Source organism: Pseudomonas sp. LJDD11, from assembly GCF_024584215.1.
Taxonomy (GTDB): Bacteria; Pseudomonadota; Gammaproteobacteria; order Pseudomonadales; family Pseudomonadaceae; genus Aquipseudomonas.
Genome location: NZ_JANJFL010000002.1, coordinates 322684 through 434428 on the forward strand (window position 1 = coordinate 322684; position 111745 = coordinate 434428).

The following is a 111745-nucleotide window of genomic DNA, read 5'->3' on the forward strand; positions in this document are numbered from 1 at the left end:
AGACGGCGATACAGACCACGTCCGCTGGTTCAATTCCTTGGCGCCTCAATGTCAGCTTGTTAAAACGCAAGGTGGTGGTGGTTCTTTGGTCTTCGGCGTACCGCCCGTTACCTGCGGATAGCTCAACATCCTTGAGCAATGGAACCTCGACTTCATCATCGTTAAGGGGGGTCTTGTTGTCCCAGACGTCAAGCCCTCCAATTACGACAGCTTCTGTCTTTGGGCTGTCCTTGAGGACTTCGTTTTGCATCATCTCTGCTCGCTCGGCAATTGTTATGCCTAAAGCATCAATGAGCTGCAAAGCGTAACGGGTCTGGCGTGTTTCCCCTTTTTCAAACGCTGCGTATGTCTGCTGGGTGAAAGTTTCCCCATCGGGAAGGCGGTCGCGCACCAGTTCGGCCACCTTGCTTTGGGTGAGCTTGCGCTCAAGACGATGCTTCTTACACAGGGCTGCTAAAGGGGAGGGGGTCTTAGAGGATTCGTTCATTTGATCAATGTACAAATCCTTTTGTAAATATTCCAACATGATTCCTTGTTGATTGAGTACAAATTTACCTGTAAATTCGGCCCGTGTTCTCATTTCTGAGGTGGTTATGGACCCCGTTCTCGAAATGCGCAGTGCATTAGCTGAAGCGGTAGCGGCGGTAGGCGGGCAAGTGCTTTTCGCGCAAGAGATGTCGACTCCTGAGAGGGTCGTCTCGCAGCAAATTGTGTCGTATTGGCTAAAACGTGCCGGGATCCCGGCAGAGCTGGTTTTGCGAGCTGAGCTCAAAACAGGAGTTTCTCGTTTTCGACTTCGCCCAGATGTTTTCTGTGTTCCTGAAGATCTGATTTCGAGTAATGCGGCATGAAGCAGCGGGGCCAGACTCTCTCTCCACAAGAAAATCCCCGGCCCCGCTTAGGTATTACTACGTAACACAACTCCGCCGATCAAATCCTCTCTCCACAAGTGTTTCTGATCGGCTCGAAACGAACGTCGTGCTCACAGCGCGCAAACACAACTTTCGGTCGTGGCTGAAGGATAGGGCGTGCCTTGCTCCTTTGCTACACCGTTAACCAGGAATTAACGGTATGAGTCGTACAGACCTGTTGCCGGACGCAGGGCCGGTTCTTCCCCTGCGGCAAGCGCTTTACCGCGCTGGGCGCGACTACAAAGGCGGGCTTACCGCTTTGGCCTTCACGCTGGGGATGGACACGGATGCCATCCAGAAGAAACTCCATCCGAGTGAGGAACGCCGCTGGCCCACGCCTGATGAACTTGAAGAGATCATTCGTGAGACGGCGGATCCTAGGCTGCTCGACGCGCTTGTTAGGCCCGCAGGTGCTGTCTGGTATCGCCCAGTTCCGGTGCCAGCGACTCAAGAGGCGCTCAAGGCTGTAGGTGAAATGCTTGCGCGGGCCGGGCACTTCGTTGGCACGATGCACGCCGGTGCTGCTGACAATGTATGGGAACCGCATGAGGTCGCTGCTCTGGAAAAGGCGGGCAACGACGTCATCCGTGAGGTGCTTGGCATCATTGCTGGGGCGAAGGCAGCGATGGAGGCCGCAGACAATGGCTGACGAAGTCGATCTCGCGAATGACCACGCTGAGCACATGCTGCGCTTGGCGATTCAGCGTATTCCTGCCCCTTCATTCTCTGCTGCTGCCGAGTTTTGCGACGATTGCGGGTCGGATATTCCTACTGCTCGGCGCATTGCGGTGCCGGGCTGCGTCACCTGCATCGATTGCCAATCGCTCCGGGAGCGACGTGGATGATCGACGCGGCCGCTCCAATCTCTTCCTTTGCCCGCTACTACATTGAAACACTCGGCATGGCCTTGGTCCCGATCCCGCCTGGGGAGAAGGGGCCAAAGGGTCAGGGCTGGAATCAACCAGGCGGATACATCACCGATCCGGTGACCGCCGAGACCTTTTGGCATGAAAACCCGGCATTCAACATGGGGGTTGTTCATGCCCCTAGTCGTGTCTGCTCGCTTGATGTCGATGATATCCAGTGGACCCGTCAGGTCCTGTTTGATCTGCTAGGTCTGGACCTTGATGCGTTGGCTCTCGTTCACCCGACAGTTGTCGGCAACCCCGAGCGGTTTCGCATCATGTTCTCGGTGCCTGATGGTCTGGAGCTTAGTCACCATGCTTTAGCGTGGCCGAATGAAAATGATCCTGACGGTTCGAAGCATAAAGACCTGCTCCGCAAGGCGCGTGAGGCTGGCGTGGCAGGTGATGCTGCTCGGGAGAAGCTATACCGTACCGAGGCTCAGCAATACGCCCGTATAACGGTGTTTGAGTTGCGCGCCGGTTTAACGCAGGACGTACTTCCTCCCTCAGTCCACCCTGGTACAGGCAAACCCTACTTCTGGCGAACTGCACCTGGTGCTGATGGTTTGCAGGTTCTGAATGTCGATCTGCAAAAGATCTGGGCAAACTGGGACATCTTCAAGCGCGATGCTGAAGCCGCGTGTCCTTGGGCGCCCAAACAGAAAGAGCCTCCTGCTAAGAAGCGCCGTCCGGTCAAGGCGAGTGAGGGTAAGCCTTCCGTCATTGATGAGTTCAACCGCAGCCATGACGTCACCGAGCTGCTGCGCGCGCACGGTTACACGCGCAAGGGCAGCAAGTGGCTGTTTCCGGGCAGCAGCACCGGGCTACCAGGAATCACGGTAGATGCTGATGAAGGGCGGGTCTACTCGCACCATGCGGCGGATCCGCTTGCTAACGGGCACAAGAATGATGCCTTCGAGGTGTACTGCATCCTTGAGCATGGTGGCGATCAGGCGCGTGCGGTGAAAGAGGCTGCGAGGATGCTGGGAATCTCGCACAGCACTTCGGTATCCAGCCCAAACCCACCGCTGCTGGGTGAGCTTCCCCCGACCCCAACCGACAACGGCGAGCCGAGCCCGGCCGGCGAAGGCTCGCCGCCTGTCGACGGGGGGCAGGGGGAGGCGTTCCCGCTGGATCAGGTTGTGCGGCGGTTCGCGTTGATCGAAGGCACCACGTCGGTGTGGGACGTCGACAAGTCGATCCGCATGAAGAAGACGGCATTCGAAGCGCTGATCAGCAAGCCCACTGCCAAGGCGTGGCTGGACGATCCGAACCGCAAACTGATCGGTGATGACCAGGTCAAGGAACTGGAGCGCGCGCGCAAAAATGCTGGCAAGAAGGCAGGTGCGCTGGGTATGTCCCCCACGGATCGCTATGTCTATATCGACGGTACCAAGGACGTCTGGGATCGGGAGAAGAAGCGGCGTATCCCTGAAGGTGCACTAAAGATGGCACTGGGTGACTTCTATCAAATGTGGCTGAACAGCCCGGATCGGCGCGTGGTGGACGTCGATCACATCGTCTTCGATCCGACTTTGACAAAGGATCCGGCGGTCTACATCAACACGTTTGAGGGATTGCCCCTTGAGCCGATCGACGACCCGGCAGCCTGTGAAAACATCCTGTGGCTGATCAAGTCCCTCTGTAACCATGAGGAAGAGCCCTGGCAGTGGTTGCTGCGTTGGCTTGCTTACCCCTTGCAGCACGTTGGATCGAAGATGGATACAGCAGTGCTGATGCACTCAACGATGGAAGGCTCGGGTAAAAGCCTTCTGTTCGCTGACATCATGGGCCGCCTGTATGGGCAATACGCTGCGACGGTTGGTCAGGCCCAGCTTGAGGGTAACTTCAACGTCTGGCAGAGCCGCAAGTTGTGGGCGGTCTTTGAAGAGGTCGTTTCACGGGACCAGCGTTACAACCAGGTGGGCAAGATCAAGCATCTGATCACCGGCAAGACCGTGCGTATGGAGTCGAAGTTCGTCAACGGCTGGGAAGAGTCGAACTTTATGAACGCGGTGTTCTTGTCGAACGAGATCCTTCCGTGGCCTATCACCGACAGTGACCGGCGGCAGCTGGTGGTGTGGCCCCTTGAAACACTTTCGGTTGAGAGACAGAAGGCTATCGGGCGTGAGCTTGATGGTAATGGCGTTGCCGCCCTGTATGGCTGGCTGTTGAAGGTCGATCTGGGCGACTTCGATCAGCGGACCCGGCCACCCAAGACCGCTGCGCGTCAACGACTGGTGGCGCTGAGTCGCTATGCCTGGCAAACGTTCCTGCACCTTTGGCGCACCGATGAGATCGGCCAGAACATGTGGGGTGCATGCTTATCCAGCGACCTATACGCATTGTTCCTGGAGTGGTGCAGCAGAGGCAAAGAGGGATCAGTAACTCAAACCCGGTTTTCCGAGTTCATCAGTGCTGACGTGCCGAAGACTGATAGAGGTGTCCCGTGGACGGATGGCAACACTCGGCGACACGGTGTCTTCTTTTTTCCCGATGACGAAAAGGCTTCCCTGCCCCCATCAATGAGGGCGGCCGATCTAGGTCAATGCGTGGCCGCTTGGCGAGCTGCTGCGAAGCTGGCGGGCTGGAACGTCGACAACTGGGATCACGTCAAGGCGGTGGCCGCATGATTACGTCTGAAAGTGTGTTGGGTGTGTATGGTTGTGTAGGGTTTGTGTTGACTGGTCTACACAAAGAAACTCCGCTGTTTTCGCGGCCTGCCGGGGTCTGTGTTGGGTGTGTAGGGTTGTCGCGCACGCGCGCGCATGCGCACGAAACTGATTCGGCAAATCAATCTGAAAAAAAATCTTCATGCGAACCCCAAAAAGCCTGCACACCCTACACACCCTGCACAGCATTGATTAATTCATTGAATTTATTAGGTTTTAGGTGTGTAGGGAGTGTGTTGGGTTGGGCTGTCTGTGTGTTGGGTTTGGATTTGCTGGGGAGTTCGGGTCATGAATGTTGAGATCGAGGGGCTGATGCAGCATTGGGGAGAGCAGCGCGCCCGGCTCGGCCTGGCTTCTGGCGTCGGCAGCCAAATGGGATCAATCATGGAGTGGAAAGGGCTGGCACCCAGCGGAACACCGGGTTCGCGGATCTTGGCGGGAGGCATGGGGCTGGACCACATTGCGAGCGAAGTTGAAGCGGCGGTCGCAGAACTTGAGCGTCGACCTGAAACGACCAGAGGACCACAACTGGCCAAGCTTGCGCGGTTTCGATACCTGCACCAGGTGCCGGTCCGGGAACAGATGCGTGAGGTTGGGATCGCGGAAGGTGCTGACCGAACCTACCGCAACTGGATCACTGCATTGCATCAGCAGGTGCTACTGATCCTGACCCTTCGAAGCGGTTCGACTCGCGGGATCGGGCAGGCGCATGGCGTCGATAACCGCGCTGGCTTCCGATCAATCCCCCGGAGCCGCTGACCGTTCGTCGGGGCTAAATGCACAACTCGGGCACAACTGATGCACAACTGATGCACAACTCGATCCAACCGTTAAATGATGCTTTTCGGTTTTTCCGAACGGGGGTACAAAGTCGCCACTATCTGCGAAATCCGATTGGGATCGCTGGTTGACTCACGGTACTCCTCCCGCCTTGGTCTGGTCACCTCGGCATTCAAACCCTGCCATTCGGTGGGGTTTTCTTTTTCCAGCATTCCATGAGGTCCGTATGACTGACGAACAGGCGTTGGCTGAGATGCCAATTTGGATGGTGATCGTTCTCGCCCTGGTCGGCGGCGTATCGGGTGAGATGTGGCGGGCAGACAAGGACGGTGCGCGGGGCTGGGCGCTGGTGCGCCGGTTGGCTTTGCGCTCCGGTGCGTGCGTGGTCTGCGGTGTCGGCACCATGATGCTGCTGTACGCGGCGGGTGTGTCGATGATGACCGCTGGCGGTATCGGTTGCCTGACTTCGTTGGCGGGTGCGGATGTCGCGCTTGCGTTGTACGAACGCTGGGCGGCTAAACGCCTGGGTGTTCCGCCAGTCCCGCCAGTGGGCGGCGACCATGTCCAGTAACCAGCGCTCGACCAGCGCGCAACGCGGCTACGGCCACCGCTGGCAGAAGTCGCGTGATGCATTCCTGCGGGCCAACCCGCTGTGCGCTATGTGCTCGACGGATCGCCGTCCAGTTGCAGCATCGCTCGTTGACCACATCAAGGCGCCTCGGGTGCTGGCCGCGAAGCAAAGCGGCGATCCCGAGCGCATCAAGGCTGCATGGAAACTGTTCTGGGACACGAACAACTGGCAGCCGCTGTGCAAGTTGTGCCACGACTCGACAAAGCAGCGCCTGGAGAAGTCCGGGCGGATGGTCGGGTGTGATGATTCGGGTCGTCCCGCTGACCCTCGCCACCATTGGAACCGGTAGCCCGACCGGTCGGCGAGAGCTGTCAGCGGGGCAGGGGGGGTGAAAAACTTTTTTCTCATCCCGTACTAGACCGCCTCCCGATCTCTTTCCGCAAAATGCGGGAAAAATGAGGGTGGGGGGGTATGAGGAACAGGGGGTTCAAATGGCAGGAAATTCTAATTCCGGTCGTTCCGGCAAGCCCGCCGCGCTGCACATCTTACAGGGCAATCGTAGCAAGAAGAACTTCGACGAGCTGATTGCTGAAGTCAAGCAGCCAACGGTGCCCGTCGACGCGCCGCCGATGCCTGACATTCTGAGCGACGATGCTGCTGCCGAATGGGAGCGGGTGATTCCCGATTTGATCGCGCTGGGGCTTGTGTCGCGGCTCGACTTACTGGCGCTGGCCACGTACTGCCAGGCCTACGGCGACTGGCTCAAGTACCAACGGCTGATCGCCAAGCGCAATCGCGAATCAGATGATGAGCTTGCGGGCGATGTTCAGACATTCAAAACCGGCGCGCAGCAGATGCACGTCCTCCGGCAACTGGCTAACGACGCTGAGAAGCGGGCGAATTCTGCGGGCGCGGCCTTCGGGTTCTCGCCGATGGCCCGTCGCAACATGAAGACGGCTATGCAGCCGCAAGGCGAGCTATTCCCCAATGAGCAACGAGACGCAGCCGACCGATACTTCAATTAACGACCGGGTGACCGGTTTTGCCAATGCAGTGATGGGCGGCGCTCTGGTCGCTGGTCCAGATGTTCGCAACGCTTGTCGGCGACACCTCAATGACCGGGGAGACGGCCACAAGCGTGGACTGGTCTGGGATCAAGAGGCATGTGACCGGGCGCTCGGTTTCTTTGAGGAAGTGCTGTGTCTCAACGGTGGCGACTACGAAGGCATGCCGTTTCTGCTTGCGCCCTGGCAAGCGTTTGTCGTTGGTAGCCTGTTTGGCTGGAAGACGATCGATGGTCGTCGCCGGTTTCGCCTTGCGTACATTGAGACCGGCAAAGGATCGGGCAAGTCACCGCTGGTGGCCGGCATCGGTCTTTATGGGCTGGTGTCCGATGGCGAGCAGCGCGCCGAAGTCTACGCTGCCGCGACAAAGCGTGATCAGGCCATGATCCTGTTCCGCGATGCTGTGTCCATGGTCAACATGTCTCCGGCACTGGTGGCCAGGGTCGTTCAGTCGGGCCGTGATGAGAAGGTCTGGAACCTATTCTACCCGAACACCAACAGTTTCTTCCGCCCGATCAGCGCGGATGAAGGCCAGTCAGGCCCCCGGCCCCACGTCGGGCTGCTCGATGAGATCCATGAGCACAAGACCCCGACCGTAGTGAACATGATGCGGGCTGGTACGAAGAACCGCCGCAAGGCCCTGGTGGTGATGATCACTAACAGCGGCTCGGACAAGAAGACGGTCTGCGGCCAATACCACGACCTTGGCGTACGCATCTGCGCTGGCCAGGAAGAGGACGACAGCTTCTTCGCGTTCATCTGCTCGCTTGACGAAGGTGACGACCCCTTCAAGGATGAGGCGTGCTGGCCCAAGGTTAACCCGTCGCTGGACCATATCCCGGAAGGGCTGAGCGACGGCATTCCGGGGCGCAACTACTTGCGCGAACAAGTGCGTGCAGCCCGAGGCCTCCCGGCGCAAGAGTCGGTGGTGCGCCGGCTCAACTTCTGCGAGTGGACCCAGGCGGAATCGCCGTGGATCAGTTGGGAGGTCTGGAGCCAGGCTGCCGAACGGGTGCCGATGCGCATGCTGCGTGACCGACCTTGTGTGGCTGGCCTCGACCTGGCCAGTACCACCGACCTGACGGCATTCGTTCTGCTGTTCTATCCGACAGTGCACGACCCGCACTGGCGATTGCTTTCCTACTTCTGGATCCCGGATCACGACTTGGGGGAGCGCGAAAAGCGGGACAAGGTCCCGTACGCCCTGTGGGTCAAGAACAAAGACCTCGAAACGACACCAGGCCGGGCCATCAGCAAGCTGCATGTGTTGAGGCGCTTGCAGACGATCTGCGCGTTCTTCGACGTGATCAAGATCGCATACGACCGTTGGCGGATTGAAGACCTGTTGCAACTGATGGTCGAGCACGACATATCGCTGCCGGAAATGGTGCCCTTTGGGCAGGGCTTCAAGGAGATGGGGCCGGCAGTGGACGAGTTCGAGCGCCGATTGCTGGGCCTTCCTTCTCCTGCTGAGCGTAACGGGGTTACAGACCTGGGGCCAGATGATTTCGAGATCGTGAGCGAGGTCGTCGAGCAGCTCGACGTCGAGACGCTGCGTCACGACGACAACCCGGTGCTCACATGGTGCGCAAGCAACGCTGTGATCGTCAGCGACCCGGCTGGCAACCGCAAGGCCGACAAGGCCAAAGCTACAGGCCGCATCGACGGCATTGTCGCGTCCCTGATGGCAACCGGCCTGAGTGGTACCGGGTTGGTCACTGGGGGTAAATCTATCTACGACGATGGGGTGGGTATATGAGAAAGCTGGAGGTGCTGGCCTGGCTGGTCGGCCTGCTGGGCTTCGGCCTGTTGGTGTCCGGTGTGATGCTTGTAAGCGTGCCTGCGGGGCTGATCGTCGCGGGCCTGTTGCTGATGTTCTGGTCGTGGCTCGCTGATCGGGCGGCTGCACAGCCGCAAGCCCGGCACGGCCCCATAAACGCGCAGGCAGGGGGTGACCATGTTCCTTAGCAAACAGCGTGGTTCGGGTGTCGTCTCCAGCCCGGTGGGCAGTTTTTGGCGTGGTCTGATCGGATCGGGCCGCAACAGTTCGGGTGTGCAGGTCACGCCGGAGTCGGCCCTGGCGGTGCCGATCGTGCAGAACTGTGTGACCCTGCTGGCCGAAAGCGTGGCCCAGCTACCGCTGGAACTGTATCGCCGTTCGGGCAATGGCCAGCGTGATGCGGCGATCAACCACCCCCTGTACGACGTGCTGCGCTGGCAGCCCAACCCTCGGCAGACGCCTTATGAATTTCGGGAGGGTGGCCAGCTGGCGTTGGGGCTGCGCGGCAACTGCTACAGCCTGATCGAGCGACGGTCAGACGGTAACGTGCAGGCGCTCTGGCCGCTGGATAACGACAAGGTCATCGTGCTGAAGGGCAGCGACCTGATGCCGTACTACCAGGTTGGAAGCCTGCAGGACCGCTTCGCGATGCGGAACATCCACCATGTCCGCTGGCATTCGCTCAACGGCTACGAAGGCATGTCGCCGATCATGCTGCACGCTGAAGCGGTGGGCCTGGCCCAGGCGGTGCGGCAGTACTCGGGCAAGTCGTTTGCCAACGGCGCGACCGTATCCGGCGTGATCGAGCGGCCACGCGAGGTTGGCGCGATCCGGGACCAAGGCGCGATTGATCGGGTGCTGGATCAGTGGGGCAACAAGTTCGCTGGCCTGGACAATGCGAAGAAGGTCGCCATGTTGCAGGAGGGCATGACCTTCCGGCCCGTGTCGATGACCAACGTCGACGCCGAAATCATCAGCATGCTGAAGCTCTCCGGTGTTGACTGTGCGCGGATTTACAAGATCCCGCTCCCCATGGTCAACGACTTGGACAAGGCCAACTACAACACGATCGAGCAGCTGCTGATTCAGTTCGTGGTGTTCGGTCTGCTGCCGTGGGTCAAGCGGCATGAGCAGGCCATGATGCGCGACTTCCTGCTCCCGGCAGATCGGCGCGAGTACTTCATCGAGTTCAACGTCGGCGGGCTGATGCGTGGCGACCAGAAGTCGCGGTACGACGCTTATGCGATCGGACGGCAATGGGGCTGGCTGTCGGTCAACGACATCCGGCGCCTGGAGAACATGCCGCCTGTCGAAGGCGGTGACGTGTACTTGCAGCCCCTGAACATGGTGGGCGCTGGCAACAAGGCGCCTGATCCGAACAACCCAGCCGTGCGTGCGCAGCTTGAGCTGCAGCAGCGCGAGATCGAAAGGATGCTCGCACAATGAAGAATTACTTGCGGGCCTCGGGCCTGTTGTTCAACCAGCCATTGCTGGTTTCCCCGGACATGCTCGACTTGGGCGTTCGCTGGGCCAATCAGGCCATGAACCTCAACATCATCAACCTGGCCCCAGGCAGTGGCGCTAGCCTCTGGTATGACGATGATGATGACCGGCAGTCCATTGCGGAGCAGCAGGAAGAGCAGCGCCGTGCCCAACTGGCCGCCACGGGCGTTCAGGTGATCGGCGTTCACGGGCTGCTGGTCAGTCGTGGCAGCCACATCAACGCCTGCGAAACGATGACCAGCTATGAGGGGCTGCGGCAGCAGCTCCAGCAGGCGATTGCTGAGCCCCTTGTCGAACGCATCGTGCTGGACATCGATTCGCCCGGGGGGGCGGCTGTCGGTGCGTTTGAGCTGGCGGCTGATATCCGGGCCATGGCGCAAATCAAGCCCATCACCGGCATCGTCAACTTCATGGCCTACAGCGGCGGCTACCTGATCGGTTCTGCGTGTAGCGAGCTGGTGGTCAGTCAGACCAGCGGTGTCGGCTCTGTCGGTGTCATTGCCAGCCACATGGACCGTTCGAAGCAGGCTGAGGCCCAGGGCGTGAAGGTGACCACGGTCTACGCCGGAGCGCACAAAAACGACCTCAGCCCCAATGAGCCGCTGACGGATCAGTCGTTGAAGGTCTTGAACGACATCGTTCAGGAAAGCTACGAGCTGTTCGTCGGCGCTGTGGCCGATTATCGCGGGCTTAGCGTGCAGGCGGTGCGAGCCACTGAGGCCGGCCTCTACCGCGGCCAGGCGGGTATTGATGTCGGCTTGGCTGATCGGCTGCTCAGCCCCCAGGCCGCAATCGATGACGTGGCACGCTCGGTTATGCAGGCCCGAGCACAGCGGCAGTCCGGCCGGATCGGCGTGCGCGCCTCGGCCATCAACATTCAAGCAGCACTCTGACCGCGTTCGCGGCAGTTCAAACCACCCGCTTCGGCGGGTTTTTTTATGCCCAGGAGGCACTATGTCCCTTGTAACCCAGTTGCGCAGCGAACGCGCCGCTATCAATGAAAAGATCCAGGCGCTGGCCAAGCTGGAGGCTGGCGGTACTGAGCTGAGTGCCGAGCAGTTGAGCCAGTTCGCCCAGTTGGAGGTTGAGTTCAAGACGGTCACTGAAAAGCTGGCCCGTGCCGAGTCTGCCGAGCGTCTGGCGGCACAGAGTGCTGTGCCGGTCAACGAAGGCGCGCAGGGTATTGCCAGCCCACCTGGTTCGATCAGTGGGCCCTTCAACCAAGCGACCCAGCCCGGCGTTGCCATGGCGCAAATGGTGCGCTTGCTGGTGCAGGCGGGTGGTAACCAGACCCAAGCTGCTGAGCTGGCAAAGACCGGTGGCTACGGTGCTGACGTGCATATGGCGCTGTCGACCGTCACACCGGGTGCGGGCGGTGTGCTGGTGCCGGAGAACTTCAGTACCAGCGTGATCGAGTCGTTGCGGCCCAAGTCCGTGGTGCGTTCGATGGGCGCGGTCAGTCTGCCGCTAAACAATGGCAACCTCACCATGCCGCGTGTGATCGGCAACACCCAAGTCGCTTACGTCGGTACCGAAGAAGATATCCCGCTCACTGAAATGGAGTTCGGTGACCTGAAGCTGTCGTCCAAGAAGGCGGCGGCGATCGTACCGATCTCCAATGATCTGCTGGCCTGGGCGGGGGTCAACCCGCGTATCGATGCGCAGGTGAGCAGTGATCTGGCCACCAGCATGGGTCTGTCTGAAGACCTGCACTTCATTCGCAGTGCGGGCAGCGCGGTGCTGCCGAAGGGCCTGCGTTACTGGGCGCCAGCGGGCAACGTGCTGCCTGCACCGGGTGGCGTGACGCTGGAGATCGTCGATCTGTACCTGGGCGGCATGATGCTGCGCCTGGAAGCCGCGAACGTCGACCTGGCCGCGTGTGGCTGGTTGATGGCGCCGCGCACCATTCGCTGGCTGCAATCGCTGCGTGACGGCAATGGCAACAAAGCGTACCCCGAGATCGATATGGGCCTGCTCAAAGGCTACAAGTTCGCGCTGACCACGCAGATCCCGGTCAACCTGGGCGCGGGCGGCAATGAGTCCGAGATCTACTTCGTCAACTTTGCAGACTGCTACATCGGCGAGGACCAGAACCTGGCCGTCGCGATCAGCACCGAGGCGTCCTACAAGGACGGCAACGGTAACACCGTCAGCGCTTTCCAGCGCGATCAGACGCTGATTCGCGTTATCAGCAAGCACGACTTCGGCCCACGCCACGTCGAGTCCGTTTCTGTCGGTACCGGTATCACCTGGGGTGCTGGCATGTAATGCGGCTGGCCCTTCCGCCTGGCGGGGCTGAACAATCAATCTGATGTGGAGTAGAGGACATGATCGAGAAAGTGATCGTGACGTTCACCAAGGCGTGGCGCGGCTATTCGGCAGGCGAAGTCGCTGGCTTTGTTGCTGATACGGCCAGCTCGCTGATCGGTGGGGGTGTAGCCACTGCATATGCCGGTGAGACTGCCGTCGTGTCGGTACCTTTGGCAAACAGTCGTAAACCGGGTGGTAAAGGGGCGGCCAAGAAAGCCGAGCCTACCAAGCCCGCTGCGGCGCCGGAAACCACCGGTCAGGATGAATCGGGCGGTACCGGCACCACCAGCACCACCAGTGAGCCTGGCGGTGAAGGTGGCGACAATGAGGGCGGTGGCGGCGGTACTGGCGATGAAGGCCCGCCGGCAGACCCTGACGACGAGAAGCCCTGACCATGGGCCGCCGTATCGCGTACATTGGTGAGCCTGTGCTCACCGTTGCCGAGGTGGCCTATCAGTGCCGCCTGGAGCCAGAAGATGTGCAGGAAGAGCTGATCAGCGGGATCATCATTCCGGGCGTCACCGCCCAGGCCGAGGCCAAAACCGGTGCCGGTATTCGTGTCGCTGAATATGAGGATCATTGGCCCGAGTCTTATCGCTCTGGCCATGCGCTGGATATCGGCCAGGCCCGCGAAGTGTTGTCGATCAGCCGGCTGGCCAAGGATGGATCGGTTGAGCTGCTGGACGTGGCGTACTTTCTGCGTGTCGATCGCCAGGAAAGCTTCCTGATTTTCACGGAGGAACGGCCACCCGGTGAGTTGCTGATTCGCTACACCGCTGGCACTGACCTGGAGCGCTGCCCGGCAGTGCGCACCTGGTTGCTCATGCAGTCCGCAACGGCGCATGAGTTCAGGGAAACCCTGGTCAGTGGCGTATCGCTGGCTGAGTTGCCGGGCTCAATGCTCGATACCCTTCTCGCCGAGATCACTGTACCGCCGAGGTTCTGATATGCGCGCTGGTCCTGCACGACACCGCTTCGAGCTGAAGAAGGAAGAGCGGACGCCGGACGGCGCAGGCGGCTCAGACGTTACCTGGGTCAAGGTCCGCGATGTCTGGGCGCATATGACCCTGCCTTCCGGCAGGCTGGCGGCTGTTGCCGAGCGGATTGAGGCGCAGGTCACCGCCGAGCTGCTGATTCGGCCCACGCCGGAAGCGTGCGCGGGCCGGCGCCTTGTCCGTTCTGGTGTCACGTACGAAATTCAGGCGGCTCTGCCTGATAACACCAACTCCCTGCTGCGGTTGCTCTGTTCGACCGTGGCCAATCCCTGAGCGAGGTAGTACCTATGCAAGTTAAGGCGAAGGCGCGCATTTCAGGTGCGACGGGTGATCGTGAGCCCGGTGACGAGTTCGAGGTTGAGGACACCTTGGGCCAGAAGCTGATCGATCGCAATCTGGTGGAGAAAACCGGAAAGGCCAGCTCGGCCCAGCGTGATAAAGCGCCGGCGCTGGAAAAACCGGAGCAGTAAGCTGTGGCCAAGCGCCGCTCCCGGCTCGCCGGTGACTTCAGACTGCGAAAGTTGCTACGCAACATTCATAAGACGATGGACAACGAGATCAAACCGGAAATGGTTGCATCGGCGGAAAAGGTGCTGGCGACCATGCGCGAGCTGATTCCCAAGGATACGGGAGCAGCTGCGGCAGCACTGGCCGTGTTTGTCTCAAAAAGCGGGCTGGATGCTCAGGTTGGTTTGCGTGGCAAACGCGATAACCGGCGATTCTTCTACCTACGGTTCATCGAGTACGGAACAAAGGGGTACAGCGGTTCGATGTACCGGCGGGCTGATAGCAACGCTGTCGGTGGTGAGCATACCAACAACCGTGACAAATCGAAGATGGGGGGCAAGCGCAACACCTTGCGAGCGCGGGAGACGAAGAACAAGTCGGATGGAACCAATTTCTTCGGCAAGTACCCGGACATTCCGGCCCGGCCTGCACATCCGTGGTTGCGGCCTGCACTGGATGTGAACAGGGAGTTCGTTCGGGCTAATCTCGCTCGCGCAATCAACAAGACGCTCAAGCGGGCCAGTCAAGGAGGATAGTTGATGTCAGATCCTGGCTTTGCTTTGCAGTCGGCGCTGTTCGAGCGCCTCACGGCTGAGGTTTCGTGCCCTGTCTATGACGGTGCTCCGCTGGACACGCCCAAGCCGTACGTGTCCATCGACCGCGAGATCGTCACCAACGCTCGCCCGTTGGCGGGTCGTAAGCGCGAAATCCGCTTTATCTATCTCAGCGTCTGGTCGAGCCATGTCGGCCAAGCCGAGGTCAAGCGGATCAACGGTGAAATCTTTGCAGCCCTGGATCGGCGGCGCCTGCCGCTGTCTGCGGGCCGGGTCGTTGCCATGAGCGTCGAGCGGGCCGATGCCCAGCGGGATGCTGACGGCAAGACCTACTCGGGCTCAGTGACGGTTCGTGTCCTGACCACCCATTAACCCATTAGCCGCAGTGCGGCGTTTTATTCAATCCAATGTGCCTTTGGAGGATCCCTTATGGCCGACGATAATCTCAACACAGCCGCTGGCTGTATGTTCTACCTCGGCACCAAGACCGGTGCTGAAACCGAGGCCGAATACAAAGCCGATGTCTACGCGTCTGTTGGCGAAATTGAAGACTTGGGTGAGTTCGGCGATACCTTTAGCGCTGTGAACTTTACTGCATTGGCTGACGGCCGGGTGCGTAAGTACAAGGGTACCGCTGATGCGGGTGACATTACCTTGGCGATTGGCCTGGACAACAGCGATGCAGGCCAGGCGGCAGTGAAAGTCGCGCACAAAGATCGTTCGAAGGGCGATTACAACATCAAAATCACCCTCAATGACGGGGACCCTAATGCAACGCCGGCGGTGGCTCCGACCACCTTCTACATGCGCGGCAAGGTGATGAACAACACCGTTGCACCAGGTGGTGCAGACAACGTGGTGCGCCGCAACGTCACCATCGCGATCAACTCCGACATCCTCGAAATTCTCCCAACCTAATCGGTTGACTGGCGCTGTGTTCGCGCAGCGCCACCGCACTGAATCTTCACTTTCCCAGGAGCAATACCATGTCTCGCACAAACCACGGTACCGTCGTTATTCAGATCGGCGATGAAGAACACGTGCTTAAACCCAGTTTGAAGGCGCTCAAGGCGATCGAGGGTCGCTTCGGCGGAATCCTGCCAGCTTTGAATTCGGTAGGCAGGGCCAACCTGACTGATGTTGCTTTCATCATTGGCGTCGGCTCCGGCATTGGCCCTGGCAACAAGAAAGCCTTGGATGCGCTGGAAGAGGCTGTTTTCGATGCCGGCTTGAATAAGGTCGGCAGCCAAGTGCCGCCCTACCTTACGGCATTTCTCAATCCTGCAGGCAAAACTGATGCGGAGCTGGAAGCGGATGCCGCTGCGGCAGCTGCTGAGGGAAACGAGTAAGGCGCGAGCCGAACAGCAGCATTGTTGATGAGCTGTTCTGTCTGGCTACCGGTTCGCTGGCCTGGCCGCCGTCTGAGGCGTGGGATGCGCCTATCGTTGAGATCCTGATGGCCTGGGAGGCCCGAGTGAAATTCCTCAAGGACTCCAACCCCTTTGCGTCTAAGTCGGCGGCTGATAAGCCGAAACTGTCAGTCGCTGATCGCCTGAAGGAACGGCTGCGGGGTGTCCGCAAGAAAAGTTAGGGCATTGCCCTGGAGTTGATGCCGAGCCCGCTTATGCGGGCTCTTTGCTGTCTGGAGGGGGGATATGGCAGACGCAGACGTACAAGGGCTGTTGGTACGCATTGAGGCAACAACGGCACAATTGCGGCAGGAAGTAGCCCGAGGTGAGGCCAGTGTCGCAGATGCGGCTGACAGCATTGAGGATAGCCTAGAGCGGGTCGACCACGCGTTCGATGAAACCGGTGAGAATGCGGGGGTGCTGCAGAAAGCGGTCAGTAGTGCCTTCACAGGTATGGGTATCGCGGCTGGTGCAGCGGTTGCGGGACTGGTGGCTATCACTACTCAGGCCACGGCCTATGCCCAAGAGATCAAGAATCTTTCTGCGCTGTCGAACACGACCGTCAGCGACTTCCAGAAAATGGCGGCCGGCGCCGCGACAGTTGGTGTTGAGCAGGACAAGCTCGCTGATATTTTCAAGGACGTTAACGACCGGGTCGGCGAGTTCATGCAGCGCGGCGGTGGGGAGATGCAAGACTTCTTCAAGGAGATTGCTCCCCATGTCAGCGTCACTACTGACCAACTCGACTCCTTGTCAAAGGCTACAGGCGTCACCATCGCACACTTCGCGTCGCTGTCCGGTCCTGAAGCCTTGCAGTTGTACTACACAAGTCTGGAGAAGGCAGGGCTGAATCAGCAGCAGATGACCACCTACATGGAGGCCATGGCTGATGAAGCGACTGCGCTTATTCCGTTGTTGAAAAACAATGGTCAGGGCTTCAAAGAAATTGGTGAACACGCCGAGAAGGCCGGGAAGGTGCTGAATGCCTTCGAGGTCGATCGCTTGGTCAAAGCGAATCTTGCGATCAAGGATCTGCAGGGTTCTCTCGATGGTGCCTCTCGCCAGATGGTCATCGGCCTGTTGCCTGCGATTGAGGATGTCACAAGCCGTCTGACTGAAATGTCGAAGAACGGTGCGATGGACATCATCGGCGGGGCCGTGGGATTTCTTGTTGAAAACCTGAACATTCTCGTAGCTGTGATGGGGGGCAAGGTCGCAGCTGCCTTCGTCGGCTATATATCCGGCCTGGCAGCCAGTACTGCCGCTACCTACCAGAGTCGGGCTGCGAACATTGCGGCAGCGGCCAGTGCTGCCGAGGTGGCACTGGCTAACCAAATCGCGGCGCAGTCCGCAGTCGTGCGCGCAGAGCGCGAAGCGATCGCGGCACGTGGCACCGCGGTGCAGACCCAGATGTCGATCCAGCTCGCTCAAGCCCGAGTGGCAGAGCGCGCTGCTACGACTCAGCTTGCCGCTGCGCAGGCGGGACTGGCAGCCAGTCAGGGCGGGCTGTTGGCACTGCTCGGAGGCCCGGCCGGTTTGGCAGCTCTGGCGGTGGGCGTCGGTATCGCGTTTCTCACGATGGGCGGCAATGCCAAAACTGCTGGGGCAGATCTGGAGGCGTTGAAGCGGCCAATCTCTGAGCTGCGCAAAGAGTTTCAAGCGCTGAACAGGGACCAGAAAGAGGCTACTTTGGTCACCGCCATGCGTCAGCAGGAACAGGTGATTGGAGAGGCTGATCGGGCGTTTGGTGACTTCCTGAAAACCTCCCGTGAAGTCTTGGGCTCAGGTATTGGCACCCGCGTAGCGAGTGAGTTCGAGGCTGCTCGCGCTAAGGGTGAGGGTTTGTCAGGCGCACTTGAGGACCTTGGTCGGCGCTTCCACATCCCTGAAGAAAAAATGCGCACGCTGAAAGAATCGGCGGGTGTGTTTGCCAACCTGCAGGTTGCCAGTGGTCAAGCGGCCGCCAAGGTCGCTGCGTACCGCGAAGAGGTCGAGGCGAGCAAAAAGCCAGCGGACGGTAAGGCTGAGGCCGACAAGCTTGCTGCCAAGGCGGTCGAGAAATATACCGAAGACCTGGACAAGCAGCTAACCAAGCTCAAGGACAAGACTGCTGTAGAGCAGGCTGGCACCTGGTTGACTGAGCAGAAAATCTCTGCCGAGAGCGAGTTGGGTAAAAAGGTACTTGAGCACGCGAAGGCGATCGACAAGCAAAAAGAGGCTGATAAAGCGGCGACGGATGCCACGAACGCAGCCGCTTCGGCCAACAAAAAAGCAGCCTCCGAGACTCAGGCCCGGAGCAAGGCTCTGGCTGATCTGCAAGCGGCGTCCGATCGTGAAGTCAAAGCGGTGGACGGAATCGCGGCTGCCTATGCGGCAGGTACTGACAAATCCCGCGAGTTCACCCTGCAGCAGAAAGTCGAAGAGGCTCTGCTTAAAACTGGAACTGATGCCCGCGTTGCGGTCGAGAAAGCAGTCAATGCTCAGGCAGATGCTCAAGATCGGCTCAACGTCACTCGTGCAGCTTATGAGCTGCAGCAGGAAACTACTGACCTGGTTGCTCTGGCTAAGGCGCAACTGGCCGGCGCCGATGCTCTGGAAGCCTATAACCTGCAAAAGTCGATGACCGTCGCCTTGGCCGGTAAAAACATCGAGTACGGCAGCAGAGAGTACGAGCAGCTCCTGAAGGCCAACAAGGCTCAGCAGGAGGCTTTGAAGATCGTTCAGCAAGCTGATGATGCTGGCAGCATCATTGATCGATTGTATCCAGAAGCGAAGGCTCTGCGGGAGTACACTGCCGAGCAGGACGCTTTGAACGCTGCTATGAAGCTTTATCCTGAAAACGCTGCGCTTTATGAAGCGGCATTGGTAAAGCTCGGGGCCGAGTACGAAGTAAACAAGAGCAAGGCCACTATCTGGGGCCAGATGACCGAAGCTGCTGTGGACCGCATCGACGGCGTATTTGCCGATGCCTGGGCGAACATTGGCGACGGCGCGGAATCGCTATGGGACAACCTCAAGAAAGGCTTCAAGCAGACGCTGGGCGAAATCGTCCATATGCTTACCACCAAGCCGCTGCTGAACTCGTTCGCAAACTGGCTGACGGGCACCGACAACGGTAAAGGTCTGGGCAGTACCTGGGAGAAGATCCTCGGTAGCCCTAACAGCACGTCAGGAAGCGGCAGCGGTGTAATGGGCTTCCTGAGCACCGCAAAGACTGCTGTCGATCTCGCAAAGAGCGGGTTCGTCACTGAGCTGCGCACGGGCTTCGCTCAAGACGGCCTCACCGGCGCGTTCAGGTCCGGTGCCGATTACGTCTCCGAGGCAGTGACCAGCGCTTTCACAGTCGGGTCAGAGACGGCCGCCGCCGCTGCACAATCTGCTGCACAGTTCACTGTTGAAAGCACAACCGCCGGGCTCAACGCAGCCGCTGCCGAGTATGCCACTCAGTTCGGCGTACAAATGGAGATCAGCGCCGGTGCAGTCGATACAGCGCTAAACGCATCGAACGCTGCGCTGACCAATACTCTTCAAGGACTGAGTACTGCGCTTAGTGTGATTGGTATCGCGTATAGCATCTTTACCGCGTATGAGAACTACGGGGTGGAGGGTGCAGCTGTGACCGCTGGCTTCACGGCCGCCGGCGCATACATTGGCTCGATTGTGCCTGTAATCGGCACCGCCATTGGTGCGGCAATTGGCGCCGTAGTCGGCAGTATCGCGAGCTCGTTTGCGTTCGGCTCGGGTGAAAAATTTCCGGAGTTGTCTGGTTCGGCATCCGGCACCTGGCAGGGCGGCAAGTTCACAGATAACGGCTGGGTTGAGGGCTGGAAAGAGAAACAGCCCAAGTTCGGCGACGCGGTAAACGCTGAGCTTGGTGCGACAGTGCAGAAGTTCACCTCGACCATGGGCATGCTGTATTCGGTATTTGGCGATTCAGACGCCAGTATCTCGCTCGATAACACCATGCGGCAGCGCAAGACGTCGGGTGACTATTCAAGCGCGTTTCTGGCCACCCTGAACAACGGCCAGACAATCACCGGTATTCAGCAGCACGCCGGTGGTGATGTGGTCGAAGGCATCAAGCAGAACTATGAATACGTGATGGGTTCGCTCCTGGCTCAGGCGATCGTCAATTCTGATGGTATCCCTGCCTACTTCAAGAACCAGTTCATGGGCTTCGCGCGTGATTGGGAGTCCTCTGCTGATGATGTGATTGCTGCTATCGAAGGGGTTTTCACCCGGTTCAATGGCGTGAACTCTGCGCTGAAGCAGATCCGGGTTGGCGTACTTGAGATCGGCGACGTCGGTCTGCAGGCGTCGGATGCGATTCTGAATATGGTCGCGAAGTTTTCCGATCTTGACGTGGACACCGCTTCAGCGAAGGAAAAAGTTAATGCGCTGAACGAGCTGGTGAACGGCTACTACCAGGCGTTTTTCAGCGAGGGCGAGCGGTTCCAGGATCTCGAGAAAACTCTGCGCGGCACGTTCCTCGGCTTCAACATGGAGTTCCCTGATACACGAGAGGCGTACCGGAAAATCGTTGAGGACATTGACGTCACTACGATAGCTGGGCAATCCATGTTCGCAACGATGATGGGCCTTGCGACATCTGCGGATGCCTATTTCTCAACGCTTGAAGAGGGTGCGTCGAACTACTACGACCTGTTCACCACTGATAGCCAGAAGTCGCTGGACCAGATCGCTGCGACCCGCGCGGCATTCACGGCGCTGGGCGTCGAGCTACCGGCTACACGCGATGCGTTCGTCTCGATGGTTGAGGCAGCGAAGAAGGGGCAGGTAACAGGTAAAGCTACTGCTGATGCGTTAATGGCCTTGGCCACCAGTGCCGACACTGCTTACCAGGCGCTTCAGGGGCAGTTAGTGGGCAACGCGAATGCCGCTTTCGCAGCAGTGCAGCGCTCGATCAACGCTCAGAAAACCTCGATCAACGACATGATCACCACTGCGCGCGAAAGCGCTTCAGGCCTCACGTCGATCAGCACTGCGCTGAGCAATGCGCTCAAAGCCCTGCGCGGCGACGGCGACGACGCAGTGCGGATGTTGCGTGATCAAGCGAAAGCCACTGTCGTATCAGCCCTGGCAATTGCGAAGGCCGGCGGGTCGCTGAGCAAGTTTGAGGGTCTTGAGGATGCCCTGTCGGTCATCAGCGACAACGACACGTCGCTGTACAGCTCGCTGGAGGACTTCAATCGGGAGCAGGGGCGCAATGCCAATCTGATCGCTGAGCTCAACGGTCTGAACGGCAAGCAGCTTTCGGCCTCGGAAAAGACCATCAAGGCCTTGGAAGATCAGCTTGTAGGTCTGGACAAGCAACTGGAGTTCGCTCAAGCGCAGATGGATGCGCTCAACGGCGTCGATACCAGCGTCAAGACCGTAGCGGACGCGATCAAGGAAATGAACGCGGCCGTGGTTGCCGCCATTGGCACGATCAGCGGCAAGATCACTGCGCAGAACGCCGGCACGCTCGTTGATTCGATCTATCAGGACAAGCTCGGTCGCCCTGCTGATGCCGGGGGCAAGCAGTATTGGGTTGATCAGATGACAGGCGGCTCGCTCAACGCAGGCAACATCACAGGCGCGATCACGAACGCGGCGGCGATTGAAGCTGCTTACAAGGCTGCCGGGATCGCGATGAACGACGGTGCTTCGTACTGGGCAACCCAGCTCACCACCGGCGCGATGACTCCTGCGCAGCTCCAGGAGGCTGTCCGTAACGCAGCAATTGCGAACGGGTCGATTCGCGGCTACGCCACCGGCGGGTTGATCGCAGGGCCCGGCACAGGTACCAGCGACTCGATTCTGGCTCGCCTCTCGAACGGCGAGTACGTGATGAGCGCCGATGCCGTGCGGATGTTCGGTACCGGGCTGCTCGATCAGATGAACGACGGGCGCCTGCCGGGCTTTGCAACTGGCGGCGGGATCAACGTCGGTGAAACCGGTCCAGTGCTGCAGATCACCAGGCCTGCGCAGATCTACAGCCAGCCGCAGCGCGGGACGGAGCAGGGCGGCAACACCGCGGCTCTGGAGCGGAAGGTCGACATGCTGATCGATGTCGTGAAGCAGATCGTTGGCCCGATGAAAGTCAATTCCGACGAAAACAGCAAGCTCATGAAGAAATGGGACCGCGTGGGCTTGCCCACGAAACCGGTTAAGGAGGAGGCATGAGGTTCATCAGGCCGATTGATGTAACACCTGCGGGCCTGGTCAGCAATGTCCCCGAGAACGATAACCCTGTGTGGTCGGCAACGGCCACGTACGCGCTCGGTGCCAAAGTGATGCTCGACCACAACAACTGGGAGGCGCTGGCGGCCGTGCCGGCCGGCGTCAAGCCAGGTGCAGAGACTGTCACGAAGGAAAATCCGGCCAAGTGGCTCGATCTGGGTGCCACGAACCGCTGGAAGATGTTCGACAGGATTGTCGGCACTCAAACCACCAACCCCGGCTCTGTCTCGGTCACAATCCAGCCGGGGGCGGTCATCAACTCCCTTGCACTGCTCAATGCCCAGGGCGAGACGGTGACCGTGGTGATGACCGATCCGCTGGAGGGGGTAGTAGCCACGCGCAGCTTTTCCCTGATCGATGGCAGTGTCGATAACTGGTACGACTGGTTCTTCGAAGGCATTGAGTACCGCAGCAGTGTGGTGGTACTCGATCTGCCTTCCTACGGTACGGCCAGCATCACCATCACAGTGACCAGCAGCGGCACGGCCGCAGTGGGCGCACTGGTGATCGGCAAGGTTGCCGAGATCGGTATCGCGCTCTATGGCACCGGTGTTGGCATTGACGACTACAGCGTGAAGGAGCGAGATCGCTGGGGCGGCTGGTCCGTGACTGAGGGCGAGTTTTCCGATACCGCAAAATTCCCCGTCGTTGTCGATACCGATCGGGTGGCGAAGGTGCGGCGAATGCTGACCGAAATCCGGGCTCGGCCCGTGGTCTGGGTCGGCGAGGAAAGCTACGAAGCCACAATTCTTTATGGGTTTTACACATCGCTCAGCCTGATTTACTCCGGGCCGATTCTTTCCGACTGCCAGCTTGAAATCGAGGGCCTGACCTGATGGCTATTACACCAATTCCACTGCTTCCCGATGCACCATCCCGGTCTGAAGGTCCTGCTGCGTTCAACGCCAAATCAGATCCGTTTATCGCGGCATTGCCGCCGATGGTCGTCAACATTAATGTTCGGCTGGCGGCTATCAATGAGGCTGTGACCACAGCTGAAGGCTACAAGAACGCCGCAGCTAGCTCTGCAACAGCCGCCGCCAACTCCGCTGCAGCGGCGAACACAGCCAAGCTGGCTGCCCAGCAAGCGGTCTCGGATGCATCGGCGGCCGGTGCTGCACAGGTCAATCTGGCCGCCCAGCAAGTCACACTGGCAAAAGCTCAGGCCGACCTGTCAAAGCAGCATGCGGATAGCTCACAGGCGTACGCTACTGCCGCGCAGTCTGCGGTCGGCGCCCCGTCGCTGGCAGGCAATGCTTACAAAGTGCTGGGCGTGAACGGTACCGCTACCGGTGTCGCTTGGACTTGGGGCCTGCCCAACACTGCTCTGGCCGCCCGTGGACAAGCTGTGATGTGGGGCAACGGTCAGCCGGTATGGGGCTTCCCTGACCGAATTGGCGACGTTGTGATGAGCGCCAATGATCCAGGCTCTCTGTACCTTCCTTGCGACGGCACAATTCGCTTGAAGGCCCCATTCCCGCTGTTGGCTGCGAAGTTGGGAAGCCTTGGCGGCAAGACCGGAGATTTTGCGACTCAAGCAACCTCGATCACAACTGGATCATGTATCGGCATCGCTGTTGCGCCAAATCCTACGCCGGGCGGAAAGCCGTACATTTTGCATGCTTTCGCTAACGGCGCTTTAAGCATCAGTAAGGACGGCGGCGCTACTTGGGCAAACGTGAATTTGCTTTTAAACGAGATTGGCAGCCTGACCGCGCTATCATTGAACTTTGATCTAAAGAACAAGAAATGGATCATTACGCTTTCTGGCGCAACAGGGAATGCGCCGTCATATTACGAATTGGGACTTGAGGGTTACCCTGGCATTATTCGCGCAGCTAGCGGGACTGTTCTTGGCGGAGCATTCAGTAAGATAGTTTGCGACAAAAACGGCGTATGGCTTGCTTTGCCTACCGCTGTTAGCCGATACGTCTACAGGTCAACCAACTCTGGAAATTTTAACAATGGTGCATGGACCCAAGTTGATGCATTGCAATCAGCGCTATGGGCCGATGCAGACACCGATGACCAAGGTATATGGGTTTTGGTTGGTGGGAGTCTGTCCCAGGTCTCACGAGACAGCGCATTAACATTCAAAAACGTAGGTCCGAATGCCTCCAGTGGAGGATCATTCACATTTGTAAGTACCGACAAAAAAGGGAATTGGCTTGTCGGGGGAAATGCCGCTTCTGGAAGTTTCAAAAGATCTTCGGATAACGCAATAAACTTTTATCTTTCGCCATCACCGGTAGCTGTCAATGCAGGCTTCGCTACTTCCGCATACTCTGATGGATTTTTCTTTTTTGCCACAAACACTTCAATCTATTCAGTGCCCGCTGATCCAGCAATACTAAGCGTCACAGGAAACGGCGGTAATGCTTACACTATACAGCCGGTAACCAACATAGCCAACATGGGCCGTGTCGCCGCTCTGGACGGTTGGGTGTTTGGAGCAGTTACCGCGGTCAACAATCCCATTGTCGTTAAATCCGTTCCATCATACGCATACGACACCGCCAGTCAGTTCGCGCTGCCGTATATTCCGGCCCCGGTGGGTCTCAACTGCTACATTCGCGCCCTTGAGGCGTAAGGAGTACCCATGGACGATATCTACATCTACCAGTACGACGGCAACCGGGTATTCACGACTGCTTTCAAGGTCGAGGACATCTACGGCCCGGTTCCGGCAGGCACGACCGTAGCACCCCCAGAGTTGAAGAAAGGGGAATTTGCGCAGTGGAACGGCCAAGAGTGGAGCAAGCTATCCAGTTATCCAGTGCCGGTCTTGCCTGAGCTGCAGCCGGATCCTGCGCAAGTAACCGCGGCATTCGAGCACGCTGTTCAGTCAAAGCTCGATGCGGCTGCGCGGGAGCGCGGCTACGACAGCCTGGCCACCGCCATCTCTTACGCTGAGGAACCAGCAGTGCCGCGCTTCCAGGCAGATGGTCAAGCGTTCAGGCGTTGGCGCAGCCTTGTCTGGGACTACGCGCACTCGGTGCTCAACGCAGTGCTGGCCGGTGATCAGGTGCAGCCGGAGCTTGATGAGTTCCTTGAGTCGCTGCCGGCGCTTGAGCTGCCGGCCGGCTAGGATGTCTGTGCGCGACGGGCCTGAAAGGTCGTATTTTGGCTGGCCTTTGGCTGTAGAGGGGAGTGATGGCATAGGTTAGTATTCGCTGCCCAATACGGCGCTCGCACGGAGATAGTAATGTCAGCAGCTTACGACCAAGGCAAAAAAGATGGGGTTGAAGCAGACGTGCCTATGAATGGCTTTGCGGCCTCACAAAAGGATTCACGTTATGTGCGCGGGTATTTCGATGGATACACCTACAAGCGCTCGATCACGGTAGGGACCAACCAGGCAGCTTTTGAGGCGGGCCAGCTCTGCCTTGAGTACCGACTGCCCTACGACGATGTAGCTAAAACCTATGACCATCCTCATGACGACACGCCACGTAGAATGTTTGATGGTGGTTACGGTGTAGATGATGAAGATCAGTTTGAAGATGATGAAGATGACTTTAGGGATTGATTTCCAGTAGCACGGCATATTCGCCAGCTTAGCTGTCCACCATGACGGTATAAGAATTTTCTGAATAGCCCGCCAAGCGCGGGCTTTTTTTCGCCCAAAGGAAAGTGACCATGCTGAAACAAATCCGCGCCTCGGCCATTGCCCCGGCGCTCGCTCTGCTGCCTGCGAAAATGTCCGGCCGACGAGCTGAGCAGATGCTGCTGACCATCGGCCTGCAGGAAAGCCGCTTTGAACATCGGCGCCAGATCGGCAACGGCCCGGCCCGAGGCCTGTGGCAGTTCGAGCGTGGCGGTGGTGTCCGTGGCGTGCTGGAGTTCCCGAGCACCAAGGCCCTGGCGCGCTCGGTCTGCGAGGCCTGCGACGTTGCCCCGGTTGCTGCTGACGTGCATGCCGCAATGGAGCGTGACGACGTGCTGGCCGCTGCATTCGCTCGACTGCTGCTATGGACAGATCCTGCGCCGCTGCCTGCCGTGGGCGAGGTTCAGGCTGCATGGGCGCTATACATCCGCACTTGGCGACCCGGCAAGCCGCATCGGCACACGTGGGACGGGTTCTATGCCCAAGCAATGGAGGAACTGGCATGAAGCGCGTGGCCCTGCTGATCTGCATCGCCGGGCTGCTTCAGGGCTGCGCAGTCCAGGCCCTGAGCTACGCGGCCGGTGCCTATTGCGCGGCTCCGGAGCCGGCGCGCCTGGCAAACCGTATTCTGGTCAATGCCTCAATTGCGCCCGATCGCATTGAGGTCACTTGCGGCGGTGCGCCATGACCGGCCGCTTTCTCGATCCTCTGGTGCTCCAGGCCTACGCCAGAGGCGAGTGGGTGCTGATGCAGGACTTCCGGTACCAGTCGGCGGATGGCGAGATCTACACGGCGCCGAAGTACTTCATCACTGACCTGGCCTCAACGCCCTGGATCGTCAAACCGCTGCTGGCCGGCATCGAGGACAGGGCCTGCGGGGTCATTCACGACTTCCTGTTCTGCGAGAACAAGCTGCCACGGGTCGTCTGTGACGCGCTCTATTACGAGATGATTCTGGCGATCAACGTCGGTGACCGGAGAGCCGGGGCAATCCACACCTTCCTGCACCTGGGCAGCGGGCCAGCCTACGCACGGTGCGCAGGCGGCATGAAAGTCGAGGATCTGGCGTTTGAGCTGATGAGCGAGGCGGAGCGGGTGGGATGGCGCGCGAGGCTTCAGCTTGCTTCTGCTCTCTGATATCTGAGCTGCTAGTGCTTGTCGGCGTGCTGGGCGCGCTCGACATACATCTCCGAAAGCTTCCTGCTGCTGCTTTCGGCCTCTCGCCTGAACATATCTCGCTCATCCGATGCGTCAGAGAGCATCCGAATCAGTTTGGCTTGGTTTAACCGGTAGCGCTCCACTTCGCCGCGCAGCAGATCATTCTCAGTCTCAACGAGTGACAGTTGCTGTCGCAGTGTTTCTTCCGGGGCTGGGTTTCCGAACCAAGCTTCTGCTTCAAAATCGATGTCCATAGGCCTGTCCTGAGTACTGTCTGATAGGCAGTGGTGTGGTCATCACGATAAAAGGAGCGATCCGCGCAGGTGCGCCAACACCTGAGCGGATCACCGAACCCGCAGACCCTTCCTGCAAGTCCAGCCGTGGCCCCTGCTTCGTGCACAAAGCGCCGCGAGCCTATCACCTGTTTATCCATACAGTAAAGACTTGCAATTTATGACATCTCCTATCGTTCCATGGATGGGTGGCAAACGCCGCCTAGCCGCACGCTTGATCCCTCTCTTTCCCCCTCATGAATGCTATGTCGAAGTCTTCGCCGGCGGTGCCGCGTTGTACTTCATGCGACCCCAAGCAGCGCCTGTCGAGGTGCTGAACGACATCAACGGCGACTTGGTCACCCTTTACCGGGTGGTGCAGAACCACCTGGAGGAGTTCATCCGCCAGTTCAAATGGGCGCTGTCTTCCCGTCAGATCTTCGAGTGGCAGAAGATGACCCGTCCTGAAACCCTCACCGATATCCAGCGTGCGGCGCGTTTCTTCTACCTTCAGCAGCATGCGTTCGGTGGGAAGGTAAGTGGCCAGACGTTCGGTACCGCGACCACTGGCCCTGCAATCAACCTGCTGCGGATCGAGGAAAACCTTTCAGCCGCCTGGCAGCGTCTGGCTGGCACCTACGTCGAGAACCTGCCGTGGCTGGAGTGTGCCGAGCGGTACGATCGGGCGCACACCTTCCACTACATGGACCCGCCTTACTGGCAGACCGCAGGCTATGGCGTCGGCTTTGAGTTCGATCAGTACCTGGCGATGGCCGACTTTATGCGGCGCTGTAAGGGCCGTGTGATGGTCAGCATCAATGACCACCCGGAGATCCGCCAGGCGTTTGAAGGGTTTCACTTTGAGACTCTGGACATCCGCTATACGACAGCCAACCAGCGCACCAGCCAGGCCGGGGTGAGCGGCGAGCTGGTGATCATGAACTGGGAGCCGGTAGCGCTGGGTGGGTTGTTCTGATCGAACAGTGGGCCAAAACCTGGGCCAATGTGTCAGTGAACGGCAGGGAGGTTCAGGGATAAAGGCTTGCTCAAGGCCCGTAAAACCGGGCCTGAATCCCCGTGCAGCCCTTTGGTGCCGTTATAAAAAATGTCGCGGCGTGCTTTCAGCAGACTGAGGACAGATCTATCCATCCATGATGCTATCAATTTTTAGATAGCTGTTGATACTATTCATGATCTTGTCTGAGATGGGCTTAAGGTTTTTTCTTCGCTCATTGAAAATATTGGAAATCCATGCGCCTTCAAATTTTAGTATGCTGTCTGGGGTGGGGTAATATCTGGTCATGTCTTTGGCGCATGCGGTGATTGTCGAGCCAATCAAAGGTAGATTGCTCTGGGCAGTATTTGAAAATTCATTGATCAAGTTGCGTACTTCTTTAGGGATCAGGGGCGAGGCGGCGAGTCGCTGAATCTCACTTATCTTGTCTAAATATTTTTGAGTGAATGAGATCATTGGGTGATCATATTCATACCATTTTGCTAACAGAATGGCCGGTTGTGATATTTTTTCCTCAGTCTTTTGAATCGAGTTTTCGCCTGGTTTGACTTTTCTCAAATGTTTAACAGCATGCTCTGCCGAAATTATTCCTCCAACAAGCTGCTTTTTTTCTTCGTTTCTCCGTGTTACGTCTAATTGCAAAGTGTCTGAGAAAAAAGATTGTACATAGGCGTCGACCATTTCTTGAGCATTTAGGTTGAGAATATTTTCGAGGTCTAGTTCAGATATTAAGTCATGTTCGCCCTTGTTCTGAAAAAATAGTAGGATTTCTTCAAAGGCTTTTAGCTGAAGTTTGAAAGTTTCCGTTTTGATCGGGGCAAACAAAGTCTTTTTTGCCTGTCGGTATGTCATTATCGCGACGCAGGAGGTTGATATCCAAAAGACCACATTGGCAATATCCTTTACCGTGTTAAAGTTGGGGATCAACTTGTAGAGCCAGTCCATAAAGCAAGCTTCCATTGGTGAGATATACTATAGGTCGTTTCTGAGGCACTAGAAAAAATGCTCATAGCATTATGCTACCAATCCACAGATTGACTTGCTAGACACGAGTTTAATAGCGGCGCCAGCGTTTTTTCTTACAGAGAGCCTACGGCGGAAAGCTATCGTGTGTAGAAGGTAGGCGAGTGGAGGGGGGCTTCGGTAGACGCAATATGCCCGCTTAATGCACCCTTCACGTGCACCTGCTATTCCGCATATCCCTTGGACCGATACAGCCAATGAAACTGGGGCAAAAATGGGGCAAACCACACGCCAAACCATGCCATCTGATGCCCTCTGCGCAATACTGCTGAACTCATACAACTGGCCGGAAGTCCCTGTAAATGGGGGCTTCTGGCCTTTTCGGCTGTCTACTCCAACACAATCGGGGTGTGGGCGGACAGATCGGTAATGGCTTTATTCATCAGTGGGTCAGGCGGGTTCGTTCTATAAAGTAAGGGCGCTTCAAGGCAGACGAGTTGTCTGCCGACCAATGACATCAAGGTTACCATGCGCATCAGGTCGAATCATGACCTCACGTTTTGCTGCTGCCTTCTACCTCGATTCCCTGTGTAGACTTTGCGCCCAACTTATCCAGATCAATGGCATCAGGAGTGCTGCATGGACGACCTTACCCGGCTTGCCGGCTTGCTTGGTGAGCATCTGCAACGTCTGCAGGCTCAGGTCAGCACCGCCGAGTCCTGTACCGGTGGCGGTATTGCCGAAGCCATTACCCGCATAGCGGGCAGTTCGGCCTGGTTCGAAGCCGGCTATGTGACCTATTCCAATGCGCAGAAAACCCGCCAGCTGGATGTGCCGCAAGAACTGTTCGCCAGCGTGGGTGCAGTCAGTCAGGAGGTTGTGCAGGCCATGGCCCTCGGTGCGCAGCGTCACAGTGGTGCACGGTTTGCGGTGGCGGTCAGTGGTGTCGCCGGGCCAGGCGGCGGCTCTGCGTCCAAGCCGGTCGGTACGGTGTGGCTGTGCTGGGTGGCCGGCGAGCAGATCATTGCCCGTTGCCATGTGTTTGCCGGTGATCGGGATGCCGTGCGCCGACAGACGGTAAAGGCTGCGCTAGAGGGGCTCGTAGGGCTTTGTGCCGGAGAAAACTCCAAACAGGGGTAGGCGTTCGCTCAAGGCTGTGGAATAATACTGGCTACTTATACAGGTGTTGTGGCCGCAAGGCCCTTTTTGAATTTGATTACGTGAGGACTTCAATGGACGAGAACAAGAAGAAAGCCTTGGCTGCGGCCTTGGGTCAGATCGAGCGTCAATTCGGCAAAGGTGCCGTAATGCGCATGGGTGACCACGAGCGCCAGGCGATTCCTTCCATCTCTACCGGCTCGCTGGGTCTGGACATCGCGCTGGGCATTGGTGGCCTGCCCAAAGGCCGGATCGTTGAAATCTATGGTCCGGAGTCTTCCGGTAAGACCACCTTGACCCTGTCGGTCATTGCCCAGGCCCAGAAAATGGGCGCTACCTGCGCCTTCGTTGACGCCGAGCACGCGCTGGACCCCGAGTATGCTGGTAAATTGGGTGTCAATGTCGACGACCTGCTGGTGTCGCAGCCCGATACTGGTGAGCAGGCGCTGGAAATCACCGACATGCTGGTGCGTTCCAACGCTGTTGACGTGATTGTTGTCGACTCCGTGGCAGCACTGGTACCCAAGGCTGAAATCGAAGGCGAGATGGGTGATATGCACGTGGGCCTCCAGGCCCGCCTGATGTCCCAGGCGCTGCGCAAGATCACCGGTAACATCAAGAACGCCAACTGTCTGGTCATTTTCATCAACCAGATCCGGATGAAGATCGGTGTGATGTTCGGTAGCCCGGAAACCACCACCGGTGGTAACGCCCTCAAGTTCTACGCTTCGGTCCGGCTCGACATCCGCCGTACCGGCGCTGTGAAAGAGGGGGATGAAGTGGTCGGTAGTGAGACCCGGGTCAAGATCGTCAAGAACAAGGTTGCGCCACCGTTCCGTCAGGCTGAGTTCCAGATCCTGTACGGAAAGGGCATTTACCTTAACGGCGAAATCATCGACCTGGCTGTGGCCCATGGCTTCCTGGAAAAATCCGGCGCCTGGTACAGCTACCAGGGCAACAAGATTGGCCAGGGCAAGGCCAACTCGGCCAAGTTCCTTGCCGAGAATCAGGAAATTGCCAAGGCACTTGAAAAGCAGATTCGAGACAAACTGCTCAGTGGTGGTGCCGCTGCTGCCGACAACCGCACAGCGGACATCGATGAGTCCGCTGACGATATGGCTGAAGCTGACGCCGATATCTGATTGCGCTCATGACCACCGTACTCGATACGCCTGTCGCTGTACGGCGTTCTGCAATGGACCTGCTCGCACGACGCGAGCATGGTCGTGTCGAGCTGACGCGCAAGTTGCGTCAGCGCGGCGCCTCGCCTGAAATGATCGAAGCTGCTCTGGATCGTCTTACCGACGAAGGACTGCTTTCCGAAGCCCGTTACCTTGAGAGTTTTGTCGCCTCGCGTGCACGTTCCGGCTACGGTCCCTTACGCATTCGTGAGGAGCTGGGGCAGCGTGGTCTGGCGCGTGCCGATATCGAGCAGGCGCTAAAAGAGTGCGAGGTCGATTGGCGAGCTCGTCTGTCTGAAGTCTGGCAGCGCAAGTTCTCAGGCCGGCGACCCGCCGATGCGCGTGAGCGGGCTCAACAAACCCGCTTTCTGGCTTATCGGGGTTATCCAATGGATCTGATTGGCCGCTTGTTAAGCGGCCGAGAAGACGACTGATCCGTTCAGAGCGCGCCGAGCGCTGAGGATTGTTCTGCTGCCGACGCTATGGTTTTCTCAGCCCGGTTCTGTGGCTCGTTGATCACGTCTATCAATTCTCTGAGGCGCCCCTGCTGACGGCCGGTGGAGTTGAACGTCAGACGGCTGAGCTGGCTGAAGCGTTCTTCGTCGTGATCGGGATGGTAGCTGTGTTGCTCAAAGCTGCCGCTCAGGCACAGGTCGGCAAATTCCTCACGTATCTGCTCCAGCGCTGTTTCGCTAAGCGCATGATGCATGCGGATCACAAAGGTCTTCTTCAGCCAACGGGTTGAATGGAAATTGCTGTAAAAGCGATTGATCTCATCGACGGCCTGTTCAGGGCTGTGCACCAGACGCATGAGCTTCATGTCGCTGGGCAGTATGTAGCGGTTGTCCTGCAACTGGTTTTTCATGAAGTCCAGCGCGCTCTGCCAGAAGCTGCCGTCAGCTGTGTCGAGCAGTACCACCGGTACCAACGGGCTTTTGCCGGTCTGGATCAGGGTCAGTACTTCCAGGGCTTCGTCCAGCGTGCCGAAACCACCTGGGCAGAGCACCAGCGCGTCCGCTTCCTTGACGAAGAACAGCTTGCGGGTGAAGAAGAAGTGGAACGACAGCAAATGGTCGCTGCCATCGACGATCGGGTTGGCGTGCTGTTCGAACGGCAAGGTGATATTCAGACCCAGGCTGTGACTGAAACCTGCTCCTTCATGAGCTGCGGCCATGATGCCGCCACCGGCACCGGTGATGACCATCAGGTCGGCTCTGGCCAGTTGTTCACCCAGGTTTCTGGCCATGGCGTAAAGCGGATGCTCTACAGGTGTACGGGCAGAACCGAATACGGTGACTTTACGGCGCCCCTTGAACTGTTCCAGTACGCGAAAGGCATTGTCCAGTTCGCGCAGGGTCTGCAAGACGATCTTGGCGTTCCAGCGGTTGCGGTCATCTTCGGCCATGCGCAGCACCGTCAGGATCATGTCGCGGTACAGCGGCAGGTTGGCGGTGGCTGGTGCGATCTGCCTGATGTGCTCCTCGATCTGCGAGGTGATGTCCAGGCCGTTGCTCTGGAAGTGCCGGGCTAAAACGTCGTTGGCTACATACGGCATAAAGGTCTTCTCCTTCGACAGGCATTGGTTGCTTTTGAACAAGCGCACTTTCGAACGGTGCTGAGGTGTCCTGTCGGTGTACGTGGTTGACGGACTACGTGGGGTGTCCGCACGTAGTCCGTAAAGCGCAGAGCATCTGCAACGCATGTAAAGATTTATAGCGTCAGCGCGCCGCTGATGTCGACTTGATGATGTTTCTCTTCATGAACAATGAGGTCGCGATGCCCACTCGTCAGGCGGGCAGGTGGTCGCCCGTTGCTCTGATTTACTTAGAACAGGACTCGCTCACAAGCATTGCAGAGCGGGTTGGTGTGGGTGCGATGAGGTATGCAGGGAGGCTGCAGATGGTATTCATCGAACTGGAAGTGGATCAGGCACTTTACGATGCGTTGGTACAGGCGGCTCGGGACAACAGGTTGACGCTGCGTCAGGAGTGCCAGCGGCGCTTGTGCGGTGAAGGAAGGCGTTCACGTTACATCAATGCCCTGATTGCCGAACTGCGTGCCGATGATGAACAGCGGCGCGCAGTGCTGGCAGCCAAGCGCAGGGCGGGTGGCTGAAGGCTTGCTAGGCTGTTGAAAAACTACCTGCCTCGCCTATGTTTTTCAACGGCCTGCTACTTCTTGGCCTTGGCGGCAGGCTTTGCGGTGCAGTCGGCGTTGCTGAAGGTCTGGGCCATGATCGGCCGGTTGGTTTTGTATTCGCTGAATTGATATTTCAGCACTGCACCTTTGGTCATCAACTGGCGATAGCCATTATTGTGGCAAACGCTGGCGCCCAGTTGAGCGCGCACGGTGTCAGGATTGGCACGCATTTGTTGGGCCTGGCCCTCACGCACGCTCAGATGATTGATCAGTTCGTGGCCGTTGACGGTATAACCTTGATCCAGAAGGTCTTCATTGATGGCCCGTGGGGTACCGACGCTGCTCTCTTTGGCGACCTTTTCCAGCATCTGGCTCAGTTCATACTCCTGCTTGGAGGCCGCCTGGGCAGCCAGAGGGGCTACCAGCAGCAGGGTAAGGGTTGGGGCGATGAGGCGCAGCATGGAATTCTCCTGATTCGGTGGTGAGGGTCTGACCAGCGCCATCGATTGGCGTTCACCGTAGTGGCACAAGTATAGGGCTTGCCAGGCTGCTTCACACCTGGGCACTTGCCGGCCGGGCTCTGGTAGACTTCGCGCACTTTTCTGTTCTGTCGGGTATCTGTTGTGCCGATGCTGTCGTTGTGCAGGTTCATTCTGCAATGAGCCATGCCGTATCCCGTTTGCGCCAGGACCGCCTGGCGCGCAGTAGCAAACCTTTTCTGGCTCGCGGTTCGCGGGCGCCGCGTTGTCCTGATTGCCGGGTCATTTTCAGCTATTGCCTGTGCGCCTTGCGCCCCAAAGTGGCCGCCAGCTCCGGGATATGCCTGCTGATGTACGACACCGAGCCGTTGAAACCGACCAACACCGGTTGGCTGATTGCGGATGTGATCGCAGACACTCATGCGTTTGGCTGGTCGCGCATCGAGGTTGACGCGCAACTGCTGAGCCTGCTGGACGATCCCCAGTGGCAGCCTTATCTGGTGTTTCCAGGCGAGTTCGTGGCGCAGGAGCGGGTGGTCGATAAGGTCATTCCTGAACCGGGCAAGCGGCCGTTGTTCATTCTGCTTGATGCGACCTGGACCGAAGCGCGCAAGATGTTTCGCAAAAGTCCGTATCTGGAGCGCTTTCCGGTGCTGAGCCTGGCGCCGGAGCAGCTTTCGCGTTATCGCCTGCGGCGTTCAAAACGGGAAGACCATTTTTGTACGGCCGAAGTCGCCGCGTTATGCCTGGAGCTGGCCGGGGATGTCGAGGCGAGCCATGTGCTGGATGCCTGGCTGGATGTTTTCACTGCCCACTATCTGGGTGCCAAGTTCCAGCGGCCCATTGATCCTGACGATGCCGCGCACAGTCTGGTGAAAGGCTATCGGTAATATATAAGCGTGCATCAAGAGGCTAATTGCCATCTTCTGGCGGGTATCTCGCTTGACCCGCACCGGATGGCTGGGCATTCTTGGCGCCGCCCTGAGGCTTGATTTTCCGGGCGTGGTTCGCTGGGGCAATGGAGAGTGGCCGGCATCTCCCGGATGCCTTGTTGAGTACCCGTACTCACTATAAGAACAGGATCAGACCATGACCTACGATATCTTGATCGCCGATGATCACCCGCTGTTTCGCAGTGCCTTGCATCAGGCCCTGAGCCTGGGGCTTGGCCCTGAGGTGAGACTGGTCGAGGCCGAGAGCATCGCGCAGATCGAGGCGCATCTGCAAGGCAAGACCGACTGGGATCTGGTTCTGCTGGATCTGAACATGCCGGGCGCCTATGGCTTTTCCGGTCTGGTATTGCTGCGTGGGCAATATCCGCAGATTCCGGTGGTGATGGTCTCGGCTCAGGAAGAGGCCGCGATTGTCGTACGTTCCCGTGAGTTCGGTGCCAGTGGTTTCATTCCCAAGTCGAGTCCTCTGCAGACGATCCAGCAGGCAGTGCGTGCCGTGCTTGACGGCGATACCTGGTGGCCGCCGCAGGCCGATGAGCCGGTCAGTGTCTCGGCTGAAGCCAAGGCCGCCAGCGCCGGTCTGGCCAGCCTGACACCCCAGCAGTTTCGGGTTTTGACCATGGTTTGTGAGGGGCTGCTCAACAAGCAGATCGCCTTCGAACTCAATGTATCGGAAGCAACCATCAAGGCCCATGTGACCGCCATCTTCCGTAAGCTCGGTGTGCGTACCCGCACCCAGGCGGCGCTGTTGCTGCAACAGCTGGAATCAATTGCGGCGCATTGATCGCACCACAGGTTCACGTTTTTTTGACTGAGCCTCGCTTAGCTTCCCTCATCCTTTCTGCATGGCAGTTTTTGTATGTTGTCGCCTTTCAAGGGCCAGACCGGCCTTAAACGTGTTCTCAATGCTGCGGGCTATTCATTCGATGGTCTTAGCGCAGCCTTCAAGGGCGAAGCCGCTTTTCGTCAACTGGTCTTGCTCAATGTGCTGTTGATTCCGCTGGCATTCTTGCTTGATGTCAGTCGTGGCGAGCGGGCGCTGCTGATTGCTGTGTGCTTGCTGGCGCTGATTGTCGAATTGCTCAACTCGGCGGTGGAAGCGGCGATTGACCGTATCTCTCTGGATCTGCATCCGTTGTCCAAGAACGCCAAGGACATGGGCAGCGCCGCGCAACTGGTAGCCCTGAGCATGATCGCCGCAGTATGGATGGTGGTGTTGCTCGGCTGAAGCCTTTTAGTCTTGATAAAGGCTTGGCAACACAATCTGGTCGCTGCGCTGGACGCCGGCGGTGAACGCGCGGCACAGCTCAAGAAACTCGCGCATGGCCGAGGTCTGGTATTTCTGTTTGTGCCAGATGAAATAGAACTGCCTGGACAGATCCAGCTCTGGAGTGTCCAGCGCCACCAGGCTGCCGCGCCGAAACGCATCGCGCAGTGCCAGCCTGGAAATGCAACCAATCCCCAGCCCTGATTCAACTGCGCGTTTGATGGCCTCGGTGTGCTCCAGTTCCAGACGCACGTTAAGACCGTTACGATGATGACGCATGGCCTGGTCGAAAGTCAGGCGAGTACCTGAACCCTGTTCGCGCAGAATCCATGCTTCACGGGTCAGCTCTTCCAGGTTCGCCCGGCCTTGTCGGGCCAGTGGGTGTTGTGGGGCGCAGAACACCACCAGTTCATCCTCGACCCAGGACTGCACTTCAATGTCCGGATGGCTGCAGTCGCCTTCAATCAGGCCCAGATCAATTTCATAATGGGCCACCTGCTGTACAACATGCGCGGTGTTCTGCACATGCAGCTTGACCTGGCTTTCCGGGTGGCGCTGCATGAAGCCGCCGATCAATAGGGTCGCCAGATAATTGCCGATGGTCAGCGTGGCACCCACCGCCAGCGAACCGAAGCCGGATTTACCGTTGAGCAGGTCTTCGATTTCCTTGGCCTGGTCGAGCAGGGCCACAGCCTGCGGCAGCAACTGGCGCCCAGTCGCGTTAAGGCTCAGGCGCTTGCCGGCACGGTCAAACAACTGGCAGCTCGACTGGCGCTCCAGTTCGGTAATCGAAGTGCTGGCCGCTGACTGCGACAGCGACAGCATGACCGCAGCTTTGGACACGCTTTCCTGCTGCGCAACGGCGACGAAGACTTGAAGCTGGCGGAGAGTAAATCGCATATCTATATAACCGATAACCCATATCTTGATAATCCAGTTAACAGATATTGTGTCTGCCACTAGAATGGCGCGCAATAGTGCCTGTGCTGGCGTGGATGATTTTTTTCAGGAGTTTTCCCGTACATGAGTAACATGTATCACGAGCGTGTCCTCAGTGTTCATCATTGGAACGACACCCTCTTCAGCTTCAAGTGCACCCGGGACCCAGGTCTGCGTTTCGAGAACGGTCAATTCGTCATGATCGGTCTGCAGCAGCCCACCGGGCGTCCGCTGATGCGTGCCTACTCTGTCGCCAGCCCGAACTGGGAAGAGCATCTGGAATTTTTCAGCATCAAGGTGCCGGACGGCCCGCTGACATCGCAGCTGCAGCACCTCAAGGAAGGCGACGAGATCCTGATCAGCAAAAAGCCTACCGGTACCCTGGTCCTCGACGACCTGCTGCCGGGCAAGCATCTGTACCTGCTGAGCACCGGCACTGGCCTGGCGCCATTCATGAGCGTCATCCAGGATCCGGAAACCTACGAGCGCTTCGACAAGGTCATTCTGGTGCACGGCGTGCGTTGGGTCAGCGAAGTGGCTTACCACGAGTTCATCACCGAAATCCTGCCACAGAACGAGTTCTTCGGTGAGGCGGTGCGTGAAAAACTGATCTACTACCCGACCGTGACCCGCGAGCCTTATCACAATCAGGGCCGTCTGACCGACCTGATGCGCAGTGGCAAACTGTTCGAAGACATCGGCCTGCCGCCGATCAATCCACAGGACGACCGTGCCATGCTGTGCGGCAGCCCGAGCATGCTGGATGAAACCAGCGAAGTGCTCGACAGCTTCGGCCTGAAAGTTTCGCCGCGCATGCGCGAGCCGGGCGACTACCTGATCGAGCGTGCTTTCGTCGAGAAGTAAGCCCTGCGTAATAAAAAACCGCCGTTTCGTCAGAACCGGCGGTTTTTTTGTGCCTGTTCGTCAGGCTGAAAGCACAACCTCAAGCACCCGAATGACCCCGGCCTGCGGGTAGTGCCAACGCACATCCAGATCCCAGAACTGTGCGCCGTAGCGGCGTTCGGGGGACGGGGTCTGATAGGCCGGCTTCGGATCCTGCGCCAGGCATTGTTCGATCAATTCCACCAGCGGCTCTGCCAGCCGTTGAGCGTGCTCATGGGCCTGTTGCAAGGCATCGTCCTGCCATAGCACCGCAATCAACGAGGGCGCGGCGCTGGCCATGCCATTGTGAGCGTCGGGGATGCTGTCGGCGTAAGGCACATAGGGTTTGATATCCAGCACCGGCGTACCGTCGAGCAGGTCAATGCCCGACAGCCACAGGCGGCCGGGCTCGACCTTGTCCAGGCGCACCACCGACTGGCCGATGCCGTTGGGCCGGTGGGTCGCCCGGGTGGCGAACACCCCCATGCTCTGGTTGCCGCCCAGGCGTGGTGGCCTGACCTTCAGCCGCGGCGTTTGTTCCAGCGCCTGATGGAAGACGAACAGCAGCCAGACATGGCTGATCTGCTCCAGCCCCTGCACGGCATCGCCCTGATCGAAGGGCGGTAGCAGCTCCAGAACCCCCCGCGCCGCCGGCGCCAATTGTGGCTGACGGGGGATGGCGAACTTCTCCTTGAAACAGGAGCGGACGATACCGACCGGTGAAACCTGATAACTCATGGCTGAGCAGGGCGCAGGCGCTGGGCGAGACCTTTGAGGAAGTTGCGCAGCAACTGATCACCGCACTCGCGATAGTTGTTGTGGCCGACCTTGCGAAACAACGCGCTGAGTTCCGGCTTGGAGACCGGGAAGCCGGTGGCATCGAGAATCGCGTGCAGGTCTTCTTCCTTGAGTTCGAACGCCACGCGCAGTTTTTTCAGCACCAGATTATTGGTGACCGGCAGCTCGATGGGCGGCGCCAGACGGCTTTGGTCCTTGCCGCGTTTGTAATAGACCAGGCCATCGAGAAAGTGCGCCATGACCGTGTCCGGGCAGCGGACAAAGCCTTCTTCCTCTTCGCGCTTGATCCAGCCGGCCACTTCGGCGCGGGTTACGGTCTGGTCGGCCAGTTTCAGAATCTCGGCGATCTTGTTGTCGCCGGCCGCCAGGATGTAGCGCACGCTGCGCAGGATATCGTTGTTAAGCATGGTGAAAGGTCCAGTGAAGCGATTTCAGAATTTTTCCCGGCTACTCAGGTAGCGCCATTGTCCTTCAGGCAGCTTGCCCATTGACACGGTGCCAATGCGCAGCCGGCGTAAGCTGACAATCTGCACGCCGACTGCCGCGCACAGTTGCGCGACGAGATCCGGTTGCGGGTTTTTCATGGCCAGGCGCAGGCGGTTTTCGCTTTGCCAGCTGGCCTTGACGGCAGGCAGTTCCTTGCCTTTCCAGGTGACACCATGGTTCAGGCGATTGAGGCCATGAGCGACCATCTCGCCACTGACCTGGACAAGATATTCCTGCTCGATCTTGCTGCGATCGTCGGTCAGCTTGCGCAGGGTTTTCCAGTCCTGGCTGAACACCACCAGGCCGCTGGCGTTGTCCTGCAGGGTGGAAATGGCCTTCTGGCGCAGAAAGTGCCCTTTGAGCACGCGTTTACCGAAGCTCAGTTCATTGCACAAGGTGCCGGGTGTGATCGACTGCAGCGCAGCGTCAAGGCTCATGCCTGCCGGTTTGTGCAGGATCAGGGTCACGGGATCCGGGGCGGTGGCCTTGGCATCGGCGTTCAGTTCGACCTTCTGCTGGGCGGTGACCTTCAATTGCGGCTCTTCGATCACCTCGCCGTCGACAGTCACCCAGCCGCCTTCGATGTAAAGCTCGGCCTCCCGGCGCGAACAGCCGGTCAGCTCGATAAGGCGTTTGGAGAGGCGTATAGGGTCTGACATTGCTGGTAACCGTTGAAAGAGGTGAATGGCGCCATTGTACGCTGGCTGGCGCGCCTGAACGTACGGATATCAGCCGCGGCGTGCCAGTGTCATGCGCAACATGGGGTAGGGCTGGCCGAGGCCATCGACGGCTGTACGGCCGCTGATCTTGAAGCCTTGTTTCTGGTAGAACCCCAAGGCCTTGGGATTCTGTTCGTTGACGTCCAGTTCACGGATACCGAAGTGTTCGATAGCGTGGGCCAGCAGTTGTCGGCCCAGACCCTGGCCGCGATAGTCGGCCGCGATGAACAGCATTTGCAGCTTGCCGCCGCTGACGCCGGCAAACCCGTTGATCAACTCGCCGTCACGGGTACAAAACAGGCTTACCGAATCGAGGTACTGTTCGAACAGCAGCTTCCTGAGCCGGATGATGTAGTGTTCGGGCAGAAACAGGTGAGTGGCACGCACCGAGCCTTCCCAGACATCGAGCAGGCGCGGATAGTCGTTTTTCTCGGGGATGTAGAAATCCATCTCGCAATCCTTCAACCAGTTGCCGAAAATGAAAAGCCCTGCCAATGGCAGGGCTCGAAAGCACGCCAGGCGGCTTACAGCACTTCAGCCCACAGGTCGTATTCGTCTGCGTCAGTGACCCGGCAGATGATCTTGTCGCCAGGTTTGACCGGGCTGTCGTCTTCCAGACCAATGTAGACGTTGCCGTCGATTTCCGGGGCATCGAAGAAGCAGCGGCCGACTGCGCCGCGCTCGTCGACTTCGTCGATCAATACTTCGATTTCCTTGCCAATCTTCATCTGCAGGCGTGTTGCGCTGATTGCCTGCTGGTGAGCCATGAAGCGATCCCAGCGTTCCTGTTTGACGTCATCGGGGACTTCAGGCACGTCCAGGTCATTGGCCGGTGCGCCTTCTACCGGCGAGTACTGGAAGCAGCCGACGCGGTCGAGCTGGGCTTCGGTCAGCCAGTCGAGCAGGTACTGGAAGTCCTCCTCGGTCTCGCCCGGGAAGCCGACAATAAAGGTCGAGCGGATGATCAGCTCCGGACACTGTTCGCGCCAGTTCTTGATCCGCGCCAGGGTCTTGTCTTCAAAGGCCGGGCGCTTCATCAACTTGAGTACTTTCGGGCTGGCGTGCTGGAACGGGATATCCAGGTACGGCAGGATCTTGCCGGCGGCCATCAGCGGGATCAGCTCATCGACGTGCGGGTATGGGTAAACATAGTGCAGGCGAACCCATACGCCCAGAGTGCTCAGGGCCTGGCACAGTTCGGTCATGCGAGTCTTGACCGGCTGGCCGTTCCAGAAGCCGGTACGATACTTGACGTCCACGCCATAAGCGCTGGTGTCCTGAGAGATGACCAGCAGTTCCTTGACGCCCGCCTTGACCAAACGCTGCGCTTCGTCCAGTACATCACCCACCGGGCGGCTGACCAGCTTGCCGCGCATCGACGGGATGATGCAGAAGCTGCAGCTGTGGTTGCAGCCTTCGGAAATCTTCAGGTACGCATAGTGGCGCGGGGTGAGCTTGATGCCTTGCGGTGGCACTAGGTCGATCAGCGGGTTGTGCTCGTGATTGGGCGGCACCACCTCGTGAACGGCGGTAACCACTTGCTCGTACTGCTGGGGACCGGTGACCGACAGCACGCTCGGGTGCACATTGCGGATCACGTTCTCGTCGACGCCCATGCAGCCGGTCACGATCACCTTGCCATTCTCGGCAATCGCCTCGCCGATCACTTCCAGCGACTCAGCCTTGGCCGAGTCGATGAAGCCACAGGTGTTGACCACCACCACATCGGCATCCTGATAGGTCGGCACGACTTCGTAACCTTCCATGCGCAATTGGGTCAGGATGCGTTCGGAGTCTACAAGCGCCTTTGGGCAGCCGAGACTTACGAATCCGACTTTGGGAGCGGATGCGGGGGTATTAGTGGTGGACATGGCAAACCTCGGTGTAATGGTGGGCCTCGTCGCACAGCGCGGGCACCGACTGGGCGCTGGGTGCGCCTCTGGTCAAAAAGTGCGCAATTCTAGCGATCACGCGGCGTCATGACCAGTGGTTAGAAGAGAAATAAGACGAGTGCTGCGCTATGCTTCGCGCCGTTGCGCACGGCGAATGTCAATAAACCGTGCAAACTCAATTGTTTCCTGTTGTTAATTCTGTTTTGGATCTCAGGTTCCGGCTTCGGGAGTGTTCGATGAGTCATGCAAGTAGTCAGGCCGGAACAGGAAGTGCCGCCAAGCCCTTGAGTCTGCTGGTCGCGGCGGTCGGGGTGGTGTACGGGGATATCGGTACCAGTCCGTTGTACACGCTCAAGGAAGTGTTTCAGGGGGGGTATGGGGTGGAAGTCACCCATGATGCGATTCTCGGCGTCTTGTCGTTGATCTTCTGGTCGCTGATCTGGGTCGTGTCGTTCAAGTACATGGTGTTTGTGCTGCGTGCCGATAACCAGGGTGAGGGCGGGATCATGGCCCTGACCGCGCTGGCGCGGCGGGCTACGACGCAGTACCCGCGCTTGCAGATGGTGATGATTGCCTTTGGCCTGTTCGGTGCAGCGCTGTTCTATGGCGACAGCATGATCACCCCGGCGGTGTCGGTGCTGTCGGCCATGGAGGGGCTGGAACTGGCCTTCGAGGGGCTGGAGCGCTGGATCGTGCCCATGGCGCTGGTGGTGCTGGTGGGGCTGTTCCTGATCCAGAAACACGGTACGGCGCGAATCGGGGTGCTGTTCGGGCCGGTGATGGTGACCTGGTTTCTGGTGCTGGCGGCACTGGGCATCTATGGCATCGTGCATACGCCCGAGGTGCTCAAGGCGGTTAACCCGGTCTGGGCGGTGCGGTTCTTTATCGTCCATCCTGGCATCGGCGTGGCGATTCTGGGCGCGGTGGTGCTGGCGCTGACCGGTGCCGAGGCGTTGTATGCCGACATGGGCCACTTTGGCCGCAAGCCGATTTCCCGGGCCTGGTTCATCCTGGTGCTGCCGGCGCTGCTGCTTAACTATTTCGGTCAAGGCGCATTGGTGCTGGAACACCCTGAAGCAGTGCGCAACCCCTTCTATCTGCTGGCACCGGGCTGGGCGCTGTTGCCGCTGATCGCGCTCTCGACCCTGGCGACCATCATTGCTTCCCAAGCGGTGATTTCCGGGGCCTTCTCCATGACCCTGCAGGCCATTCAGCTCGGGTACATCCCGCGCATGTTCATTCAACACACCTCCAGTGACGCCCAAGGGCAGATCTACATCGGTGCGGTGAACTGGGCGCTGATGGTCGGCGTGATCCTGCTGGTGTTGGGGTTTGAGTCGTCCGGCGCGCTGGCCTCGGCCTACGGTGTGGCGGTGACCGGAACCATGCTGTGCACCACGTTCCTGGTGGCGGCAGTGATGCTGCTGCTGTGGAAGTGGCCGCCGCTGTTGGCGGTGCCGCTACTCGTCGGCCTGTTGCTGGTCGACGGTCTGTTTTTTGCTGCCAACGTGCCGAAGATCGTCCAGGGTGGCGCCTTCCCGGTGCTGGCCGGTGCGGTACTGTTCATCCTGATGACCACCTGGAAGCGCGGCCGGCAGTTGTTGTCCGAGCGCATTGACGAGGCGGGTCTGCCGCTGCCGATCTTTATCGGCAGTATTCGTGTGCAACCGCCACACCGGGTACAGGGTACGGCGGTATTCCTGACCGCGCGCTCTGATGCTGTGCCGCATGCGTTGCTGCATAACATGCTGCACAACCAGGTGCTGCACGAACAGGTGGTGTTACTGACAGTCGTCTATGAAGATCGTCCGCGAGTACCGGCCAGTGAGCGTTTCGAAGTTGAAGCTTATGGTGAGGGTTTCTATCGGGTGATCCTGCACTTTGGCTTCATTGACGAACCGGACGTGCCTCAGGCCCTGGCTCTGTGTCATCTTGAGGATCTGGACTTCAGCCCGATGCGCACCACCTATTTCCTGAGTCGGGAGACCGTGATCCCCTCGAAAATTGTCGGCATGGCCCGTTGGCGCGAAGCGCTGTTCGCCTTCATGCTCAAGAATGCCAACGGCAACCTGCGGTTCTTCAAGTTGCCATACAACCGGGTGATCGAACTCGGGACCCAGGTCGAAATCTAGACCGCAAAAAAGCCCCGCGACCGGAAGGTGGCGGGGCTTTTTTACCAAGCTGGCGGCTTATTGAGCGTTCGCAGGCACCTTGCCTTGCCACTGATCGATTTTGCGCATCAGTCGCTTGGCCAGTGCCGGATAGTTCTCATCAAAGTGATGCCCGCCCGGCAGTTCCAGCACCTCGCCGACGATGCTGGTATCGGTGCAGCCGCTGTCCTTCTTCTCCTCGGCACCGTAGACACACAGCACTTTGGCTGCCGGCAATTTGGCAACCTCCGGTCCGGTCCTGGCCTCGGTGCCGGCATTACCCAGCCAGCCATCGACGTGAATCTCGAAGTTGCCACTGCGCGCCAGGGCCAGCAGGATCATGCCATCGACGCGCTCCTGATCTTCCGGTGCCATGCGGTTATACGCCGCTGGCAACACGTCGGCGCCAAATGAATAGCCCGCCAGGATAAAGCGCTTGGCGCCCCATTTCTGCCGGTAGTGATTCATCAGTTCGGTCAGGTCTGTGGCGATCTGTTCCGGTGACTTGCGCTCCCAGAAGTAGCGCAGCACATCGATGCCCACCACCGGGTAACCGACCTTGGCCATATCACCAGCGATAACCTTGTCCAGATCGCGCCAGCCGCCGTCACCGGACAGGAACAGGGTCACGGTATCGCTGCTCTGGCTGGCTGGTACCTCAACGGTGGGCACGCCCAGGCCGCCGGCGTCATTTTCACCAAGCAGGGCATGACGCAGCTCGGTATTGAGCACTTGGCTCAGGGGGATGTCGTAATCGCTGATGCTGGTCTCGGCATTGGGCTGGTCGCGTACAAACGCCGCACTCGGGTCATCCGGGGCGTCGTTGAAGGCTGCCAGCCATTTGCCATGCGGGGCTTTTTGCGGCAATGGCTCGTCGCAGATCTGCGGCGGGATGTCGCCTTCTTCAAGTTCCGGTGGCGGATTGGAGACATGCTGCAGGGCAAAGCCCACCGAAATTGCCTGGGCCTTGTCGTCGGTCTGGGCAGCCAGCCAGCGCCAGGCCAGGGTGGCACCGTGGCCGATGCCCCCGACGACGGTGGCCGGGCCGTCCAGTTTCTGCAAAGCGTTACTGAACACCTGGCTTTGCAGCACACAGTCATCGGCAGGCAGTTCTACCTGAATGATGCTGGCGGCGGCGTCAGTGCCCAGTGCCTGCAGTTGCTTGTCGCTGAGTTTGTCTTTGCTGTTGACTGCCAGAGCAATGCGGGCCTTGACCCGGCTGGCCGGGGTTACCAGGGTGATAGCCGAGCCATCCTCAAGAGAGGCGTGCTCGACGGTGGCCGGTGTAGCGGGGCGGTGCCAGAACCATGTACCCAATGCGGCAAGCAGAACCAGCGCCAGTATTATCAGTACATAGCGTAATACACGTCGAATCATCAGCGTTTCACCAATCCAGTCAGGCCGCCTGCAATCAGGGCGGCGGTGTCTGCCAGGGCCACCAGCGGATCGAGTCCGGCCGGTACGGCCATGTAGCGCGGTTCCCAGTCAGGCTGGAATTTGTCCTTGAAGCGGCGTAGCCCCTGGAAGTTGTACAGCTGTTCGCCACGACGAAACACCATCGAACCCAGGCGTTGAGTCAGCGGCGCGCCGCGCCTTGGTTGCAGGCCCGACAATGGCACCATGCCCAGGCTGAAGCGGGCATAGCCTTCGGCTTTATAGTGCTGGATCAGGCCGATCATCATGAACTCCATGGTGGACTTCGGTGCGTCGGGGTGGGCGCGCATCAGATCAAGGCTGGACAGCTCCAGGCTGGAAGTCTCCAGCAAGTTGGCGAAGGCCACCGGCTTGCCTTGAAAGCGGATGATGGCGATGCGGAAATACTGCAGGTACTCGGGGGTGAAGCGTCCGAGCGAGAAGCCTTTTTCGCGCACATTCTTGCCGCTGAGCCAGGCATCGGAAATCACCTTGAGCTCGTCCAGCGGAGCCTGCCCGCGTTCGTGGATCTCCAGGGTCAGACCGTCACGGCTGCCGCGGTTCCAGGTATAACGCAGGTCTTTCATCTCCTTGCCCTTGGCGTCGATGTCAAAGCGCCGCAAATCAACCCGTGCTTCTTCACCGAGCTTGATCGCGGTCAGGCCAATATCCATGTAGTAGGGCAGGTTTTCGGCGCGAACCTGATAGAACACTGGCCTTGCGTGGTGTACGTCGCACAGGTCGCGGAACTGCCAGATCATTTCGGCGCGCTGCTGGGCCGGGCCGATCGGGTCATACAAGGCCACCAGGCTGCGCCCGCGATGCGAATACATCAGGAAGGCGTTGTTGTCCGGGTGGAACAGAATGGCTTTGTCGCCGGTCAGCGCCAGGCCGCCGTCGGGCTGGTTGGAGGCCTTGAGGATCGCGGCGGCTTTGTCCAGTTCCTGGGCGTCAGGCAGTTTGATGCCGGGGCGGGCGGTGCGCAGTAGCCAGGTCAGGGACACTACCAGCAGCAATACCGCGCTGCCCAGCGCCGAGCGCAGGCCGCGCGGGGCGTCGGCGTCCAGGGTGAACTGCCACCACAATTGATGGCTATAAGGCACGTCCTGGTAGGCAAACAGCAGCAGCCAGATCGACGCACCTACTACGCAGGTACTGGCAATCACATACAGCGGAGAAAACGGCAGTTCCAGCAAGCGGCTGGGACGGTAGAACGAGCGCCGGAAAGCGATCAACAGCACGGCGGTCAGCAGCAGCAGACTGGCTTCTTCCCAGTCAAAGCCCTTGAGCATCGACAGCACTGCACCTGTCACCAGCAGGATCACGGTGAGCATCCACGCCGCTGACAGGCGCCGCCGCAGTCCTTGGGCCAACAGCAGGCAGAGCACGCCGATCAGGCTGGCACCAAAGTGAGAGGCATTGATCAGGCGATGCGGAATCATGAACCCGACATTTTCCAGGCGGGTGTCGATCTCTGGGGTGGCACCGGAGAACAGCAATACGACCCCAGAGAGAAACACCAGCAATGCCAGGACCGGTGCGCCCAGCCCGGAGGCAACCCGCAGCGCCTGTTGGGCAAACAGCAGGCGCTTGGCTTCGGTGAACAGCAGCGTCAGGCACGCCAGCAGCAGTGGCAGGACCACGTAGATCAAGCGATAGAGCAGCAGGGCGGCGGCCAGTGGTGCGGCGCCCAGTTCATTGGCGAACGCCGCCAGCAGGACGGCTTCGAACACTCCGACGCCGCCTGGTACATGGCTGAGCACGCCAGCCGCCAGGGCCAGCAGATAAACCAGAATGAACGCGCCCAAGGGCGGTGACTGTGGCAGGAGCAGGTACAGCACCAATGCTGCTGCAACGACGTCCAGTGCGGTAATCACCAGTTGAGCCAGGGTCAGGCGCAGGTCTGGCAGACGTAGCGAGCGCCGCCCGGCGCGCACCAGCAGCACGTGGGGCACGTCTTGTTCCGGCAGGCGCCGACGATAGACCGCGATAGCCAGGATCAGGCTGCCAGCCAGTACCGCGATGGCCACACTGGCCAGTACGTCGACGGGCAGCTTCAACGCCAGCGATGCGCCAGACAGGTTACTCAGTGTCGCAATGGCGGCCAGTGGCGGCAGTGCGCAACCCAGCGACAGGCTGGCGAACACGGTCATGCGGGCAATTTCGATGGCGCCGATACCATGGCGTGAATACAGGCGGTAACGCACCGAGCCGCCGGATAGCATCGACAGGCCAACCGCGTTGCCAATCGCGAATGAGGTGAAACCACCCAGCAAGAGGGTGCGGGTTGGCAGGTTGACGCCCGCGTACCGGCTGGCTGAGAGTTCATAGCCCATGAGAATCACGTAGCCGATGATCGCTGCCAGCAGAGCGCCGCCCAGCGCCGGGAGCGGGACGGCGTACAGTGCGTCGCGCAGGGCAAAGAAATCCATTTCGATCAACATGTGCCGGCAGGCGATCAAAGCCATGCCAAACAGCACCAGCATGACTGCCAGCCCTATGGGCTGGCGATACTTGCTCAGGCGCTCCAGCCATTGCAGGCGCACAGGTTGTATCGGTTGGGTCGCCGTAACGGCTTCGAGGGGCTCTGACGGATGATCGCGCATCATTCACTTCCTGGAGTGCGCGCGACAGGATTGAGGTCTACAACCAAGTTACCGATCCCTACGCAAAAGTATGTCGAGATGTTAGCGCGTCAGCGACTGGCGAGCGACTGGCCAATGGAGCAGGGCGCAACTGTTCAGCAGCGATTCAGACTGGCTCTTTATCACAATGATCGCAAGACGATGAGTGGGCGCGTGCCATTACTGATAGCCGGTTGAGATCGTTGCATTTTGAGACTAGTCATAAAGGTGTCGGCAGGGCAGCAAAAAACTGGTGTTGCCGACACATCCGGTTACGGGGAAGGATAATAGGGGGTTCCTGGCAGTCAGGCTAAAGAGTTTTTTATCAACGACTTGCGTGAATGCTTCTGGTGGCTGGAAAAGCTTTCGTGCAGACGCAAAAAAGGCCACTTTTTCAAGTGGCCTTTTCTGTGTATCTGGTTGCGGGAGCCGGATTTGAACCGACGACCTTCGGGTTATGAGCCCGACGAGCTACCAGGCTGCTCCATCCCGCGTCTGTGAGGCGGCATTGTACGGATTAATAAGTTTGTGTCAAGCGTGAAGTGAAAATAACAGGTTGTAAGCAGTGGCGCAGATAAAAACGGTGCACAAAAAAAGGCCACTTTTTCAAGTGGCCTTTTTCGTGTATCTGGTTGCGGGAGCCGGATTTGAACCGACGACCTTCGGGTTATGAGCCCGACGAGCTACCAGGCTGCTCCATCCCGCGTCTGAGGTTGCGCATTCTACAGATAAAAAAGAGTGTGTCAATAAAATAGTCGAAGAAGTAGGGATATGTCTTTGAAAGACAATGCTGTTCAGATAAACGCTGCGGACCGGGTGGGAGCGAGCTCTGCTCGCGAAGAGGCCAGTAAGATCACAGCATATGCAGTGACTTTGCTGGCCTCTTCGCGACCAGGGTCGCTCCCACCGGGGGCATAAAGCGCCTGATCGAACAGTATTGCTTTTAAAAATAAAGCAACAAAAAAGGCCACTTTTTCAAGTGGCCTTTTCGTATATCTGGTTGCGGGAGCCGGATTTGAACCGACGACCTTCGGGTTATGAGCCCGACGAGCTACCAGGCTGCTCCATCCCGCGCCTGTGGATGGAGAGTCTACAGAATGATAATTTTCTGTCAAGCGCATAATTCAAAAAAGTGCTTTTTCTTCAATCAGTTAGTGATCGTTTGTCTGACCGGCGGCGGGTTTGGTCAGTCGGTTGACTCAGTTCAGGCGACTTTTTAAGTGCCTTGCCGTGTTCAGGCGTGTCAGCTGCGCAGGGTGATACGATACTGTCCATCTGAAGTTCACTGATCGCAGGACATGGCGCAGCGTAAGATCATCCATATCGACTGTGACTGCTTTTACGCAGCCATCGAGATGCGCGACAACCCGAAGCTTGCGGGTATTCCGTTGGCGGTGGGAGGCTCTGCGGATCGGCGCGGGGTGATTGCGACTTGTAATTACGAGGCGCGAGCTTTCGGTGTGCGCTCAGCCATGTCTTCCCACCATGCGTTAAAGCTTTGCCCGGATCTGACCATCGTCAAACCGCGTATGGATGCTTATAAAGAAGCATCCCGGGAAATTCATACGATCTTTCGCGACTATACCGACCTGATCGAGCCGCTCTCGCTGGATGAGGCCTATCTGGATGTCTCCGGGTCCAGTCGCTTCGCCGGCAGTGCGACGCGCATTGCCCAGGACATTCGCCGTCGGGTCTCCAGCCAATTGCATATCACGGTCTCGGCCGGGGTAGCGCCCAACAAGTTCCTGGCCAAGATTGCCAGTGACTGGAAAAAGCCCAACGGGATATTTGTCATTACCCCTGACCTGGTCGAGGAGTTTGTCACTGGTTTGCCGGTCAGCAAGCTGCATGGTGTCGGCAAGGTGACCGCCGACAAGTTGGGGCGTCTGGGGATTGTCAGTTGTGCGGACCTGGCCGGCTGGCAGAAGCTGGCGCTGGTTCGTGAGTTCGGCAGCTTTGGCGAGCGGTTGTGGAATCTGGCGCGGGGCATCGACGAGCGGCCGGTGCAGAATGACAGTCGGCGCCAGTCGGTCAGCGTCGAAAACACCTACGACACCGATTTGCCTGATCTGGCCAGTTGTGTCGCAAAACTGCCCGAGCTGATGGAGTCGCTGGAGAAGCGCTTGGCACGCCTGGATAGCCATTACCGGCCCGGCAAACCGTTCGTGAAGGTCAAGTTTCATGATTTCGCCCAGACCACCCTGGAGCAGGCGGGGGCGGGAAGGGATCTGGCCAGTTATCAGCAGTTGCTGAGTCAGGCATTTGCCCGGGGCGACAGGCCGGTCCGGTTGCTCGGAATAGGTGTGCGCCTGCAGGATCTGCGTGGCGCACATGAGCAGCTTGAGCTTTTCTAGCGCTTATTCCTCTGCCGCAGTCGGTGCAACCAGGCGACCTGCATCTTTTGCCAGTGACTTGATCAGTTCGTTCTGCAGTTCCTGGTCATTGCGGGTCAGTTCCAGCAGGCTCTGTTCGAGTTCGCTGGCCTGTTCGTCCAGACCCAGTTCGGCCAGCCGCTTGACCCTGTGAACCCACTGGCTGACTTCGTCATCTTCCAGATCGTCGTAGATCAAGCCGTGAGCTTCAAGCAGCTTGCCACGCAGATTTCGGCTGACAGGCAGGCTGTCGCTGGCACGGGCATTGTCCTGCTCATCTTCCACGCTGATGTACAGGCGGGTGACCTGACGCAAGTCCTGCTCGGCGAACGGGCTGTCGAGCAGGTTCAGGCGCAGCACGCCATTGCGGTCTGTGCTCAGCTCATGGGTGGTGGCGCCGGCCTTGATCAGGACCGGGCGTTCATTCCATGGCAGTGTCGAATTTTCGATGCGTTTGTCTTGCTGGACTTCGTCAATGCTGGCCAGGTTTTGCTCGGCGCGCCCGTGAGACGGGGCATTCATGAGCGGGTTCAGACCCGCCACGCCGTAGTTGATCCAGTCGTGGGTGACGCTGTCGGGCAGGTTGCCAAGGGCAAAAATATTCACCACGTTGGCGCCTGCGCCGGCTACTACTGCAACCGCGCCAAGCGGAATCTCGTAGATTTCGCGCCAGGGTTGATAGGGTGTGTAGCGGTCGTAATGGCGGGTCACTTCATATTCGGTGACTTCAAACGACTTGTGTTCGTGAATGCGGATGCGACGCTGCGGCAGTTCCAGGGTCTTGGGCTCGCCGATGTCGATTTGCAGGGTGTGTTCGAGGAGTTTGCGCTCGACGCGTTCTTCGTGCTCGCTGCGTTGTGACAGCTGATTGGCACAACCGCTGACAAGCAGGGTGCCACACAGGGCGGCGCTGCCGAGGCTCAGGGGGCTTCGCTTGAACATGAGGTCTCTGGGTAGGTTGGGCGCACAAGAACTGAAACGGCACACCCGCAGGTTGCGGGTGCGCCGCTGAATCAGCGCTTGATGCGAGCCTGAATGAACGACAGCACGTCGGCCAGGGCCAGTGCTTGTGGTTGCGACTCGGTCCGGCTCTTGTACTCGATGTTGCCTTCGGCCAGGCTGCGGTCGCTGACCACGATGCGGTGCGGAATGCCGATCAGTTCCATATCGGCGAACTTGATGCCTGGGCTGGTCTTCTTGTCGCGGTCGTCTAGCAGAACCTCGAAGCCTGCGGCAGTCAGGTCGGCATACAGCTTGTCAGTGGCTTCGCGGACGGCATCGGTTTCATAGCGCAAAGGAACCAGCGCGATATGGAACGGGGTCAGGGTGTCGTTCCAGATAATGCCGTTCTCGTCGTTGTTCTGCTCGATGGCGGCCGCCACCACGCGAGAAACACCGATGCCGTAGCAACCCATGGTCAGGTCGATCGGCTTGCCATTCTCACCCAGCACCTGGCATTTCATGGCTTCGCTGTACTTGGTGCCGAGCTGGAAGATATGGCCGACTTCGATACCGCGCTTGATTTCCAGTACACCATTGCCGTCGGGGCTTGGGTCGCCGCTGACCACGTTGCGCAGGTCGGCAACCTGAGGTACGGGCAGATCACGTTCCCAGTTGACGCCAAAGTAGTGCTTGTCGTCGATGTTGGCGCCGACGCCAAAGTCGCTCATCAGCTCGACCGAACGATCGATGATGCACGGCAGTGGCAGGTTCAGCGGGCCGAGCGAGCCGGCGCCGGCGCCGATGGCGTCACGCAGTTCGGCTTCAGTGGCCATGGTCAATGGGCTGGCAACCTGTTCAAGCTTGGCGGCCTTGATTTCGTTGAGTTCGTGGTCGCCGCGGATGATCAGCGCGATCAGCTTGCCTTCTTCGGCTGCGCGCACGACCAGGGTCTTGACGGTCTTTTCAATCGGCAGGTTGAAGCCTTCGACCAGTTGCGCAATGGTCTTGGCGTTCGGGGTGTCGATCAGGCGCAGCTCTTCGGTCGGCGCAGGGCGGCTCTTTTCTTGCGGCAGTGCTTCGGCTTTTTCGATGTTGGCCGCATAGTCGGAGCCGTTGCTGAAAACGATGTCGTCTTCACCGGAATCGGCCAGCACATGGAACTCGTGGGAGCCTGCGCCGCCAATGGAGCCGTTGTCGGCTTCCACCGGACGGAATTTCAGGCCCAGGCGGGTGAATACATTGGTGTAGGCCTGATGCATGCGATCGTAGGTCTGCTGCAGCGAAGCCTGATCAGCGTGGAACGAGTAGGCGTCTTTCATGACGAACTCGCGGCCGCGCATCAGGCCGAAGCGCGGACGGATCTCGTCGCGGAATTTGGTCTGGATCTGGTACATGTTGATCGGCAGCTGCTTATAGCTGTTGAGCTCGTTGCGGGCCAGATCGGTAATCACTTCTTCGTGGGTTGGGCCCAGGCAGAAGTCGCGTGCATGGCGGTCGACCAGGCGCATCAGCTCGGGACCGTACTGCTCCCAGCGACCGGACTCTTGCCACAGTTCGGCAGGCTGGATGCCAGGCATCAGGATTTCCAGGGCGCCGGCGGCGTCCATTTCTTCACGCACGATCGCCTCGACCTTGCGCAGTACGCGCAGGCCCATCGGCAGCCAGGTGTAGAGGCCCGAAGCCAGTTTGCGAATCATGCCGGCACGCAGCAGCAGCTGATGGCTGACCACGACCGCATCGGAAGGGGTTTCTTTCTGTGTGGCGAGCAAAAATTGACTGGTGCGCATGATTAGCCGTTATCGGTTGCTTGGGACTGAAAATGACTCGGCATTGTACGGCCACAGGCGTGTCGAGTACAGGCTATGGCCGGGGAGGTGCCCTTCAGTGCAAAGGCTATATAAAGAAGAAGCCCGGCAATCGCCGGGCTTCCAGTGCTACACGGTGCAGGATTCTGGTTACAGAATCGAGATCGGGTAGTCGACGATCAGGCGGAACTCGTTAACATCACCTTCGCCCTGGTCAGCATTGGCGCGGTGCCATGCTTGACGGATACGGAACGACAGATCCTTGGCCGGGCCGGACTGCAGTACGTATTTGGCTTCGAAGTTGGTTTCGTGGTGTTTGCCGTCTGCGCCGTAATAGCCGTAAGGGCCATTGGTTGGAGCGTTGCTGCCGTCGATGTCCCAGCCTTTGATGTAGCGGGTCATGAAGCTCAGGCCTGGAACCCCGTAAGGTGCCATGTTCAGATCGTAGCGGATCTGGGCAGATTTCTCGTTCGGGCCGTTGAAGTCGGAGTACTGGATCGAGTTGTTGAGGAAGATCGAGTCGCCGCCACGGTTGTTGTTGCCGGTGCCGATGTAGTCGAACGGTGTGTCACCGTTGATTTTCTGCAGGGCTACAGTCAGGGTGTGAGCTGCCATGAACGAGTAAGCGACCGAGCCGGAGAAGGCCGTGTTGCTGATCGAGCCGGCCTTGGCCGAGCCTTCGTCAACGGTGCGATACAGGTTGGCGTCGAATGCCAGGGACTGATCGCCGCCCAGTGGCAGGGCGTAGTTCACGTTGGCGTAGTACTGGTTCCAGATGTCTTCAAGCTTGGCGCCGTACAGGGCTACACCGAGGTTGTCGGTAATCGAGTACTTGCCGCCGACGAAATCGGCAGATTTGGCACTCACGCCAGCGTAGTTGGCGAAGATTTCGCCGCTACGGTTGGTTTCATCCTGGCTGGTGGTCGAAGTGAAGTGACCGGCTTCCAGATCCAGGCCCTTGATTTCGCTGCTTTGCAGGCTGATACCGGTGGCGGTCTGTGGCAGCAGGCGAGAGCCGCCAACTGCGAATACCGGGCTGCTAGGCTGCATGTCGCCGATTTTCAGCTCGGTTTTGGAAATGCGGAATTTGGCGGCGGCACCGGCTTTGCCGAAGCTGTCGGAGTTGCGGCCTTGACTGTCGGTCTGCAGGTTGCCGGAGCCGGAGTACTTGTCGCTGCCGTCGAGGTTGAAGCCGAGGTAACCAAAGGCGTCAACACCGACACCGACAGTGCCTTGAGTGTAGCCGGAGTTGTAGATACCCCAGAAACCCTGAGTCCAGTCTTTGTCGTCAACTGCGCCAGCTTTCTTGTCGCGGTTGTAGTAGTAGTTGCGTGCTTTCAGGTTCAGCGAACTGCCTTCAACGAAGCCCTTGGCTTCGGCTTGGTCGCTGACAAACGGCGCAGCCGATGCCAGTTGGGTGCTGGCTGCCGCCGCAACGGCCAGTGCGATTGCGCTCCACTTCATCACTCTCATCGTGATTGCTCCTTTGGTTTAGAAGTTTTCGCTGCCCCATCTGTATTTTTTTTAGGGGCGGCTCTTTCTTGTTATGCCGGCTATTTTTGGTTTGTGCCGGTCAGGGTGCAAATGCTGTATACGTCAATGTCGTCGAAAAGGATACGTATGTCGCTTAAAATGTCGCTTTTTTACAAGAACTTTATTTTCTCTATTTTGTCTTGAGCAAGATGCTTGCCAAGTACAGGGTGCCGCCGGCTGAGCTCAAAATTGGCGTGCGAGTGTTAAAGCAACAAGCGTGCTCAAACTCCCAGAAAATGAAAAAAATTTGTGAAAATCACAGGTTTTACATTCTGACTTGTTAATAAATTCTTGTTTATTAAGGAAAAAATCCATTTTTTAGCGGTGGCCTCGTCATTCTTGCTTGCCGCTGCCCATCCGGCCAGGCGTGACAAAAAGTGTTACCGGACGCCGCCGGTTCTGGGTAGATCCTGGTATTGAGGTATGCCAGATACACATTCTTGATTCGTTTTGGTGCGTTTGCACGTGCGAGTGTCAGAATCTGGTTCATCGTGCTGAAGACGCGGCGAGCGGTCCTTTGACTGACTCGACAGCTTAGCCGGGGCTGGCGTTTCTGCACGCCGGGTTGAGAGCGAGCCGGTCGTGTCGGGTTTTTGTTATCCTGCCAGCCTTGTGTGATGTTTTTGTTCTCCCGTCAGGAGTCGTATGGTGTTCGCTCTGGATTCACGTTTGCAGCAAGACACTCTGCCATTGGGGGATTTTCCTCTATGCCGCTTGCTGCTTAGCAACGATGCTCGCTATCCCTGGTTTATTCTGGTGCCGCGTCGCGCAGGTATCAGCGAGGTTTTTGAACTCGATGCCGATGACCAGGCGCAGTTATGGCGGGAAACCACCGCTCTGGCGGCCATCCTTAAAGATACCTTCAATGCCGACAAGCTTAACGTTGCCACTTTGGGTAACGTCGTCAGCCAGTTACATATGCATGTGATCGTGCGCAAGCGCGATGATGGGGCGTGGCCTGCTCCGGTATGGGGCAAGCTGACGGCGCTGCCTTATGAGCCAAGGCAGGTTGCTGCACTGATTGAGCGTCTGCGGCCTGTGCTGCCAGAGGATTTCAGGCTGGAGTCGAGCGTATGAGCCTTGAGGCGCGGATCACCGAGCTTGAGAGCAGGCTGGCATTTCAGGACGATACTATTCAGGCGCTCAATGATGAGCTGGTAGGCCAGCAGCGAATCGTGGAACGTTTGCAGCAGCAGTTTTTGCTGCTCGCCAGGCGCCAGGAAGAAATGAGCCATCGGGTCGATGGTCTGGATGATGAGGCTCCACCGCCTCATTACTAAATGAAAAAAGCCGCGTATCACGCGGCTTTTTTCATGTTGCCAGGTATTAGCGGCGTGGCGCGGCAGCTACCACATCTTCTGCCTGCAGGCCCTTGTCACGATTCATGACCGAGAACTCTACACGCTGGCCTTCGACCAGGACGCGGTGACCTTCTCCGCGAATCGCACGGAAGTGGACGAAGATGTCATCGCCTGAGTCTCTGGAAATAAAACCGAAGCCCTTTGAAGAGTTGAACCACTTCACCGTGCCGGTATCGCGCTGGCCAAGTTCATGGCTTTGCGGCACCGGTGTGGGGGAGCGCTTGTGCAGGGTGGTGCCCAGATGCAGGATGATCGCGCAAAAGGTGATTGCCAGCCCGAGCACGACGGCGGGCTGACCGGCGACGCTTGGCAGTGGCACCAGCAAGACCAGGATCTGGGCGACGACTGCCAGGACCAGCAGAATGCTGGCCAGGGTTTGCAGGCTGCGGCGCGGGCCCTTTTTCCAGTGGGGAATGACCGGTGCGATCAACAGATTGAGCAGGCCGAAGAATGCCAGGTACAACGCATCGGGCTGTGGCAGGTAGGACAATAATGCTTCATTGCGCAGGCTGGGTATGAGTGACAGCAGCAAGGCTGCTGTTCCCGTTACCAGGTGGACGATTTTCAACATGTCAAAAAACTCACATCAGGATGGATCACGAGGAAATAGCGGGTAACGCCCGGTACGCTTCAAAAATAAGGAAGGCGTGATACACGGGCTGTGTATTTAACAGCAAAGCCTTGACCTACTCAAATCAGTGCTCAGGTGAGCCGGTTGCCGTTGGTCCGGTGGAACCCTTGTGCGGTTGCAGTGTTCTCAGGGCCGCGGCGTATCAAGGTTTTCTATGGTCTCGATAGGGCTGCTTCGCAGGGCATCTCTTGCTAAAGTAATGCCTGTTGAATTTTCATCGTCGCTAAAAGGATATGCAGCATGGCAATCGATATCGGCATCAGTGAAGAGGATCGCAAGTCGATCGTTGACGGACTTTCCCATCTGTTGGCGGATACTTATGTGTTGTACCTCAAGACGCACAACTTTCACTGGAACGTCAGCGGGCCAATGTTTCGCACGCTGCACCTGATGTTCGAAGAGCAATACAACGAACTGGCCCTGGCAGTGGACTCCATCGCTGAGCGTATTCGTGCGCTTGGTTTTCCGGCGCCGGGCACCTACTCGACCTACGCGCGCCTGTCTTCCATCAAGGAAGAAGAGGGTGTGCCGCATGCCGAGGACATGATCCGCAGCCTGGTTCAGGGGCAAGAGGCCGTGGTCCGCACTGCGCGGAGCATTTTTCCGCTGCTCGACAAGGTCAGTGATGAGCCGACCGCAGACCTGCTGACCCAGCGTATGCAGGTGCATGAAAAGACAGCATGGATGCTGCGCTCGATGCTCGAAACCCGCTGAGTTCTCCGGTGAGTGGCGCTTCGGTGCCACTCACTGACAGAATCCCTGGGGGCTTCTATATATATTTATTACCCGCTCCGTTAGTTGTTGCTGTAAGCGCGGTTGAATTGACTATTCCTCGCGTTGTAGTGGTTATGTCCTACATGGTTTGCTTGCCAGACCTGCTGGATAAGCGTTCTCGTTTCGGGCTTTATAGCGAGGCATTTGTTTATTTTTAAATGTTTCTCTCAGGTTCGTTTAGATGCTTGTTCAGAGGTGATGATTATCATGGTTCGAGATGTTGAACGTGAGGTCGGTGAGCCAGGAGGCTTGGGTGCGGTGTCCGAAGATCCCTTTATAGAAGGGTTCAGCATGGCGCTGGCCCAGCCCCATTCCAAGTCGGTCAGGCTCAATGGCCTGGCGACTTGCCTGCGGCTTGAAAATGTCTACTGGAATGTCCTGTCGACGATTGCTCGGTCGAACAACTGTTCAATCAATGCCGTGCTGTCGAATATCGATCGGGAGGTTCATCTGCGTTACGGTGGGGTCAAGAATTTCAGTGGTCTGATTCGGGTCGTGTGCGTAGCCCATCTGCTCAAGGCGCAAGTCCGGCTTTGAGTATCCCTGGCTCTCTATTCTGCGGGGCTGCCTTCGGGCAGCCCCGTTCTGCTGTCCGTAATTCGCGGGGCGTGCGGCTGCAACGCTGCGATTAACTCTATATACTGCCCCGTCTGCCACTGGCACGCCTGCGCGTGGGCGGATCCGCTTGAACTGCACGTCCAGGCTCTTGCACTATTGGGTCCACGCCAGGGAGGACGAAGCCTCCACTGAATTTCGAATTACGGGAAGTGAATACACCATCATGATGCGCAGCCACTATTGCGGCCAACTGAACGAGAGTCTGGAAGGTCAGGAAGTTACCCTTTGCGGATGGGTCCATCGTCGTCGTGACCACGGGGGAGTGATCTTCCTCGATATCCGTGACCGTGAAGGTATGGCCCAAGTGGTCTTCGATCCTGATCGCGCCGAGACCTTCGCCGCAGCCGACCGGGTCCGCAGCGAGTTCGTCGTCAAGATCGTTGGCAAGGTGCGCGCCCGCCCGGCCGGTGCTGCCAACACCAATATCGCTTCCGGCGCCATTGAAATCCTTGGCTATGAGCTGGAAGTGCTGAACGAGTCGGAAACGCCGCCGTTCCCGCTCAACGAATTCTCCGATGTCGGTGAAGAGACCCGCCTGCGGTATCGTTTCATCGACCTGCGTCGCCCGGAAATGGCAGAGAAGCTGCGGCTGCGCTCGCGCATCACCAGCAGCATCCGTCGTTACCTGGACGACAACGGCTTCCTGGACGTCGAGACGCCGATCCTGACGCGCGCTACGCCGGAAGGTGCTCGCGACTACCTGGTGCCAAGCCGTACCCACCCCGGCAGTTTCTTCGCTCTGCCGCAGTCGCCACAGCTGTTCAAGCAACTGCTGATGGTGGCGGGCTTTGATCGTTACTACCAGATCGCCAAGTGCTTCCGCGATGAAGACCTGCGTGCCGATCGTCAGCCTGAATTCACCCAGATCGACATCGAAACCAGCTTTTTGAACGAAGAAGACATCATTGGTCTGACCGAGACAATGGTTCGTCAACTGTTCAAGGAAGTGCTGGGCGTCGAGTTCGGCGAGTTCCCGCACATGCCTTTCGAAGAGGCCATGCGCCGTTACGGTTCGGACAAGCCTGACTTGCGCATTCCGCTGGAACTGGTCGACGTTGCCGATCAGCTCAATGCGGTCGACTTCAAGGTGTTCAGCGGTCCGGCCAACGATCCGAAAGGGCGTGTTGCCGCGCTGCGCGTTCCGGGTGCGGCGAACATGCCGCGTAGCCAGATCGATGATTACACCAAGTTCGTCGGTATCTACGGCGCCAAGGGGCTGGCTTACATCAAGGTCAACGAGCGCGCCAAGGGTGTCGAGGGGCTGCAGTCGCCGATCGTCAAGTTCATTCCTGAAGCTAACCTCAATGTGATCCTTGATCGTGTGGGCGCGGTCGATGGCGATATCGTGTTCTTCGGTGCCGACAAGTTCAAGGTTGTCAGCGAAGCTCTTGGCGCGCTGCGGATCAAGCTTGGTAACGATCTGAATCTGCACACCTGTGAATGGGCGCCGATGTGGGTTGTCGACTTCCCGATGTTCGAAGAGAACGATGACGGTTCGTTCTCGGCGCTGCATCACCCGTTCACGGCGCCAAAGTGCAGCCCTGAAGAGCTGGAAGCCAATCCGGGTGCCGCGTTGTCGCGTGCCTACGACATGGTGCTCAACGGTACTGAACTCGGTGGTGGGTCCATTCGTATTCACCGCAAGGAAATGCAACAGGCGGTATTCCGTTTGCTGGGCATTGCCGAAGACGAGCAGCAAGAGAAGTTCGGCTTCCTGCTTGATGCACTGAAGTACGGTGCTCCACCGCACGGTGGTCTGGCCTTCGGTCTGGATCGCCTGGTGATGCTGATGACCGGCGCCCAGTCCATCCGTGAAGTCATCGCGTTCCCGAAAACCCAGAGTGCTGCAGACGTCATGACCCAGGCTCCGGGTGTGGTGGATGCCAAAGCCCTGCGTGAGCTGCACATCCGCCTGCGCGAGCAACAGAAAGCCGAATAAGGCAGTGCAGGGCGTTTGATCGCGCCTTGCAGTTTGCGCCAAGGTCATGCAATTGCGCCTTTCGCCCGCCTTGTGTGGGCGAGAGGCGATCGTGTTTCTGAGAGATACCGGAGCAATAAATGGCAGGTCATTCCAAGTGGGCGAATATCAAGCACCGCAAAGAGCGTCAGGATGCCAAAAAAGGCAAGATCTTCACCAAGTGGATTCGTGAGCTGACTGTCGCTGCCCGTGCCGGTGGCGGCGACCCGGCTTCCAACCCACGTTTGCGCCTGGCGCTGGACAAGGCTCTGGGTGCCAACATGACTCGCGACACCATTGATCGCGCCGTGGCACGTGGTGTCGGCGCCGTCGATGGTGATGATGTAGTCGAACTGAGCTACGAAGGCTATGGTCCTGGCGGTGTGGCGATCATGGTCGAGGCCATGACCGATAACCGCAACCGTACCGCTGCTGCAGTGCGCCATGCTTTCAGCAAATGTGGCGGCAATCTGGGCACGGACGGCTCGGTTGCGTACCTGTTTGATCGCAAGGGGCAGATTTCTTTCGCTGCCGGTGTCGAAGAAGATGCCCTGATGGAAGCGGCGATGGAGGCCGATGCTGACGACGTGGTCAGTAATCCTGATGGCTCTTTCGATGTGTTTACTTCTTTTGCCGGTTTCTATGCGGTGCGTAATGCGCTGGAGGCTGCTGGCTTCAAGGGTAGTGATGCGGAAATCGTGCTGTTGCCAAGCACCAGTGCGGTGCTGGACCTGGACAATGCACAGAAGGTTCTCAAGCTGATCGACATGCTTGAAGACCTCGACGACGTGCAGAACGTCTATTCGAACGCGGAAATCCCTGACGAGATCATGGAACAGCTCGGCTGATCCTGATAACACCAGAGCGCCGAAGGCGCGCAGTGACGGCTCCGGCCGCGCTGTGCACCTTCGGTTTCTGTTTTATGCGGTATCGATAGCGTGATCGGACAGCAAGCGTTATGACTCTTATTTTAGGTATCGACCCAGGCTCCCGGATTACCGGTTATGGCGTTGTGCGCGATACCGGCCGTGGTTGCATCTATGTGGCCTCCGGTTGCATCCGTACCGGTGAGGGGCAATTGCACGAGCGCCTGCAAATCGTCTATCGCGGTGTGCGAGAGGTGATTCGTACTTATGAGCCGGTCACCATGGGCATCGAGAAGGTGTTTATGGCGCGCAATGCCGATTCTGCGCTCAAGCTGGGGCAGGCGCGCGGAGCGGCGATTGTGGCCGGTGCCGAAGAGAGCCTGGAAATTGCCGAGTACACGGCGACTCAGGTCAAGCAGGCAGTGGCGGGTACCGGCGGGGCTAACAAAGAACAGGTCATGATCATGGTCATGCATCTGCTCAAGTTGACCAGCAAGCCGCAGATTGACGCTTCCGATGCCTTGGCAATCGCCTTGTGTCATGCCCATACCCGTTCAAGCCTGATAGCTCATGGCCTGGGGGCTGCACGCAGTCGGGGCGGGCGCTTGCGGCTCTGATTGCAGCATTCGCTCGCATTTTTTCACTTGCCTGCGGCAAGCTTTATGTCCATTTTTCGCCTGGGCGACAGGCAATACAGGATTTGACAGGTGATAGGACGTTTACGCGGTGCCCTGATCGAGAAACAGCCTCCGCATCTGCTGCTGGATGTCAATGGTGTCGGCTACGAGCTGGAGGTGCCAATGAGTACGCTTTATCGGCTGCCTCATGCCGGTGAGACCGTGACCTTGCACACTCATCTGGTGGTGCGTGAAGACGCGCACCTGCTGTATGGCTTTTTCGAAAAGCGCGAGCGTGAGCTGTTTCGCGAGCTTATACGGCTCAACGGTGTAGGCCCCAAGCTGGCCTTGGCGCTCATGTCGGGGCTGGATGTCGATGAGCTGGTGCGTTGTGTTCAGGCCCAGGACACTTCGGCACTGACCCGTATACCGGGGGTCGGCAAAAAAACCGCCGAGCGTCTGCTGGTCGAGCTCAAGGACCGCTTCAAGGCCTGGGAGGTCTTGCCGGGTGCCTTTACCCTGGTTTCCAATGGGCCCGAAGCGCTTGAGCCAGTGGCCAGTGCCGAGTCCGATGCGATGAGTGCGCTGATATCCCTGGGCTACAAACCTCAGGAAGCGAGCAAAGCCGTTTCCGCGATCAAGGAAAAGAATTTGAACAGTGCCGAACTCATTCGTCGTGCGTTGAAGGGGATGGCGTAAGTGATAGAAGCCGATCGCCTGATAACTGCCAGCGGGGGGCGCGACCGGGACGAGCAGTTCGACCGCGCCATTCGCCCGCTGAGCCTGGCCGACTACATTGGCCAGCCCACCGTGCGCGAGCAGATGGAACTGTTCATTCAGGCCGCGCGAGGGCGCAGTGAGTCTCTGGACCACACCCTGATCTTCGGTCCGCCCGGCCTTGGCAAGACCACGCTGGCCAATATCATTGCTCAGGAGATGACGGTCTCGATCAAGAGTACCTCCGGACCGGTGCTGGAGCGGCCTGGCGACCTGGCAGCGATCCTGACCAGCCTCGAACCTAACGATGTACTGTTTATCGACGAGATCCACCGGCTTTCGCCGATTGTCGAAGAAGTGCTGTATCCGGCGATGGAAGACTTCCAGCTCGACATCATGATTGGCGAGGGGCCGGCAGCCCGTTCGATCAAGCTGGACCTGCCGCCTTTCACCCTGGTTGGTGCCACCACCCGTGCCGGCATGCTGACCAATCCACTGCGTGATCGCTTCGGAATCGTGCAGCGTCTGGAGTTCTACAACATTGCCGACCTGTCGACCATTGTCGCGCGCTCGGCCAATATCCTCGGGCTGGTCATCGAGCCTGAGGGCGCCTTTGAGATCGCCCGCCGGGCGCGCGGTACGCCGCGAATCGCCAACCGTCTGCTGCGCCGGGTACGCGATTTCGCGCAGGTGCGCGGCAATGGCCAGATCACTCGGCAGGCGGCGGACCAGGCCTTGAACCTGCTGGATGTCGATGAGCATGGTTTTGATCATCAGGACCGCCGCTTGCTGCTGGCCATGATTGAGAAATTCGACGGTGGTCCGGTGGGGGTCGACAGTCTTGCGGCCGCGATCAGTGAAGAGCGCCATACCATTGAAGATGTACTTGAGCCCTACCTGATCCAGCAGGGGTATATCATGCGTACCCCTCGGGGCCGAGTCGTCACTCGCCATGCGTATTTGCATTTCGGGCTGAATATTCCGTCACGAATGGGCGAAATGCCAGCTACCGGGGAACCTGTAGATGATAATGCCGACTAATGGCTCTGGAGCGGCACTGGCCTGCGCTGCAAGCTGGTGGATTGCTGTTCTCGGGCAGGCGCCTTGCGTTAGCGGGCCAAACCTTGAAAAACAGTTGCTACATCCGATTGGCAACCCGAGGAGTAAGCACTAGAGTATGCGCGCGCAAAACGGGGTTCAGTCGTTCGCACATCGCTGTCGCGTCTATTACGAAGACACCGATGCCGGCGGCGTCGTCTACTACGTCAATTACCTGAAATTCATGGAACGGGCTCGCACCGAGCAGCTGCGGCAACTGGGGTTCAACCAGTCCACGCTGGCCGATGAGAACCTGTTGTTTGTCGTGCATTCCAGTGAGGCGCGTTACCACAAGCCGGCGCGGCTGGACGACGAACTGTTGGTCACCGCGCAAGTTATCGAACTCAACCGTGCCAGCCTGCGTTTTCGCCAGCAGGTCACGCGAGTGGCCGATGCAACGCTGCTCTGCGAGGGGCAGTTCCTGGTGGCGTGTGTCAGCGCCGATAGTTTCAGACCCCGGGCCATTCCAGAAACGCTGCGTGCGGCTTTTGCCTTGCAGCACAGTGGCGCGGGCTTACCTTCAGATTCAGAGCAGGAGATAGAACGTGGAAGCTGCTAACGTCGTCGACCATACCTCCATGTGGAGTTTGGTCAGCAATGCCAGCATTGTCGTGCAGTTGGTCATGCTGAGCCTGGTGGCTGCCTCGGTTGCCTCATGGGTAATGATTTTTCAGCGCAGTAACATGATCAGGGCCGGCCGGCGTGCGCTGGAAAGTTTCGAGGAGCGGTTCTGGTCGGGCATCGATCTGTCCAAGCTGTATCGTCAGGCTGGCAGCAACCCTGATCCGGATTCGGGTGTGGAGCAGATCTTCCGTGCCGGCTTCAAGGAGTTCTCCCGTCTGCGTCAGCAACCGGGCGTTGACCCGGATGCGGTGATGGAAGGCGTAGCGCGTGCGATGCGCGTGGCCATTTCCCGCGAAGAAGAAAAGCTCGAAACCGGCCTGCCGTTTCTGGCAACCGTCGGCTCGACCAGTCCTTATATTGGTCTGTTCGGTACTGTGTGGGGGATCATGAACTCCTTCCGGGGTCTGGCCACCGCCCAGCAAGCGACACTGGCCACCGTAGCGCCAGGTATTGCCGAGGCTCTGATTGCAACGGCCATCGGCCTGTTTGCAGCCATCCCGGCCGTTATGGCTTACAACCGTTTCGCCGCGCGCACCGAGACTCTGATCGGCCGTTACTACACCTTTGCCGACGAGTTCCAGGCCATCCTGCACCGTAAAGTGCATACCAGCGAAGAGTGAGCAGGTAATTCCCCATGGCTTTGATCGCTCGAGATCGTCGCAACAAACGCCGGCCGGTCGCCGAAATGAACGTGGTGCCTTACATCGACGTGATGCTGGTACTGCTGGTCATTTTCATGGTCACCGCGCCCATGATCAACCAGGGCGTCAAGGTCGACCTGCCCAAGGTTTCCAGTGAGAGCTTGCCGCAGGACAACAACAACCAGGTCCTGACCATTTCAATCAAGGCTGACAAAACCTATTACTGGAATGTGGGCAGCGAGGTCGATACCGACAAGCAGATGGACAAGGCGATGACCTTGCCCCAGCTGACCAGTGCAGTGACCAAGATCATTGCGGCCGGGCGTGATGCCGGCAAGCAGACCCAGGTCTTTATCCGTGGTGACAAGGCGGTGGACTACGGTTCGGTCATGGTCACCATGGGTGGACTGCAGAAAGCCGGTATTGCCAATGTCGGCCTGATTACTGAGGCCCCCTGATGCAGCCAATTCGAGAGCCATCCGCCTCGGAAAGCTACTTCTGGCCCAGTGTCTGGGCGGTGGCCCTGCATATCCTGATTTTCGGCATGCTCTTTGTCAGTTTTGCCATGACCCCTGAGCTGCCTGAAGCCAAGCCTGTGGTTCAGGCTACGCTGTATCAGCTCAAGTCCAAGAGTCAGGCAACCACCCAGACTAACCAGAAGATCGCTGGCGAGGCGAAAAGAACCGCTGCACGGCAGACTGAAGTCGAGCAGCTGGAACAGAAAAAGATCGAGCAGCAGAAGCAGGAAGCTGTAAAAGCGGCGGAACAAAAGAAAGCCGATGAGGCTCAAAAAGCCGAAGAACAGAAAGCTGCTGCCGCCGAAGAAGCCAAGAAGGCGGCTGAACAGAAAGCTGCCGAACAGAAAGCCGAAGAGGCGCGCAAGGCGGCTGATGAAGCCAAGAAAGCGGCCGAAGCGAAAAAGGCCGAAGAGAAACAGCAGGCTGATATAGCCAAGAAAAAAGCTGAAGAAGAAGCGAAGAAAAAAGCCGAGGAAGATGCCAAGAAGGCAGCTGCCGAGGAAGCCAAGAAGAAGGCAGCGGACGAGGCCAAGAAACAGGCCGCCGAAGATGCCAAGAAGCAGGCTGCCGAGGACGCGAAAAAGAAAGCCGCTGAAGACGCCAAGAAAAAGGCTGCTGCAGATGCTGCTGCCAAGAAGGCTCAGGAAGCTGCACGCAAGGCAGCCGAAGACAAGAAAGCGCAGGCGCTGGCTGACTTGCTTTCCGACAAGCCGGAGCGACAGCAGGCATTGGCCGACGAGGTGGGCGATCAGGTTGCCGGTAGTTTCGACGATCTGATCAGGTTGCGCGCGTCTGAAGGCTGGAGTCGTCCGCCGTCTGCCCGCAACAACATGTCTGTACAGTTGCAGATCAAGATGTTGCCCGACGGGACGATTTCTTCGGTAACAGTTGCCAAGTCCAGTGGTGACGGGCCGTTTGACAGCTCTGCTGTTGCTGCCGTCAGGAACATTGGGCGTTTGACAGAAATGCAGGGTCTGAAGCCGGCTGAGTTCGCGCCCTATCGCTCATTCAAGATGACATTTACTCCAGGAGATCTAGCCCTGTGATCAAGCTTTTTAGAGGACTGCTCGTCGTTCTCTGCTGTGTGGCCGGGATGGCCAACGCAGAAGAGAAGAACATTCTGGTTACCAGTGGCAGTGACCGCGCCACGCCGATTGCGGTCGTGCCATTCGGCTGGCAGGGCGGTAACGTCCTGCCAGATGACATGGCTGAAATCATCGGCAATGACCTGCGTAACTCGGGTTACTACTCGCCGATTCCGAAGCAGAACATGATCAGTCTGCCGGCCCAGGCCAGCGAAGTGATCTTCCGTGACTGGAAAGCGCTGGGCGCCCAATACGTCATGGTGGGTAACATCGTGCCCGCTGGTGGTCGCCTGCAAGTGCAGTACGCCCTGTTCAACGTCGCTACCGAGCAGCAAGTGCTGACTGGCAGTGTGTCGGGGACTACTGATCAATTGCGCGACATGTCGCACTTTATTTCCGACCAGTCGTTCGAGAAGCTGACAGGTATTAAAGGTGCGTTCTCGACCCGTATGCTGTACGTGACTGCCGAGCGTTTCTCCGAAACCAACACTCGCTACACCTTGCAGCGTTCCGACTACGATGGCGCACGTGCAGTGACCCTGCTGCAATCGCGTGAGCCGATCCTTTCGCCACGCTTTGCGCCGGATGGCAAACGCATCGCTTACGTCTCGTTCGAGCAGAAGCGTCCGCGTATTTTTGTACAGCATATCGATACCGGTCGCCGTGAGCAGATCACCAACTTCGAAGGCCTCAACGGTGCACCAGCCTGGTCGCCGGATGGCAGCAAACTGGCGTTCGTGCTGTCCAAGGACGGTAACCCGGAGATCTACGTGATCAACCTGGCCAGCCGTCAGCTGAGCCGAGTCACCAACGATTCTTCGATCGATACCGAACCGTTCTTCGGCAAGGATGGCTCGACCATCTACTTCACGTCCGACCGTGGCGGCAAACCGCAGATCTACAAAACCAGCATTAATGGTGGTGGTGCCACTCGCGTAACGTTCGTGGGCAACTACAATGCCAATCCGAAACTGTCGGCTGACGAAAAGACCCTGGTAATGATCCATCGCCAGGAAGGCTTCACCAATTTCAAGGTTGCGGCTCAGGATCTGGCCCGCGGAAGTGTAAAAATCCTTACAGATAGCAACCTTGATGAGTCACCTACTGTTGCGCCCAACGGCACCATGGTAATCTACGCCACCCGCCAGCAGGGCCGGGGAGTCTTGATGCTCGTGTCCCTTAACGGACGCGTAAGGCTCCCGCTTCCTACCGCTCAAGGCGAAGTCAGAGAACCTTCCTGGTCCCCTTACCTGAACTGACGCGGCGCTACACAAGTTTTTGCTTAACACACTGGGGTTCATTAGGAGTTTCAAGATGGAAATGCTGAAGTTTGGTAAGTTTGCTGCGCTGGCTCTGGCCATGGCCGTAGCTGTAGGTTGTTCCTCCAAAGGCGGCGACAATGCCGGCGCTGGTGGTGCAGTTGATCCTAACGCTGGTTACGGCGCCAACTCTGGTGCTGTCGACGGCAGCCTGAGCGAAGAAGCTGCTCTGCGCGCAATCACCACCTTCTACTTCGAATACGACAGCTCGGACCTGAAGCAAGAAGCCCTGCGCGCGCTGGACGTTCACGCCAAGGACCTGAAAGCCAACGGCGCTCGCGTCGTTCTGGAAGGTAACACCGACGAGCGCGGCACTCGTGAATACAACCTGGCACTGGGCGAGCGTCGTGCGAAAGCCGTTCAACGCTACCTGGTTCTGCAGGGCGTGTCCCCAGCTCAGCTGGAGCTGGTTTCCTACGGTGAAGAGCGTCCAGTTGCTACCGGCAACGACGAGCAATCGTGGGCTCAGAACCGTCGCGTCGAACTGCGTAAGTAATTCGATATGACTTGCCGTCGTGCTCTAACCGTTCTGGCCCTCACCCTGCCGCTTACTGCATGGGGTGCGGTTCCTGTAGTCGGTGACAATTCTGGCTCTGGCAGCAGTTATCCGCCAGCGGGTTATGGCACGTCCGGCGCCTACGTCGGAGGCGAGGCTTCGGCCGCGCCTTCGGCGCAGGGTCAGCTGTTCATGCAGCTGCAACAGATGCAGGAAGAAATATCGCGTTTGCGCGGTATCGTCGAGGTTCAACAGAATGACATCCAGCGCATGAAGCAGGAAGCTCTGGAGCGTTATCAGGACCTGGACCAGCGTATCGTCAGTGGCGCTTCTGCTGCTGCGAACAATAATTCCCAACCGGCTGGCGGCGCAATCGACGCCAGCGGTACACCATCGGCCCCGGCAGCCCAGGCTCCGGCGGCTGGCACCGAGCCGCCAGACCCGGCCAAAGAGAAGCTCTATTACGACGCTTCCCTGGATCTGGTCAAAGCCAAGGATTTCGACAAGGCCAGTCAGGCACTTGCCGCATTCCTGCGTAAATACCCCAACAGCACTTACGCGGGCAACGCTCAATACTGGCTGGGTGAGGTAAACCTGGCCAAGGGTGACCTGCAAGGTGCCGGTCAGGCATTTGCCAAGGTAAGTCAGCTGTACCCCAAGCACGGTAAAGTGCCCGATTCGCTTTACAAGCTGGCAGATGTCGAGCGTCGCCTGGGGCATACCGACAAGGTCAAAGGTATTTTGCAGCAGGTTGTAGCCCAGTATCCGGGTACTTCCGCTGCTCAATTGGCGCAGCGTGACCTTCAGCGTCTTTGAGCCAAAGCTGACAGTTGTCCAGAAAAGCCGCGCCTGCCGCGGCTTTTTTCGTTAGAATCGCCCACCCGAAATATCGGTCATCATTAGTTTCGCTTCATGGCATTGCGTGATTGCGCGGTACCCTGAAGTGCCTGACGGAGGCGGACGGCCTGTTTAGCTGTTACGCCCGTGGCTCTCATGCAAGACACATTACGTATCACCGAAGTTTTTCACTCGTTGCAGGGTGAAACCCGCACGTCCGGGCTGCCCACTGTATTTGTGCGGTTGACCGGTTGCCCGCTGCGCTGCCAATACTGCGACAGCGCCTATGCGTTCAGCGGCGGCACCATCATGACGCTGGACGCCATTGTCGAACAGGTTGCAACCTGGCGACCGCGCTATGTATGCGTGACCGGCGGTGAGCCTCTGGCCCAGCCCAATGCGATCGCGCTGCTCAAGCACCTGTGTGATGCTGGCTATGACGTCTCTCTGGAAACCAGCGGGGCGCTTGATATCTCGGCAGTCGACACCCGTGTCAGTCGTGTTGTGGATCTCAAGACCCCGGGCTCGATGGAAGTCTCGCGTAACCGCTACGAGAACATCGAGTTGCTGACGCCTAATGATCAGGTCAAGTTTGTGCTCTGCTCTCGGGAAGACTACGACTGGGCGGTGTCCAAGCTGATTCAGTACCGGCTTGATCAGCGAGTGAGCGAAGTCCTGTTCTCGGCCAGTCACCATCAGTTGAAAGCGCGTGATCTGGCGGACTGGATCGTCGCAGATAATCTGCCGGTGCGTATGCAGATGCAATTGCACAAGCTGCTTTGGGACGATGAGCCCGGGCGTTGAGAGGAGAAAGCAATGAGTGACAAGAAAGCGGTCATCCTGCTGTCTGGCGGCCTGGATTCGGCCACGGTTGTGGCTATGGCTCGCGCCGAAGGTTACGCCTGTTACACCATGAGCTTTGATTATGGCCAACGCCATCGCGCCGAGCTCGATGCAGCTGCACGTGTGGCGAAAGATCTGGGTGCCATCGAGCACAAGGTTATCGGTCTGAATCTGGACGGCATGGGCGGCTCGGCCCTGACTGACAGCAGCATTGATGTGCCCGAGGCGCCCACCGAAGGTATCCCGGTTACCTATGTGCCGGCGCGAAACACCGTGTTCCTGTCGCTGGCGCTGGGCTGGGCCGAGGTGCTGGAGGCGCGGGACATCTTCATCGGCGTCAACGCGGTGGATTACTCCGGCTACCCCGACTGCCGCCCCGAGTTCGTCGAAGCCTTCGAGCGCCTGGCCAACCTGGCGACCAAAGCCGGTGTAGAAGGGCAAGGCTTTACCATCCGCGCGCCGCTGCAAAACTTGAGCAAGGCTGACATCATCAAGGCGGGGACGGAACTTGGTGTGGATTATGCGCTGACGGTTTCCTGCTATCAGGCTGATGATCAGGGCCGTGCCTGCCGTAAATGCGATAGCTGCCGCCTGCGTGCAGAAGGCTTCGCTGCGGCCGGTGTGAATGACCCAACCAATTATTTTTAATTTTTTTATCGGAAGGTGTTGAATTACTGTGAAAAATCAGTAATATACGCGCCATCCAACGGGTCGTTAGCTCAGTTGGTAGAGCAGTTGGCTTTTAACCAATTGGTCGTAGGTTCGAATCCTACACGACCCACCATATATACGCAGAGACCCTCCCTAGTGGAGGGTTTTTGCGTTCGGGTGCTTAAATAATTTTGATCTTTTGTCAGGCAAGATTTGCGGCACTGCTTGTTTTGGCTCAACGACCGAGCACTTTTGAACTTTATTTAAATAGTAATCATTAGCAGATTTGGCAGTTTAAATATTTGTGCTGATACCGTTCATTAGGGTTAGAATCTGCCCGCTTCAGGCCGCAGGGCTTGAGGTTGTGTTCAAGAGCTGGATGCTCCCAGATCTACGGGGCGCCGGCTTTTTTTTCGCATGCCTTTCGGGTGTAAACTTGCATTACGCGCCACCGCGCACTCAGGTCCAGCCAACATGACGCAGATTTCCGAACGCTTTCTGGTGCAGGCCCATCTGGCGGCCAAGCAGCCAAGAGAGTTGAGCCTCGAAGAACAAGCCCACTACCGTGCGCAGATCGCTGCCGAACTCAAAGCGCGTGATGCGGTGCTGGTTGCGCATTATTACTGCGACCCGGTTATTCAGGCGCTGGCCGAAGAGACCGGCGGGTGTGTGGCGGACTCTCTGGAGATGGCGCGTTTCAGCAATAACCACCCTGCCAGCACCGTGCTGGTTGCCGGGGTGCGGTTCATGGGCGAGACAGCCAAGATCCTTAATCCTGAGAAGCGCGTGTTCATGCCGACCCTGGAGGCAACCTGTTCGCTGGATGTGGGTTGTCCTGTCGATGAGTTCTCGGCGTTTTGCGATAAGCATCCTGACCGCACGGTGGTGGTCTATGCCAATACCTCGGCAGCTGTTAAAGCTCGCGCCGACTGGGTGGTGACTTCCGGCTGTGCGCTGGAAATCGTCGAAAGCCTGATGGATAACGGCGAGAAGATCATCTGGGCACCGGACAAGCATCTGGGGCGCTGGATTCAGCGCGAGACCGGCGCTGACATGCTGCTGTGGGACGGTGCCTGCATTGTCCATGAAGAATTCAAGTCCAAGCAGCTTGAGGACATGAAGGCGCTGTACCCTGAGGCGGCAGTGCTGGTGCATCCGGAGTCGCCGGAAGCGGTTATTGCGTTGGCCGATGCAGTCGGTTCTACCAGTCAGATGATCGCTGCCGCGCAACGTCTGCCGAACAAAACTTTTATCGTTGCCACTGATCGCGGCATTTTCTACAAGATGCAGCAGGTGTGCCCCGACAAGATCTTCATCGAGGCGCCCACCGCCGGTAACGGCGCGGCATGCCGCAGCTGTGCGCATTGTCCGTGGATGGCCATGAATACCCTGGAGCGTACCTTGCAGTGCCTGCAGGACGGTAGCAACGAGATCTTTGTCGATCCAGCCCTGATTCCGCATGCCGTACGCCCGTTGCAGCGCATGCTGGACTTCACCCAGGCTGCCCGTCTGAGGCAGGCGGGCAACGCTTGAGGCAGTGGATATAAAAAGCCCGGCATCGCTGCCGGGCTTTTTTATTTGCGCTGCCCTCAATTGTTACATCATGCCTTTGACCAGACGTTCCTGTTCGATCAGTTCTTTCTGGCGAGCGTCGATGCGTGAAGCCAGTTGGAAGTTGTTGCTGGAACGACGCTTGGCGAAGTCCAGTTGCTGGATGGCCTGGCGGAAGTCGCCGACCAGAGCAAAGAACTCGGCGCGGGCCTGGTGCAGGCCGACGGTATTGCCGGTCAGGCCACGGGCTTCGGCCACCTGATACCAGATGTCCGGGTCGACCGGACGGTTTTTCAGCAAGGCATCCAGGGCTTTTTCGGCTTCAGCGTTTTTGCCTTGCTTGAGCAGGGTGTCGATACGCGCCTGATTGAGCGGGTAGTTGCCAGGGTATTGAGTCAGCAGGCGCTCTGCGCGCTGCTGAGCTTCGGCGAGGCGGTTGCTGGTGATGTCCAGGTCGATCTGGGCCAGGTTGAAGGTGATGTCGTTAGGTGCCTTGTCCAGCAGCGGCTTGAGGCCTTCGCGTGCTTCGTTGAGCTGGCCGCCCTTGATCTGGGCAATTGCCAGGCCATAGCGAGCGTAGTCTGACTTCGGGTTTTCGCTGAGCTGGGCACGGAAGCGCTTGGCAGCAATGCCTGGGGTTTCTTCATAGATCAAGGCGATGCGGGCACGCATCAGTTGATAACGCAGGCTGTCTTCCTTGCCGCCGGACGCGGCCTGTTCGGCGCGGTTACGGGTGTCGGCGATACGTGACTCGCTGACCGGGTGGGTCAGGAGAAACTCTGGCGGCCTCGCATCGAAGCGGTACTGGCGCATCAGACGTTCGAACATGGTGGGCATGTTGCGCGGGTCGTAGCCGGCTTTTTCCAGATTGAGGATGCCGATGCGGTCGGCTTCCTGCTCGTTCTGGCGCGAGAAGCGTCGCTGCTCCTGAATCGCTGCGGCCTGTGATCCGGCAATCGCGGCCATGCCGGCATCCCCGGCGCCGGCCGCAGCCATGACGATACCGGCCAGCATCGCGGCCATTACCGGCACCTGCATGCGTTGCTGGGCCTCGACACCACGGGCGAAGTGGCGCTGCGACAAGTGGGCCAGTTCGTGGGCCATGACTGAGGCATATTCGCCTTCGGTCTGGGCGTGCAGAAACAGGCCGCCGTTGACACCAATGATTCCGCCGGGGGCGGCGAAGGCGTTGAGCTGGTTGCTGTTGATCAGGATGAATTCGAGGCGCCGGTCCTGGACCTGGCTGGTCTCGGCCAGTTTATAGACCGAGGACTCGACGAAGTCTTTGAGTTGCGGGTCGGAAAGCTGATCGACCTGCGAGCGCAACATGCCCAGCCATGCCCGCCCCAATTGATGTTCCTGTTCCGGGGAGACGATGGACGAACTGGAGTCGCCCAGCGAGGGCAGGTCATCGGCCATGACCGGAGTGGCCAGCAGGCAGGCGAGGGTGAGCAGTGTAGGACGCAGAAAATTCATGCACGAAGCTCTGGGTAAATGTGCAGCTACTGTAGCTGCCTCAATGGCTTGCTGACCAGAGTGCGGTATTCTTCAAGCCATGTATGAAACATCCTGATTACTTTTTGCCACAACGATGTGCCTGGCTGGAGAGAAACGATGTCTGAAGCTGTAGTCCCCGAAAACTGTGATGCTGAACTGGATGCACGCGGGCTCAATTGCCCATTGCCGCTGCTCAAGGCCAAGATGGAACTCAACCGCCTGGTCAGTGGTGCGGTGCTCAAGGTGCTGGCCACCGACGCCGGCTCCCAGCGTGACTTTCGCAGTTTCTCACGGCTCTCCGGTCATCAGCTGTTGCATGAGCAGAGCGACGCGGGGGTCTATACCTACTGGTTGCGCAAAGCGTAGCTGGCCGTTTTTCTTCAAAAGGACGTTTGATGTACAAGGTGCTCCAAGACTGGATGCAGCGCTACTTTTCTGATGAAGAGGCGGTGGTGCTGGCGGTTCTGTTGGCTCTGGCCTTCACCCTGATTCTGACCCTGGGCGGGATGCTGGCGCCGGTCCTGGCCGGGCTGGTACTGGCGTTTCTGATGCAGGGGCAGGTCGGGCTCTTGATGCGTTTGCGCATCCCGGAGCGCGTAGCGGTGAGTCTGGTGTTCACCTTGTTCATCGGTTGTTTGCTGGTGTTTTTGCTGATCCTGGTGCCGCTGCTGTGGCATCAGTTGATTACCTTGCTCAATGAGTTGCCCGGCATGCTCGCCAAGTGGCAGTCGCTGCTGCTGTTGCTGCCTGAGCGTTATCCGCATCTGGTATCCGATGAGCAGGTGTTGCAGGCAATCGAGGTGGCGCGGGGTGAGGTGGGCAAGGTCGGCCAGTTGGCACTGACCTTTTCATTGTCCAGCCTGCCGCTGCTGGTCAACCTGATGATCTATCTGGTGCTGGTGCCGATCCTGGTGTTCTTCTTCCTCAAAGACCGCCATCAGATGGGCCGCTGGGCGCGGGGGTACCTGCCGCGTGAGCGGGCACTGCTTACCCGGGTGGCCAGAGAGATGAACCGGCAGATTGCCAATTACATCCGTGGCAAGGTCATCGAGATTGTCATCTGCGGTGGGGTGACCTACGTGGCGTTTGTCGCGCTGGGGCTCAACTACGCGGCGCTGCTGGCGATGCTGGTGGGCATTTCGGTGGTCGTGCCCTACGTTGGCGCTGTGGTCGTCACCGTGCCTGTGGCATTGATCGGCCTGTTCCAGTGGGGCTGGGGGGATCAGTTCATCTACCTGATGGCCATTCACGGGATCATCCAGGCGCTCGATGGCAACGTGCTGGTGCCGCTGCTGTTCTCCGAGGCGGTAAACCTGCATCCGGTGGCAATCATTTGCGCCGTGTTGCTGTTTGGCGGGCTATGGGGCTTCTGGGGGATCTTTTTCGCGATTCCGTTGGCCACCCTGTTCAAAGCGGTGCTCGATGCCTGGCCGCGCCAGGAGCCTGTTGTGGCACCGATGTTGTAGGGTATTCCGGGCGGCGCAGGGCGCGCTGCCCGGGTTCATAATGCGCAATCAGGCCTGATTCAGCTCTTGAGCCTTGGCCAGCACCTGCTCTACATGGCCGGGCACTTTCACGCCGCGCCACTCATGGCGCAGCACGCCATCCTTGTCGATCAGAAAGGTGCTGCGATCCACTCCCAGGTACTCCTTGCCATACAGCTTCTTGAGCTTGATGACATCGAACAGCTGGCACAGTGCTTCATCCTTGTCGCTGATCAGCTCGAACGGGAACGCCTGCTTGGCCTTGAAGTTCTCGTGAGTCTTGAGGCTGTCACGCGATACGCCGAACACCAGGGTGTTGGCGGCTTCGAATGCCGCAATGCTGTCGCGGAAGTTCTGGCCCTCGGTGGTGCAACCGGGGGTATTGTCCTTGGGGTAGAAGTAGATCACCACCTGACGCCCCTTGAGGCCGGACAGGCTGACGGTCTGACCGCCAGTGGCGGCTACCTGGAAATCGCTAACGGATTGGTCTACTACAACGGCCATCAGGCATTCCTTACATTGGGGCTTGTGGGCGCCATGGTTCGATCAGTGCGTCGAGGTTCAGGGCGTCGGAGAAATCCAGGAACTGGTCGCGCAGCCAACTGATCTGGGTACCTGCCGGCAGGGTTACGGTAAAGGTCGCATTAAGCATGGTGCCGCCGGTCTGCGGCGCCTGGTAGGTGTCGCAGGTGAGGTTTTCCAGCTCGACGTTGTGGTCGATGAAGAACTGGCACAGCTCATTGATAATGTCCGGGCGATAGGCCGAGCTGACATAGGCAACGTACGGCAGTGCCTCGGGACGGCTTTCAAGGGCGGCACTGCGCACCACGCTGATGGTGAAAGTGTGTTTCTTGGCCAGGTTGGGAAGCGCGACTTCCAGGCGCGCCAGAGCGTCCCAGCTGCCGGATACCTGCAGCACCAGAGCGCTGAACTCGCCGTGCCTGGTCAGGCGCGAGCTGACCACCGCACAACGGTTTTCATGGCTGGCGCGAGAGAGAATGTTGGCCAGTTCCATAGGGTTGGCGCCTAGGGCGCTGATGACAAGAAATTGTTCGCGAACCGGGGGGGTGGAGGACATGCAGCATTCCTAGATGATGAACGGTCGGTATCTTCCGGGCCTTTTCGAGCCGCTGGCAGGGATGGTCTGCTCCGCTGGTGTTCCGAACCTTCCTGGCCGGGCCAGCCGTGGCAGGGTCGCAACGCGCTGGAACAGGGCTGTCAGGGGCAAAACCGGGCGATTGGTCGCCGAGCGCAGACGAACGATACTGAGCAAAGGGTGAAGGGTAGCGAAATCCTTCGCCAAGGGGAATGCTCAGAGCGCCGGAGTTCGCTTGTACAAGGCTGATGGCGCCAGTACCATTACGGCTCTCTTTTTCCGGCAGGAGCGGTTGCATGATTGCGGGCAGTATGGTGGCACTCGTCACACCCATGGATGCACAAGGTAGTCTGGACTGGGACGCCCTGAGCAAACTGGTGGACTTCCACCTGCAAGAGGGCACCAACGCCATTGTCGCGGTCGGTACGACCGGCGAGTCGGCGACCCTGAGCGTAGACGAGCACATCGAAGTGATTCGTCGCGTGGTCGGCCAGGTGGCCGGGCGCATTCCGGTGATCGCCGGAACCGGCGCCAACTCCACCAGCGAAGCGGTGGAACTGACCACCAATGCCAAGAATGCCGGCGCTGATGCCTGCCTGTTGGTGGTGCCGTACTATAACAAGCCTACTCAGGAAGGCCTGTTCCAGCATTTCAGCCACATTGCCCGCGCCGTCGATATCCCGCAGATCCTCTACAACGTCCCTGGCCGCACCGCCTGCGACATGCAGGCCGAGACAGTGATCCGCCTGTCGACCGTGCCGAACATCATCGGTATCAAGGAAGCCACCGGCAACCTGCAACGCGCCAAGGACATCCTGGCCGGTGTCAGCAGTGATTTTCTGGTCTACTCCGGTGACGACGCCACGGCGGTAGAGCTGATGCTGCTCGGCGGCAAAGGCAATATCTCGGTCACTGCCAACGTTGCGCCACGGGCCATGAGCGACCTGTGCGCCGCCGCCCTGCGAGGCGATGCCGCCGCCGCCCGGGCCATCAATGACAAGCTCGCGCCGCTCAATAACGCCCTGTTCGTCGAATCCAACCCTATCCCTGTGAAGTGGGCGCTGACCGAGCTGGGTCTGATGCAGAGCGGTATCCGCCTGCCACTGACCTGGCTCAGCCAGTCCTGTCACGAGCCGCTGCGCCAGGCCCTGCGCCAGGCCGGCGTACTGGTTTAATTGAGGAAGTACAACGCAATGAAGCGATTGGCCGGACTTTCCGCACTTGCCCTGATCATCTCCAGCACCAGTGGTTGTGGCTGGGTATGGGGCCCAGACGGTTACTTCCGTGATCGCGGCAGCGATTACCTGGAAGCGACCCAGACAGCACCGATGCAGGTGCCAGCCGATATCAGTGGTGCCAAGCGCCTCGATCCGCTGCTGCCGATTCCGCGCAACGTTGCCGATAGCACCCACAAAGGTGAATACGTCGTGCCGCGTCCGCAACCGCTGAGCACTTCCTTGGCCGAGGCCGGCGATTTCAGCCTGCAGCGTAACGGCGAAGCACGTTCGATCCTGGCCCAGCGCCCGCCGGCCGAAGTCTGGCCGGTGGCGCACCAGTACTTCGAAGACAATGGTTTCCGGATCGCTGAAGAGCGCCCGCAGACCGGTGAGTTCACCACAAGCTGGCAGCGTGGCGACGAACTCTCGGCTTCGGTGGCTCGTCGTCTGGCCGGTGGTGGTAGCCCCGCTGACGGCGAAACCCGCGTACGGGTACGTATCGAGCCTGGCGTGCAGCGCAACACCAGTGAAATCTACGTGGTCAGCGTTTCCCGTGCCGCGGGCAGCACCAGCGATGTCGAGTTTCCTGCGCGCAGCGCCAACCTCGGCGTTGACGCTTCGCTGACCGACGACCTGCTGGCGAGCCTGAACCGCAATGCCGGGCAGGGCGGTTCGGTGTCGCTGCTGGCTGCGCGTGACTACGATGCCCCGAGCCGCGTGGCCCTGGGCTCGGACGGTAGCGGTAACCCGGTCCTGAATGTGGGTGAAGACCTTGATCGTGCCTGGTCCAGTGTCGGTCGTGCGCTGGAGCAGGGAGACTGGCGCGTTGAAGACATCAACCGCAGCCTGGGTCTGTATTACATCAACCTGGCAGAGCGGGCCAAGACGCCTGAAAACGAATCCGGTGGCTTCTTCAGTGGTCTGTTCGGCAGCAAACCGACCAAGGAAGAGCTTGAAGCTCGCGCCGAGCGTTATCAGGTGCGCCTGAGCAAGGTCGGTGACAGCGTCCAGGTGACGGTCGAGAAGAACATCAACACCGTGGCACCTGCCGATGTGGCGCGTCGCGTGTTGAGCATCATTCAGGATCACTTGGGCTAAGTGCGCTTCGCGGTCCTCGGCAGCGGCAGTCGTGGCAATGCCACGCTGGTCGCAAGCCACGATACTTATGTGTTGGTCGATTGCGGCTTTTCGCTGCGTGAGACCGAGCGACGCCTGGCCCGGCTGGGCGTCGCTGCAGAACAGCTCAGTGCGATTCTGGTGACCCACGAACATGCCGATCATGTGCATGGCGTGGGTTTGCTGTCTCGGCGCTACAATGTGCCGGTGTACCTCAGTCGCGGGACGTTGCGCGGCATGCGCAAGCCTGTAGAGGCCGCTGCACTGCTCTGTGCCGGCGAGTCGCTGCGCATCGGCGCGCTGGACATCGACGTGGTGTCGGTCGCCCACGATGCACTGGAGCCAACCCAGTTTGTCTTCAGCGACGGGCAGCGGCGCTTTGGCCTGCTGACCGACCTGGGGTCATATTGCACGGACGTATTGCAACGCTATCAGGGCCTGGATGCCCTGATGATCGAAGCCAACCATTGCCGCGATCTGCTTGCCAGAGGGCCTTATCCGGTCTTTCTCAAGCAGCGGGTGGGAGGCCACACAGGACATTTGAACAATCATCAGGCCGCGAGCCTGGTGAGCGAGCTGGGATGGCAGACACTGCAACACCTGGTGCTGGCCCATCTGAGCAGCAAGAACAACCGGCCGCAGTTGGCCCGGCAATGTTTCGTCGATACCCTCGGGTGCGACCCGGACTGGCTGCAACTGGCCGATCAAGATTGTGGGCTCGACTGGCGACAGATCGCCTAGCCCAATCATTAGCAAGCGGAGCCCATCATGGAAAAGCGCGAAGAACTCTACCGCGGTAAAGCCAAATCGGTTTACAAGACCGATGACGCCGACCGTTTGATCCTGCTGTTTCGTAACGACACCTCGGCGTTCGACGGCAAGCGTATCGAGCAACTGGACCGCAAAGGCATGGTGAACAACAAGTTCAACGCCTTCATCATGCAGAAGCTCGAAGAGGCCGGCGTGCCGACCCAGTTCGACAAGCTGCTGGGTGACAACGAAGCACTGGTCAAGAAGCTCGACATGATCCCGGTCGAGTGCGTCGTGCGTAACTACGCTGCCGGCAGCCTGGTCAAGCGTCTGGGCGTTGAAGAAGGCCTGAAGCTTGAGCCTTACACCTTCGAACTGTTCCTCAAGGATGACGCCAAGGGCGACCCGTTCATCAACGAATCTCACGTTGTGGCATTCGGTTGGGGCACCGCCGAGCAACTGGCGCGCATGAAAGAGCTGTCGCTGAAGGTCAACGAAGTGCTGAGCAAGCTGTTCGACGACGCTGGCCTGCTGCTGGTCGACTTCAAGCTGGAGTTCGGCGTGTTCCACGGCCAGATCGTGCTGGGCGACGAGTTCAGTCCTGATGGCTGCCGCCTGTGGGACAAGGAAACCCGCAAGAAGATGGACAAAGACCGCTTCCGTCAGGGGCTGGGCGACGTCATCGAAGCCTATGAAGAAGTCGCGCAGCGTCTGGGCGTGCCCCTGTAAGTTTGCAAGCGCTTGATACCACGAAAAAAATTGTAGAAATGTCTCGACAACTACGATCAAGCTGGTATGATGCGCGCCATTGGAGAGATGCCGGAGTGGTCGAACGGGACGGATTCGAAATCCGTTGTACTGGCAACAGTACCTAGGGTTCAAATCCCTATCTCTCCGCCATACAACGAAAAGCCCCGCAGATGAAAATCTGCGGGGCGTTTTCGTTTTACTCCTGCTGCATGCTTTTGAGCATCGTTCCTCGTTCGGTATCAGCCAGCTGTCTCGCATGACGTGGTCTGCTGTGTTCAGCCGATCGCCCGGTTGTATAAATGTTGGCAGTTATCCTACAACCGTGTCGGCCATTATATAAATTTAATTGGTTTGCCATACCCATTAACAAGTTAGGGGTATACAGGCTTAATTGGATCCAGAGATATCCTTTTGTCTACCACTCACCCAGATGATGTGAAACATTTTTGGGGTGGAAATATGTCTGGTATCAAATCGGTTACCATGGGCCCGGTATTGTCTGACGATCCACGCATTTAAACCCTGATTGTGGGCAAGGTTATTTATGGATGGCGCGCAATTAAGAGCCTGCCTGGAGGCTGAGGTAGATGAACTGCATGCCCAAGGTAATATTGACTCGCTCATCAAGCAGCATTATCAGTACCTGGGGCAGTACTATAAAGTTCGGCCGTTCTTTTACAAGAATGTTCTGAAATTTGACAGGTTTATGGTGGTGTTGGCCATGTTGACCAACTATTACGATGAGCATCTTCCTTCGCTGTCAAAGGTTCGCGAGTTGTGTTTGCAGCGTGGTTATTTGTCCAAAAACAGCCTGGAGTCGTATTTCTCCTTTTTCATTATTTCCGGTTACATGGAGGTGACGCATCACCCGGATGATCGACGGCTCAGGATTTACAGGCCTTCTGTGCGGGCCATGGCTGAGGCCGTCAATATCGTCAGTGCCTATTACTTTCCGGCGCTCGGTATGACGGATACCTGTGATGGCTCTGCAAAGGTCAGTGGACGAACCGTAGAGGCGTTCTTTCGCGGCTTCAAGCGGATTCTGGATGCTGACATCACCCTTGACATGCTGCTGCCGGAAAGCCGCTGGCTGATTAATCGCGACGGCGGGCACATGCCGATGCTGGCCCTGTTCGTCGAGGCGCTGGAAAAGCAGGCCAAGGCCGGGTCGGGTTGTAAAAGGTCGAGCTACGGAGAAATGTCTGCCGGGCTTGCGGTGTCGAGCACTCATTTGATCAGGCTGGTGAGGGAGGGTGAAACGAAGGGCTATTTCACAACGGCCAGGAGCACCTTGGAACTGTCGGAAAGCTTCATGCAGTTGGTGCGAAAAATGATGCTGATCAACTTCGCTATTACCCGAGTAAGCATCCGGCTGGGTGAACAGCACACCGGCCAATAAGGAGGTACATGAAGACCAACATGGAGCAGGGTAAAGTTGCAGCGAACTCAAGACAGGCGACTCAGAAAGGTGTTGCATGGCGGTATTGTGCGTGCGGAGTGTCTGGCGATTTCCAGTTGGTGTGTGGTGCAGTGGCTTGTTTACTCCCGTCAGTCAGTGATCGAGGCGCTCCTGCTGTTTTTTCTGATGATTGCCATCAGTCTTGTCCAGACATTTACCCGTAGCGATAAAGTCTGGCGGCTCGCGGGTGTGGTATTTGTTCTGGTGTTTTCTGCATCTTACAAGTTTTTATTTGTTTCGCGTCCCGAGCTGTATCAGGCATTTTCATTGGCTTTTGCAGTCATTGCCGTATTGGGCGCTTCGTTGCTGATCCGCAGTCCTCATGATTACACGGTCACTGCGTTATTGACCTGGTTGATTATCTGGCCCGTCGCACCCTTGGCGGTGCCGGACGCCAATCTGTATGTCGTTATCTTTGCCCTGTTTTCCGTCGCGTTGGGCGGGCTTAACAATTATTCGTTCATGGATTCTCTGAGGAGCATTTTGGCGGCCGAGCAACAGTATCGGGTTATGGCTGAAACCGACTATCTGACCGGTATCTACAACCGTCGTGCGTTCATGGCGCGTTTCGAGCGCCTGGCGCTGTCCGTGCGGGGCGGGTGCTTTCTGATGATTGATATCGATAACTTCAAGCGTGTCAACGATGGCTGGGGGCATGACGTCGGTGATCAGGTTCTGTGTGCCCTGGCGCGTTGCCTGGATCAGGTGCAAGGCAGTCACTGTCATGGGCGCCTTGGTGGCGAGGAGTTCGGTGTGCTGCTCGATACGCGTAATACCCAGGAGGCCGTCGCTTATACCGAGCGCCTGCTGCAGGCGGTGCGCGGCTGCGACTTTTTGCCCTGCAGGTTCACCGTGAGTGCGGGCCTGGTGTCTTTCGAGCGGGGGGCGGATGTCTCGCACGTGCTCAAAAGCGCTGATCGCAAACTTTACGAGGCCAAGAGTGCCGGTAAAGACAACTTCAAGATGCAGGTGTGCTGAGTGTTCGCCTGCTATCGCTCATACCGCTGTAGAAACCATTGCGATAGAGCAGGGAGGTGCCATGAGGCACAGCATAGCGACAGCCGTTGCCGATCTGGAGTCCGGTGTCGCGCACCTGAAAGGTCAAGTGTCATGCATGTTGCTGAAGATCAATCAGGTCGATTGCGCCATTGACATTGCCAAGTCGCTGCTGGCCAGCACAGATCGGTTAATGGGCGGGCCCCAGACCAATGCGAGCAGTTTGAGTGACCTGTCCTGTGTTCATCTCAAGGGCGAGTTGTTGAGGCTTATTGCGGTCGTCGAGGAGGGCGTCAGAAGAATTCTGGGGCTGACCGGCATGTTGATCGACGACGTTCGCCAGAGACTGTTGATCATCAGTCGGGGGTTTTGCGAGTTCGATTCAGCGCGTGGTCGTTTGAATGCCCTGAAGACGGTGCTGGATGACGTCGAGTCGTTATGTGTCTCGATTCTGGCGCGATCCAGCGTTCAGTTGCTGGCGCTTGATGCCTTGAAACAGAACAAGGGCGCCCTTGAGTGACCGCTTGGCAGGTTCTGCCGGTGGTTCATTCGCCGTAACCATTGGGAGGTGTGAGTATGTTCGACCGACGCTTGAAACAAGAGCTGATAAAGCGCGATAACCAGTTACGGCAGTTACAGCAACTGGGTGCACAGCTGGATGCGGGCATGCTCTCAGTGCGCCTGGGTCCGGATTTGAAAGTCATGGCATTCAACAGCGCATTTGCCGATTCGCTGGGGCGCGTGCCTGAGCGGCTGCATGGCCAGAGTCTGAAGCAGCTCATGTCAACGTCAGGCAGCACCGCGGGGCTCTTCGCAGCGCTGGAAGACGGACTGAAGGCGTCAAAGCCTGTGCATGACCGTTACCGGTTTATACGCACCGATGGCGGCACGGCCTGGCTGAGCCTGCATTGGCTGCCGGTGTATGACGATGCGGGCCGTCTCGAACATGTGCAGGGTTACGGTTCGGCTATCACCGACATGGTCGAGCAGATCAGCGAACATTCGCAAATCCTGGCGGCGTTGCTCAGGTCCACGGCGGTAATCCAGTTCAATCCCGACGGCACCGTGATCACCGCCAACGATCAATTCCTGCAGAGCATGGGGTATTCGCTGGCGCAGATTCAGAAACGTCATCATCGGATCTTCTGCGCCACGGACTATGCCGCCTCTGCCGAATACGTGGCGTTTTGGGAAAGGCTGCGGCAGGGTGAATACGTGGCGGGCCGGTTTTGCCGGCTGCACAATCGTGGTCATCCGGTCTGGCTGGAGGCTTCCTATAATCCGGTCTATGACGCTGAAGGGCGGCTGTACAAAGTGGTCAAGTTCGCCAGCGTCGTAACCGACCAGGTGAGCCGCGAGACACAGGTCAAAAGCGCTGCGCAGATTGCCTACGATATTTCGCGCCAGACCGAGACCCGCGCCGCGCAGGGTACCGAGGTCGTACAGCAGGCCATCAAAACCATGAAATCCATCGCCGGTCAGATGCAATCGGCGACCGCCAGCATGCAGGCTTTGGGCGATCAGTCGTTGCTGATCAGCAGCATGGTGGAGAAGATCAGCGCGATTGCTTCGCAGACCAATCTGCTTGCCCTCAACGCGGCTATCGAGGCTGCGCGTGCCGGTGAGCAAGGTTGGGGCTTTGCAGTTGTGGCCGATGAGGTGCGTCAACTGGCCGGGCGCACCAGCGCGGCCACCGGTGAAATCGTCCAGATTGTCCAGCACAACAAGACCCTGGCTGACAAGGCGGTCGAAGACATCCAATCCAGTCGGACAAAGGCCGAGCAAGGCCTGCTGATGGCCGAGCAGGCCGATACCGCGATCATCGATATTCGCAATGGGGCCATTGAGGTGGTTCAGGCTGTAGGAAGGGTCACGGTGGATTTGGGCTAAGCGCTTGGTATGCACAACTGCGCCGTAGAGCCGGTCGCCCGTACCGATGGCCGGGTATTTGACGACGATCAGGTATCTATTCTGGTTGCCCTATTCCCTGCTCGCGGCGCCAGTGCGACTGCTATCGTGAAGAGCACGATTCAGCGTGTTGTTACGTATTACGTTGGTTTGACCTGACTCACAATCGAATGCTCAGGGGGCCATCATGCAAAAGACTGTCATTTTTGGAGTGCTCGATACTGCTCAGTTGGCGTACTACTACTTGAAAAAAGACCCTTCGGTTGAAGTTGTCGGTTTCACGGTCAACCAACGTTATCTCCCGGAATCGAGACATTTCGAAGGCTTACCGGTGGTGCCGTTCGAATCCCTCCATGAGTATTTTCCGTGTGTCGGGTACAAGCTGTTTGCACCGATGACGGGGCGCAGGATGAACCGTCAGCGTGAGTCGATCTATCTTCAGGGCAAAGAAAAGGGCTACGACTTCATTTCATACGTCAGCCCCCAGGCGACGGTGAATGACAACCTGATCGGTGAGAACTGTTTCATTCTGGAAGACAACACACTGCAACCCTTCACCAGCATCGGTAACAACGTGGTCATGTGGAGTGGTAACCATATTGGTCACCATAGCGAGATTCGCGACCATGCGTTTTTCGCCTCCCATGTGGTCCTGTCCGGGCATTGCCTGGTCAATGCCTATGCCTGGTTCGGCGTCAATTCGACCATCACCAATAATTGCACGATCGCTGAGGGCACCTGTGTCGCCATGGGGGCGCTGATTTCGAAAGACACTCAGCCTTGGCAGTTATATGTCGGTGCCCCGGCGCGCGCGGTGAAAAGCAGTCAGGAACTGGATTTCTAGGCATCCCATGGTGTGTAAGGCCTGCGCCTCACAGGTAATCGTAGGCCTCAAGATGCGGTTTTATACCTTGGGCGCCGACTTCCATCAGCGCATCGATGATCGACAGGTACGGGGTAAAGACTTTGCCACGCTGGCGGTAGGGCAGTGGCTGCATGGCGATGAATTGCAGATTTATACCGGCTTTGGCAAATGCCCGTGGCTCGTACAGTGACCTGCCGCCCTGGGCGTTGATGTAGCGTGTTGCACTTTCCTGGCGGCAAATATCCAGAATCCGTTCCTGCGCCGCCAGGTGCGCGTTGTTGTAGATCTGGCTGCTGGGGATGATTCGCGCCGTCAGGCCCATGAAGCTCGCCATCATTTGAATCTGATAAGTCAGAAATTGCGCAAGGTTGCTGCTCTCAAAGCTCAGCAGGTGCTCAAGCAAAGGAAACACCTGATGGAAGCAGGGCGCTTTGCCGTAAGCCATTTGTACACTCATCAGCATTCGACGCTGCCACTGCGCGGCGGGTGCGATCTGGATCTGGTTAATCTTGCGGTTCTGCGATGCATCAAGCAGCGGCAATGTGATCAAGCCCGCAGCGTTATTGATCAGGATCCGGTTGCGATTGATCCAGCCACGGTTGATGTAGTTCACGTCGTCATAGACCACGAAGCAGTCCGAGGCGTGTAGCAGTTGCCAGTAGCCAATATAGGGAAACAGGTAGGGTTGCATGATCGCCACTGCGCTCATGCAATCGCCTCGGCAATCGCGAAGTTGTTGCACGGGGGCTTGAAAGTGATAACGCTGACGTGCAGATGGTGGCGGAAACTGTCGAGCATCCGTTTCTCTCCCTGGCGATTCAAAAAATGTCCTTGGCCCACGTGTACGGGCGTAAGACGTTATTGAATCGCTCGCGCTGGCCCATCCGGAGTACAGGTTCAGTTAACTGTCGACCAACGCTCTGAGGTCACGGGTGATCAGGTCAATCACTCCAGCAAACTGTAGCAGCCAGGGGTGTTCGTGCAACGGACGGCTTTGCAGTGGCGGTAAATATTATTGCGTGCTGACGGGTATGCGCATGGCGTGGTGCATGAGCGTCGCCGGGTGACTCTGCATGTCATCCATCTGGTCTATTCTCCCTGCAAGTGCATACGCTATCGGGGGCTTCCTACGGTTGCGCAGCACCCTCCGCTGTCGCCCGAAGTGCCACACGGCCTCGGTTCACTCAGTTGCATGCAAGGAGTTGCAAATGACCGATGTAGATCAAGCAGAACAAACCCCTTCGCTTCCGGATCAAGGCTACGATGAGCTGATCGCCCAGTTTCAGGCGCAGGGTCGGCAGATTGATTGGCTGCTGCAGTGGCTGGTCAGGTTTGTGGTGAGTACCAAGGTCGAGCTGGGTGTCACCCTGTCGGTCGGTGGAAATCTGCTGTCAGGACATCTTGTTTCTCATGATGCCTATTTTGATCAACTGGCCGAGGAACTGGCGGCGCCTTTTGGTCAATTTCACAACGGTACTGATCAATCAATGAAGGAAATGATTCTGTCGTTCAAACCCGGTGAGCTGGCTGAGGACGATAATCACGCCTTCCACTTCATTCATCTCAAGGACGCCAAAACCTACTCTTCCGACCAGAGCCCGATCTGCGAAACCGGTGTGCTGTGGCGTGGCCGCATCGCTGCGGTAGACGGCTTCAGTATCGGTCGGATCGTGACGCATTGATGGCAGCTGTCCGGCGCGGTGCAAGCCTCGCCGGCGGTTCACTTTATCAACGGGCAAAGAAAAGCCCGCCGGATGGGGGGAGCGGGCTTAAGGTTCACACTTGGGAGCGACTTCAAGATGCAACAGCCGCTGTGAAAAGTTCGTGAACTTCATGTCATGGTTTTGCAGCCTGTTAGTTTTTGTTTTTTTGTTCGCCAAGGCTGGGTTTCGGCCGTCGTTGCGAATGCCCGCTGAATTTCCCACGTCGACGTTCTCCAGCGCCAAATCAGCGCGCGCCGTCGTCATTGGCCGTTGTCGTCAGATGGCAACAAAATCTGTGCAGCGTGGTGCAGGCGATCTCGCTGAAAACTGTCGTTTTTTAGCGACAATATGTCGCAGCGGGGCGGGTGTCGCGAGTAATATGTGCGGCCTGTATTGCTCACCGAATTTTTCCGGTATGGCCTGAGAGAGCTGGCAAAAAAACAATAACGCAACACGCCAGGTTGCACGCCCCGGTCTTGCACAGAATTTACGAGAGACGAAAAGGCGAAGAAGAAATGACCAATACCACACGACCGCTGTACATTTCCTACGCAGGTCCTTCCCTGTTGGAAATGCCCCTTCTGAACAAGGGCAGTGCGTTCACTCCGCAAGAGCGGATCGATTTCAACCTGATCGGCTTGTTGCCACAAAACGTGGAAACCATCGAAGAACAGGTGACCCGGGCCTACAGCCAGTATCAGCAGTGCGCCAGTGATCTGGACAAGCACATCTTCCTGCGCTCGATCCAGGACAACAACGAGACGCTGTTCTTCCGTCTGCTGGACGCGAATCTGGAACAGATGCTGCCGATCATCTACACCCCGACGGTCGGTCAGGCGTGTCAGGAATTCTCCAAGATCTACCGCACCCACCGCGGCCTGTTCATTTCCTATCCTGACCGCGATCGTATCGACGACATCCTGCGCAGCGCGACCAAAGACCGGATCAAGATCATCGTGGTAACCGACAGCGAGCGCATTCTCGGTCTGGGCGACCAGGGCATCGGCGGCATGGGGATCCCGATCGGCAAATTGTCGTTGTACACCGCCTGCGGTGGGGTCAGCCCGGCCTACACCCTGCCGATCGTGCTGGATGTCGGCACCAACAACCGTGAATTGCTGGATGACCCGATGTACATGGGCTGGCGCCACGAGCGGGTGACCGGCAAGGAGTACGAAGACTTCGTTGCGCTGTTCATCGAAGCGGTACAGCGCCGCTGGCCGGACGTGCTGCTGCAGTTCGAAGACTTTGCCCAGGCCAACGCCATGCCGTTGCTGGACAAATATCGCGACGTGCTGTGCTGCTTCAACGATGACATTCAGGGCACCGCGTCCGTGGCGGTGGGTACGCTGCTGGCGGCCTGCAAGGCCAAACAGGAAACCCTCGGCCAGCAGAAAGTGGTGTTTCTGGGCGCCGGTTCCGCCGGTTGCGGTATCGCCGAACACATCATCGCCGCCATGCAGGTCGAGGGCCTGAGCGAGGCCCAGGCACGCAAGCGGATCTTCATGGTCGACCGTTTCGGTCTGCTCACCGAGGGCATGGATAACCTGCTGGACTTCCAGAAGCGCCTGGCGCAGCAGTCTGCTGACGTGGCCGGTTGGGCAAGCGCCGGTCAGGATTATGCGTCACTGCTGGATGTGGTCAGCAACGCTGGCGCCACCGTACTGATCGGGGTTTCGGGTCAGCGTGGCCTGTTCAGCGAAGAAGTGATCCGTGAGTTGCACAAGCACTGCCCGCGTCCGCTGGTGATGCCACTGTCCAACCCGACCTCCAAGGTCGAGGTCACGCCTGAGGAAGTCCTGCGCTGGACCGACGGCCAGGCCCTGGTTGCCACCGGTAGCCCGTTTGCCCCGGTGAACATCAACGGTCGCACCGTACACATTGCCCAGTGCAACAACTCGTACATCTTCCCGGGCATCGGTCTGGGTGTCCTGGCGTGCAAGGCTTCGCGAATCAGCGACCGCATGCTGATGGCAGCCTCGAACGCCCTGGCCGAATGCTCGCCTATGGTGACCGGGGAGGGCGATGCGGTGTTGCCGCCGCTCAAGGACATTCAGCAGGTCAGCCGCAAGATCGCTCTGGCCGTGGCCAAAGAGGCCCAGGCCGAAGGACTGGCGCTGGAAACGCCGGAAGACGTTATTCTCGACGCCATCGAGCGCAACTTCTGGACGCCTGAGTACCGTACCTACCGTCGGCGTTCCAACTGACCGACAGCCGGGGCGCGCAATGCGCTCCGGCCTCCTGCAACATCTGCTCAATACTATGAAGATTGTGCAAAGACTTGCCGGCTGATGCGCGACAAGCTCCCACGGCGATATATACTGCGCGCCATTATCCAAGGGAGAGCCGTGTGGCCATCGATATTCACTGGATCCGCGACGACGACAGCCTTGCCCGCCAATGCACGCAATGGCAGTCCCTGCCGTTTATCGCCGTCGACACCGAATTCATGCGGGTCGATACCTTCTATCCGATCGCCGGTTTACTGCAGGTCGGATATGGCAACAACGCCTGGCTGATCGATCCTTTGCTGATCAACGACTGGCACCCGCTGGCGGTACTGCTGGAAGACCCGGCCGTTACCAAAGTTCTGCATGCCTGCAGCGAAGACCTCGAAGTCTTGCTGCGCCTCACCGGCAGCCTGCCGCTACCGTTGTTCGATACCCAACTGGCAGCCGGTTACCTGAACATCGGCTTTTCGATGGGCTATTCGCGGCTGGTGCAAGCGGTGCTGGACATCGAACTGCCCAAGGGCGAGACCCGTTCCGACTGGCTGCAGCGGCCACTGTCCGATACGCAGGTCAGCTATGCGGCAGAAGACGCCATGCATCTGGCCGAGCTGTTCAACAAGTTGCAGCCACAGCTATCGGCCGAGAAGTACGCCTGGGTTCTGGAAGACGGCGCCGAACTGGTCGCCAATCTGCGTCGCGAAAGCGATCCGCGCGAGGCTTACCGCGAGGCCAAGCTGGCCTGGAAGCTGTCTCGTCAGCAATTGGCGGTGCTGCGTGAGCTGTGCACCTGGCGTGAGCAGCAGGCGCGGATTCGCAACCAGCCGCGTAATCGTATCCTGCGTGAAGCTTCGTTGTGGCCGTTGGCCAAGACTCAGCCGGATCAGCTCACCACGCTGGCGCGCATCGAAGACATGCACCCGCGTACCGTGCGTCAGGATGGCGAGTTTCTCTTGCAACTGATCAAGAGCGCGGGCAATACCCCTGCCGAGCAATGGCCGGCGCCGCTGCCGGAGCCGCTGCCGATCGAAGCCTCGGCCATGCTCAAGTCATTGCGCGCCATCGGCCAGCAGTACGCCGAGCGCCTGGATATGGCGCCGGAATTGATGCTGCGCAAGAAAACCCTGGAGTTGCTGCTCAAAAGCGGCTATCCCCAAGGGCCTTACCAATTACCCGATTCGCTGCGTGGCTGGCGCCGTGAGTTGATGGGCCAGGCACTGCTCGACAGCCTGGCCAGTGTCGGAGAACAGCCTTGAAACGTATTTGCTCCATCTATCGCAGCCCCAAGAAGAACGAGATGTACCTGTACGTCCTGAAAAGTGACGTGCTCAGCCGTGTACCTGAGGGTTTGCTGACCGCGTTCGGCAAGCCGCAGCATGCCTTTGACCTGGTCCTGAGCCCTGAGCGTGCGCTGGCGCGTGAGGACATCACCAAGGTGCTGGAAAACCTCGACAACCAGGGTTATCACCTGCAAATGCCGCCTGCCGAAGAAGAATACATCGAGCATTTGCCCGAAGAACTGCTGCGTCGCAACGATCCGGTGTGATCGTGTCTGCCGGCATCCGACGGGTGCCGGTCTGGTGATGCCCGGTACTTCGTATTGACCTGCCTGCCCGAATTCCAGGATTGCCTTGCATGCGCGTTCTGATCGCTGAACATGATTACGCTCTCTATACCCGACTGCTGCAACAGGCTGCCCCACAACTCGAAGTCCTGAGCAGTGGTGATTCGGCGCAGTTGGCCGAAATGGCCAGTGATGCGCCGGTCTGGCTGGGCCAGCCCGATCTGCTCGCCACGTTGTTGCGTCAGGGGCACAAACCGCAGTGGATGCAATCAACCTGGGCCGGCATCACGCCGCTGCTCAGTGAGCACCTGAGCCGTGAGTACCGGCTGACCCGTGCGGTGGGTATTTTTGGCCAGGTGATGGCCGAATATGTTCTCACTTATATGCTTGGTCATGAGCGTGAAGTGCTTGCACGGCTGATGAGCCAGGTCGAGCGCAAATGGGATAACCGCCCAGGCCATAGCCTGGCCGGGCGCAAGGTACTGATCGTGGGTGCCGGTGACATTGGTCGGAGTGTTGCGCAGTTTCTACGGCCGTTTGGCGTGCAGTTGTTCGGCGTGACCTACACGGCGCGTGAGCTGCCGCCCTTTGAACAGGTCGTCACGCTGGCTGATATGGCGCAACTGCTCGGTGATATGGACTATGTGATCAATCTGCTGCCCAACACGCCGCAGACCCATGACCTGTACGATGCGAAGCTGTTCGCTTGCTTCAAGCCTTCGGCGCTGTTCATCAACACCGGGCGCGGCGTGTCGGTGGTCGATGCCGACCTGGTAGAGGCGCTCAAGGAAGGCCATCTGGCCGGTGCAGTGATCGACGTCTGCCGCCAGGAGCCCTTGCCCCGGCGTCATCCGTTCTGGACTGCCTATGGCCTGTTATTGACCGGACACAGTTCAGCGCCCACCTCGCCACCGGCGATGGTCGAACTGTTTCTGGACAACCTGCGCGCCTTTGAGACGGGCGAGCCATTGCGCGGTGAAGTGGATTTCGCGCGCGGTTACTGACGGCTGCGCCTGTCAAAATCCGTAGGAGCCGCCGGGCGGCGATCCGCTTCAGCGGCGAAGCCTTCGCCGCTGAAGCAGCTCCTACGAGGCCCGGTGTTTGCTGCGTGATTCAACCTACAGGCTGAAATCACCTTCGGCAGCCAGCTCGCTGACCGGCTGGCGCGGGCTCGGTACTTCACGGCCTTGCAGGTATTCCGGCAGGCTTGCCTTGTCACCGGCCTTGCCCACTGCGATCACCGCGTGAATCGCGTAGTGCTCCGGAATCTTCAGCTCTTGACGGGTCAGGTCCTGATCGAAGCCGGCCATGCCGTGGGTGTGCCAGCCGCTCAGGCTGGCCTGCAGGGCAAACAGCCCCCAGGCGGAGCCGGTGTCGAAGGTGTGCCACAGGGCCGGGCTTTCTTCGCTGGCGCCCGGTGCGGTGAAGGTGGTCTTCGACACAATGACCACCAAGGCTGAGGCGTGCTGGGCCCAGCTGCGGTTGAATTCATTGAGCAGGCCCAGGTAGCGTTCCCAGTTCGGTGTACCACGGCGCGCATACAGGAAGCGCCAAGGCTGTGAATTGTAGGCCGAAGGCGCCCAGCGCGCGGCTTCGATGAAGCTCAGCAGGGTTTCTTCCGGGATCACCGCATCGCTGAACGCCCGCGGCGACCAGCGTTGGATGAATTGCGGGTGAATGTCAAAGTCGGCAACGCGAGGATGAGTGCTCATGGCAGTCCTTGTCGTAGGGAGGGGTTGAATGACGGGCAGACAGGATGGGCCGTGGTCGGCAGGCATCAGGATGTAACAAAGCCTGTCAAAATTACTGTTTCGCACTACCAATGACAAGTCTGGCGACAGCCAGCGCTTGGCCCGCAGCAGTTGTGCCACTAGACTGGCGGCCTTTTCCTGCACCGACGCTGTTTAGCCGCCCATGACCGCCACACTCGAACCTTTCTGGATCCACAAGCGCCTCGACCAACTGAACCGGGATGAGTGGGAGTCGCTGTGCGATGGGTGCGGATTGTGCTGCCTGCAAAAGCTCGAAGACGAAGAAGACAACAGCGTCTACTACACACGCATCGCCTGCAAGCTGCTGGACCTCAAGACGTGCCAGTGTTCGGACTACCCGAACCGTCGCGAGGCCGTGCCGGACTGTATCCAGCTCACCCCAGGCCAGGCCGATGAGTTCAAGTGGCTGCCGCCGACCTGTGGTTATCGGCTGGTCAGCGAAGGCAAGGATCTGCCTGAGTGGCACCACTTGGTCAGCGGTGACCGCAAGGCGGTCCACCGCAAGCGTATCTCCCAGTCCGGACGCATGCTCAGCGAAGACAGCGTGCCTGAAGATGACTGGGAGGATTACCTGATTTTCCGCGCCGGCTGACGCTTCAGATCTCAGGCCTGGAGGTCTTCGGGGTGGCGACCTCGTCAATGACCGTCTCTTTCACCGCCTCGATCACTTTGGGCGCGGTTTTTTCGGCTTTTCTTTTCAGGTGGTGCAGTTCGGCGCCGGCACGTTCGATATCGGTCCGTGCACGGTGCAGATCGCTACGGCTCTTCTCCAGCAGGCTCTTGGCCGAGCAGTGGCCGGTGATGCCACGGGCCAGAACCGCGCCGCCGATGGCCAGCTGTACCAGACCGAACAGCCCGCCCCGGCGCAGCCCTTTGCCCACCAGCGCCACGCCACCGGCCAGCGAGGTCATGCGCTCCCAGCCCTGAACGTTCTGTTCCGGGCGTTGTGGCGGGAATGGGCGGTCAATGCGTTCGATGATCGGGGTATCGCTCATGATTGCTCTCCTGACGGGTTGAACCATTACTGACTGCCAGCCAGGTCAACTGTTCCCCGAATCTGCATCAATGGCTGCGCGGGCGGCTGGCGTGGGCTCGGTGACCTTGTCACGACCGAACTGCGCACCGGAGCGGGTGTTGTTGCCCTTGGCCATGCGGTCGTAGAGCACCACATTGACCGTCGCCGCGAGGTTCATGCAGCCTTCGGTAGGGATGTACACCACGTCCTCGCACCAGTCGCGGATCTCCTGGTCCAGCGAGCCATCTTCCGGGCCGAAGATATACAGGGCGCGATCAGGGTGGGTGTACTCCGGCAAGGCGCGGGCACCTTCGACCAGCTCGACTGCCACTGGCGTGCAGCCCAGCGGCAGGATCTGTTTGAGGTCTTCAATACCGATCAGCGGGATGTCCTGGTGGATCTTCTTGGTGTCGGTAACAAAGTCCCTGGCGCGCTCATAGCGTTTACCGGTGTAGAACACCGACGCCACGCCATAGCAACCGGCGGCGCGCATGACCGAGCCGACATTTTCCGGGGATTTGGGGTTATACAGTCCGATACAGGCGTAGCGTTTGTTGCCCACGGTGAAGTGCTCTGGAGAAAAGCCGGCAAGTATACGGCAGATTCAGAACCACAGCCGTACCCCCAGCACCAGCCGTGCTTCACTGCGCGCTTCACCCTCAGCCCTGGCGTAGTCAGCGCTATTGCCGTAGCGATGGTTCCAGGTCACGCCGATATAGGGCGCAAACTCGCGGCGGATCTCATAGCGCAGGCGCAAACCCAGTTCGCTGTCGGCAAGACCTGCACCGACCCCGCGTTGCTCATCGTTGCTGGCATACAGGTTGACCTCTGCCGAAGGCTGCAGGATCAGCCGGTTGGTAATCAGCAAGTCGTACTCGGCCTCCAGGCGTAGCGCAGCCTGGCCGCCTTCGCCGATAAACGCCGTAGCTTCGGTTTCCAGCCCGGACAGCGGCATGCCCTGAATCCCGAACGCCGCCCAGGTTTGCGCGGCACCGGGATTGAAGTCCTGACGTATGCCACCCAGCAAATCCCACCAGGGCGAAATTGAATGGCCCCACAGCGCCTGTACTTCGGCGTGCTCGGTACGCCCTTGACTGCGTTCGCCCTCGCTGCGTAACCACAACCGGTCGATGTCCCCACCGACCCAGCCGTCGACATTCCAGGCCAGCGCACTGCCGTGTTCGCCATCCTGCCATTCGAGCCTGTCTAGCAACACCTGATGATTCCAGGCGTTGTCGTGCATCTGGTGCCCTGCCGGGTGCTGGTACACCGCCGCCCGGTCAGCGTCGGTCAGGGGCGGGACTGGCGAGGCAACGGCGGGTGGCATTGAATGGCCGCTGTGTGTGCTCATGTCGTGGCCTGCGTGACCCTGATGAGCATCAGTGGCGGGCGCAGGCGCGTGTCCTGCATGCTCGTCTAGCGGCTGGGCGTGCATGGCAGGGTCCGCCATGGCGCCGTGGCTGGAGTGGTCCATATTGTGACCGGTGCCTTGCGCGGCCAGCGCGACCGGGCTGAACAGCAGGCTGGTGGTCAATAGCAGGGCAGGGCGGCGGCTCATGTGCGTCAGGCTCATTCTTGTACCCTCACTTCGCGGAACATGCCGGTCTCCATGTGGTACAGCAGGTGGCAGTGATAGGCCCAGCGGCCCAGCGCGTCGGCAGTCACCCGGTAGCTGCGCCGCGTGCCGGGCGGCATGTCGATGGTGTGCTTACGGACCATGAAGCGCCCGTGCTCGTCCTCCAGATCGCTCCACATGCCATGCAAGTGAATGGGGTGGGTCATCATGGTGTCGTTGACCAGCACGATACGCACCCGCTCGCCATACCTGAGCAACAAGGGTTCGGCGTCGGAAAACTTCACACCATTGAACGACCAGGCGAATTTTTCCATGTGCCCGGCCAGGTGCAGTTCAATGCTGCGGCCTGGCTCGCGGCCATCGGGGTCAGCGAAGCGGCTGCGCAGGTCAGCGTAAGTCAGCACCCGTCGGCCGTTATCGCGCAGGCCGATACCTGGATCATCCAGCTTGGCCGTTGGCTGGGTGGTCTGCATATCAACCAGCGGATTGCCCTCTTCGCTGGCGGGGTGTTCGATGGGTTGCGAACCGCTGCCATGCTGCATGCCCGGCATCGCTGGCATGGCGGCGTGATTCATTTGGCCATGGTTTATCTGGTCATGGCCCATGCCCGCATGGCTCATGTTCATATCGGCCATGCCCAGCAGTGGCCGTGGGTCCAACTGCGGCACTGGCGCACGCAGCCCCGGCTGGCTGGCCAGCGTGCCGCAGGCAAAGCCGCTGCGGTCCATGGCCTGGGCGAACAGGGTATAGGCGGGGGCCTGTGGCTCGATGATCACGTCATAGGTTTCTGCCACGGCGATACGCAGTTCATCGACGGTCACGGGTTCGACATGCAAGCCATCGGCGGCAACCACGGTCATTTTCAGGCCCGGTATGCGCAGGTCGAAGTAGCTCATGGCCGAGCCGTTGATCAGCCGCAGGCGGACCTTTTCGCCGGGCGTGAACAGCCCGGTCCAGTTCATGTCCGGTGCCTGGCCGTTCATCAGGTAGGTGTAGGTCGCGCCGCCGACATCAGCGATATCGGTGGGGTTCATGCGCATCTGCGCCCACATTTTCCGGTCGGCGACAGTCTGGCTCCAGCCGTGCCGGCCGACGTCGTCAATGAAGTCGATCAGGGTGCGTTTCTGGCGATTGTAGTAATCGCCTTGCTGCTTGAGTTTCTTCAGCAGCGTGGCAGGTTTCTCGTCGGTCCAGTCAGTGAGCATCACCACATGCTCACGCTGGTACTCGAACGGCTCGGGTTGCCTGGCATCGATGATCAGCGGCCCGTAGACCCCGGCCTGCTCCTGTAACCCGGAGTGGCTGTGATACCAGTAGGTGCCGTTCTGGCGCACCTTGAAGCGGTACTCATACATGCCGTCAGGGGCGATTCCGGCAAAACTCAGGCCCGGTACACCGTCCATATTGGCTGGCAGGATGATGCCGTGCCAGTGAATGGAGGTCGGTTCTTGCAGCCGGTTACGCACGCGCACCGTCACCGTATCGCCCTCACGCCAGCGCAACAACGGGCCGGGCAAGCCGTTATTGATGGTCAGTGCGGTACGCGGCCGACCGGTGATGTTCACCGGCGTTTCACCGATGAACAGCTCGAATTCGGTGCCGCTCAATTCCAGCGGCTGCTGATTGCCGACCGCAGCGGCCCGTAGTGGCGTAGCCAGCAAGCCCAGCCCACCCAGCAGCCCGCCGGCGGCCAGGCCCTGAACGAACGTACGTCGTGAAGTCTTGAAAGGCATCGCAGTAGAAGTCCCATGCATCGATGGGCGTGAAGATGCCATAACGCACAGCGGTGGGTGATTACATTTACGTCAGGTTAAAAAGCATGAGCAACGCTATAGGCATAAGCATTCGGCGAACTCTCCTGGTAACCGAGTGTGCCCTGAGAGGGTGTTTACAAAATAGGCGAACGAAGGCAAGACAAGGCGAAATCGGGCGGAAAAGCGCAGTGTACAGAAGTACATGAGCATGTTGACCGGGCTGGCGATCCAGGCCGATTTCAACGCAGTATTGCTAAGTGCAGCCATTTTGTAGACACCCTCTAAGCTTATGCATAACAAGTCTTATACCTATCCAGGTCGGTCTCATAAGCTGGCGTTTTGGGCACCTCTAAAAACGACCTGCGTTGCCAGCACTGCGTTAAAAAACGGCTCAGGATGCTCATTTACAACCCGTAAACTCCGCTCCCTCGCCGTTTTTTGCCTTGCGCAGGCTGCCTCGCCTACGTTTTTAGAGGTGACCTTTTGCAAGATATATCTATTGAATGCACCGGGATCTGTTTGCAATGCGAAGTCCGGGACACCATGAAGGAGGCTACGTTGATTCGGGCTTTTATGGTTGATGTGGATGGTGTAGTCGTCGATGGTCGGCCCGCCGACGGCCAAGGCTGGGCTTCATCACTTGAAGAGGATCTCGGGCTGGCAAGCTCGGATCTTCATAAGGCGCTGTTCGAGCCCTACTGGGATGCCATAGTTACCGGCAAGTTATCCCTTGAAGAGAGGCTTGCCTCGGTGCTGGCAGACATTGCTCCGAACCTTTCTGCGCATAGATTATTGAATTACTGGTTTGAAAACGATGCTCGGCTCAATCTCGGGTTGCTGGCGGACCTGGCCCGTCATCGTCGTCGTGGGGTGAAAGTATTTCTCGCGTCCAATCAGGAACACCTACGCGCAGAGTTTTTAATGACGTCACTTGGCCTGGATCACTACTGCGATGGCATCTTTTACTCCGCAGCGCTGTCTTGGCGAAAGCCAAGCCTTGAGTTTTATAAAAAGATCACCGAGTTGTCCGGATTTCTACCAGAGGAGTTACTCCTGATTGATGATACTCCAGCTAATGTTCAGGCTGCACTTGAGTCGGGCTGGAATGCTATTTGTTGGACGAAGTCCAGCGAGCTTGAAGCGCAGATCAGTGATCTACAAGTAATAGGCGAAAGTGCAAAATGACCCTGCGCAGGGTCGTATCGTGAACAGCGACTGCTCTTGAGTTCTGTAAGAAAAAGTACTGCTGCCTACAAAGTAGGCGGCAGGCCAAGGTGACCATAGCCGCAACGCTCCTGGCCAGCCAAACATCCGTTCACTGATGCTCCGCTGTCGATACTTTGGACAATCAAAGAGTCGCGGCAAGCCATGCGGGCCGCCAGCCAATCATGGCGCAAACGCTACCGGCACCGACTTTTAGTACAAAACCTAAAAAGTATGAGCGGCTGTGTTTTTGCCGTTGTTCTTCGGGCCGAGCCCGCGCTGTGGCGCCAGATCAGCACAGAGGTGCAGCGCTCACTCATCCTTCTTCATCAAGCCTGCCAGCGCCGCAAACGGGTTATGCGTGGCCTTGGCGATTTTCGGTGTGCTCAGTGAGTCTTCGCTGAAGTACTGCTGATCGGTGTATCGCGCATGTTCGTTGTCATGGCAATACAGGCACAGCAACTCCCAGTTCGAGCCGTCCTGGGGGTTGTTGTCGTGGTTGTGGTCACGATGGTGCACCGTCAATTCGCTCAGGCGCTTGCCGGAAAACTCCCGGGCGCAGCGCCCGCAGACATGCGGGTACATGCGCAGGGCCTTGTCACGGTAGCCTTTTTCCCGTTCGCGCTGGGTTTCGGCGAGGATGCGGTCCAGTTTGGAAGTGTTCGACGGCGTGCTCATACAATGGCCTTGCTGCAGGTGTGGAATACGCCGTCAGTCTATCAGGCTGTCAAACCTGCTGCGCGAGCAACTGCCCATCGACCATGCGTAGTCGCCTGGACAATGAAATCGCCAATGCGCGAATGATCTTTGCCGCAATCTTCGGCGCCTCGTCGATCATCTTGTCCAGTGAGTCACGCCCCAGGGTCAGCAACTGGCAGTGGCTGGCAGCGATGCAACTGGCCGAGCGACGTTCGCCATCGAGCACCGCCATTTCGCCCAACGCCCGGCCGCGGCGCAGGCTGGCGATATCCACCGCCTGGCCGTCGGGGTTGAGTTTGCGCACCACCACGCTGCCCTGGTCAATGATGCACATGAAGGTTCCGGGGTCGCCTTCATTGAAGATGACCTGGTCCTTGTCGAATTCAGTGATGCTGAAATAACCGGCGACGCTGGCCAACTCGCTGGATGACACGGAATCAAAAAGCCCGCAGTCGAGCAGCATGGTGTGAATCGCGGTGTTCATGTTGGACGGTTCAGGCATGATTCGGTCTTGTTCTGATTGGTTTACGCTCACGGTCAACGCTTGTTGCAGCCAGGCGCCCGATGACGACGGTCTGGCTGCGAAGCACGGCTATCAACCAGCCAGGTCAAGTACTTTGAACACAAAACCGTATTCAAGTGCCACATCCCGCAGGCCCTGATAGCGGCCGCTCATGCCGCCATGGCCGGCGCCCAGCTCGGTCTTGAGCAGCAGCAGGTTGTCGTCGGTCTTGTGCTCACGCAACCGCGCCACCCACTTGGCTGCCTCCCAGTACTGCACGCGGCTGTCGTTGTAACCGGCGATCACCAGCGTTGCCGGGTAGGCCTGGGCCTGGACGTTTTCATAAGGCGCATAGGCTTTGATCCGCTCATACACTTGCGGTTCTTGCGGATTACCCCATTCGTCGTATTCGGTGACGGTCAGCGGCAGCTCCGGGTCGAGCATGGTGTTGAGCACGTCGACAAACGGCACTTCGGCAATTGCCGCACGGAAAAGTTCAGGGCGCTGGTTGAGTACCGCGCCGATCAACAACCCGCCAGCGCTACCGCCGCTGATCACCAGTTGCCCGGCGCGGGTCAGGCCTTTGTCGATCAGGTGTTCGGCGCAGGCAATGAAGTCGCCAAAGGTGTTGTGTTTGTGTTCCTGCTTGCCGGCGCGATACCAGGCTTCGCCCAGCTCGCCGCCGCCACGCACGTGGGCGATGGCAAAGGCTACGCCGCGGTCGAGCAGGCTCAGGCGGGCATGGGAAAACCACGGGTCGAGGCTCGCGCCGTAGGCGCCGTAGCCATACAGGTAAACCGGCGTTGGCTGGCCCAGGCAGTCACGGCGCACCACCAGGCTGATCGGCACTTGAGTGCCGTCGGCGGCAGTTGCCCAGAGGCGCTGACTCACATAGGCATCGGCATCGAACTCGCCGAGTACCGGTGTTTGCTTGAGTACCTGTTGCTGGCCGTTGTCCAGTTGCAACTGGCGTACTTGAGAGGGGCGGTTCAGTGACTGGTAGCGCAGACGAATACGGTCGCTGTCGAACTCCAGGCTGTCCTGCACATACAGGCTGTAGGCGGCATCAGGCAACTGCACGCGGTAGGCCGGCAGGTTCTGCGGGCGCACCTCGATCACTGGCAGGCCGCCTTCACGCAGGCTCAGGGTGATGGCTTTGGCATTGAGGGTCACGCCATCGAGCATCACTGTATCGCTGTGGGGCACCAGCGGCTGCCAGTCGGCGCGGGCTGGAATACCGGTGGCCGGTGCCTGGTAAAGCGCGAAGTTGATACCGTCCTGGTTGCTGCGAATGAACCAGGTCCATTGGCCATCGAGCAGGCCGTGATCGACGTCATATTCGTGGCCTTCGACCCGTGGTGCCAGGCAAGTGAACGCCTGCGCTGGCTGATCGGCGTCCAGTACCCAGGCTTCGCTGGTGGTCTTGCTGCCCAGTTGTAGCAGCAGCTGGCGTTCCGAGCTGCTGCGTGCGCATTGCAGGAAAAAGCGCCCGTCCGGCTCGCAAAACACCTCCTCGGCATTTGCCTCGCCCAAACGATGGCGATGGAGCTTCCAGGGTCTGTGGGTGTCGTCCAGCGTTGCGAAGAACAGGGTCTGGCTGTCATTGGCCCAGGTCATGCTCCCGTCGCAGTCCTCGAAGGGCAGGCTGTGCACCTCGCCGCTGTCCAGTTCCTTGACGAACAACTGGTAGATCTCATCGCCCGAGGTGTCCAGGCTGTAGGCCAGACGGCGGTGGTCAGGGCTGATGCTGAAGCTGCCCAGCGACAGGAAACCGCCGTTGGCCAGTACGTTCGGGTCCAGCAACAGCTGTTCGCTGGGTTCGTCTGGCTGATGGGAGCCGTCGGCCGGGCGTGCGCAGCGGTAATGCCGCGCGTATTCGTCGCCGGCGGTGGTGCGGGTGTAATACAGGTACGGGCCCCAGGGCGAGGGCAGCGACAGGTCGGTCTCCTGGATGCGCGCCTTGATTTCTTCAAACAGCGCCTCGCGCAGAGCCTGTTGGTCGCCTAGCTGTGCATCGGTATAAGCGTTTTCGGCTTTCAGGTAATCGAGTACTTCAGTGCTGTCGCGCTCTTGCAGCCAGACATAAGGGTCCTGGCCATCGGCCTTACGGGCTACAGGGGCGCTGGCGCAGGTAGTAGGTGAAGTCATGCCGGGCTCTCCTGGATAAAACGTGGTTCACATGCCGGACGCGCCGGGGCCGTGAAAAGCCGTTATCATAAGCGTCTATTTGACTGGCTGACCACGCACCACATGACTGAACATGACTATCTGATCGCCTGGGGTCTCTACGCCGTTGCTGCATTGGGCTGCCTGCTGGTGCTGTTTGTAATGACCGGCTGGATGTGGCGCTACCTCAAGGAGCCGCTGCGGGTGATTGGCGCGGTGCTGCTGTTTACCCCGACCGTGGTTGATCCGGCACGTGATCTTTACGCGCCGGCGGTGGCTATTTCGGCACTGGATCTGCTGTTCAAGGTGGGCAGCAATGTCTGGACGGCGGTGCTCGACCTTGCCATGTATGGTCTGTGTGCGTTCATTGCTTACCTGGTGTTCGTGCTGGTGCGCATGCCCATCGAAAAAAGCCGCAAGGCACGCCAGGAGCAGCTTGAAGCCCGCAAGCAACAGGCCGCTGCGCAGGATGACGAGGATGATGAGCCGTTCGGCAAGAGTGAGCTTTACGGCCGCAGCCCGGAACCGGCGTCGACGCTGCGCACCCGGGTCGAGCCGCGGCTGTAACCGTTCGCTTCGTGGGGGCGCGCCGGCTGTACGCCTGCGCAGGCAATGTTTTGAAGCGAGTACCTGAACATGTGTGAACTGCTGGGCATGAGTGCCAATGTCCCGACTGATATCGTTTTCAGCTTTACCGGCCTGATGCAGCGCGGCGGCCGCACCGGTCCGCACCGTGATGGCTGGGGCATCGGTTTTTATGAGGGGCGCGGCCTGCGCCTGTTTCAGGATCCGGCGGCCAGCAGCGAGTCGGAAGTCGCGCAGTTGGTACAGCGTTATCCGATCAAGAGCGAAGTGGTGATCGGCCATATCCGCCAGGCCAACGTCGGCAAAGTCTGCCTGTCCAACACGCACCCGTTTGTACGTGAACTGTGGGGCCGGAACTGGTGCTTTGCCCACAATGGCCAGCTGGCGGATTTCAATCCGCAGCACAGTTTCTATAGGCCGGTGGGCGATACTGACAGCGAAGCGGCGTTCTGCGACCTGCTTAACCGCATTCGCGAGGCGTACCCTGAGCCCGTGGAAATCGAGCAGCTTTTGCCAACGCTGGTAGAGGCCTGCAACGAGTACCGTGGCAAAGGGGTATTCAATGGCTTGCTGAGTGATGGCGACTGGCTATTTTGCTTTTGTTCCACCAAGCTGGTGCACATTACCCGACGGGCGCCATTTGGCCCTGCGCGGTTGAAGGATGTCGATGTGATCGTCGATTTCCAGGCTGAAACAACGCCCCACGACGTGGTCACCGTGATCGCCACCGAAGCCTTGACCGAGAATGAGACCTGGACCGGTTACGAACCGGGCCAGTGGGGGCTGTGGCGCAAGGGGGAGTGTGTCACCCACGGCACCACCGCAACACCGTAATACCTGCTTTGAACGACCGACCCGCCAAAAAATCAAAAAGAGGGATATCGATGCTGCGTAGTTACCTGCGACTGGTTCTGTTCACCACCGCACTGTTGTTCGGCGTCCAGGCGCCAGGTTTCATCAGTGATTACAGCAAGCGGGTCGAGGCGCACCTGATCGAGGCGCAGCAGGCGATCAAGGGCTTCAAAGCGACCGCGCAGCAGTTCTTCAACGGTGACATTCAGGCACTGATCCAGCACTACCGCAACAGCGAAGACCCGGTGTTTCGCAACGACGCCAGCAACATCGAAAACCTGCTCAGCCGCACCCAGGTACTGGAGCGTCAATGGCTGGGCCTGCAAGGCTCCATGGCCGGCAAAGCCTGGCACGTCGCGACTGCCGCCGACCCTGACATCCGCCGCGAAACCCTTGATGGCTACACCTGGCAACTGCTGCTCACCCCCGTGGTGATCGGCTGGGGTATCGCCAGCGCGGTGATCCTCACCTTCCTGGTTGAAGGCCTGTTCCTGCTGCTGGGCTGGGTGGTCAACGGCGGCCGGCGCAAACCGAAAATGCGCGCCGAGTGGCGTTGAGCAAAACGCTGGTGATTGTCCGCAGGAGATCGCCCGCCGCCTCGGCGCCGCGCTGTCGCGCAGCAAACACGGCCCCGTAGGAGCGGCTTTAGCCGCGAAGGCTTCCCGGCTGAACCGGATCGGCCGCTCTTACTTGGCCAAATAGCGAATCCCTTCCTCCAGCCCTTCCAGGGTCAGCGGATACATCCGCTGCTCTACCAGGTCGCGCACAATGTGCGTCGAGGTCGTGTAATCCCAGACGTTCTTCGGGTAAGGATTGATCCACACCAGCTTTTTGAACTTGCTCATGAACCGCTGCATCCACAGATGGCCCGGCTCCTCGTTCCAGTGTTCGACGCTGCCACCGGCATGCGTGATCTCATAAGGTGCCATGGACGCATCACCGACGAAGATCACTTTGTAATCGGCGCCATAGGTATGCAGCACGTCCTGGGTGGCGATGCGCTCGGCATTGCGCCGCTGATTATCCTTCCACAGCGTTTCATAAACGAAGTTGTGGAAATAGTAATACTCCAGGTGCTTGAACTCGGTCTTGCACGCCGAGAACAGCTCTTCGCAAACCTTCACATGCGCATCCATCGAGCCGCCAATGTCGAACAGCAACAGCAGTTTCACGGCGTTGCGCCGCTGCGGGCGCATCTGGATGTTCAGCAGTCCCGCATCGCGGGCGGTGTGTTCGATAGTGCCATCGAGGTCCAGCTCTTCGGCCGCCCCCTCTCGGGCGAACTTGCGCAGCCTTCGCAGTGCGACTTTCAGGTTGCGAGTGCCCAGCTCGACCTGATCATCGAGGTTGCGGTACTCGCGTTGGTCCCAGACTTTGACCGCCTTGCCCTGACGCTGCCCGGCATCGCCCACCCGGATGCCTTCGGGGTGATAGCCACCGGAGCCAAACGGGCTGGTGCCGCCGGTGCCGATCCACTTGTTGCCGCCAGCGTGGCGCTCTTCCTGTTCGGCCAGGCGCTGCTTGAACGCCTCCAGCAGTTTGTCCAGGCCTCCGAGTGACTGGATCTGCGCCCGCTCTTCAGGCGTCAGCGAACGTTCGAATTCCTTGCGCAACCAGTCTTCGGGAATCAGCGCCTGCAGCGCGTCATCAAGATCCTGCAGGCCATTGAAGTAAGCGCCAAAAGCCCGGTCGAACTTGTCAAAGTGGCGCTCGTCCTTGACCAGAATCGTGCGGGCCAGAAAGTAGAACTCGTCGAGATCGGCAAACACCACACGTTGTTGCAGGGCCTCGATCAGGTCCAGCAGTTCGCGCAACGACACCGGTACTTTTGCGGCACGCATTTCGTTAAACAGATTGATCAGCATGGCGAGGGCCTTTGTTCAGCGGTTGCCGCGCCGGCTCATGAACGCCAGGCGTTCGAGCAATTGCACATCCTGCTCGTTCTTCACCAGAGCACCAGCCAGCGGTGGAATGGCCTTGGTCGGATTGCGCTCGCGCAGCACTTCTTCGCCAATCTCGTCGGCCATCAACAGCTTCAGCCAGTCGACCAGTTCCGAGGTCGAGGGCTTCTTCTTGAGGCCCGGCACTTTGCGCACATCGAAAAACACATCCAGCGCTTCGCTGACCAGGCTTTGCTTGATGTTCGGGAAGTGCACATCGACGATCTTTTGCAGTGTCTGGCGGTCGGGGAAGGCGATGTAATGGAAGAAGCAGCGGCGCAGGAAGGCGTCGGGCAGTTCCTTCTCGTTATTGGAGGTAATGATGATGATCGGCCGGTGCCGGGCCTTGATGGTCTCGTCGGTTTCATAGACGTAGAACTCCATGCGGTCGAGTTCTTGCAGCAGGTCGTTAGGGAACTCGATATCGGCCTTGTCGATCTCGTCGATCAGCAGAATCACCCGCTCGGGTGCTTCGAAGGCTTCCCAGAGCTTGCCCTTTTTCAGGTAGTTGCGCACGTCGTGAACCTTGTCCACGCCCAGTTGCGAGTCGCGCAGGCGGCTGACCGCATCGTACTCGTACAAGCCCTGATGGGCCTTGGTGGTGGACTTGATGTGCCAGGTGATCAGCCGTGCGCCAAAGGATTCGGCCAACTGCTCGGCCAGCAAGGTCTTGCCGGTGCCTGGCTCGCCTTTGACCAGCAACGGTCGCTCCAGAGTGACGGCGGCGTTGACCGCCAGTTTGAGGTCGTCGGTGGCGACGTAGGTGGCGGTGCCTTCGAACTTCATCGTTGATGGATCCTCGTAACCCGGACAAAGGGATGAATATAGCCTGTATCACTGCGCATCGGTGCCTTCATATCGGGCATTGAAGGCCTGGATAAAGCCATTGCGCAAAATCCCCCAGAACGCTTGCAGGCCACTGATGTTCTGCTGCTTGACGCTGCCAGACAGCTCCACCCGAGTGGCGAACTGGTTCTTTTGCTGGTTTTTGAGCACGGTTTCACTGGCGCCGACCAGGGCCTCCCAGACCGAGCGCAACAAGCCCTTGTTCTGATTCTCGACGTCCTGCTGCCAGTTGAACACCTCGACGTCGCGCAGCAAGGGCTTAATGTAGCCGTCCAGCCGGCCGTCGACCGCCTGGGCTTCGATGACCAGATCGCCGTGCCCGGCGTTGAAGTCGAACTTGCCATAGGCCGAGGCAAAGTCGTTCATGCGTTTGAGCTCTATGCCGGTGGCGCGCAGCCGAAAGTCAAAGTCCTGAAAGTTGTTCATCGGATCGAACGTGGCGGTGCTTTCAAGGCGGGCGCTCTGCAACAGCCGGGCCTTGCCTTCGAAGCGTGCGTCCCGAGGGCCCTGCAGGTCGACCACGTTGGTCAGGTTGTACAGGCTGGCGTTGACCTGATCGGCCTCGATACGCACTTTCGGGGTGGTACTGAAGTTATTGAAGGTGATCTGGCCGTTATCGATGCGCAACTCGTTGAGGGTGAACGGCAGGACTTTATCCAGTTGCGCCCGCCAGTCGGTGCCCTGACCGGTCTGCGAAGCGCTGCGGTCTTGGCCGCCGTCGACGAAGTTGAGTTGCGGTTCGCTGAAAATCACCTCACCGACCACGGCATGATCCTGCCACAGCGAGCGCCAGCTTATGGCCAGTTCGATCAGCGGCGCCTGCAGAAACGGCACCGGCACTTTGCCGTCGACCTTGACGATCTGCAGCGCCTTGATCCGATAGGCGCCGCGCCACCAGGCCAGCTCGACATCGGCGATGCGGCCACGGTAATCGCCCATGTCTGCCAGCTTGTCGTTCAGGTAGTCGCGCACCAGATAAGGCAGGGCCAGGTGCAGGGCCAGCAGCAGGCTGGCCAGACCGGCCAGAGTCCATAATGGCCAGCGGTAGCGACGTTTCATGGTATTGGCCTCGAAAAGACGGTTAACAGGCTGTTGAGAGTTGACTGCCGTCAAGATCAATCGTTTCGCTGTGACTGGACGCAAAACAGCCTTGCGCATAGGCTGTTGGGTCTTTCTCAAATGCCTTTGCAACAAGGACACCGTCATGAGCCGGATCTATGCAGACAATGCCCACTCCATCGGCAATACGCCGCTGGTGCAGATCAACCGGATAGCGCCGCGCGGCGTGACCATCCTGGCCAAGATCGAAGGTCGCAACCCTGGCTATTCGGTCAAATGCCGGATCGGCGCGAACATGGTCTGGGACGCCGAGAGCAGCGGCAAACTCAAGCCGGGCATGACCATTGTCGAACCGACTTCCGGCAACACCGGCATTGGTCTGGCCTTCGTTGCAGCGGCGCGGGGCTACAAGCTGATCCTGACCATGCCGTCCTCCATGAGCCTGGAGCGTCGCAAAGTGCTCAAGGCGCTCGGCGCAGAGCTGGTGTTGACCGAGCCTGCCAAGGGCATGAAAGGCGCGATTGCCAAGGCTGAAGAGTTGCTGGCGGCCAACCCCGGCGAGTACTTCATGCCAGCGCAGTTCGACAACCCGGCCAACCCGGCGATTCACGAGAAAACCACCGGCCCGGAAATCTGGGCTGATACCGACGGCGCGATCGACGTGCTGGTCGCGGGTGTTGGTACCGGCGGCACCATCACCGGCGTCTCGCGCTACATCAAACAAACCGCTGGCAAGCCGATCCTGTCGGTGGCGGTCGAGCCTGAGACCTCGCCGATCATCGCCCAGGCGCTGGCTGGTGAAGAAATCAAGCCGGCCCCGCACAAGATTCAGGGCATCGGCGCCGGGTTCATCCCGAACAACCTCGATCTGTCGCTGCTCGACCGCGTCGAGTCTGTCAGCGAAGACGAAGCCAAGAGCATGGCCCTGCGCCTGATGCAGGAAGAGGGCATCCTGTGCGGTATTTCCTGCGGTGCTGCCATGGCCGCTGCCGTGCGGCTGGCTGAAAAGCCCGAGATGCAGGGCAAGACCCTGGTGGTGATCCTGCCCGACTCGGGCGAGCGCTACCTGTCGAGCATGCTGTTCAGCGACCTGTTCACCGACCAGCAATTGCAGCAGTGAGTTTCTTGCCGGTCGGTCAAAGGTTTATGATGGCCGACTTGTTAAGCGCTTGATGCGCTGAAGAACTTCTGGCCGGTGCGTACCGGCCTTACGACCCGAACTGACGGGCGGCCTTGATCCAAAGGCCGCCCGTTGGTTTTCAAGGAGAGCTCCATGACCCTATCGTTCGCTGTAAAGGCGTCGATCCTGCTGTTGTTCGTGGGCAGCACGCTGTACGTCCACCTGCGTGGCCGGGCACGCCTGCCGCTGCTGCGTCAGTTTGTTAATCATTCGGCGTTGTTCGCTCCTTACAACAGCCTGATGTACCTGTTTTCCAAAGTACCGTCCAAGCCATACCTGGACCGCCGCGAGTTTCCTGAGCTCGATGTGCTCAAGGACAACTGGCAAGTCATTCGTGAAGAGGCCATGCGCCTGTTCGACGAGGGTTACATCCGTGCGGCAGCCAAGGATAACGACGCCGGTTTTGGCTCGTTCTTCAAGAAAGGCTGGAAGCGGTTTTACCTGAAATGGTACGACAAGGCCCTGCCGTCGGCCGAAACCCTGTGCCCGCAAACCGTGGCGCTGGTCAACAGCATTCCCAACGTCAAGGGCGCAATGTTCGCCTTGCTGCCTGGCGACAGCCACCTCAACCCGCACCGCGACCCGTTCGCCGGCTCGCTGCGTTATCACCTGGGCCTGTCGACGCCCAACTCCGACGCCTGCCGGATCTTCGTCGATGGCGAGGAGTACGCCTGGCGTGACGGTGAAGACGTGATGTTCGACGAAACCTACGTGCACTGGGTCAAGAACGAGACCAGCGTGACCCGGGTGATTCTGTTCTGTGATGTCGAGCGGCCACTGACCAACAACCTGATGACCCGCATCAACCGCAGCGTCAGCGCCTTTCTGGGCCGCGCCACCGCGCCGCAGAATCTCGACGACGAGCGCGTCGGCGGCATCAACCAGGCCTATGCTTTCAGCAAGCGCTTCAGCAACGTGATCAGCACTCAGGTCAAGCAGTTCAAGCGCAGCAACCCCAAGGCCTACCGCATCCTGCGCCCGGTGCTGGCCGTGCTGGTGCTGACCCTGCTGGGTTACTGGCTGTTTGGTTGAGCCGATAACGGGGTAGGGGCCGGCAGATACTCACAGCGCTCTGGAGGATTGACCGTGCCTCCCCACCCCCTCGCGCAGGCCATCGCCCGGCTGATCCTGGCCGGCTTTGACGATTACCGCAGGCATTTCCGGCGCATCACCGGCGCTGCCCGGCAACGCTTCGAGCAAGCGCGCTGGCAAGCCATTCAGGATGCCTCCGCGCAGCGCATCGAACTCTATGAAGTTCAGGTCAATCGCACCATTGTCCGGCTGCGCCGGCGCTTTGCCGGTGAGCGCTGGCCGGGGGTGAGGGGATGGCCCCTGATCAAGACCCTGTTCACCAGCCTGATCGCCCCGCGCCGCGACGGCGAACTGGCCGAGACCTGGTTCAACTCGGTGTTCTGCGGGTTATTCAGTCATGACCTGATCAGCGATGGCTGCATGTTCGTGCACAGCACTTGTCCGCCGTTACGGGGCAAGCCTGAGCTCGCGCAGATCCGGCGTTACTGGCCCAATGGCAACCTGCCTGTGTTGCTGCGCAGGATTTTCAATGATTACCGCTTCAAGGTCCCTTACTGCGACCTGGACGCAGACCTGCTGCGCCTTGAGGCGCTGCTGCAAGCCAACTTGCCGGACTGGGTGGTGCGCGACCCTGAGCTGTGTATCGAACTGTTTACCTGCGTATTCTACCGCAACAAGGGCGCGTACCTGGTAGGCCGGCTGTTTACCGCAGATGAACACTGGCCGTTGGTGATTGCCCTGCTGCACCACCAAGGCGAGGGCCTGCGGATCGACACCCTGATTGTCGACGAGGCCGAGGTGTCGATCATCTTCTCCTTCACTCGCTCATACTTCATGGTTGATGTGCGGGTGCCCAGGCAGTTCGTGGCGTTTCTCAAGCGCATCCTGCCGGGCAAGCACCTGGCCGAGCTGTACAGCTCGATCGGCTTCTACAAGCAGGGCAAGTCGGAGTTCTATCGGGCGCTGATTCGTCATCTCAATCGCACTGACGACCGTTTTGTCATGGCCCCGGGTGTTCCGGGCATGGTCATGAGCGTATTTACCCTGCCTGGCTTCAATACCGTGTTCAAGATCATCCGCGACCGCTTTGCGCCGGCCAAGCTGGTTGACCGTGCCACGGTGATCGACCGTTACCGGCTGGTAAAAAACAGCGACCGGGTCGGCCGCATGGCCGACACCCAGGAATTTGCCGATTTTCGCTTTGCCTTGACCAGCTTCGAACCTGCCTGCCTGACCGAACTGCTGTTGGCAGCGCCGTCGACTGTCCAGGTGGTGGATGGTGATACGGTGCTGATCCGCCATTGCTGGACCGAACGGCGGATGATGCCGTTGAACCTGTATCTGGAGCAGGCCAGCGCGGCGCAGCGACATGAAGTACTGGACGACTACGGCCTGGCGATCCGCCAACTGGCAGCGGCGAACATCTTTCCCGGCGACATGCTGCTGAAAAACTTCGGTGTCACCCGTCATGGTCGGGTGGTGTTCTACGACTACGACGAAATCAGCCTGCTCACCCAGGTCAACTTCCGCCGCATCCCTGCACCGCGCACCCCGGAAGATGAATGGGCCGCTGAGCCTTGGTACGCCGTCGGCCCCCACGACGTTTTTCCCGAAGAGTTCCCTACCTTCCTGTTCGCCGACCGCGAACAACGCCAGCTTTTTACCCGCCTGCATGGCGAACTGTTCTATGCCCACTGGTGGCAAAGCGTTCAAACCGACATCCGCGCCGGCAACGTGATCGACGTATTTCCCTACCGCAGAGGGCAGTGAATCGAGCGGCCGACAAAGGTCGCCGTTGCTGTTGATCTTGCTTCTGCTTTTGCTCTTCGAATCCCGCTTGAAGCGGGACTAGCCGTCGCAAGCATTTTGGTTACGTTGGCGCTCCAAAGTAACTCGCCCAGCAGGGCGAAACCTGCGTCTCAAGCAACTCGGTATTGGATTTTCCATTGATCGAAAGATCGCCGTGCTAGCGAAGAGTGCAGCACATTCACAATAGATGTATGAGTTTTACCGGCCTCTTCACGAGCGAACTCGTTCCCGCAGAGACCGCGTTGATCATTAGTCCTGCGGTTGAGCCCTATATCCTCAATGCAAATCCACATGCCGACTCAACAACGCCCGCAACGCCGCAGGCTTGACCGGCTTGGGCAGGTAATCCAGCCCGGCTGCATGCACCTGCGCAATCAACTCCTGGCGACCATCGGCACTGATCACCACCCCCGGCACCGGCTCACCCAGCCGCGTGCGTAACCAGGCCATTAACTCAGCGCCGGTCTCACCGTCATCCAGGTGGTAATCGACCAGCGCCAGGTGCGGCCGGACCCCCGTGTCCAGCAACGCCTGACACTCACTGCGATTGCGCGCGGTCCACACCTGACAACCCCAGCGACTCAACAGGCTCTGCATGCCGATCAAAATGCTGTCTTCGTTATCGACACACAGTACCTGCGTTCCATTGAGCGGCGGCTTGTCCGCCTCGACCACCACCGCCTGCGCCAGCGGCTGAGTCTCGGCCAGTGGCACCTGCACACTGAACACACTGCCACGGCCCGGCCATGAGCGAACCTGCAACGGATGATCAAGCACCCGGCACAAGCCATCGGCAATCGCCAGCCCCAGCCCCAGGCCTTTTTCGGCGCGGGTCTGATGGCTATCCAGACGCTTGAACTCCTCGAAAATCACCCGCAGCTTGTCCTGCGCAATGCCTGGCCCGCGATCCCAGACCTCAAGGTTCAGATGCCGGCCGCGACGCCTCACACCCAGCAACACCGGGCCT

At 58.8% G+C, this 111745-nt stretch carries 115 protein-coding genes, 5 tRNA genes and 3 pseudogenes (2 of these 123 running past the window's edge); 86 read left to right on the forward strand and 37 right to left on the reverse strand.

The window, feature by feature from the left end; translation table 11 throughout:
• On the reverse strand, positions 1-526 hold the 5' portion of the coding sequence (locus NRB16_RS04040; RefSeq protein WP_257105518.1) for a S24 family peptidase. The gene continues 272 nt to the left of window position 1, outside the view; 526 of the gene's 798 nt are visible here — the first part of the coding sequence; the start codon lies at positions 524-526; its stop codon lies off the left edge, out of view.
• 85 nt (positions 527-611) lie between these two features.
• Here NRB16_RS04040 and NRB16_RS29555 point away from each other — a divergent pair, with 85 nt between their 5' ends.
• The 29 genes from NRB16_RS29555 to NRB16_RS04180 all read left to right on the forward strand — a co-directional run bounded on the left by NRB16_RS29555 (position 612) and on the right by NRB16_RS04180 (position 26948).
• Positions 612-851 (forward strand): YdaS family helix-turn-helix protein, encoded by a 240-nt coding sequence (locus tag NRB16_RS29555; protein WP_373568430.1) that lies wholly within the window; start codon positions 612-614, stop codon positions 849-851.
• A gap of 220 nt (positions 852-1071) precedes the next feature.
• Positions 1072-1560 carry a phage regulatory CII family protein gene (locus NRB16_RS04045; protein WP_257105519.1) on the forward strand — a complete coding sequence of 163 codons (489 nt, stop codon included), beginning with the start codon at positions 1072-1074 and terminating at the stop codon, positions 1558-1560.
• Positions 1553-1756: a TraR/DksA C4-type zinc finger protein gene (locus NRB16_RS04050; protein ID WP_257105520.1), complete on the forward strand. Its 204-nt coding sequence runs from the start codon at positions 1553-1555 to the stop codon at positions 1754-1756. The genes NRB16_RS04045 and NRB16_RS04050 overlap by 8 nt, the downstream gene beginning before the upstream one ends.
• Complete coding sequence (locus NRB16_RS04055) at positions 1753-4449, forward strand: bifunctional DNA primase/polymerase (RefSeq protein WP_257105521.1); 2697 nt, start codon at positions 1753-1755, stop codon at positions 4447-4449. The genes NRB16_RS04050 and NRB16_RS04055 overlap by 4 nt, the downstream gene beginning before the upstream one ends.
• Before the next feature lie 327 nt (positions 4450-4776).
• Positions 4777-5247, forward strand: a complete 471-nt coding sequence (locus NRB16_RS04060; RefSeq protein ID WP_257105522.1) for a hypothetical protein — start codon at positions 4777-4779, stop codon at positions 5245-5247.
• A gap of 247 nt (positions 5248-5494) precedes the next feature.
• On the forward strand, positions 5495-5839 hold the full coding sequence (locus NRB16_RS04065; protein WP_257105523.1) for a phage holin family protein: 345 nt from the start codon (positions 5495-5497) through the stop codon (positions 5837-5839).
• A complete protein-coding gene (locus NRB16_RS04070) occupies positions 5829-6188 on the forward strand; it encodes an HNH endonuclease (RefSeq protein ID WP_257105524.1) in 360 nt (119 codons plus the stop codon). The genes NRB16_RS04065 and NRB16_RS04070 overlap by 11 nt, the downstream gene beginning before the upstream one ends.
• Positions 6189-6330: 142 nt before the next feature.
• Positions 6331-6864, forward strand: a complete 534-nt coding sequence (locus NRB16_RS04075; protein ID WP_257105525.1) for a phage terminase small subunit P27 family — start codon at positions 6331-6333, stop codon at positions 6862-6864.
• Positions 6827-8662, forward strand: a complete 1836-nt coding sequence (locus NRB16_RS04080) for a terminase large subunit (protein ID WP_257105526.1) — start codon at positions 6827-6829, stop codon at positions 8660-8662. Before NRB16_RS04075 ends, NRB16_RS04080 begins: the two co-directional genes overlap by 38 nt.
• Complete coding sequence (locus NRB16_RS04085; protein WP_257105527.1) at positions 8659-8871, forward strand: hypothetical protein; 213 nt, start codon at positions 8659-8661, stop codon at positions 8869-8871. The genes NRB16_RS04080 and NRB16_RS04085 overlap by 4 nt, the downstream gene beginning before the upstream one ends.
• A complete protein-coding gene (locus NRB16_RS04090) occupies positions 8861-10129 on the forward strand; it encodes a phage portal protein (protein ID WP_257105528.1) in 1269 nt (422 codons plus the stop codon). The genes NRB16_RS04085 and NRB16_RS04090 overlap by 11 nt, the downstream gene beginning before the upstream one ends.
• Entirely contained in the window at positions 10126-11079 is a 954-nt protein-coding gene (locus NRB16_RS04095) for a S49 family peptidase (protein WP_257105529.1), read from the forward strand. The genes NRB16_RS04090 and NRB16_RS04095 overlap by 4 nt, the downstream gene beginning before the upstream one ends.
• 61 nt (positions 11080-11140) lie before the next feature.
• Complete coding sequence (locus tag NRB16_RS04100; protein WP_257105530.1) at positions 11141-12454, forward strand: phage major capsid protein; 1314 nt, start codon at positions 11141-11143, stop codon at positions 12452-12454.
• A gap of 59 nt (positions 12455-12513) precedes the next feature.
• Positions 12514-12888, forward strand: a complete 375-nt coding sequence (locus tag NRB16_RS04105; RefSeq protein ID WP_257105531.1) for a hypothetical protein — start codon at positions 12514-12516, stop codon at positions 12886-12888.
• A gap of 2 nt (positions 12889-12890) precedes the next feature.
• Entirely contained in the window at positions 12891-13442 is a 552-nt protein-coding gene (locus tag NRB16_RS04110; RefSeq protein WP_257105532.1) for a hypothetical protein, read from the forward strand.
• A gap of 1 nt (position 13443) precedes the next feature.
• Positions 13444-13764, forward strand: coding sequence for a phage head closure protein (locus NRB16_RS04115; protein WP_257105533.1), 321 nt, complete (start codon positions 13444-13446; stop codon positions 13762-13764).
• A 14-nt stretch (positions 13765-13778) separates the two neighbouring features.
• Positions 13779-13961 carry a hypothetical protein gene (locus tag NRB16_RS04120; RefSeq protein WP_257105534.1) on the forward strand — a complete coding sequence of 61 codons (183 nt, stop codon included), beginning with the start codon at positions 13779-13781 and terminating at the stop codon, positions 13959-13961.
• A gap of 3 nt (positions 13962-13964) precedes the next feature.
• Positions 13965-14534 (forward strand): HK97-gp10 family putative phage morphogenesis protein, encoded by a 570-nt coding sequence (locus tag NRB16_RS04125; protein WP_257105535.1) that lies wholly within the window; start codon positions 13965-13967, stop codon positions 14532-14534.
• Positions 14535-14537: 3 nt separating this feature from the next.
• A complete protein-coding gene (locus tag NRB16_RS04130; protein WP_257105536.1) occupies positions 14538-14924 on the forward strand; it encodes a DUF3168 domain-containing protein in 387 nt (128 codons plus the stop codon).
• A 57-nt stretch (positions 14925-14981) separates the two neighbouring features.
• On the forward strand, positions 14982-15470 hold the full coding sequence (locus NRB16_RS04135; RefSeq protein ID WP_257105537.1) for a hypothetical protein: 489 nt from the start codon (positions 14982-14984) through the stop codon (positions 15468-15470).
• Between the two features lie 68 nt (positions 15471-15538).
• Positions 15539-15901: a GTA-gp10 family protein gene (locus NRB16_RS04140; protein WP_257105538.1), complete on the forward strand. Its 363-nt coding sequence runs from the start codon at positions 15539-15541 to the stop codon at positions 15899-15901.
• 306 nt (positions 15902-16207) lie between these two features.
• Positions 16208-22147 (forward strand): hypothetical protein, encoded by a 5940-nt coding sequence (locus NRB16_RS04145; protein WP_257105539.1) that lies wholly within the window; start codon positions 16208-16210, stop codon positions 22145-22147.
• On the forward strand, positions 22144-23040 hold the full coding sequence (locus NRB16_RS04150) for a hypothetical protein (RefSeq protein WP_257105540.1): 897 nt from the start codon (positions 22144-22146) through the stop codon (positions 23038-23040). Before NRB16_RS04145 ends, NRB16_RS04150 begins: the two co-directional genes overlap by 4 nt.
• Positions 23040-24794, forward strand: coding sequence for a hypothetical protein (locus tag NRB16_RS04155; protein WP_257105541.1), 1755 nt, complete (start codon positions 23040-23042; stop codon positions 24792-24794). The genes NRB16_RS04150 and NRB16_RS04155 overlap by 1 nt, the downstream gene beginning before the upstream one ends.
• Before the next feature lie 9 nt (positions 24795-24803).
• Positions 24804-25292, forward strand: a complete 489-nt coding sequence (locus tag NRB16_RS04160; protein ID WP_257105542.1) for a hypothetical protein — start codon at positions 24804-24806, stop codon at positions 25290-25292.
• A gap of 117 nt (positions 25293-25409) precedes the next feature.
• A complete protein-coding gene (locus tag NRB16_RS04165) occupies positions 25410-25733 on the forward strand; it encodes a DUF2623 family protein (protein ID WP_257105543.1) in 324 nt (107 codons plus the stop codon).
• A gap of 110 nt (positions 25734-25843) precedes the next feature.
• Positions 25844-26317 (forward strand): hypothetical protein, encoded by a 474-nt coding sequence (locus NRB16_RS04170; protein WP_257105544.1) that lies wholly within the window; start codon positions 25844-25846, stop codon positions 26315-26317.
• Positions 26314-26499 (forward strand): hypothetical protein, encoded by a 186-nt coding sequence (locus tag NRB16_RS04175; RefSeq protein WP_257105545.1) that lies wholly within the window; start codon positions 26314-26316, stop codon positions 26497-26499. The genes NRB16_RS04170 and NRB16_RS04175 overlap by 4 nt, the downstream gene beginning before the upstream one ends.
• The gene (locus NRB16_RS04180) at positions 26496-26948 is read left to right on the forward strand and encodes a DUF1353 domain-containing protein (protein ID WP_257105546.1); all 453 of its coding nucleotides are present in this window, start codon (positions 26496-26498) and stop codon (positions 26946-26948) included. Before NRB16_RS04175 ends, NRB16_RS04180 begins: the two co-directional genes overlap by 4 nt.
• Positions 26949-26959: 11 nt before the next feature.
• Here NRB16_RS04180 and NRB16_RS04185 read toward each other — a convergent pair whose 3' ends face one another.
• Positions 26960-27223: a hypothetical protein gene (locus NRB16_RS04185; protein WP_257105547.1), complete on the reverse strand. Its 264-nt coding sequence runs from the start codon at positions 27221-27223 to the stop codon at positions 26960-26962.
• A gap of 199 nt (positions 27224-27422) precedes the next feature.
• On the opposite strand from NRB16_RS04185, the gene NRB16_RS04190 reads away from it, so the two are divergent.
• Positions 27423-28217, forward strand: a complete 795-nt coding sequence (locus tag NRB16_RS04190) for a DNA adenine methylase (RefSeq protein ID WP_257105548.1) — start codon at positions 27423-27425, stop codon at positions 28215-28217.
• A 165-nt stretch (positions 28218-28382) separates the two neighbouring features.
• Here the strand turns inward: NRB16_RS04190 and NRB16_RS04195 are convergent, their stop codons facing one another.
• Complete coding sequence (locus NRB16_RS04195) at positions 28383-29201, reverse strand: hypothetical protein (protein WP_257105549.1); 819 nt, start codon at positions 29199-29201, stop codon at positions 28383-28385.
• Positions 29202-29858: 657 nt separating this feature from the next.
• Here NRB16_RS04195 and NRB16_RS04200 point away from each other — a divergent pair.
• From NRB16_RS04200 to recX, 3 genes are all read left to right on the forward strand, one after another.
• Entirely contained in the window at positions 29859-30359 is a 501-nt protein-coding gene (locus tag NRB16_RS04200; RefSeq protein WP_253115197.1) for a CinA family protein, read from the forward strand.
• 92 nt (positions 30360-30451) lie between these two features.
• The gene (recA, locus tag NRB16_RS04205; RefSeq protein ID WP_045488768.1) at positions 30452-31519 is read left to right on the forward strand and encodes a recombinase RecA; all 1068 of its coding nucleotides are present in this window, start codon (positions 30452-30454) and stop codon (positions 31517-31519) included.
• A gap of 8 nt (positions 31520-31527) precedes the next feature.
• Complete coding sequence (gene recX / locus NRB16_RS04210; protein WP_257105550.1) at positions 31528-31992, forward strand: recombination regulator RecX; 465 nt, start codon at positions 31528-31530, stop codon at positions 31990-31992.
• Between the two features lie 5 nt (positions 31993-31997).
• Here recX and NRB16_RS04215 read toward each other — a convergent pair whose 3' ends face one another.
• A complete protein-coding gene (locus tag NRB16_RS04215) occupies positions 31998-33113 on the reverse strand; it encodes a TIGR00730 family Rossman fold protein (protein WP_045488774.1) in 1116 nt (371 codons plus the stop codon).
• A gap of 344 nt (positions 33114-33457) precedes the next feature.
• Here NRB16_RS04215 and NRB16_RS04220 point away from each other — a divergent pair, with 344 nt between their 5' ends.
• Positions 33458-33673, forward strand: a complete 216-nt coding sequence (locus NRB16_RS04220; protein WP_045488776.1) for a hypothetical protein — start codon at positions 33458-33460, stop codon at positions 33671-33673.
• Positions 33674-33729: 56 nt separating this feature from the next.
• Here NRB16_RS04220 and NRB16_RS04225 read toward each other — a convergent pair whose 3' ends face one another.
• Positions 33730-34158 (reverse strand): quorum-sensing-regulated virulence factor family protein, encoded by a 429-nt coding sequence (locus NRB16_RS04225; RefSeq protein ID WP_253115193.1) that lies wholly within the window; start codon positions 34156-34158, stop codon positions 33730-33732.
• A 197-nt stretch (positions 34159-34355) separates the two neighbouring features.
• Here NRB16_RS04225 and NRB16_RS04230 point away from each other — a divergent pair, with 197 nt between their 5' ends.
• The 3 genes from NRB16_RS04230 to NRB16_RS04240 all read left to right on the forward strand — a co-directional run bounded on the left by NRB16_RS04230 (position 34356) and on the right by NRB16_RS04240 (position 36357).
• Positions 34356-35066 (forward strand): tRNA-uridine aminocarboxypropyltransferase, encoded by a 711-nt coding sequence (locus tag NRB16_RS04230; protein ID WP_253115192.1) that lies wholly within the window; start codon positions 34356-34358, stop codon positions 35064-35066.
• A gap of 199 nt (positions 35067-35265) precedes the next feature.
• Entirely contained in the window at positions 35266-35913 is a 648-nt protein-coding gene (gene erdR, locus NRB16_RS04235; RefSeq protein WP_045488785.1) for a response regulator transcription factor ErdR, read from the forward strand.
• A gap of 75 nt (positions 35914-35988) precedes the next feature.
• Positions 35989-36357, forward strand: a complete 369-nt coding sequence (locus NRB16_RS04240) for a diacylglycerol kinase (protein ID WP_162484335.1) — start codon at positions 35989-35991, stop codon at positions 36355-36357.
• 6 nt (positions 36358-36363) lie between these two features.
• Here the strand turns inward: NRB16_RS04240 and NRB16_RS04245 are convergent, their stop codons facing one another.
• Positions 36364-37296 (reverse strand): LysR family transcriptional regulator, encoded by a 933-nt coding sequence (locus tag NRB16_RS04245; RefSeq protein ID WP_045488788.1) that lies wholly within the window; start codon positions 37294-37296, stop codon positions 36364-36366.
• Positions 37297-37419: 123 nt separating this feature from the next.
• Between NRB16_RS04245 and fpr the strand changes: the two genes are divergently transcribed.
• The gene (gene fpr, locus NRB16_RS04250) at positions 37420-38199 is read left to right on the forward strand and encodes a ferredoxin-NADP reductase (RefSeq protein ID WP_045488791.1); all 780 of its coding nucleotides are present in this window, start codon (positions 37420-37422) and stop codon (positions 38197-38199) included.
• Positions 38200-38259: 60 nt separating this feature from the next.
• Here fpr and tsaA read toward each other — a convergent pair whose 3' ends face one another.
• The 5 genes from tsaA to rimO form a co-directional block, all read right to left on the reverse strand.
• The gene (gene tsaA, locus NRB16_RS04255) at positions 38260-38955 is read right to left on the reverse strand and encodes a tRNA (N6-threonylcarbamoyladenosine(37)-N6)-methyltransferase TrmO (protein WP_045488794.1); all 696 of its coding nucleotides are present in this window, start codon (positions 38953-38955) and stop codon (positions 38260-38262) included.
• Positions 38952-39422, reverse strand: a complete 471-nt coding sequence (locus NRB16_RS04260; protein ID WP_253138879.1) for a DUF1456 family protein — start codon at positions 39420-39422, stop codon at positions 38952-38954. The genes tsaA and NRB16_RS04260 overlap by 4 nt, the downstream gene beginning before the upstream one ends.
• Positions 39423-39446: 24 nt before the next feature.
• Positions 39447-40160, reverse strand: coding sequence for an rRNA pseudouridine synthase (locus NRB16_RS04265; protein WP_045488800.1), 714 nt, complete (start codon positions 40158-40160; stop codon positions 39447-39449).
• A gap of 69 nt (positions 40161-40229) precedes the next feature.
• Positions 40230-40670 carry a GNAT family N-acetyltransferase gene (locus NRB16_RS04270; protein WP_045488803.1) on the reverse strand — a complete coding sequence of 147 codons (441 nt, stop codon included), beginning with the start codon at positions 40668-40670 and terminating at the stop codon, positions 40230-40232.
• A 74-nt stretch (positions 40671-40744) separates the two neighbouring features.
• Positions 40745-42091, reverse strand: a complete 1347-nt coding sequence (gene rimO, locus NRB16_RS04275) for a 30S ribosomal protein S12 methylthiotransferase RimO (protein ID WP_257105551.1) — start codon at positions 42089-42091, stop codon at positions 40745-40747.
• 257 nt (positions 42092-42348) lie between these two features.
• Here rimO and NRB16_RS04280 point away from each other — a divergent pair, with 257 nt between their 5' ends.
• Complete coding sequence (locus NRB16_RS04280; protein ID WP_045488922.1) at positions 42349-44244, forward strand: potassium transporter Kup; 1896 nt, start codon at positions 42349-42351, stop codon at positions 44242-44244.
• Positions 44245-44301: 57 nt separating this feature from the next.
• Here the strand turns inward: NRB16_RS04280 and NRB16_RS04285 are convergent, their stop codons facing one another.
• The 5 genes from NRB16_RS04285 to NRB16_RS04305 all read right to left on the reverse strand — a co-directional run bounded on the left by NRB16_RS04285 (position 44302) and on the right by NRB16_RS04305 (position 49373).
• Positions 44302-45639 (reverse strand): virulence factor family protein, encoded by a 1338-nt coding sequence (locus NRB16_RS04285; RefSeq protein WP_045488925.1) that lies wholly within the window; start codon positions 45637-45639, stop codon positions 44302-44304.
• Positions 45639-48281, reverse strand: a complete 2643-nt coding sequence (mprF, locus tag NRB16_RS04290) for a bifunctional lysylphosphatidylglycerol flippase/synthetase MprF (RefSeq protein WP_045488928.1) — start codon at positions 48279-48281, stop codon at positions 45639-45641. Before mprF ends, NRB16_RS04285 begins: the two co-directional genes overlap by 1 nt.
• 435 nt (positions 48282-48716) lie before the next feature.
• Positions 48717-48793, reverse strand: a tRNA-Met gene (locus NRB16_RS04295).
• A gap of 135 nt (positions 48794-48928) precedes the next feature.
• Positions 48929-49005, reverse strand: a tRNA-Met gene (locus tag NRB16_RS04300).
• A gap of 291 nt (positions 49006-49296) precedes the next feature.
• A tRNA-Met gene (locus NRB16_RS04305) sits at positions 49297-49373 on the reverse strand.
• 224 nt (positions 49374-49597) lie between these two features.
• On the opposite strand from NRB16_RS04305, the gene dinB reads away from it, so the two are divergent.
• Complete coding sequence (gene dinB / locus NRB16_RS04310; RefSeq protein WP_257105552.1) at positions 49598-50653, forward strand: DNA polymerase IV; 1056 nt, start codon at positions 49598-49600, stop codon at positions 50651-50653.
• Between the two features lie 3 nt (positions 50654-50656).
• On the opposite strand, the gene NRB16_RS04315 is transcribed toward dinB, so the two are convergent.
• The 3 genes from NRB16_RS04315 to NRB16_RS04325 all read right to left on the reverse strand — a co-directional run bounded on the left by NRB16_RS04315 (position 50657) and on the right by NRB16_RS04325 (position 54891).
• Positions 50657-51613 carry a hypothetical protein gene (locus NRB16_RS04315; RefSeq protein WP_257105553.1) on the reverse strand — a complete coding sequence of 319 codons (957 nt, stop codon included), beginning with the start codon at positions 51611-51613 and terminating at the stop codon, positions 50657-50659.
• A gap of 71 nt (positions 51614-51684) precedes the next feature.
• Positions 51685-53400 (reverse strand): proline--tRNA ligase, encoded by a 1716-nt coding sequence (locus NRB16_RS04320; RefSeq protein WP_045488936.1) that lies wholly within the window; start codon positions 53398-53400, stop codon positions 51685-51687.
• A 168-nt stretch (positions 53401-53568) separates the two neighbouring features.
• Positions 53569-54891, reverse strand: coding sequence for an OprD family porin (locus NRB16_RS04325; RefSeq protein ID WP_045488938.1), 1323 nt, complete (start codon positions 54889-54891; stop codon positions 53569-53571).
• A gap of 708 nt (positions 54892-55599) precedes the next feature.
• Between NRB16_RS04325 and NRB16_RS04330 the strand changes: the two genes are divergently transcribed.
• Together NRB16_RS04330 and NRB16_RS04335 are read left to right on the forward strand one after the other, a co-directional pair.
• The gene (locus tag NRB16_RS04330; RefSeq protein WP_045494454.1) at positions 55600-56028 is read left to right on the forward strand and encodes an HIT domain-containing protein; all 429 of its coding nucleotides are present in this window, start codon (positions 55600-55602) and stop codon (positions 56026-56028) included.
• Positions 56025-56231, forward strand: a complete 207-nt coding sequence (locus tag NRB16_RS04335; protein WP_045488941.1) for a SlyX family protein — start codon at positions 56025-56027, stop codon at positions 56229-56231. Before NRB16_RS04330 ends, NRB16_RS04335 begins: the two co-directional genes overlap by 4 nt.
• 46 nt (positions 56232-56277) lie before the next feature.
• Here NRB16_RS04335 and NRB16_RS29435 read toward each other — a convergent pair whose 3' ends face one another.
• Positions 56278-56883, reverse strand: a complete 606-nt coding sequence (locus tag NRB16_RS29435; RefSeq protein ID WP_045488945.1) for a cold-shock protein — start codon at positions 56881-56883, stop codon at positions 56278-56280.
• Between the two features lie 300 nt (positions 56884-57183).
• Here NRB16_RS29435 and NRB16_RS04345 point away from each other — a divergent pair, with 300 nt between their 5' ends.
• From NRB16_RS04345 to nadA, 18 genes are all read left to right on the forward strand, one after another.
• Positions 57184-57657: a Dps family protein gene (locus NRB16_RS04345; protein WP_045488947.1), complete on the forward strand. Its 474-nt coding sequence runs from the start codon at positions 57184-57186 to the stop codon at positions 57655-57657.
• A 261-nt stretch (positions 57658-57918) separates the two neighbouring features.
• Positions 57919-58254, forward strand: a complete 336-nt coding sequence (locus NRB16_RS04350) for a ribbon-helix-helix domain-containing protein (protein WP_045494457.1) — start codon at positions 57919-57921, stop codon at positions 58252-58254.
• A 244-nt stretch (positions 58255-58498) separates the two neighbouring features.
• Entirely contained in the window at positions 58499-60274 is a 1776-nt protein-coding gene (gene aspS / locus NRB16_RS04355) for an aspartate--tRNA ligase (RefSeq protein ID WP_045488948.1), read from the forward strand.
• 119 nt (positions 60275-60393) lie between these two features.
• Positions 60394-61140, forward strand: coding sequence for a YebC/PmpR family DNA-binding transcriptional regulator (locus NRB16_RS04360; protein ID WP_045488949.1), 747 nt, complete (start codon positions 60394-60396; stop codon positions 61138-61140).
• 110 nt (positions 61141-61250) lie between these two features.
• On the forward strand, positions 61251-61775 hold the full coding sequence (gene ruvC, locus NRB16_RS04365; protein ID WP_045488951.1) for a crossover junction endodeoxyribonuclease RuvC: 525 nt from the start codon (positions 61251-61253) through the stop codon (positions 61773-61775).
• A gap of 90 nt (positions 61776-61865) precedes the next feature.
• Complete coding sequence (ruvA, locus tag NRB16_RS04370) at positions 61866-62474, forward strand: Holliday junction branch migration protein RuvA (RefSeq protein WP_045488954.1); 609 nt, start codon at positions 61866-61868, stop codon at positions 62472-62474.
• On the forward strand, positions 62475-63533 hold the full coding sequence (ruvB, locus tag NRB16_RS04375; protein ID WP_257105554.1) for a Holliday junction branch migration DNA helicase RuvB: 1059 nt from the start codon (positions 62475-62477) through the stop codon (positions 63531-63533).
• Between the two features lie 136 nt (positions 63534-63669).
• Positions 63670-64149, forward strand: coding sequence for a tol-pal system-associated acyl-CoA thioesterase (gene ybgC, locus NRB16_RS04380; RefSeq protein ID WP_045488960.1), 480 nt, complete (start codon positions 63670-63672; stop codon positions 64147-64149).
• A 19-nt stretch (positions 64150-64168) separates the two neighbouring features.
• Positions 64169-64834, forward strand: coding sequence for a protein TolQ (gene tolQ, locus NRB16_RS04385; RefSeq protein ID WP_045494459.1), 666 nt, complete (start codon positions 64169-64171; stop codon positions 64832-64834).
• 14 nt (positions 64835-64848) lie between these two features.
• Complete coding sequence (gene tolR, locus NRB16_RS04390) at positions 64849-65313, forward strand: protein TolR (protein ID WP_045488962.1); 465 nt, start codon at positions 64849-64851, stop codon at positions 65311-65313.
• Positions 65313-66419 carry a cell envelope integrity protein TolA gene (tolA, locus tag NRB16_RS04395; RefSeq protein ID WP_045488965.1) on the forward strand — a complete coding sequence of 369 codons (1107 nt, stop codon included), beginning with the start codon at positions 65313-65315 and terminating at the stop codon, positions 66417-66419. The genes tolR and tolA overlap by 1 nt, the downstream gene beginning before the upstream one ends.
• Positions 66420-66466: 47 nt before the next feature.
• The gene (gene tolB / locus NRB16_RS04400) at positions 66467-67717 is read left to right on the forward strand and encodes a Tol-Pal system beta propeller repeat protein TolB (protein WP_231906435.1); all 1251 of its coding nucleotides are present in this window, start codon (positions 66467-66469) and stop codon (positions 67715-67717) included.
• A 55-nt stretch (positions 67718-67772) separates the two neighbouring features.
• Positions 67773-68273: a peptidoglycan-associated lipoprotein Pal gene (gene pal, locus NRB16_RS04405; protein ID WP_045488968.1), complete on the forward strand. Its 501-nt coding sequence runs from the start codon at positions 67773-67775 to the stop codon at positions 68271-68273.
• 6 nt (positions 68274-68279) lie between these two features.
• Positions 68280-69089, forward strand: a complete 810-nt coding sequence (gene ybgF, locus NRB16_RS04410) for a tol-pal system protein YbgF (RefSeq protein ID WP_045488970.1) — start codon at positions 68280-68282, stop codon at positions 69087-69089.
• A gap of 177 nt (positions 69090-69266) precedes the next feature.
• Positions 69267-69914, forward strand: coding sequence for a 7-carboxy-7-deazaguanine synthase QueE (queE, locus tag NRB16_RS04415; protein ID WP_257105555.1), 648 nt, complete (start codon positions 69267-69269; stop codon positions 69912-69914).
• Positions 69915-69926: 12 nt separating this feature from the next.
• Positions 69927-70601, forward strand: a complete 675-nt coding sequence (queC, locus tag NRB16_RS04420) for a 7-cyano-7-deazaguanine synthase QueC (RefSeq protein ID WP_253115182.1) — start codon at positions 69927-69929, stop codon at positions 70599-70601.
• A gap of 60 nt (positions 70602-70661) precedes the next feature.
• Positions 70662-70737 (forward strand) — tRNA-Lys (locus tag NRB16_RS04425).
• A 341-nt stretch (positions 70738-71078) separates the two neighbouring features.
• On the forward strand, positions 71079-72137 hold the full coding sequence (nadA, locus tag NRB16_RS04430; RefSeq protein WP_045488976.1) for a quinolinate synthase NadA: 1059 nt from the start codon (positions 71079-71081) through the stop codon (positions 72135-72137).
• Between the two features lie 63 nt (positions 72138-72200).
• Here the strand turns inward: nadA and NRB16_RS04435 are convergent, their stop codons facing one another.
• A complete protein-coding gene (locus tag NRB16_RS04435; protein WP_257105556.1) occupies positions 72201-73631 on the reverse strand; it encodes a M48 family metalloprotease in 1431 nt (476 codons plus the stop codon).
• 138 nt (positions 73632-73769) lie between these two features.
• Between NRB16_RS04435 and NRB16_RS04440 the strand changes: the two genes are divergently transcribed.
• Positions 73770-74018, forward strand: coding sequence for a sulfurtransferase TusA family protein (locus tag NRB16_RS04440; protein WP_045488980.1), 249 nt, complete (start codon positions 73770-73772; stop codon positions 74016-74018).
• Between the two features lie 29 nt (positions 74019-74047).
• Positions 74048-75118 (forward strand): AI-2E family transporter, encoded by a 1071-nt coding sequence (locus NRB16_RS04445; protein ID WP_045488982.1) that lies wholly within the window; start codon positions 74048-74050, stop codon positions 75116-75118.
• A 48-nt stretch (positions 75119-75166) separates the two neighbouring features.
• Here the strand turns inward: NRB16_RS04445 and NRB16_RS04450 are convergent, their stop codons facing one another.
• Together NRB16_RS04450 and NRB16_RS04455 are read right to left on the reverse strand one after the other, a co-directional pair.
• The gene (locus NRB16_RS04450) at positions 75167-75640 is read right to left on the reverse strand and encodes a peroxiredoxin (RefSeq protein WP_045488984.1); all 474 of its coding nucleotides are present in this window, start codon (positions 75638-75640) and stop codon (positions 75167-75169) included.
• Between the two features lie 10 nt (positions 75641-75650).
• On the reverse strand, positions 75651-76214 hold the full coding sequence (locus NRB16_RS04455; RefSeq protein ID WP_045488985.1) for a glycine cleavage system protein R: 564 nt from the start codon (positions 76212-76214) through the stop codon (positions 75651-75653).
• A 314-nt stretch (positions 76215-76528) separates the two neighbouring features.
• Between NRB16_RS04455 and dapA the strand changes: the two genes are divergently transcribed.
• The 11 genes and pseudogenes from dapA (at position 76529) to NRB16_RS04505 (ending at position 85272) form a co-directional block, all read left to right on the forward strand.
• Positions 76529-77407 carry a 4-hydroxy-tetrahydrodipicolinate synthase gene (dapA, locus tag NRB16_RS04460; protein ID WP_045488987.1) on the forward strand — a complete coding sequence of 293 codons (879 nt, stop codon included), beginning with the start codon at positions 76529-76531 and terminating at the stop codon, positions 77405-77407.
• 18 nt (positions 77408-77425) lie between these two features.
• On the forward strand, positions 77426-78547 hold the full coding sequence (gene bamC / locus NRB16_RS04465) for an outer membrane protein assembly factor BamC (RefSeq protein WP_045488989.1): 1122 nt from the start codon (positions 77426-77428) through the stop codon (positions 78545-78547).
• Complete coding sequence (locus NRB16_RS04470) at positions 78548-79306, forward strand: MBL fold metallo-hydrolase (protein ID WP_045488991.1); 759 nt, start codon at positions 78548-78550, stop codon at positions 79304-79306. It abuts the gene before it with no gap.
• A gap of 27 nt (positions 79307-79333) precedes the next feature.
• A complete protein-coding gene (gene purC, locus NRB16_RS04475) occupies positions 79334-80044 on the forward strand; it encodes a phosphoribosylaminoimidazolesuccinocarboxamide synthase (protein ID WP_045488992.1) in 711 nt (236 codons plus the stop codon).
• Positions 80045-80125: 81 nt separating this feature from the next.
• Positions 80126-80215: transfer RNA gene (locus NRB16_RS04480), tRNA-Ser, on the forward strand.
• 394 nt (positions 80216-80609) lie between these two features.
• Positions 80610-81464, forward strand: coding sequence for a hypothetical protein (locus NRB16_RS04485; RefSeq protein WP_045488994.1), 855 nt, complete (start codon positions 80610-80612; stop codon positions 81462-81464).
• A gap of 87 nt (positions 81465-81551) precedes the next feature.
• A complete protein-coding gene (locus NRB16_RS29560; RefSeq protein ID WP_257105557.1) occupies positions 81552-82502 on the forward strand; it encodes a GGDEF domain-containing protein in 951 nt (316 codons plus the stop codon).
• Positions 82503-82563: 61 nt separating this feature from the next.
• A complete protein-coding gene (locus NRB16_RS04495; protein ID WP_045488996.1) occupies positions 82564-83040 on the forward strand; it encodes a hypothetical protein in 477 nt (158 codons plus the stop codon).
• 56 nt (positions 83041-83096) lie between these two features.
• A pseudogene (locus NRB16_RS29565) lies at positions 83097-83861 on the forward strand (PAS domain-containing protein); the annotation flags it as partial.
• A gap of 111 nt (positions 83862-83972) precedes the next feature.
• Positions 83973-84410 (forward strand): annotated as a pseudogene (locus tag NRB16_RS29570) (methyl-accepting chemotaxis protein); the annotation flags it as partial.
• A 205-nt stretch (positions 84411-84615) separates the two neighbouring features.
• Entirely contained in the window at positions 84616-85272 is a 657-nt protein-coding gene (locus NRB16_RS04505; RefSeq protein WP_253142705.1) for an acetyltransferase, read from the forward strand.
• A gap of 28 nt (positions 85273-85300) precedes the next feature.
• On the opposite strand, the gene NRB16_RS04510 is transcribed toward NRB16_RS04505, so the two are convergent.
• Positions 85301-86002 (reverse strand): WbqC family protein, encoded by a 702-nt coding sequence (locus tag NRB16_RS04510; protein ID WP_253142706.1) that lies wholly within the window; start codon positions 86000-86002, stop codon positions 85301-85303.
• A gap of 499 nt (positions 86003-86501) precedes the next feature.
• Between NRB16_RS04510 and gvpU the strand changes: the two genes are divergently transcribed.
• The 5 genes from gvpU to NRB16_RS04535 all read left to right on the forward strand — a co-directional run bounded on the left by gvpU (position 86502) and on the right by NRB16_RS04535 (position 91792).
• Complete coding sequence (gene gvpU / locus NRB16_RS04515; protein WP_045489006.1) at positions 86502-86975, forward strand: gas vesicle accessory protein GvpU; 474 nt, start codon at positions 86502-86504, stop codon at positions 86973-86975.
• 536 nt (positions 86976-87511) lie between these two features.
• Entirely contained in the window at positions 87512-89203 is a 1692-nt protein-coding gene (locus NRB16_RS04520; protein ID WP_253115165.1) for an NAD-dependent malic enzyme, read from the forward strand.
• Positions 89204-89346: 143 nt separating this feature from the next.
• Complete coding sequence (gene rnd / locus NRB16_RS04525; protein WP_045489011.1) at positions 89347-90480, forward strand: ribonuclease D; 1134 nt, start codon at positions 89347-89349, stop codon at positions 90478-90480.
• On the forward strand, positions 90477-90770 hold the full coding sequence (locus NRB16_RS04530) for a YcgL domain-containing protein (RefSeq protein ID WP_045489014.1): 294 nt from the start codon (positions 90477-90479) through the stop codon (positions 90768-90770). Before rnd ends, NRB16_RS04530 begins: the two co-directional genes overlap by 4 nt.
• A gap of 89 nt (positions 90771-90859) precedes the next feature.
• Positions 90860-91792 carry a D-2-hydroxyacid dehydrogenase gene (locus tag NRB16_RS04535; protein ID WP_257105558.1) on the forward strand — a complete coding sequence of 311 codons (933 nt, stop codon included), beginning with the start codon at positions 90860-90862 and terminating at the stop codon, positions 91790-91792.
• 114 nt (positions 91793-91906) lie between these two features.
• Here NRB16_RS04535 and NRB16_RS04540 read toward each other — a convergent pair whose 3' ends face one another.
• Entirely contained in the window at positions 91907-92500 is a 594-nt protein-coding gene (locus NRB16_RS04540; protein ID WP_045489021.1) for a nitroreductase family protein, read from the reverse strand.
• A gap of 202 nt (positions 92501-92702) precedes the next feature.
• Between NRB16_RS04540 and NRB16_RS04545 the strand changes: the two genes are divergently transcribed.
• Positions 92703-93152 carry a YcgN family cysteine cluster protein gene (locus tag NRB16_RS04545; RefSeq protein WP_253115161.1) on the forward strand — a complete coding sequence of 150 codons (450 nt, stop codon included), beginning with the start codon at positions 92703-92705 and terminating at the stop codon, positions 93150-93152.
• Positions 93153-93156: 4 nt separating this feature from the next.
• Here NRB16_RS04545 and NRB16_RS04550 read toward each other — a convergent pair whose 3' ends face one another.
• From NRB16_RS04550 to NRB16_RS04565, 4 genes are read right to left on the reverse strand one after another with little or no spacing between them, the layout of a single operon-like run.
• Positions 93157-93555 carry a DUF2892 domain-containing protein gene (locus tag NRB16_RS04550; RefSeq protein ID WP_257105559.1) on the reverse strand — a complete coding sequence of 133 codons (399 nt, stop codon included), beginning with the start codon at positions 93553-93555 and terminating at the stop codon, positions 93157-93159.
• A 45-nt stretch (positions 93556-93600) separates the two neighbouring features.
• Complete coding sequence (locus tag NRB16_RS04555) at positions 93601-94137, reverse strand: RNA methyltransferase (RefSeq protein ID WP_045489027.1); 537 nt, start codon at positions 94135-94137, stop codon at positions 93601-93603.
• Between the two features lie 42 nt (positions 94138-94179).
• Entirely contained in the window at positions 94180-95133 is a 954-nt protein-coding gene (locus NRB16_RS04560; protein WP_306456356.1) for a copper resistance protein B, read from the reverse strand.
• Positions 95134-95144: 11 nt separating this feature from the next.
• Positions 95145-96884 carry a copper resistance system multicopper oxidase gene (locus NRB16_RS04565; RefSeq protein WP_257105560.1) on the reverse strand — a complete coding sequence of 580 codons (1740 nt, stop codon included), beginning with the start codon at positions 96882-96884 and terminating at the stop codon, positions 95145-95147.
• A 579-nt stretch (positions 96885-97463) separates the two neighbouring features.
• Between NRB16_RS04565 and NRB16_RS04570 the strand changes: the two genes are divergently transcribed.
• Complete coding sequence (locus NRB16_RS04570) at positions 97464-98090, forward strand: HAD-IA family hydrolase (protein WP_197540954.1); 627 nt, start codon at positions 97464-97466, stop codon at positions 98088-98090.
• 52 nt (positions 98091-98142) lie between these two features.
• Here the strand turns inward: NRB16_RS04570 and NRB16_RS04575 are convergent.
• The 4 genes and pseudogenes from NRB16_RS04575 to NRB16_RS04590 all read right to left on the reverse strand — a co-directional run.
• Positions 98143-98273, reverse strand: a pseudogene (locus NRB16_RS04575) (IS5/IS1182 family transposase); the annotation flags it as partial.
• 147 nt (positions 98274-98420) lie between these two features.
• The gene (locus NRB16_RS04580; protein WP_045489033.1) at positions 98421-98786 is read right to left on the reverse strand and encodes a YajD family HNH nuclease; all 366 of its coding nucleotides are present in this window, start codon (positions 98784-98786) and stop codon (positions 98421-98423) included.
• Positions 98787-98835: 49 nt separating this feature from the next.
• Positions 98836-99309, reverse strand: coding sequence for a cyclic nucleotide-binding domain-containing protein (locus NRB16_RS04585; RefSeq protein ID WP_045489035.1), 474 nt, complete (start codon positions 99307-99309; stop codon positions 98836-98838).
• A 93-nt stretch (positions 99310-99402) separates the two neighbouring features.
• Positions 99403-101457: a S9 family peptidase gene (locus tag NRB16_RS04590; RefSeq protein ID WP_257105561.1), complete on the reverse strand. Its 2055-nt coding sequence runs from the start codon at positions 101455-101457 to the stop codon at positions 99403-99405.
• A gap of 102 nt (positions 101458-101559) precedes the next feature.
• Between NRB16_RS04590 and NRB16_RS04595 the strand changes: the two genes are divergently transcribed.
• From NRB16_RS04595 to NRB16_RS04605, 3 genes are all read left to right on the forward strand, one after another.
• Positions 101560-102042, forward strand: coding sequence for an MFS transporter (locus NRB16_RS04595; RefSeq protein ID WP_253142714.1), 483 nt, complete (start codon positions 101560-101562; stop codon positions 102040-102042).
• 69 nt (positions 102043-102111) lie between these two features.
• Positions 102112-102894, forward strand: a complete 783-nt coding sequence (locus tag NRB16_RS04600; RefSeq protein ID WP_045489041.1) for a class II glutamine amidotransferase — start codon at positions 102112-102114, stop codon at positions 102892-102894.
• 50 nt (positions 102895-102944) lie between these two features.
• Positions 102945-103469: a DUF2937 family protein gene (locus tag NRB16_RS04605; protein ID WP_045489043.1), complete on the forward strand. Its 525-nt coding sequence runs from the start codon at positions 102945-102947 to the stop codon at positions 103467-103469.
• A 129-nt stretch (positions 103470-103598) separates the two neighbouring features.
• Here the strand turns inward: NRB16_RS04605 and NRB16_RS04610 are convergent, their stop codons facing one another.
• The 3 genes from NRB16_RS04610 to NRB16_RS04620 are packed head-to-tail and all read right to left on the reverse strand — an operon-like array spanning position 103599 to position 106757.
• Positions 103599-104777 (reverse strand): VWA domain-containing protein, encoded by a 1179-nt coding sequence (locus NRB16_RS04610; RefSeq protein WP_257105562.1) that lies wholly within the window; start codon positions 104775-104777, stop codon positions 103599-103601.
• A 15-nt stretch (positions 104778-104792) separates the two neighbouring features.
• Positions 104793-105638 carry a MoxR family ATPase gene (locus tag NRB16_RS04615; RefSeq protein WP_045489048.1) on the reverse strand — a complete coding sequence of 282 codons (846 nt, stop codon included), beginning with the start codon at positions 105636-105638 and terminating at the stop codon, positions 104793-104795.
• A gap of 48 nt (positions 105639-105686) precedes the next feature.
• Positions 105687-106757, reverse strand: a complete 1071-nt coding sequence (locus tag NRB16_RS04620; protein WP_257105563.1) for a DUF748 domain-containing protein — start codon at positions 106755-106757, stop codon at positions 105687-105689.
• A gap of 145 nt (positions 106758-106902) precedes the next feature.
• Here NRB16_RS04620 and cysK point away from each other — a divergent pair, with 145 nt between their 5' ends.
• The 3 genes from cysK to aceK all read left to right on the forward strand — a co-directional run bounded on the left by cysK (position 106903) and on the right by aceK (position 110739).
• Positions 106903-107877, forward strand: a complete 975-nt coding sequence (cysK, locus tag NRB16_RS04625) for a cysteine synthase A (protein ID WP_045489054.1) — start codon at positions 106903-106905, stop codon at positions 107875-107877.
• Between the two features lie 153 nt (positions 107878-108030).
• The gene (locus NRB16_RS04630) at positions 108031-108969 is read left to right on the forward strand and encodes an aspartyl/asparaginyl beta-hydroxylase domain-containing protein (RefSeq protein WP_045489057.1); all 939 of its coding nucleotides are present in this window, start codon (positions 108031-108033) and stop codon (positions 108967-108969) included.
• 54 nt (positions 108970-109023) lie between these two features.
• Entirely contained in the window at positions 109024-110739 is a 1716-nt protein-coding gene (aceK, locus tag NRB16_RS04635; protein WP_257105564.1) for a bifunctional isocitrate dehydrogenase kinase/phosphatase, read from the forward strand.
• 315 nt (positions 110740-111054) lie between these two features.
• Here the strand turns inward: aceK and NRB16_RS04640 are convergent, their stop codons facing one another.
• A protein-coding gene (locus tag NRB16_RS04640) for a PAS domain-containing hybrid sensor histidine kinase/response regulator (RefSeq protein WP_045489063.1) crosses the window boundary here: on the reverse strand, positions 111055-111745 show its 3' end. Its footprint extends 2783 nt past the window's final position; only the last 691 of its 3474 coding nucleotides appear in the window; the start codon falls outside the window, past its right edge — the gene reads right to left on this strand; it ends in the stop codon at positions 111055-111057.

Bases quoted from the DNA above. Each gene is read 5' to 3' on its own strand.
- NRB16_RS29555 (WP_373568430.1), top strand. From the start codon at position 612: ATGCGCAGTGCATTAGCTGAAGCGGTAGCGGCGGTAGGCGGGCAAGTG.
- NRB16_RS04045 (WP_257105519.1), top strand. From the start codon at position 1,072: ATGAGTCGTACAGACCTGTTGCCGGACGCAGGGCCGGTTCTTCCCCTG.
- NRB16_RS04050 (WP_257105520.1), top strand. From the start codon at position 1,553: ATGGCTGACGAAGTCGATCTCGCGAATGACCACGCTGAGCACATGCTG.
- NRB16_RS04055 (WP_257105521.1), top strand. From the start codon at position 1,753: ATGATCGACGCGGCCGCTCCAATCTCTTCCTTTGCCCGCTACTACATT.
- NRB16_RS04060 (WP_257105522.1), top strand. From the start codon at position 4,777: ATGAATGTTGAGATCGAGGGGCTGATGCAGCATTGGGGAGAGCAGCGC.
- NRB16_RS04065 (WP_257105523.1), top strand. From the start codon at position 5,495: ATGACTGACGAACAGGCGTTGGCTGAGATGCCAATTTGGATGGTGATC.
- NRB16_RS04070 (WP_257105524.1), top strand. From the start codon at position 5,829: ATGTCCAGTAACCAGCGCTCGACCAGCGCGCAACGCGGCTACGGCCAC.
- NRB16_RS04075 (WP_257105525.1), top strand. From the start codon at position 6,331: ATGGCAGGAAATTCTAATTCCGGTCGTTCCGGCAAGCCCGCCGCGCTG.
- NRB16_RS04080 (WP_257105526.1), top strand. From the start codon at position 6,827: ATGAGCAACGAGACGCAGCCGACCGATACTTCAATTAACGACCGGGTG.
- NRB16_RS04085 (WP_257105527.1), top strand. From the start codon at position 8,659: ATGAGAAAGCTGGAGGTGCTGGCCTGGCTGGTCGGCCTGCTGGGCTTC.
- NRB16_RS04090 (WP_257105528.1), top strand. From the start codon at position 8,861: ATGTTCCTTAGCAAACAGCGTGGTTCGGGTGTCGTCTCCAGCCCGGTG.
- NRB16_RS04095 (WP_257105529.1), top strand. From the start codon at position 10,126: ATGAAGAATTACTTGCGGGCCTCGGGCCTGTTGTTCAACCAGCCATTG.
- NRB16_RS04100 (WP_257105530.1), top strand. From the start codon at position 11,141: ATGTCCCTTGTAACCCAGTTGCGCAGCGAACGCGCCGCTATCAATGAA.
- NRB16_RS04105 (WP_257105531.1), top strand. From the start codon at position 12,514: ATGATCGAGAAAGTGATCGTGACGTTCACCAAGGCGTGGCGCGGCTAT.
- NRB16_RS04110 (WP_257105532.1), top strand. From the start codon at position 12,891: ATGGGCCGCCGTATCGCGTACATTGGTGAGCCTGTGCTCACCGTTGCC.
- NRB16_RS04115 (WP_257105533.1), top strand. From the start codon at position 13,444: ATGCGCGCTGGTCCTGCACGACACCGCTTCGAGCTGAAGAAGGAAGAG.
- NRB16_RS04120 (WP_257105534.1), top strand. From the start codon at position 13,779: ATGCAAGTTAAGGCGAAGGCGCGCATTTCAGGTGCGACGGGTGATCGT.
- NRB16_RS04130 (WP_257105536.1), top strand. From the start codon at position 14,538: ATGTCAGATCCTGGCTTTGCTTTGCAGTCGGCGCTGTTCGAGCGCCTC.
- NRB16_RS04135 (WP_257105537.1), top strand. From the start codon at position 14,982: ATGGCCGACGATAATCTCAACACAGCCGCTGGCTGTATGTTCTACCTC.
- NRB16_RS04140 (WP_257105538.1), top strand. From the start codon at position 15,539: ATGTCTCGCACAAACCACGGTACCGTCGTTATTCAGATCGGCGATGAA.
- NRB16_RS04145 (WP_257105539.1), top strand. From the start codon at position 16,208: ATGGCAGACGCAGACGTACAAGGGCTGTTGGTACGCATTGAGGCAACA.
- NRB16_RS04150 (WP_257105540.1), top strand. From the start codon at position 22,144: ATGAGGTTCATCAGGCCGATTGATGTAACACCTGCGGGCCTGGTCAGC.
- NRB16_RS04155 (WP_257105541.1), top strand. From the start codon at position 23,040: ATGGCTATTACACCAATTCCACTGCTTCCCGATGCACCATCCCGGTCT.
- NRB16_RS04160 (WP_257105542.1), top strand. From the start codon at position 24,804: ATGGACGATATCTACATCTACCAGTACGACGGCAACCGGGTATTCACG.
- NRB16_RS04165 (WP_257105543.1), top strand. From the start codon at position 25,410: ATGTCAGCAGCTTACGACCAAGGCAAAAAAGATGGGGTTGAAGCAGAC.
- NRB16_RS04170 (WP_257105544.1), top strand. From the start codon at position 25,844: ATGCTGAAACAAATCCGCGCCTCGGCCATTGCCCCGGCGCTCGCTCTG.
- NRB16_RS04175 (WP_257105545.1), top strand. From the start codon at position 26,314: ATGAAGCGCGTGGCCCTGCTGATCTGCATCGCCGGGCTGCTTCAGGGC.
- NRB16_RS04180 (WP_257105546.1), top strand. From the start codon at position 26,496: ATGACCGGCCGCTTTCTCGATCCTCTGGTGCTCCAGGCCTACGCCAGA.
- NRB16_RS04185 (WP_257105547.1), bottom strand. From the start codon at position 27,223: ATGGACATCGATTTTGAAGCAGAAGCTTGGTTCGGAAACCCAGCCCCG.
- NRB16_RS04190 (WP_257105548.1), top strand. From the start codon at position 27,423: ATGACATCTCCTATCGTTCCATGGATGGGTGGCAAACGCCGCCTAGCC.
- NRB16_RS04195 (WP_257105549.1), bottom strand. From the start codon at position 29,201: ATGGACTGGCTCTACAAGTTGATCCCCAACTTTAACACGGTAAAGGAT.
- NRB16_RS04200 (WP_253115197.1), top strand. From the start codon at position 29,859: ATGGACGACCTTACCCGGCTTGCCGGCTTGCTTGGTGAGCATCTGCAA.
- recA (WP_045488768.1), top strand. From the start codon at position 30,452: ATGGACGAGAACAAGAAGAAAGCCTTGGCTGCGGCCTTGGGTCAGATC.
- recX (WP_257105550.1), top strand. From the start codon at position 31,528: ATGACCACCGTACTCGATACGCCTGTCGCTGTACGGCGTTCTGCAATG.
- NRB16_RS04215 (WP_045488774.1), bottom strand. From the start codon at position 33,113: ATGCCGTATGTAGCCAACGACGTTTTAGCCCGGCACTTCCAGAGCAAC.
- NRB16_RS04220 (WP_045488776.1), top strand. From the start codon at position 33,458: ATGGTATTCATCGAACTGGAAGTGGATCAGGCACTTTACGATGCGTTG.
- NRB16_RS04225 (WP_253115193.1), bottom strand. From the start codon at position 34,158: ATGCTGCGCCTCATCGCCCCAACCCTTACCCTGCTGCTGGTAGCCCCT.
- NRB16_RS04230 (WP_253115192.1), top strand. From the start codon at position 34,356: ATGAGCCATGCCGTATCCCGTTTGCGCCAGGACCGCCTGGCGCGCAGT.
- erdR (WP_045488785.1), top strand. From the start codon at position 35,266: ATGACCTACGATATCTTGATCGCCGATGATCACCCGCTGTTTCGCAGT.
- NRB16_RS04240 (WP_162484335.1), top strand. From the start codon at position 35,989: ATGTTGTCGCCTTTCAAGGGCCAGACCGGCCTTAAACGTGTTCTCAAT.
- NRB16_RS04245 (WP_045488788.1), bottom strand. From the start codon at position 37,296: ATGCGATTTACTCTCCGCCAGCTTCAAGTCTTCGTCGCCGTTGCGCAG.
- fpr (WP_045488791.1), top strand. From the start codon at position 37,420: ATGAGTAACATGTATCACGAGCGTGTCCTCAGTGTTCATCATTGGAAC.
- tsaA (WP_045488794.1), bottom strand. From the start codon at position 38,955: ATGAGTTATCAGGTTTCACCGGTCGGTATCGTCCGCTCCTGTTTCAAG.
- NRB16_RS04260 (WP_253138879.1), bottom strand. From the start codon at position 39,422: ATGCTTAACAACGATATCCTGCGCAGCGTGCGCTACATCCTGGCGGCC.
- NRB16_RS04265 (WP_045488800.1), bottom strand. From the start codon at position 40,160: ATGTCAGACCCTATACGCCTCTCCAAACGCCTTATCGAGCTGACCGGC.
- NRB16_RS04270 (WP_045488803.1), bottom strand. From the start codon at position 40,670: ATGGATTTCTACATCCCCGAGAAAAACGACTATCCGCGCCTGCTCGAT.
- rimO (WP_257105551.1), bottom strand. From the start codon at position 42,091: ATGTCCACCACTAATACCCCCGCATCCGCTCCCAAAGTCGGATTCGTA.
- NRB16_RS04280 (WP_045488922.1), top strand. From the start codon at position 42,349: ATGAGTCATGCAAGTAGTCAGGCCGGAACAGGAAGTGCCGCCAAGCCC.
- NRB16_RS04285 (WP_045488925.1), bottom strand. From the start codon at position 45,639: ATGATTCGACGTGTATTACGCTATGTACTGATAATACTGGCGCTGGTT.
- mprF (WP_045488928.1), bottom strand. From the start codon at position 48,281: ATGCGCGATCATCCGTCAGAGCCCCTCGAAGCCGTTACGGCGACCCAA.
- dinB (WP_257105552.1), top strand. From the start codon at position 49,598: ATGGCGCAGCGTAAGATCATCCATATCGACTGTGACTGCTTTTACGCA.
- NRB16_RS04315 (WP_257105553.1), bottom strand. From the start codon at position 51,613: ATGTTCAAGCGAAGCCCCCTGAGCCTCGGCAGCGCCGCCCTGTGTGGC.
- NRB16_RS04320 (WP_045488936.1), bottom strand. From the start codon at position 53,400: ATGCGCACCAGTCAATTTTTGCTCGCCACACAGAAAGAAACCCCTTCC.
- NRB16_RS04325 (WP_045488938.1), bottom strand. From the start codon at position 54,891: ATGAGAGTGATGAAGTGGAGCGCAATCGCACTGGCCGTTGCGGCGGCA.
- NRB16_RS04335 (WP_045488941.1), top strand. From the start codon at position 56,025: ATGAGCCTTGAGGCGCGGATCACCGAGCTTGAGAGCAGGCTGGCATTT.
- NRB16_RS29435 (WP_045488945.1), bottom strand. From the start codon at position 56,883: ATGTTGAAAATCGTCCACCTGGTAACGGGAACAGCAGCCTTGCTGCTG.
- NRB16_RS04345 (WP_045488947.1), top strand. From the start codon at position 57,184: ATGGCAATCGATATCGGCATCAGTGAAGAGGATCGCAAGTCGATCGTT.
- aspS (WP_045488948.1), top strand. From the start codon at position 58,499: ATGATGCGCAGCCACTATTGCGGCCAACTGAACGAGAGTCTGGAAGGT.
- NRB16_RS04360 (WP_045488949.1), top strand. From the start codon at position 60,394: ATGGCAGGTCATTCCAAGTGGGCGAATATCAAGCACCGCAAAGAGCGT.
- ruvC (WP_045488951.1), top strand. From the start codon at position 61,251: ATGACTCTTATTTTAGGTATCGACCCAGGCTCCCGGATTACCGGTTAT.
- ybgC (WP_045488960.1), top strand. From the start codon at position 63,670: ATGCGCGCGCAAAACGGGGTTCAGTCGTTCGCACATCGCTGTCGCGTC.
- tolQ (WP_045494459.1), top strand. From the start codon at position 64,169: ATGTGGAGTTTGGTCAGCAATGCCAGCATTGTCGTGCAGTTGGTCATG.
- tolR (WP_045488962.1), top strand. From the start codon at position 64,849: ATGGCTTTGATCGCTCGAGATCGTCGCAACAAACGCCGGCCGGTCGCC.
- tolA (WP_045488965.1), top strand. From the start codon at position 65,313: ATGCAGCCAATTCGAGAGCCATCCGCCTCGGAAAGCTACTTCTGGCCC.
- tolB (WP_231906435.1), top strand. From the start codon at position 66,467: ATGGCCAACGCAGAAGAGAAGAACATTCTGGTTACCAGTGGCAGTGAC.
- pal (WP_045488968.1), top strand. From the start codon at position 67,773: ATGGAAATGCTGAAGTTTGGTAAGTTTGCTGCGCTGGCTCTGGCCATG.
- ybgF (WP_045488970.1), top strand. From the start codon at position 68,280: ATGACTTGCCGTCGTGCTCTAACCGTTCTGGCCCTCACCCTGCCGCTT.
- queE (WP_257105555.1), top strand. From the start codon at position 69,267: ATGCAAGACACATTACGTATCACCGAAGTTTTTCACTCGTTGCAGGGT.
- queC (WP_253115182.1), top strand. From the start codon at position 69,927: ATGAGTGACAAGAAAGCGGTCATCCTGCTGTCTGGCGGCCTGGATTCG.
- nadA (WP_045488976.1), top strand. From the start codon at position 71,079: ATGACGCAGATTTCCGAACGCTTTCTGGTGCAGGCCCATCTGGCGGCC.
- NRB16_RS04435 (WP_257105556.1), bottom strand. From the start codon at position 73,631: ATGAATTTTCTGCGTCCTACACTGCTCACCCTCGCCTGCCTGCTGGCC.
- NRB16_RS04440 (WP_045488980.1), top strand. From the start codon at position 73,770: ATGTCTGAAGCTGTAGTCCCCGAAAACTGTGATGCTGAACTGGATGCA.
- NRB16_RS04445 (WP_045488982.1), top strand. From the start codon at position 74,048: ATGTACAAGGTGCTCCAAGACTGGATGCAGCGCTACTTTTCTGATGAA.
- NRB16_RS04450 (WP_045488984.1), bottom strand. From the start codon at position 75,640: ATGGCCGTTGTAGTAGACCAATCCGTTAGCGATTTCCAGGTAGCCGCC.
- NRB16_RS04455 (WP_045488985.1), bottom strand. From the start codon at position 76,214: ATGTCCTCCACCCCCCCGGTTCGCGAACAATTTCTTGTCATCAGCGCC.
- dapA (WP_045488987.1), top strand. From the start codon at position 76,529: ATGATTGCGGGCAGTATGGTGGCACTCGTCACACCCATGGATGCACAA.
- bamC (WP_045488989.1), top strand. From the start codon at position 77,426: ATGAAGCGATTGGCCGGACTTTCCGCACTTGCCCTGATCATCTCCAGC.
- purC (WP_045488992.1), top strand. From the start codon at position 79,334: ATGGAAAAGCGCGAAGAACTCTACCGCGGTAAAGCCAAATCGGTTTAC.
- NRB16_RS04485 (WP_045488994.1), top strand. From the start codon at position 80,610: ATGGATGGCGCGCAATTAAGAGCCTGCCTGGAGGCTGAGGTAGATGAA.
- NRB16_RS04495 (WP_045488996.1), top strand. From the start codon at position 82,564: ATGAGGCACAGCATAGCGACAGCCGTTGCCGATCTGGAGTCCGGTGTC.
- NRB16_RS04505 (WP_253142705.1), top strand. From the start codon at position 84,616: ATGCAAAAGACTGTCATTTTTGGAGTGCTCGATACTGCTCAGTTGGCG.
- NRB16_RS04510 (WP_253142706.1), bottom strand. From the start codon at position 86,002: ATGAGCGCAGTGGCGATCATGCAACCCTACCTGTTTCCCTATATTGGC.
- gvpU (WP_045489006.1), top strand. From the start codon at position 86,502: ATGACCGATGTAGATCAAGCAGAACAAACCCCTTCGCTTCCGGATCAA.
- NRB16_RS04520 (WP_253115165.1), top strand. From the start codon at position 87,512: ATGACCAATACCACACGACCGCTGTACATTTCCTACGCAGGTCCTTCC.
- NRB16_RS04535 (WP_257105558.1), top strand. From the start codon at position 90,860: ATGCGCGTTCTGATCGCTGAACATGATTACGCTCTCTATACCCGACTG.
- NRB16_RS04540 (WP_045489021.1), bottom strand. From the start codon at position 92,500: ATGAGCACTCATCCTCGCGTTGCCGACTTTGACATTCACCCGCAATTC.
- NRB16_RS04545 (WP_253115161.1), top strand. From the start codon at position 92,703: ATGACCGCCACACTCGAACCTTTCTGGATCCACAAGCGCCTCGACCAA.
- NRB16_RS04550 (WP_257105559.1), bottom strand. From the start codon at position 93,555: ATGAGCGATACCCCGATCATCGAACGCATTGACCGCCCATTCCCGCCA.
- NRB16_RS04560 (WP_306456356.1), bottom strand. From the start codon at position 95,133: ATGAGCCGCCGCCCTGCCCTGCTATTGACCACCAGCCTGCTGTTCAGC.
- NRB16_RS04565 (WP_257105560.1), bottom strand. From the start codon at position 96,884: ATGCCTTTCAAGACTTCACGACGTACGTTCGTTCAGGGCCTGGCCGCC.
- NRB16_RS04580 (WP_045489033.1), bottom strand. From the start codon at position 98,786: ATGAGCACGCCGTCGAACACTTCCAAACTGGACCGCATCCTCGCCGAA.
- NRB16_RS04585 (WP_045489035.1), bottom strand. From the start codon at position 99,309: ATGCCTGAACCGTCCAACATGAACACCGCGATTCACACCATGCTGCTC.
- NRB16_RS04590 (WP_257105561.1), bottom strand. From the start codon at position 101,457: ATGACTTCACCTACTACCTGCGCCAGCGCCCCTGTAGCCCGTAAGGCC.
- NRB16_RS04595 (WP_253142714.1), top strand. From the start codon at position 101,560: ATGACTGAACATGACTATCTGATCGCCTGGGGTCTCTACGCCGTTGCT.
- NRB16_RS04600 (WP_045489041.1), top strand. From the start codon at position 102,112: ATGTGTGAACTGCTGGGCATGAGTGCCAATGTCCCGACTGATATCGTT.
- NRB16_RS04605 (WP_045489043.1), top strand. From the start codon at position 102,945: ATGCTGCGTAGTTACCTGCGACTGGTTCTGTTCACCACCGCACTGTTG.
- NRB16_RS04610 (WP_257105562.1), bottom strand. From the start codon at position 104,777: ATGCTGATCAATCTGTTTAACGAAATGCGTGCCGCAAAAGTACCGGTG.
- NRB16_RS04615 (WP_045489048.1), bottom strand. From the start codon at position 105,638: ATGAAGTTCGAAGGCACCGCCACCTACGTCGCCACCGACGACCTCAAA.
- NRB16_RS04620 (WP_257105563.1), bottom strand. From the start codon at position 106,757: ATGAAACGTCGCTACCGCTGGCCATTATGGACTCTGGCCGGTCTGGCC.
- cysK (WP_045489054.1), top strand. From the start codon at position 106,903: ATGAGCCGGATCTATGCAGACAATGCCCACTCCATCGGCAATACGCCG.
- NRB16_RS04630 (WP_045489057.1), top strand. From the start codon at position 108,031: ATGACCCTATCGTTCGCTGTAAAGGCGTCGATCCTGCTGTTGTTCGTG.